62 protein-coding genes and 1 pseudogene are annotated in these 84,914 nt (G+C 73.3%); 26 read left to right on the plus strand and 37 right to left on the minus strand.

Annotated elements, in window-relative coordinates:
* Window positions 1-40: 40 nt before the first annotated feature.
* From ABL57_RS15210 to cls, 3 genes are all read right to left on the minus strand, one after another.
* Window positions 41-1,210 carry a CAP domain-containing protein gene (locus ABL57_RS15210; RefSeq protein WP_047804324.1) on the minus strand — a complete coding sequence of 390 codons (1,170 nt, stop codon included), beginning with the start codon at window positions 1,208-1,210 and terminating at the stop codon, window positions 41-43.
* A complete protein-coding gene (locus ABL57_RS23145) occupies window positions 1,207-2,958 on the minus strand; it encodes a GH25 family lysozyme (RefSeq protein ID WP_238986083.1) in 1,752 nt (583 codons plus the stop codon). The genes ABL57_RS15210 and ABL57_RS23145 overlap by 4 nt, the downstream gene beginning before the upstream one ends.
* Before the next feature lie 531 nt (window positions 2,959-3,489).
* The gene (gene cls, locus ABL57_RS15220) at window positions 3,490-4,953 is read right to left on the minus strand and encodes a cardiolipin synthase (RefSeq protein WP_047804325.1); all 1,464 of its coding nucleotides are present in this window, start codon (window positions 4,951-4,953) and stop codon (window positions 3,490-3,492) included.
* 234 nt (window positions 4,954-5,187) lie between these two features.
* Here cls and ABL57_RS15225 point away from each other — a divergent pair, with 234 nt between their 5' ends.
* From ABL57_RS15225 to ABL57_RS15235, 3 genes are read left to right on the plus strand one after another with little or no spacing between them, the layout of a single operon-like run.
* On the plus strand, window positions 5,188-6,744 hold the full coding sequence (locus tag ABL57_RS15225; protein ID WP_047804326.1) for a S8 family serine peptidase: 1,557 nt from the start codon (window positions 5,188-5,190) through the stop codon (window positions 6,742-6,744).
* Window positions 6,741-7,214: a hypothetical protein gene (locus tag ABL57_RS15230; RefSeq protein ID WP_047804327.1), complete on the plus strand. Its 474-nt coding sequence runs from the start codon at window positions 6,741-6,743 to the stop codon at window positions 7,212-7,214. Before ABL57_RS15225 ends, ABL57_RS15230 begins: the two co-directional genes overlap by 4 nt.
* A 5-nt stretch (window positions 7,215-7,219) precedes the next feature.
* A complete protein-coding gene (locus ABL57_RS15235; protein WP_047804328.1) occupies window positions 7,220-8,332 on the plus strand; it encodes a M14 family metallopeptidase in 1,113 nt (370 codons plus the stop codon).
* Window positions 8,333-8,459: 127 nt separating this feature from the next.
* Here ABL57_RS15235 and ABL57_RS15240 read toward each other — a convergent pair whose 3' ends face one another.
* The gene (locus tag ABL57_RS15240; protein WP_082157482.1) at window positions 8,460-9,395 is read right to left on the minus strand and encodes a phosphotransferase family protein; all 936 of its coding nucleotides are present in this window, start codon (window positions 9,393-9,395) and stop codon (window positions 8,460-8,462) included.
* Window positions 9,396-9,562: 167 nt separating this feature from the next.
* On the opposite strand from ABL57_RS15240, the gene ABL57_RS15245 reads away from it, so the two are divergent.
* Window positions 9,563-10,207, plus strand: coding sequence for a ClpP family protease (locus ABL57_RS15245; protein ID WP_047804329.1), 645 nt, complete (start codon window positions 9,563-9,565; stop codon window positions 10,205-10,207).
* Window positions 10,204-10,806 carry a ClpP family protease gene (locus ABL57_RS15250; protein ID WP_047804330.1) on the plus strand — a complete coding sequence of 201 codons (603 nt, stop codon included), beginning with the start codon at window positions 10,204-10,206 and terminating at the stop codon, window positions 10,804-10,806. The genes ABL57_RS15245 and ABL57_RS15250 overlap by 4 nt, the downstream gene beginning before the upstream one ends.
* Window positions 10,807-10,851: 45 nt before the next feature.
* Here ABL57_RS15250 and ABL57_RS15255 read toward each other — a convergent pair whose 3' ends face one another.
* The gene (locus ABL57_RS15255) at window positions 10,852-11,232 is read right to left on the minus strand and encodes a helix-turn-helix domain-containing protein (RefSeq protein WP_047804331.1); all 381 of its coding nucleotides are present in this window, start codon (window positions 11,230-11,232) and stop codon (window positions 10,852-10,854) included.
* Between the two features lie 103 nt (window positions 11,233-11,335).
* Between ABL57_RS15255 and ABL57_RS15260 the strand changes: the two genes are divergently transcribed.
* Both ABL57_RS15260 and ABL57_RS15265 read left to right on the plus strand, forming a co-directional pair.
* On the plus strand, window positions 11,336-12,994 hold the full coding sequence (locus ABL57_RS15260; protein WP_047804332.1) for a LuxR family transcriptional regulator: 1,659 nt from the start codon (window positions 11,336-11,338) through the stop codon (window positions 12,992-12,994).
* 202 nt (window positions 12,995-13,196) lie between these two features.
* A complete protein-coding gene (locus tag ABL57_RS15265; protein ID WP_047804333.1) occupies window positions 13,197-14,048 on the plus strand; it encodes a class I SAM-dependent methyltransferase in 852 nt (283 codons plus the stop codon).
* 91 nt (window positions 14,049-14,139) lie between these two features.
* Here the strand turns inward: ABL57_RS15265 and ABL57_RS15270 are convergent, their stop codons facing one another.
* The gene (locus ABL57_RS15270; RefSeq protein ID WP_047804334.1) at window positions 14,140-14,742 is read right to left on the minus strand and encodes a TetR/AcrR family transcriptional regulator; all 603 of its coding nucleotides are present in this window, start codon (window positions 14,740-14,742) and stop codon (window positions 14,140-14,142) included.
* 58 nt (window positions 14,743-14,800) lie between these two features.
* Between ABL57_RS15270 and ABL57_RS15275 the strand changes: the two genes are divergently transcribed.
* The 3 genes from ABL57_RS15275 (at window position 14,801) to ABL57_RS15285 (ending at window position 16,763) form a co-directional block, all read left to right on the plus strand.
* Window positions 14,801-15,973 (plus strand): MFS transporter, encoded by a 1,173-nt coding sequence (locus ABL57_RS15275; protein ID WP_053005009.1) that lies wholly within the window; start codon window positions 14,801-14,803, stop codon window positions 15,971-15,973.
* Window positions 15,974-16,077: 104 nt separating this feature from the next.
* Entirely contained in the window at window positions 16,078-16,371 is a 294-nt protein-coding gene (locus ABL57_RS15280) for a helix-turn-helix transcriptional regulator (protein ID WP_082157483.1), read from the plus strand.
* Window positions 16,368-16,763 carry a VOC family protein gene (locus ABL57_RS15285; RefSeq protein ID WP_047804335.1) on the plus strand — a complete coding sequence of 132 codons (396 nt, stop codon included), beginning with the start codon at window positions 16,368-16,370 and terminating at the stop codon, window positions 16,761-16,763. Before ABL57_RS15280 ends, ABL57_RS15285 begins: the two co-directional genes overlap by 4 nt.
* 68 nt (window positions 16,764-16,831) lie before the next feature.
* Here the strand turns inward: ABL57_RS15285 and ABL57_RS15290 are convergent, their stop codons facing one another.
* Window positions 16,832-17,290: a hypothetical protein gene (locus ABL57_RS15290; protein WP_047804336.1), complete on the minus strand. Its 459-nt coding sequence runs from the start codon at window positions 17,288-17,290 to the stop codon at window positions 16,832-16,834.
* A gap of 322 nt (window positions 17,291-17,612) precedes the next feature.
* Here ABL57_RS15290 and ABL57_RS15295 point away from each other — a divergent pair, with 322 nt between their 5' ends.
* Window positions 17,613-18,842 carry an MFS transporter gene (locus ABL57_RS15295; RefSeq protein WP_160310805.1) on the plus strand — a complete coding sequence of 410 codons (1,230 nt, stop codon included), beginning with the start codon at window positions 17,613-17,615 and terminating at the stop codon, window positions 18,840-18,842.
* Here ABL57_RS15295 and ABL57_RS15300 read toward each other — a convergent pair.
* Window positions 18,839-19,255, minus strand: a complete 417-nt coding sequence (locus ABL57_RS15300) for a VOC family protein (RefSeq protein WP_047804338.1) — start codon at window positions 19,253-19,255, stop codon at window positions 18,839-18,841. The two genes, ABL57_RS15295 and ABL57_RS15300, sit on opposite strands and share 4 nt — an antisense overlap.
* A gap of 182 nt (window positions 19,256-19,437) precedes the next feature.
* Here ABL57_RS15300 and ABL57_RS15305 point away from each other — a divergent pair, with 182 nt between their 5' ends.
* The 4 genes from ABL57_RS15305 (at window position 19,438) to pth (ending at window position 24,267) form a co-directional block, all read left to right on the plus strand.
* Complete coding sequence (locus tag ABL57_RS15305; RefSeq protein WP_047804339.1) at window positions 19,438-19,797, plus strand: hypothetical protein; 360 nt, start codon at window positions 19,438-19,440, stop codon at window positions 19,795-19,797.
* A gap of 88 nt (window positions 19,798-19,885) precedes the next feature.
* On the plus strand, window positions 19,886-21,592 hold the full coding sequence (locus tag ABL57_RS15310) for a cell wall metabolism sensor histidine kinase WalK (RefSeq protein ID WP_053005011.1): 1,707 nt from the start codon (window positions 19,886-19,888) through the stop codon (window positions 21,590-21,592).
* A gap of 1,282 nt (window positions 21,593-22,874) precedes the next feature.
* Entirely contained in the window at window positions 22,875-23,510 is a 636-nt protein-coding gene (locus ABL57_RS15315; protein ID WP_047804340.1) for a 50S ribosomal protein L25/general stress protein Ctc, read from the plus strand.
* Between the two features lie 178 nt (window positions 23,511-23,688).
* Complete coding sequence (gene pth, locus ABL57_RS15320; RefSeq protein ID WP_047804341.1) at window positions 23,689-24,267, plus strand: aminoacyl-tRNA hydrolase; 579 nt, start codon at window positions 23,689-23,691, stop codon at window positions 24,265-24,267.
* Between the two features lie 169 nt (window positions 24,268-24,436).
* Here pth and ABL57_RS15325 read toward each other — a convergent pair whose 3' ends face one another.
* From ABL57_RS15325 to ABL57_RS15335, 3 genes are all read right to left on the minus strand, one after another.
* On the minus strand, window positions 24,437-25,420 hold the full coding sequence (locus tag ABL57_RS15325) for a patatin-like phospholipase family protein (protein WP_047804342.1): 984 nt from the start codon (window positions 25,418-25,420) through the stop codon (window positions 24,437-24,439).
* A 150-nt stretch (window positions 25,421-25,570) separates the two neighbouring features.
* Window positions 25,571-26,866: a Na+/H+ antiporter NhaA gene (gene nhaA / locus ABL57_RS15330; RefSeq protein WP_047804343.1), complete on the minus strand. Its 1,296-nt coding sequence runs from the start codon at window positions 26,864-26,866 to the stop codon at window positions 25,571-25,573.
* 107 nt (window positions 26,867-26,973) lie between these two features.
* Entirely contained in the window at window positions 26,974-27,471 is a 498-nt protein-coding gene (locus ABL57_RS15335; RefSeq protein WP_047804344.1) for a DUF2505 domain-containing protein, read from the minus strand.
* 177 nt (window positions 27,472-27,648) lie between these two features.
* Between ABL57_RS15335 and mfd the strand changes: the two genes are divergently transcribed.
* A complete protein-coding gene (gene mfd, locus ABL57_RS15340; protein WP_047804345.1) occupies window positions 27,649-31,371 on the plus strand; it encodes a transcription-repair coupling factor in 3,723 nt (1,240 codons plus the stop codon).
* Between the two features lie 88 nt (window positions 31,372-31,459).
* Here the strand turns inward: mfd and ABL57_RS15345 are convergent, their stop codons facing one another.
* The 7 genes from ABL57_RS15345 to cobA all read right to left on the minus strand — a co-directional run bounded on the left by ABL57_RS15345 (window position 31,460) and on the right by cobA (window position 38,428).
* Window positions 31,460-31,888 carry a hypothetical protein gene (locus ABL57_RS15345; protein WP_047804346.1) on the minus strand — a complete coding sequence of 143 codons (429 nt, stop codon included), beginning with the start codon at window positions 31,886-31,888 and terminating at the stop codon, window positions 31,460-31,462.
* A 214-nt stretch (window positions 31,889-32,102) separates the two neighbouring features.
* Window positions 32,103-32,543, minus strand: a complete 441-nt coding sequence (locus ABL57_RS15350; RefSeq protein WP_047804347.1) for a hypothetical protein — start codon at window positions 32,541-32,543, stop codon at window positions 32,103-32,105.
* A 185-nt stretch (window positions 32,544-32,728) separates the two neighbouring features.
* Window positions 32,729-34,285: an alpha/beta hydrolase fold domain-containing protein gene (locus ABL57_RS20865; RefSeq protein ID WP_053005012.1), complete on the minus strand. Its 1,557-nt coding sequence runs from the start codon at window positions 34,283-34,285 to the stop codon at window positions 32,729-32,731.
* A 144-nt stretch (window positions 34,286-34,429) separates the two neighbouring features.
* Window positions 34,430-35,329: an SDR family oxidoreductase gene (locus tag ABL57_RS15360; protein WP_082157484.1), complete on the minus strand. Its 900-nt coding sequence runs from the start codon at window positions 35,327-35,329 to the stop codon at window positions 34,430-34,432.
* Window positions 35,330-35,524: 195 nt separating this feature from the next.
* On the minus strand, window positions 35,525-36,178 hold the full coding sequence (gene deoC, locus ABL57_RS15365) for a deoxyribose-phosphate aldolase (RefSeq protein WP_047804348.1): 654 nt from the start codon (window positions 36,176-36,178) through the stop codon (window positions 35,525-35,527).
* 377 nt (window positions 36,179-36,555) lie between these two features.
* Window positions 36,556-37,416: a uroporphyrinogen-III synthase gene (locus ABL57_RS15370; protein WP_053005013.1), complete on the minus strand. Its 861-nt coding sequence runs from the start codon at window positions 37,414-37,416 to the stop codon at window positions 36,556-36,558.
* Complete coding sequence (gene cobA, locus ABL57_RS15375; RefSeq protein ID WP_047804349.1) at window positions 37,406-38,428, minus strand: uroporphyrinogen-III C-methyltransferase; 1,023 nt, start codon at window positions 38,426-38,428, stop codon at window positions 37,406-37,408. The genes ABL57_RS15370 and cobA overlap by 11 nt, the downstream gene beginning before the upstream one ends.
* Window positions 38,429-38,580: 152 nt before the next feature.
* On the opposite strand from cobA, the gene ABL57_RS15380 reads away from it, so the two are divergent.
* Window positions 38,581-39,303, plus strand: coding sequence for a sirohydrochlorin chelatase (locus tag ABL57_RS15380; protein WP_047804350.1), 723 nt, complete (start codon window positions 38,581-38,583; stop codon window positions 39,301-39,303).
* Between the two features lie 235 nt (window positions 39,304-39,538).
* On the opposite strand, the gene ABL57_RS15385 is transcribed toward ABL57_RS15380, so the two are convergent.
* Entirely contained in the window at window positions 39,539-41,038 is a 1,500-nt protein-coding gene (locus tag ABL57_RS15385; protein ID WP_371212487.1) for an amino acid permease, read from the minus strand.
* Window positions 41,039-41,195: 157 nt separating this feature from the next.
* Here ABL57_RS15385 and ABL57_RS15390 point away from each other — a divergent pair, with 157 nt between their 5' ends.
* From ABL57_RS15390 to ABL57_RS15415, 6 genes are all read left to right on the plus strand, one after another.
* Window positions 41,196-42,158 (plus strand): hypothetical protein, encoded by a 963-nt coding sequence (locus ABL57_RS15390; RefSeq protein WP_053005015.1) that lies wholly within the window; start codon window positions 41,196-41,198, stop codon window positions 42,156-42,158.
* Window positions 42,159-42,520: 362 nt separating this feature from the next.
* Window positions 42,521-46,588 (plus strand): Pls/PosA family non-ribosomal peptide synthetase, encoded by a 4,068-nt coding sequence (locus ABL57_RS23420; RefSeq protein ID WP_305728553.1) that lies wholly within the window; start codon window positions 42,521-42,523, stop codon window positions 46,586-46,588.
* The gene (locus ABL57_RS15400; protein WP_082157485.1) at window positions 46,585-47,826 is read left to right on the plus strand and encodes a heparan-alpha-glucosaminide N-acetyltransferase domain-containing protein; all 1,242 of its coding nucleotides are present in this window, start codon (window positions 46,585-46,587) and stop codon (window positions 47,824-47,826) included. Before ABL57_RS23420 ends, ABL57_RS15400 begins: the two co-directional genes overlap by 4 nt.
* Window positions 47,827-48,250: 424 nt before the next feature.
* Window positions 48,251-49,663, plus strand: a complete 1,413-nt coding sequence (locus tag ABL57_RS15405) for a nitrate/nitrite transporter (protein WP_053005017.1) — start codon at window positions 48,251-48,253, stop codon at window positions 49,661-49,663.
* Between the two features lie 33 nt (window positions 49,664-49,696).
* Window positions 49,697-51,850, plus strand: coding sequence for a molybdopterin oxidoreductase family protein (locus ABL57_RS15410; protein WP_047804351.1), 2,154 nt, complete (start codon window positions 49,697-49,699; stop codon window positions 51,848-51,850).
* A complete protein-coding gene (locus ABL57_RS15415; RefSeq protein WP_238986084.1) occupies window positions 51,847-53,448 on the plus strand; it encodes an FAD-dependent oxidoreductase in 1,602 nt (533 codons plus the stop codon). The genes ABL57_RS15410 and ABL57_RS15415 overlap by 4 nt, the downstream gene beginning before the upstream one ends.
* A 373-nt stretch (window positions 53,449-53,821) precedes the next feature.
* Here the strand turns inward: ABL57_RS15415 and ABL57_RS15420 are convergent, their stop codons facing one another.
* Window positions 53,822-54,937: a uroporphyrinogen-III synthase gene (locus ABL57_RS15420; protein WP_047804352.1), complete on the minus strand. Its 1,116-nt coding sequence runs from the start codon at window positions 54,935-54,937 to the stop codon at window positions 53,822-53,824.
* Window positions 54,938-55,026: 89 nt separating this feature from the next.
* Window positions 55,027-57,654, minus strand: a complete 2,628-nt coding sequence (gene nirB, locus ABL57_RS15425) for a nitrite reductase large subunit NirB (RefSeq protein WP_047804353.1) — start codon at window positions 57,652-57,654, stop codon at window positions 55,027-55,029.
* A gap of 284 nt (window positions 57,655-57,938) precedes the next feature.
* On the opposite strand from nirB, the gene nirD reads away from it, so the two are divergent.
* On the plus strand, window positions 57,939-58,358 hold the full coding sequence (nirD, locus tag ABL57_RS15430) for a nitrite reductase small subunit NirD (protein WP_047804354.1): 420 nt from the start codon (window positions 57,939-57,941) through the stop codon (window positions 58,356-58,358).
* A gap of 494 nt (window positions 58,359-58,852) precedes the next feature.
* Window positions 58,853-60,133 carry a heparan-alpha-glucosaminide N-acetyltransferase domain-containing protein gene (locus ABL57_RS15440; protein ID WP_082157491.1) on the plus strand — a complete coding sequence of 427 codons (1,281 nt, stop codon included), beginning with the start codon at window positions 58,853-58,855 and terminating at the stop codon, window positions 60,131-60,133.
* Window positions 60,134-60,256: 123 nt separating this feature from the next.
* Here the strand turns inward: ABL57_RS15440 and ABL57_RS15445 are convergent, their stop codons facing one another.
* Entirely contained in the window at window positions 60,257-62,110 is a 1,854-nt protein-coding gene (locus tag ABL57_RS15445; protein WP_047804356.1) for a phospho-sugar mutase, read from the minus strand.
* An 89-nt stretch (window positions 62,111-62,199) separates the two neighbouring features.
* A complete protein-coding gene (locus tag ABL57_RS15450) occupies window positions 62,200-63,021 on the minus strand; it encodes a purine-nucleoside phosphorylase (protein ID WP_047804357.1) in 822 nt (273 codons plus the stop codon).
* Between the two features lie 79 nt (window positions 63,022-63,100).
* On the opposite strand from ABL57_RS15450, the gene ABL57_RS15455 reads away from it, so the two are divergent.
* Window positions 63,101-64,522, plus strand: a complete 1,422-nt coding sequence (locus tag ABL57_RS15455) for an NAD(P)H-quinone dehydrogenase (protein ID WP_047804358.1) — start codon at window positions 63,101-63,103, stop codon at window positions 64,520-64,522.
* An 81-nt stretch (window positions 64,523-64,603) separates the two neighbouring features.
* On the opposite strand, the gene ABL57_RS15460 is transcribed toward ABL57_RS15455, so the two are convergent.
* The 14 genes and pseudogenes from ABL57_RS15460 to ABL57_RS15525 all read right to left on the minus strand — a co-directional run.
* Window positions 64,604-66,016: an MFS transporter gene (locus ABL57_RS15460; RefSeq protein WP_047804359.1), complete on the minus strand. Its 1,413-nt coding sequence runs from the start codon at window positions 66,014-66,016 to the stop codon at window positions 64,604-64,606.
* A 275-nt stretch (window positions 66,017-66,291) separates the two neighbouring features.
* A complete protein-coding gene (locus ABL57_RS15465; RefSeq protein WP_047804360.1) occupies window positions 66,292-67,455 on the minus strand; it encodes a pyridoxal-phosphate dependent enzyme in 1,164 nt (387 codons plus the stop codon).
* A 39-nt stretch (window positions 67,456-67,494) separates the two neighbouring features.
* Window positions 67,495-68,559 carry a 2,3-diaminopropionate biosynthesis protein SbnB gene (gene sbnB, locus ABL57_RS15470; protein ID WP_047804361.1) on the minus strand — a complete coding sequence of 355 codons (1,065 nt, stop codon included), beginning with the start codon at window positions 68,557-68,559 and terminating at the stop codon, window positions 67,495-67,497.
* Window positions 68,556-69,563, minus strand: a complete 1,008-nt coding sequence (locus tag ABL57_RS15475) for a TauD/TfdA family dioxygenase (RefSeq protein WP_047804362.1) — start codon at window positions 69,561-69,563, stop codon at window positions 68,556-68,558. Before ABL57_RS15475 ends, sbnB begins: the two co-directional genes overlap by 4 nt.
* A gap of 16 nt (window positions 69,564-69,579) precedes the next feature.
* Entirely contained in the window at window positions 69,580-72,183 is a 2,604-nt protein-coding gene (locus tag ABL57_RS15480) for an amino acid adenylation domain-containing protein (RefSeq protein ID WP_082157486.1), read from the minus strand.
* Window positions 72,171-75,158, minus strand: a complete 2,988-nt coding sequence (locus tag ABL57_RS15485; protein ID WP_203225645.1) for a Pls/PosA family non-ribosomal peptide synthetase — start codon at window positions 75,156-75,158, stop codon at window positions 72,171-72,173. Before ABL57_RS15485 ends, ABL57_RS15480 begins: the two co-directional genes overlap by 13 nt.
* Complete coding sequence (sbnA, locus tag ABL57_RS15490; RefSeq protein WP_047804363.1) at window positions 75,155-76,228, minus strand: 2,3-diaminopropionate biosynthesis protein SbnA; 1,074 nt, start codon at window positions 76,226-76,228, stop codon at window positions 75,155-75,157. The genes ABL57_RS15485 and sbnA overlap by 4 nt, the downstream gene beginning before the upstream one ends.
* 543 nt (window positions 76,229-76,771) lie before the next feature.
* Window positions 76,772-77,491, minus strand: a complete 720-nt coding sequence (locus ABL57_RS15495) for a 4'-phosphopantetheinyl transferase superfamily protein (RefSeq protein ID WP_082157487.1) — start codon at window positions 77,489-77,491, stop codon at window positions 76,772-76,774.
* A 136-nt stretch (window positions 77,492-77,627) separates the two neighbouring features.
* Entirely contained in the window at window positions 77,628-78,497 is an 870-nt protein-coding gene (locus ABL57_RS15500; protein WP_082157488.1) for a thioesterase II family protein, read from the minus strand.
* A 39-nt stretch (window positions 78,498-78,536) separates the two neighbouring features.
* On the minus strand, window positions 78,537-80,327 hold the full coding sequence (locus ABL57_RS15505) for a biotin carboxylase N-terminal domain-containing protein (protein ID WP_047804364.1): 1,791 nt from the start codon (window positions 80,325-80,327) through the stop codon (window positions 78,537-78,539).
* Window positions 80,328-80,454: 127 nt separating this feature from the next.
* The gene (locus ABL57_RS15510; protein ID WP_047804365.1) at window positions 80,455-81,090 is read right to left on the minus strand and encodes a nucleoside triphosphate pyrophosphatase; all 636 of its coding nucleotides are present in this window, start codon (window positions 81,088-81,090) and stop codon (window positions 80,455-80,457) included.
* Between the two features lie 267 nt (window positions 81,091-81,357).
* Complete coding sequence (gene adhP / locus ABL57_RS15515; RefSeq protein ID WP_047804366.1) at window positions 81,358-82,431, minus strand: alcohol dehydrogenase AdhP; 1,074 nt, start codon at window positions 82,429-82,431, stop codon at window positions 81,358-81,360.
* A gap of 94 nt (window positions 82,432-82,525) precedes the next feature.
* Window positions 82,526-84,073, minus strand: a complete 1,548-nt coding sequence (locus tag ABL57_RS15520; protein WP_047804367.1) for an aldehyde dehydrogenase family protein — start codon at window positions 84,071-84,073, stop codon at window positions 82,526-82,528.
* 175 nt (window positions 84,074-84,248) lie between these two features.
* Window positions 84,249-84,914: pseudogene (locus ABL57_RS15525) on the minus strand (transcriptional regulator); the annotation flags it as partial.

Raw genomic sequence — 84,914 nt, forward strand, 5'->3', positions numbered from 1 at the left:
CCGGCCGGGCGTGCCGCAGGATGAGCCTGCGCGCGAGGAGTCAGCGGGTGACCCAGGTACGCTTCGTGACGGAGGACCAGTGGACCGTGTGGCCGTTGGAGAACCGCTGGCGCACCTCCGTGCCGTAGCGGTACTCGTCGGTGACGGGGTAGCCGTAGCCGCGCTCGAAACCGGCGGCCTTCCACCGCTGACCGATCGCCCCGGTCTCCTTCACGACCTTCGCACCGGTCCGGGGGCTCCACAGCACCTTGTGCACGGCGGTGCCGTGGCGGAATACCTGGTAGGCGCCGCCGCCGGTGAGCCCGGTGATCTCGCGGGTGGTGGGGTAGCCCAGGCCGTTCTCCCAGCGGTGGGCGGCGAACTTGCGGCCGATGGCTCCGTTGAAGTTCACCGGCTGGGCGCCGGTGGCGGGGCTCCAGTAGAAAGTGTGGTTCTTGGAGAAGCCCTGCAGCACGCCGCCGCCCATGAGACCGCCGCGTTCGTTGCCGGTGGGGGTGCCGAAGACGGCGGATCCGCCCAGGGCGTGGTACGTGCGCCCGATGGCGCCCTTGAGCGTGTACCCGACGGAACTGATCGGTGCCGTGGTGGGCACGGGAGCAGGGGCCGGAGCCGTGCCCACGGAGCTGCGGGCGTCGGCCGGGGCCTGGCCGGCAGCGTAGCCGTAGGACGCCACGGTGCCCACGAGCTTCCAGCTCTGCTTGTTGCCGGCCAGGGACCCGTCCACGTACGTCAGGCCGATGCCGATGACCGTCATGTCCGGGTCGGTGAGCACCTTGTTGTGTGCGGTGGATCCCTTCCACCAGGTCATGAGGTCGGTGACGGAGCGCTGCCAGGAGACCGCGTGGATCTCGCCGGCGTGTTTCCAGGAACCGGCCCGGGGGTCCTCGAGGAAGGTGTCCGTGTGGTTGATGACCTCCTGGCGGGTCAGCCGGTCGGACTCTCCCTGGGCGATCCCGGAGACCGTGGCCGAGTACTTGACCGGGGCGAGGCCCTTGGCCTTGCGATGGGCGTTGATCAGCTGCAGGAGCTGCTGGGCGTCGGCCGTCCGGGTGCTCGCGGAGACCTGGACGATGTCCGAGCTCGCCGCGGTGGCCGGGGCCGCCACCAGGATGCCGGTGGCGGGGACCGTCAGGGCGAGGGCGGCCGCGGCGAGGACCAGGCGGCCGGATGTGCGGCGGCGCGTCGGGGCGCGATGCTTGGCGTGGCTCATCGGGTCACCCAGATTCTCTTCGTCACGGTGGAGTAGTGCACGGTCCAGTTGTTGGAGAACCTCTGGCGGACCTCCGTGCCGTACCGGTATTCGCCGGTGGTCGGATAGCCGTAGCCGCGCTCGGCCCCGGCGGCGATCCACTCGCGACCGATCGCGCTGTTCTCCTTGAGCCAGTGGGCGCCGGTGGTGGGGCTCCACAGGATCCGATAGACCGCGCTGCCGTTGCGGAACACCTGGTGGGCGCCGCCGTTGACCAGGCCGCTGATCTCGTCGGTGACCGGGTAGCCGTAGCCGCGCTCGAAACCGCCGCGCTTCCAGGCGCCGCCGATGCCCGTGTTCTCCCGGACCAGGTGCGCGCCGGTGGTCTGTGTCCAGAGGAGCTTGTTGACGGCGGTGCCGTGGCGGAATACCTGGTAGGCGCCGCCGCCGGTGAGCCCGGTGATCTCGCGGGTGGTGGGGTAGCCCAGGCCGTTCTCCCAGCGGTGGGCGGCGAACTTGCGGCCGATGGCTCCGTTGAAGTTCACCGGCTGGGCGCCGGTGGCGGGGCTCCAGTAGAAGGTGTGGTTCTTGGAGAAGCCCTGCAGCACGCCGCCGCCCATGAGACCGCCGCGTTCGTTGCCGGTGGGGGTGCCGAAGACGGCGGATCCGCCCAGGGCGTGGTACGTGCGCCCGATGGCGCCCTTGAGCGTGTACCCGGCGGGCTGGACCTCGGTGACGGTGCCGGCAGGGGCGCGGCCGCCGAGGGGCTTGTAATATCGGTTCTTCGCCAGGTCCGCCAGCTGCGCCGAGGTGCCGCCGAAGACGTTGGAGTCCCCGCCGCCGGTGGCCCGCAGGAAGGGCCCGGTCTCGGAGTACTGCCAGATGTCGTAGCGAGTCCACCCAGCCGGGTACTTGTTCGGCGCGGATATGTCGTAGGCGGGCAGGTGCAGGGGGTGGTCGTTGAAGGCCGTGGAGTTGCCGGTGCACTGGTTCCACCAGTAGGCGCCGGTGTAGATCGCCGGAACACGCCCGGTGCGGGCCTTGTAGCGGTTGGAGAAGTCCCGGATCCAGGCGACCATCTGCGCGGGGGTGAGGTTGTAGCAGTAGTCCTGGCCGGCGGTGGCCTCCAGGTCCACCATGCCCGGGAGAGTCCTGCCGTCCGCGGACCAGCCACCGCCGTTGTTGATGAAATAGTCGGCCTGCACAGCTCCAGGGGCATCGTCGGGGTGGGCGAAGTGGTAGGCCCCGCGGATCATCCCTGATTCGTAGGCGCCCTTGTACTGGGCGGCGAACGTCGGGGACTTGTAGCCGCGGACTGGCTGGCCCTTGGTGTTGTAGCCGTCGGCGCTCTCGGTGGCCTTGATGTAGGCGAAGCGTGCGCCGGCTCTGTAGTCCTCGGTCCAGTTGACGACCGACTGGTTGCTGGAGACGTCGAGGCCTTGGATCCCGCTCGGCCGCCATGTCGTGTAGGCGGCCACCGAGCCCAGCCCGCTGGCGGCGGCGCGTCCCTCGGAGTCCTTGAACGACTCGCCGAGGGAGGAGCCGCTGATGGCGGTCCCGTCAGCCACCTGGCCGGTGTCCACGTCCTTCAGGGTCGACACGATCGCGCCGTCGGACTCCACGACCTCGGAGACCAGGTTGCCCTGCTGCTCGGCCGAGAGGGTGGTGGGGGCGGCATCTTCCGTGGCCGCGGTGGGTGTCAGTGTGGTGATGGCCAGCACCGCCGCCGTGAGGGCAGCGGGCAGCGTCAGTCGGGGGGGTGCTTTCACGCTGGGACGCCTAACTCGCATGGATCGTTGGGGGGAACGACTCGTGCAAGGCCATGGGGATGGGGGGAAGATCCTCTGGAGCCACGACGAGTATAAAGGCGCGTTTACATAAATAATCAATAACGGCGCGACGTGTTACACACATTCGGTCGGGTGCGTCTCGGAACGTGGCGCGCGGTGCCGGCGGCCATGATGAACCGCACTCGACCTCCGGAAGAGGACCGTGCACTCGCGCGCACCCCGGTGGTCTGCACGGGCAACGTCCGCCGCTCGCCGCGGGTGTCCGGATGCGGGGATCCTTCCGACCCACGACCGCGGCCTGCACGCAGCCGCCGAGCACCGGACCGGTAGGCCACCCCGGAGGTCCGGCGGGGTGTGGTTCCGGTGCCGGTCGTGGCACAGGAGCGCAACCGGTCGGTGCCCCGGCAGGTGGCGGAGGAGCCGTTCGAGGCCGCCGCCGCCGTCACCGCGCGAACGGCGCGGCGCGCGGAACGGCGCCCAGCACCGCCGGCTGAGCCGCGGCGCACCGGTTCACATCAGGGCGGAGACCAGCCGGCACACGTTGTCGAGGTAGCGGTGGGGCCAGGGCCGGCCCCGCCACTCCTCCAGGGTCAGCTCCCGGCTGATCGCCCGGTACTGCGCGTCGTTGGCCTGCAGCCGGGCCACCAGGTCCCCGCCGAAGGCCAGCAGCATGACCTCGTAGTCCAGGGCGAAGGACCGGAAGTCCAGGTTCGAGGACCCGATCATGGCCACGGTGCCGTCGACGGTGAGGTACTTGGCGTGCAGCACCGCCGGTGCCGGGTAGAGGTGGATGTGCACCCCGGCCTCCAGCAGGGCGCGGTAGTAGGAGCGCTGGGCGTGGCCGACGAAGGACTGGTCGGCCTCCGCGCCGACGAACAGGTCGATCCGCACGCCGCGGTAGGCGGCGGTGGTCAGGGCCGACAGCAGCGACTCGTCGGGCACGAAGTACGGGCTGGTGAGCGCCAGCGTCTCGGTGGCCTGGTGCACCAGCGCCGTGAAGACCCGCAGGTTCGGCTCGGAGGGGAACCCCGGCCCGGAGGGGATGAGCTGCATCGCGTGGGCCGGTCCGGAGGGCACCAGGGACGGTGCGTCCACGACGTGCTCGGCCGGCGTCAGGGTCTGCCCGGTCTCCAGGTACCAGTCCGTGGCGAAGACCGCCTCGACCGCCCGCACGATCTCGCCGCGCACCTGGAGGGTCAGGTCGGTCCACCGCCGCCCGGTGCGGGCGTTGCGGGCGCTGCCGTAGGCCGGGTCGATCATGTTGTGCGAGCCGAGGAAGGCCACCTCGCCGTCGACGACCAGCAGCTTGCGGTGGTTGCGCAGGTCCGGGCGGCGCCACCGGCCGCGCAGCGGGGCGATCGGCATCATCAGGTGCCAGTCGATGCCCGCGTCCGTGAGCCGGCGGCGGAACGCCCGCCAGCCCGGGTACTTCCGCGACCCGAGGTGGTCCATGAGCAGCCGCACCCGCACGCCGCGGCGCACGGCCTGGGCCAGGGCGGTGAAGAACCGGTCGGTGGTCCCGTCCCAGGCCATGATGTAGAACTCCACGTGCACGTAGGTCTGCGCGCTCGCGACGGCCTCGGCCATGGCGGCGTAGGTGCGGGACGCGTCGCCGTGCAGGTCCTCGTGGGTCCCGGTGACACAGGGCATCCCGGTGAGCCGGCGGGTCATCCGCAGCACGGACGCCAGCTCGGCGGACGGGTCGGCGCCGGGAGGCACCGTGGGCCGGTGCCCGGTGTGCTCGGCCAGCAGCCGGTTGACCTGTTCCTGGATCTCGTGCCGGCGCCCGCGCACGTAGGGGCTGCCGATCAGCCAGTACAGCGGGAAGCCGACGACCGGCACGAAGAGGATCAGCAGCAGCCACGCCGAGGACGAGGAGGGACGGCGGTTCTCCGGCACCGTGCCGACGGCCACCAGCTTGAGCCCGTACTCCAGGAGCACGAGTGCCACGGTCACCCAGTGCTCCCACCCCATGGAACGCGCCTTTCCCACAGCGCGCGGTGCGCTGCCGCTGTTCTGCAGTCTCGCGCGCTCCGGGCCGGGGCACCAGCGGGCCGACCGGGCGAACTGTGACGACGCCCCAGGTGCGGCCGTGCCGCCGGAGTGGTTAGGTGTGTGCCACGAGGCAGGTGCGAGGCCGGCGGCGGGGCCGACACGACCCGTGCGGCCGCCGCGCGGCGCGACGGCCACCATCCCGGGAGGGGCGCAGTGGAACGGAGCTACTACCAGCGCGGACGGCTCAGGACCGTGGAGCAGATCGAGGACGTCGCCCCGGTGCAGTCCTCGGCCGCGGGGGTCCGGTGGGAGGCCCTGGGGCCGGAGGTCGACGCCGCCGCCCTCGGAATGCCGGAGGACTGCCTCGAGGCGTTCCACCGGGCGGGCTGGGTCTTCGTGCGCCCCACCCTCGGCACCACCCGGCTCGTCGCGGAGCCGCGGGCGGACGGGACGGCACCGCCGGCCGGGGTCCTGGTCAGGCGCCAGGACGGCCGCTACGGGATCGTCACGCGCCGCCTGGTGGTGCAGCTGCTGCAGGAGATCCCCGAGGAGGACGCCGCCGCCGTCCTGGCGGAGCTGGACCTGGACGAGGTCGGACGGCTGCGCTTCGCCCCGAACCTCTTCGAGGTGGACGCCACGGCCTATCCGGACGCCCTCGACGCCTCCGTGGCCCTGCACGACGACCCCCGGGTCAGCCTCGCCGAGCCCAGCTTCCAGGAGCACGTCCCCGGCCGGGCCGCGCCGGCCGACCCCCGCTACCGGGAGCAGTGGCAGTGGTCGAACACCGGGCAGACCGGCGGCACGCCCGGCGCGGACGTCGCCGCCGAGGCCTCCTGGGAGCGCACCCGCGGGGCCGGCGTGCGGGTGGCCGTGATCGACAACGGCTTCCTGACCACGCACGAGGACCTGCGGGACGGGGTGCTGGGCACGTCCGGGTACTTCACCGACCCCGGCCCGGCACCCGGCGGACGGCCGCGGTTCGTGCCCGGCACGGCCGGCATGCCGTCCGGCGACCACGGGACCTTCTGCGCCGGGATGGTCGGCGCCCGGCAGGGCAACGACCGGGGCGGCTCCGGGGCCGCCCCTGAGTGCGGGCTCGTGCTGCTGGCGTGCCTGCCGGACCAGGTCGGCGACCAGACGACCCTGGCGCGGGCGGTGGCCTGCGCCGCCGATCCGTCGTCGGAGGTCCCCGGGGCCGATCCGGGGCCCGGGGCCGACATCGTGGTCTGCAGCCTGGGCCCCAACGACGCCGCGTGGGAGCTGGCCACGGTGCTGGACCTGGCGCTGGCCTCGGTGGCGCGCGGGGCCCGCGGCGGCGCCGGCATGGCGGTCTTCTGGGCGGCCAGCAACGGGCGGAACGTCGACGTGCTCGAGGACGAGGTCGTCTCCCACCCGGACGTGGTCGCCGTGGTGCGCTCCACCCACGACGACCTCGAGGACCACGCGGCCCGGGGTCCGGCGGTCGAGCTGATCGCGCCGGGCGTGGACGTGTTGAGCACCGGGGGCGACGGCGGCTACCACGTGGCCACCGGCACGAGCTTCGCGGCCCCGTGCGCGGCCGGCTGCGCGGCCCTGGCGCTGGCGGTGAACCCCGGGCTCACCGGGGCGCAGCTGCGGGCGGTCCTGCGGCAGTCCGCGGCGAAGATCGGCGGCGCGTCCTACGACGACGCCGGGCACGACGACGACTACGGCTACGGGCGGGTCAGCGCCGCGGCCGCCGTGCAGGCGGCCGCGGCCCTGCTCCCCGCGCCGGTGAGGGAGATGTCATGAGCGAGGACGATCCGACCGAGGACGTGGTGGGCGGCGGTCCGTTCCTGCCCCCGCTGATCCACGTGGAGGTCCACGGGGCCGAGCTGGGCGACCTGCGGGACTTCGCCCGGGAGACCGGCGCGGACCTGGGCTGCCGGGCCACCCCGCGGCGGGAGGCCGAGGGCTGGACGGTGGACGCCTACCTGCCGGAGGACCGGCTCGAGGCCGCCCGCGGCGCCCGCTCCGGGGCCCGGGTGCGGCTGGAGGTCCGGGAGAACGCCACCGCCGTGGGCCGGGAGCGCCAGGCCGAGGTCGGCACCGGCAACCGGTTCCTCGCCCGTGACGCGGCGGCGGGCGAGGCGGTCCGCGGCCGGGCGGTACCGGGTGGAGCGGCACCGGGAGAAGCCGCGGACGGTGAGGCCGGCCGCGGCGCGGCCACCGTTCCCGGCACGCAGCTGCGTCCCGTGCGGGGCCTGGGGGGAAAGCGCTGATCGCCATGAGCTACCTCAACGTCGACGAGATCGAGACGGCCCTGCAGTCCCTGGCCGCCGAGTACCCCGGGCTCACGGAGCTCATCGAGCTGCCGCACCGCACGCACGAGGGCCGGCGCGTGCGGTGCCTGCGCATCGGGGCCGATCCGCAGCGCCCCGGGGTGCTGCTGCTGGGCGGGGTGCACGCCCGGGAGTGGGTGCCGCCGGACGCGCTCGTGTCCCTGGCCGCGGACCTGCTGGAGGCCGCCACCCGCGGCACGGGCCTCGACTACGGGGACCACCGGGTGCCCGCCGACCAGGTACGGCAGGTGCTGGAGGGCACCAACCTCTACGTCGTCGCGTGCGTCAACCCGGACGGGCGCCGGCACAGCCAGACCGCCGAGCCCATGTGGCGTAAGAACCGGCGCCCGCACCCGGCCGGCGGCCTCTGCACCGGGGTGGACGTCAACCGCAACTTCGACTTCCTCTGGGAGCACACCGCGAAGTTCCACCCCGACGCGGACGTGGCCACCTCCGCCGACCCCTGCGACCCCCGCCAGGTCTACCGCGGGCCCGCGGCCGCCTCGGAGCCGGAGACCCGCAACGTCGTGCACCTGCTGGACACCCGTCCGGGGATCCGCTGTCACGTGGACGTGCACAGCTTCGTGCCGGTGATCCTGCACAACTGGGGCAGCGACGAGCACCAGAGCACGGACCAGGAGCAGAACTTCCGCAATCCCGCCTTCGACGCGCTGCGCGGGATCCCCGGGGACACCGCCTACCAGGAGTACCTCCCGGCCGCGGACCTCGAGGCCGAGCTGGCGCTCGGGGCGCGGATGAGCGAGGCGATCCGGGAGGTGCGCGGGGACGAGTACCCGGTGGTGCCGGCCTTCGGCGGGCTGTATCCCACCTCCGGGGCCAGCGACGACTACGCCTACAGCCGGCACTTCAGCGACCCGTCCCGGACCCGGGTGCTGGGCTTCACGATCGAGTGCGCCCACAGCTTCCAGCCGCCCTGGGCCGAGGCCGAGCAGGTCATCCGTGAGGTGTCCGCGGGCCTGCTGGCGCTCGCCGTGGCCGTCACCGACCCGGCGGCGCCCGAGGTCCGCACGCCCGCGGAACGGGAGGGCTCCGCCTGAGCATCGCGGCCGCTCCGGTGACCCGGCCCGGCCCGGTGCTCGGGCGCCGTTCGGGGCCGGTGCGTCAGCGCTGCCCGGCACGGCGGATCGGACCCGACCTGTTCCGGTCTGCCGGGCGGCGACGAGGTCAGGCCCTCGGGCCCCGGCAGCGGTCGAAGGTCTCCCGGGCCACCGACCAGGTGGTCTTGCCCACCTCGAAGTGGTCGGTGAGCATGTACACCCCGACCCAGCGCTGATAGGTCCACGCCCGGTCCAGGAACCTGGGGTCTCCCGGCCCGGTGTAGCGGTCGTAGACGGCACGGACGAACTCCTCGCCGTACTCGTGCAGCTCGGCGAAGTCCACGGCCGGGTCCCCCAGGCACATGTCGCTGAAGTCGATGACCCCCAGCCGCCCGGCGGCCTCGTCCCAGAGCAGGTGCCGGCTGTAGACGTCGTTGTGGGAGAACACCACCGGCAGGTCCGCGGCCAGCAGCGCGTCGACGTCGGCGAGGATTTCCTCCACCTCGGCCAGCTCACCGGGCGTCAGCACGGCCGGCAGATGGGCCGCGACCCCCTCGCGGACCTCCCGCTGGTCCTCCGCCAGGTAGGACGACGGCACCCGCTCCAGCGGCGTCCCGGCGACCGGGGCGGTGTGCAGGGCGGAGAGGAACCCGGCCAGCTGACCGACGAGGGCCTCCCGCTGCACCGCCGGAAGGGCGGCCATCAGCTCCGGGGTCAGCGTCCGCCCCGGCACGATCGGATAGCCGGCGAACGAGCCGTCGGGCGCCACCCGGTCGTAGCGCGGGATCCGGACCGGCAGCGGCCCGGCGAGACCGTCGCCGGCAGGATCACCGGATCGATCACCCGGCCGATCAGCGGAGTGGTCGGCCAGACGACCGGCGAGGTGGTCGAGGACCTCGATCTCCCGGCCGAGTCCGTCCGCGTAGGGCGCCTGGAGCGGGAAGCGGAACACCCGGGCGTCGTCGAGGAGGACGACGACGTGGTCCCAGCCCTCCGTGATGCGCCGGGCCCGGGACCAGCGCAGGTCCGGGAAGGCGGCGGCGATCCGGTCCAGCTCGTCCATGGGAGTCCTTCCGTGCGGCCCGGCTGCCCGCCGGCTGTGCCCAGGATAGAGCCGTCCCCGGGGCCACGGCACGGGAGCCGGACCGCTCACGGCGGAGCCGCTCAGGGCGGAGCCGCGCACAGCAGAAACGGGTTCCGCCCGGTGCGGGCCGGGTCCACGCTGGGGCCATGAACACCACCACCGCACCACCCAGGACCCCGCTCGACGACGAACTGGCCTCCCGGCTGCTGGAGCAGCGCATCATCGTGCTGGGCGCCGAGCTGGACCAGGCCACCGGCAACCGGCTGTGCACCCAGCTGCTGCTGCTCTCCGCCCAGGACCCGCGCCGGGACATCAGCCTGTGGATCAACTCCCCGGGCGGCTCCGTCCCGGCGATGCTCGCGATCATGGACGTCATGCGGATCATCCCCAACGACGTCTCCACCCTCGCCATGGGGCTGGCCTGCAGCGCCGGGCAGTTCCTGCTCTCGGCCGGCACCCCGGGCAAGCGCTACGCCCTGCCGCACGCGCGGATCCTGCTGCACCAGGGCTCGGCCGGGATCGGCGGCACCGCGGTGGACATCGCCATCCAGGCCGAGGACCTGCGCCACACCCGGGACACGGTCCTCGGGCTCATCGCCGAGCACACCGGCCGGCCGATCGAGCAGATCACGGCCGACTCCCAGCGCGACCGCTGGTTCACCGCCGAGGAGGCCCGCGCCTACGGGTTCGTGGACCGGGTCATCGCCGGGCTCGACGACGTGCGGCCCCGCGCCGCCACTCCCACCGCGACGCCCGCCGCGTCGCCCGCCGTTGCGGGGGTGGGGTCATGAGCACCTACACCGTGCCCTACGTCGTCGAGCGCACGCCCCACGGGGAGCGCAGCATGGACGTCTTCAGCCGGCTGCTGGCCGAGCGGATCGTCTACCTCGGCACCGAGATCGACGACGGCGTCGCCAACGTCCTGATCGCCCAGCTGCTCTACCTCGACTCCTACGGCTCCGAGCAGCCGATCGGCTTCTACATCAACTCCCCGGGCGGCTCCACCACGGCGATGCTCGCCGTCTACGACGCCATCCAGTACGTGGGCGCCCCCGTGGACACCACCTGCGTGGGCCAGGCCGCCTCGGCGGCCGCGGTGCTGCTGGCCGCCGGCGCCCCGGGCCGCCGCTCCGTGCTGCCGCACGCCCGGGTGGTCCTGCACCAGCCCGCCGCCCAGGGCCAGGGCACCATTCCGGACCTCATCCTCGAGGCCGAGCAGATCGCCCGCACCCGCGCGCAGCTGGAGGAGGTCCTGGCCCGGCACACCGGGCGCACCCCGCAGCAGATCCGCGAGGACACCGACCGGGACCTGGTGCTCACCGCCGAGGAGGCGGTGGCCTACGGGGTGGCCGACCGGGTGGTCACCCCGCGGGAGGTCCGGGCCCGGTGACCCGGGGCATCGGCACCGCGGGACGGCGCTGCGGGGCGCGGCCGCTCAGACGGCCAGGGCCACAGGCCCGGCCAGGCAGACCGGCCCGCCCGGCACCACCCAGGCGGCCGGGGACGCGTCCCGCAGCACCCCGGTGGTCCCGGCCGTGAGGTCGAGCAGGTTCAGCCCCAGCGCCCCGACCACCGCGGCGATGATCTCCGAGGACGGGTCCTTCACCCCGCGCTCGATCTCCGAGAGGTACTGCGTGGACACCCCGGAGGTGCGGGCCACCTGCGCCAGGGTCAGGCCCTGGGCCAGGCGGTGGCGGCGCAGGAACATCCCCAGCACCGACCGCCACAACGGGTCCACGGGCGCTCGCGGCGCCGCCCGCTCCCGGGGCGCGGGCGCCGGGAGATAGGCCGGTGTGGGCTCGATCACGTCGCTCATGGACCCATGCTAGGTCCGTCCCGGCGCCGGCGGGCGGGTCCTCTGCTGTGAGCGGATCACCGCGCGCCTGTCCCCGCGGCGGACGCGGTGGGATACTGCTGGCATGGGATCGCCGCAGGTGGGCGAGCTGGTCCAGGAGGGGGCGAGGGCGCTCGAGCAGGCCGACTGGCCCGCCGCGCGCCGGGCCCTCGAGCGCGTCCTGGACAGCGGCGGATCCTCCGAGCACGCGGTGGCCGCCGAGGGCCTGGGCCTGGCCCTGTGGTTCGAGGGCCGGATCGCGGAGGGCATCGAGTGGCGCGAGCGCGCCGTCGGCAGCTACGCGGCCCAGCACCGGGTCCACGACGCCGCCCGGGTGGCGGCCTGGGTGTCCGACCAGCACCTGATCGCGGGCCGCCCGTCCGCGGCCCGGGGCTGGCTCGCCCGGGCCGAACGGGTCCTCGGGGACACCCCCACCGGCGTGGGGCACGGCTGGGTGGCGATCGGGCGGGCGCAGCAGGCCGAGGCCGTCGAGGAGCAGGCCGCCCAGGCAGAGCGGGCGCTGCGCATCGGCCGGGAGACCGGGGCGGAGGACCTCGAGATCCTCGCGCTGAGCCTGCTGGGCAAGGCGGAGCTGACCGCCGGGCACCGGGAACCGGGCCTGCGGCTGCTCGAGGAGGCCATGGTCGCGGCCACGGCGGGCCGGATCCGCAACGTCCACACCCTGGGCGAGACCTACTGCACCCTGGTGGCGGCCTGCGCCGAGGCCGAGGAGTGGGAGCGTGTGGTGGAGTGGTGCGAGCGCGTGGAGGACTTCGCGCAGACCCACCAGGCGGCGCCGTTGCTGGGGGTGTGCCGGACCGTGCACGCCGACGTGCTGATCGCCACAGGCCACTGGGCCGAGGCCGAGGCGGCGCTGACGTCCGCCCTGGCCACCCACGCCCGCGCCATTCCGGAGCTCAGCGTCCCGGCCCGCGCCTCCCTCGCCGAGCTGCGGATCCACCAGGGCCGGCTGCGCGAGGCGGAGCACCTGCTCGCCCGGCGCGAGGAGCACCCCGCGACCCTGCGGGCCCTGGCGCTGCTGCACCTGGCCGAAGGGCGGGCGCAGGTGGCGGTCTCCCTGCTCGAGCGCGGCCTGTCCGAGACGGAGGGGCACGCGGTGCGCACCGCGCAGCTGCTGGCCGCCCTCGTCGACGCCCGCTTGACGGCCGGGGACCCCGCCGGTGCGGAGGTGGCCGTCGAGCAGCTCCAGCGCATCGCCGAGGAGTCCGGGGTGCGGCTCGGCGCGGCGCGCGCCGACCTGGCGGCGGCCCGGCTCGCCCTGGCCACCGGGGACCGCGCCGCTGCGGCGGAGTCCGCCCGGCGGGCCCTGCGGGCCTTCGGCGTGCTGGCGATGCCGCTGGACGTCGGTCTCGCCCGGCTGGAACTGGCGCGTGCGGTGCTGGGGGACTCGCCGGAGCTGGCGCGGGAGGAGGTGCTGGCCGCCCAGACCGCCTTCCGGGAGCTCGGGGCCGCCCGGGAGCTGGACGCCGCGGCCCGGCTCCTGCGCGAACTCGGGGGCGGCACGGCACCCCGGCCGCGGAGCAGCGGCGAGCTGACCGCGCGCGAGCACGAGGTGCTGGACCTCATCGCCCTCGGGATGTCCAACGCGCGGATCGCCCGGGTGCTGGGGATCAGCCAGAAGACCGCCGGGCACCACGTGAGCCGGATCCTGACGAAGCTCGGGGTGCACAACCGCGCGGAGGCGGCCGCGCACACGGTGGCCACCGGCTGGGACAGCGGCTGACGGACCGGAGCCGGGGGACACGGGCAGGGGTGGCGGGACAGGAGCTGCGGATAGGGACCGGGGGATGGGGACCGGATAGGGCGTTCTCCCGATGTCCGGCCCCGCCGATCGGCGGATGCTGGATGGCGTGACATCCCTTCACCGCACACCAGCAGCAGGCCTCGACCCGAGGCATTCGCACCACCGATCAGGAGACCCCGCCATGTCACAGACCCTCAGCACCCCGGCACCCGGCACCCCCACGGCCGACCAGCAGCTCAAGGCCAAGCACCGCGCCATCTGGGCCTCGGGCGACTACCCGGCCATGGTGGAGACGTTCCTGCTCCCGCTGGGCCCGCGCCTCGTCGAGGCCGCCGGCATCAGCGCCGGCCGGCGCGTCCTGGACGTCGGCGCCGGCACCGGCAACGCCTCCCTGCCCGCGGCCGCCACGGGCGCCCGCGTCACCGCGAGCGACCTGACGCCCGAACTGCTTGACGTCGGCCGGCGCCGCGCCGAGGCCGCCGGGCTCCACCTCGACTGGATCGAGGCCGACGCCGAGGACCTCCCGTTCGCGGACGGCTCCTACGACGTGGTGATGTCCTGCATCGGCGCCATGTTCGCTCCCCACCACCAGCGCACGGCCGACGAGCTGGTGCGGGTGACCCGCCCCGGCGGGACCCTCGCGCTGCTGAGCTGGACGCCCGAGGGGCTGGTGGGGGAGCTCTTCCGCACCATGAAGCCCTTCGCCCCCGCCCCGCCGCCGGGTGTGCAGCCGGCGCCGCTGTGGGGCAGCGAGGAGCACGTCCGGGGGCTGTTCGGCGGACGGGTGGAGTTCGCCACGGTCCACCGGGACGTCCTCGAGGTCACAGCCTTCGCCCGGGCCCGCGACTTCGGCGAGCACTTCCGGGCCAACTACGGCCCCGCCGTCGCCGTCCGGGCCAACGCGGCACGGGAGGGCCGGGCCGAGGAGTTCGACGCGGCGCTCGACGAGCTGTGCGAGCGCTGGAACCGCGGCACCGCCGACCGGGCCCGCTTCGAGATGGAGTACCTGCTCACGACCGGCACCCGCGCCTGAGCCGCGCCGGGTGAGCCCAGGATCCGCACGGCCCCGGAGGTCACCTCCGGGGCCGTGCGGCCGTCCGCGTGCAGGGCGGTGCTCCGTGGGGTCAGCCCGGGGTGGAGGACGGCCGCCCGGTGCGGGAGCCGAGCAGTGCGCGCGCCGTGGTGCGGGCGAGCGCCACGGGATCGGAGGGGGCACCGCGCAACAGGCTGCTGAGCACCCCGTTGTAGAGCAGCAGCAGCGTGGAGGCCGTCGCGGCCGGGTCCTCGTGCCCGGCGTCGCGGGCCAGGCCCGTCAGCCGGTCGGTGACGATCCGGGTGTCCTGGCGAATCAGCTCGAAGACCGGGTCGCTGCGCCCGTCCTCGGGGGCGGGGCGCTCGGAGGCGGTGGCCAGGAAGCAGCACCACTGGGTCGGTCCCGCGGCGGCGCGGAAGGTCTCGACGGCGTCGAAGACCGCCAGCAGGCGCTCCTCCGCGGAGCCGGCACCGGCCACGGCCGCGTCCCAGTGCTGCGTCCAGGCGTCGAGCCGGCGGGAGAGCACCTCGCGCAGGAGGTTGTCCTTGGAACCGAAGTGCTTGTACAGCGTCACGATCGCCACGCCGGCGGAGGCAGCCACCCGGTCCACGCCCGTGACGGCGATGCCCTCCTGGAAGAAGAGCGTCTCGGCGGCGTCGAGGATGCGATCCCGGGTCTGCTGGGGGTTGGCCATGCCGCTAGTATAACGACTGTTATGGTGAAACGATCGTTATGCTGATGGAGGTGCCGGCATGGTGGGAACCACGGTGGACCGACGCGGTGCGTCCGGTCTGGGGGCGGCGGTGGCGGGGATGCTGCTGATCGCGGCGACGTACGGCATGGCCCGGTTCGGGGTGGGCCTGTTCGCGCCCCGGATCGGTGCGCAGCGGCCGGAGCTCATGGACGTCCTCGGCTGGGCGGGGGCCGCGCAGTTCACCTCCTACTCCCTGGCGGCCGTGCTGGCCGCCCGGCTGGTGGACCGGCGTCCTCGAGCCGGCCTGCTGCTGGCGGGCACCACGGCGGTCACGGGGTGCCTGGGCGTGGCGGTCGCCCCCACCCCGGCGCTGTTCGTGCTCGCGGTGTTCATCGGCGGAATGGGCGGGGGCTTCGCCTCTCCCGCCCTGGTGCCGGTCATCGACGCAGTGGTGGCCCCGCGCGCCGGCGCGGCGGCGCAGTCCGTGGTGAACTCCGGAACGGCCGTGGGGGTGATCGGGGCCGGCGTGGTCGCCTCGGCGGCCGCGTCGGTCGGCGCGGCCTGGCTGTTCATGGCCCTGGTCTGCGCGGCGGCCACGGTGGCGGCGTGGTGGCCCGTCCGGGCGCGCGGTGACCTGCCGGCCGCCCGGCCCGCCGCGGCTCCGCCCGCCCTGCCGGTCCGGGGCCCGTGGCGGCTGCTCGCCGTCCCGGCCGCGGCGGCGGTGATCGCCGGAGCCGGTTCCGCCCTGATCTGGACCTTCGGGCCGCTGCTGATCACCGCCTCCGGTGCCGTGCCCGCGGAGCGGGTCGGCCGGCTGTGGATCGCCCTGGGGCTCGGGGGAGTGCTCGGCGTCCTTACCGGAGCGCTCGTGCGGCGGGCGGGCACCCGCGGCGGATGGTGCTGGTGTGCGGGCGCCCTGGCCGTGGCCGAGGCCGGCGTCGGGGTGTCCGTGGCGGTGGGCAGCGCCGGAGCGGCCTACGCCGGCATGGCGATCTTCGGTGCCGGCTACATGGGCCTGTCGGGCGTGCTCATCCTCTGGGCGCGCCAGGTCTGGCCCGGCAGCGCCGGGGCGGGCACGTCCGTGCTCTTCATCGCCCTGGCCACCGGGCAGGCCCTGGGCTCCGTGGGCTTCGGGCTGGCCCGCGACCTCGTGGACCCCGCCGTCCTGGCGGTGCTGGCCGCCGGACTCTGCGCCGCCGGTGGTCTCGCCGCGCTGGCCGGACGGCGGTGACCCCGCCGTCCGAGCGGCTCCGGAAGCATCACAACGCGGCCGCCGGGACCGCAATCTTCCGCCGATCCTTGATCAGCAACCACAGGGTTGCCTATTCTGGTCGCGTGGACATCCTCTTCCAGGCGCTCGCGCACCCCGCGCGGCGGATCCTGCTCGAGGAGCTGGGCGCGCGCAACGATCAGAGCCTCTTCGAGCTGACCGTGCGCCTGACCACCGGCCACGGCCTGTCCCTGACCCGCCAGGCCGTGACCAAGCACCTGGCCGTGCTGCGCGAGGCCGGCCTGGTGACCAGCACCGTCCGGGGCCGCACCACGGTGCACCACCTGGACACCACCCCGCTCACCGACCTGCGGCAGTGGCTGGACGCCCTGCCGCCCCCACCGAAGGACGAGTCATGAGAATCACCACCGCCAGCATCTTCGTGGACGACCAGGCCAAGGCCCTGGAGTTCTACACCACCAAGCTCGGCTTCCAGCTCAAGACCGACGTGCCGGCCGGGCCCTTCCGCTGGCTGACCGTGGTTTCGCCCGAGGTCCCGGACGGCGTGGAGCTGTTGCTGGAGCCCTCCGAGCACCCGGCCGTCCGCCCGTTCAAGGAGGCGCTGGTGGCCGACGGCATCCCCTTCAACAGCTTCGCCGTGAAGGACGTGCAGGCCGAGTACGAGCGGCTCAATGGGCTGGGGGTGCGCTTCGTGCAGGAGCCGGCGCAGATGGGGCCGGTGACCACCGCGGTGCTCGACGACACCTGCGGCAACCTCATCCAGATCGCGGCGATGAACGAACCGGGGTAGGGCCCCGGGCGGTGAGACCGTCCGACAGGTGGCACCGTCGTGTGTGCCACGTTGACACGGTCCTGCGATCAGGCAGCGCGCGCCGACCAGCGGTCCGCTGCGTGGCTCAGGTGCTCGGTCTTCAGGCGGCGCAGCACCGGCAGCAGAGATGCGGGGGTGTAGTCCGGCTTGGCGACCACGGGGGTGCCCTCGTGCCCGTGGGCGGCGAGGAGGGCCTCGAAGCCGGATTCGTGGCGCTCCAGCAGCACGTGGCTGAAGTAGTGCTCGTTGAACACCCGGGACAGCTCCAGGGCGTAGGCCCAGGTGGGGGAGCCGGCCTCGGTGCAGGCCTGGGAGCAGTCCCAGTCGGCGGGGGTTCCCACGGCCTCGAGCTGCGAGCGCAGCACGCGCTCCAGGGCCTCCGGGGTGAAGGCGACGGTGAGCTCGGCGACGTCGTCGACGATCTCGAACCGGGTGACGGTGAGGCCGGCGGGGGAGCCGGAGCGCAGGTAGCGCTGGGCGTCGGTGAACAGGGGGGTGGGGGTCATCGGATTCTCGCTTGTCCGTCGAGGGGGATACGGAGCGGGTGGGTGTGTACGAGCGTATCCGGATGACTATGCATGTGGGAGGTGGTTTCTGTCCCCACATGGTCGTCTCGGGACCGGACAAAAGTCTATTGTCAGGGTCTGGTCCCTATGCGGGAAGTGATCCGGCATCGACGTTCGTCCAGACGGGTCCGCTCAGGCCCTCTCGGGGCCACGGCACACAGAGACGTGTGCCCGGTGGGACTATCCTGAGCTCCTCGCAAATCCTTGGCGCCCTTGCGCTGTCCGCGCCACTCCTCCGCCATGAAAGGCCTGCATGCCGTCCGTGTCCGCTGCCCCGTCGCGTCGTCGTCGTGGTCTGCCCGCCTCTGTTGCCTTCTGGGTGCAGGCCTCCGTGCTGGTGGTGCTGATGGCCGCCTCCAGCGCGCCGAGTCCGCTGTACCCGCTGTACCAAGAGCTGTGGGGCTTCCCGCCGGTGGTGATCACGGTGGTCTTCGCCGCCTACGTCCTCGCCCTGCTCACCGCCCTGCTCACGGTGGGCTCGCTGTCCGACCACCTGGGCCGCCGTCCGGTGGTGCTCGCCTGCCTGGGGCTGGAGATCGTCTCGATGCTGGTGTTCGCCCTGGCCGGCAGCGAGGCGGCGCTCGTGGCGGCACGCCTGGTGCAGGGCGTGGCCACGGGCGCCGCGATGGGCGCGCTGGGCACCTATCTCATCGAGCTGGAACCGCCTGCCCGTCCGGGGCTGGGCACGGTGCTCAACGGGGCGGGGCCCACGCTCGGCCTGGCTGCCGGGGCGGTGGCCTCCAGCCTGATCGTCGCCGCGGCGCCCGGTGCGGTGCACTCGATCTACGTGGTGCTGCTGGCCGTGCTCGTGCTGCAGGTGGTGGGCACGGCGCTGAGCCCCGAGACCGTCGAGCGGACGCCCGGGGTCCTGGCCTCGCTGCGGCCGCGGGTCCAGTTCCCGCCGGCGGTGCGGCGCTCGGCCCTGTGGGTGCTGCCGGCCGCGGCGGCCACCTGGTCCCTGGGCGGACTGGTCCTGTCCCTGGGGCCCAGCGTGGTCCGCTCGATGACCGGGGAGGACTCCGTCGTCCTCACCGGCCTGCTCGTCGCGGCGCTGACCGGCACCGGCGGGCTGACCACGCTGCTGCTCGGTGCGGTCCGGGCCGCCCGCGTCCTGGTGTTCGGCATGAGCACCCTGGTAGTGGGCATGGCCGCCACCGTGGCCGGCCTGCTCACCGGGTCCGTGGGGCTGTACTTCGCCGCAACCGTGGTGGCCGGGGTCGGCTTCGGCGCCGGCTTCCTCGGCGTGCTGCGCACGCTGCTGCCCCAGGCCGCCCCGCACCAGCGGGCGGGCCTGCTCTCGGCGATCTACGTGGTGAGCTACCTGGCCAACAGCATCCCCGCGGTCGCCGCCGGTGCGCTGGCCGGGCGGATAGGCCTGGTGCCCACCGCGGTCGGCTACGCCGGGATGGTCCTGCTCCTGGCGCTGTTCGTGCTTGCCGGTCAGGCGGTCCGGGCGCGGCCGTCGGCGGGGCCGGGTTCGGCGGGTCCCTAGGCCACGAAGAGGCAGAACGGATGCCCGGCCGGATCGGCGAACACGTAGAGCGGTTCGTCGGGGTCGTCCGTGCGGTCGAGCAGCTGCTCGGCGCCCAGCTCCAGCGCGCGCTCCCGCTGGGCGTCCAGCGACTCCCTGTCCGGGACGGTCAGGTCCAGGTGCAGCTGCTGGGCAACCCCTGAGGCATCGGGCCACGTCACCCGCGGCAGCGCCGGGACCGCCTGGAAGGCCAGCTTCCGCCCTCCGTGCGCGTCGGTGAGCACCAGCCACTCCAGCTCGTCGGCGGCGCCGTCCGCCGGCGGCTCGTCCCCGGGCCGGTATTGCAGGCCCAGCAGCTGCCGGTAGAACTCCGCCAGGCCCCGGACGTCCGTGGCGTCCAGGACAGTGGTCTGCAGGTGCGGATAGTCGGCCATGAAGGGTCCTTCCCCGGTCCTTTCCCGTGGTGCTCCTGCCTCACCGTAGTCAGGGGCGGTGGAGTGCGGAAGGCACGGGAAGCTGGCAGGTGGGGGACACGCCCCTGTTACGCGGCTCACGGAGGCTGGAGGCGGGCGGCTGTTCCGTCGGTCCACGCTGCATCCCGGAAGGACTCCTCACGATGACCGTGACCCTCAGCATCCTCACTGCCGAGACTCCCGCCGGGGCGGTGGAGTGGGCCCGGCTGTTCTCCTACCAGCTGCCGGCCGGCCACGACCCCGGTCTGCCGGTGGTGCTGGAGTCCCTGACCGCGGGCCGGCGCCAACCTGGGCACACCTACCGGTGGACGGACTACCGGGTCCCGGTGGAGCTGGTCCCGTCCTGCCTGCTGGACACCGAGCACGAGGCGGAGCTGCGCCACGGGCGGATCACGGGCTTCCACGGCGTGGACCTGCTGCCCGTGGTGGCCGAGTACGCCGTGGCGCGGGCGGAGCTGCGCGAGCCCGAGGAGCCCGGCGCGCCCCTGTCCCCGGCCGCCTGAGCGGTCCGCCGCCGGCCCGACGCGCTAGTGTTTGCAGGTGCCACTCAGCCCCCCCCGGGTGGCGCCCCGTCGTCGGAAGAGCCCTGCCGTGGACGCCCTCCTCGCTCCTCGTTCCCTGGTCCCCAAACAGTTCCACGAGCTGTCGCTGCGCGGCCGGGTGGTGGTCAGCCAAATGCCGCAGGCCGTCACCACGGCCCTGCTCCTGCTGGTCCTGGCCGTCGTCCGGGCACCCTGGCTGGCGGACCCGCTGGTGCTCTGGGGCGGAGCTCTCACCGCCGTGCTGACCCTGGCATGCGCCCTGGTGCCGTGGGACCGGCTGCCCGAACGGTCCTACCTGGCCATCCCGGTGCTGGACTTCGTGCCGATCGGGCTCCTGTTCGAGGGCCTGTTCCCCAACGTGCTCGGGGTGCCGTTCCTCGCCGCGATCCCGGTGCTGTGGCTGGTCGCCTCCGCGCAGCTGCCCCGGTCCGCCGCCGCGCTCGGGGCGCTGCTGACCACGGCCATGCTGTGGACGCCGGAGCTGCTGCGCCCCGGGCCGGTGGTCCTCTCGGCCCTGACCGCTCCGCTGCTGATCCCGCTGATGATCCTGGCCATCGGCACCATGGCGCAGGTGCTGGTCAACAGCGCCGAGGCCAAGGACGCGCAGCTGCGCCGGCTGCTGGCCGCCGGCGACCGCCGGGAACGGCTGCTGAGCACCGTGCTGGACTCCGTGGAGGTCGGAGTGCTCGCCCTGGACGAGACCGGGCGGCCCCTGCTCACCAACAACGGGCGGCTGTACGACCACGCCCAGCAGCGGCTGGCGCGCACGGCGACCTCCGCCCGCCTGGACCTGTACGACGGCGCCGGCGCCCCGCTGCCGGCCGCGGCCACCCCGATCGCCCGGGCGGTGGCCGGGGAGTCCTTCTCCGCGACCCTGGTCCGCGTCGGGAAGCCCCCGGGCCAGCAGGTGCTGTCCGTGACGGCCCGGGTCATGCGGGACGAGGACGGGCGGGCCGAGGGATCGGTGCTGTCCTTCAGCGACGTCACCGAGCTCGTGGACGCCCTGCAGGCCAAGGACGACTTCGTGGCCGGGATCTCCCACGAGCTGCGCACCCCGCTGACCTCCATCCGCGGCTACACCGAGCTGCTGGCCATGGACGAGCGGCTGCCGAGCTCCGCGCACAGCGGGCTGGAGGTGATCGAGCGCAACGCCGACCAGCTGCTGAGCCTGGTGGAGGACCTGCTCAGCGCCCACCGGGACGCCGCCGACCTGCACCGGGTCCCGGTGGACCTGGTGGGGCTGCTCGAGCAGTCCGTCGCCGCGGCCCAGCCGCACGCCGCGCGCACCGGGGTCAGCGTGAAGAGCTGGGCGCCGGACTCCCTGGTGCTGGACTGCGACCCGGTGCGCATCGGCCAGGTGCTGGACAATCTCGTCTCCAACGCGATGAAGTACTCTCCGCCGGACAGTGCTGTGTTCGTGGTCGGCACCTGCACGGCCGACAGGGCCCAGGTGCAGGTGATCGACCACGGTCACGGGATGTCCCCCGAGGACGCGGGGAAGGTGTTCGAGAAGTTCTACCGCAGCCGCACCGCCCGGATGAGCACCACCCCGGGGCTGGGTGTCGGGCTGGCCCTGTGCAAGGCCATCGTGGAGCAGCACGGCGGGACCCTGACCTGCCACAGCACCCTGGGCGAGGGCACCGTCTTCACCCTGGCGCTGCCGCGGACGCCTTCGCCCGTTGCGCCCGCGGGCGTCGGCTACGCCCGGCCCGGCGCCGATCGCAACACCGACTCCGGCGTGGTGTCCAGGGCCTGACGACGGGCACGGCCCGGGACCCGGCACGCCGTCGAGCGACTTGACGATCGATGCCGGCACGAGCAGCACGAGGGACAGCGGCACCAGCGCGGCGGCCCCCCACCACCTCCACCAGGCACTGGAGCATCCGCCCGGACCGGCTCAGCCGCCGGCGCGTCAGCCTGCACCGGACCAGGCCGCACGCCGGCAGCGGCAGGATGCCCAGCAGCTGGGCGAGCACGACACAGCTGCGGGCCATGGGCACGTCGAACATGTACGAGGCGATGGTCATGGCTCCGAAAGCCACCTGGGTGGCGGTGGGGACCTCCCGCTTCTCGTCGACCGGGGCAGCCGATCAGCCGAACGTCCCGGGTGCCGCGCGGCCCCAGCCAGGCCCACCACGCGAGACCGCGCGCGGCGTCCACCAGCCAGTACGGCACCGTGTATCCGCCGAGGAGTTGCGGCTCCTGCTCGAGACCGAAACGCACCGGCTGCGACAGCACGAGCGTGGTGGTCAGGGCGGCCGCGTCCACCTGGCGCAGGATTCGGATGTGCGTGTCCCATCGTGCGGCCGGCCGCATGGACATGTTCCTCCTGCGCCCGGAAGACCCACTCCCCGACTGTGCGGGGCCGGCACGGTTCCGCCTCCGCTCCCGAGTTCACGAGCACACCTTCGTGCAGCCCGTCCTTCGACCCGGCCGGCTCACCGCCTCTCCACGGGCGCGGCAGGTCGGGGTCCATGCTGAGGTGGATGCAGGTGCACTGCTGCGGACCCGCGGCGCGGGGATGTGGGACACACTCCGGGAAGCATCGGCGCGCCGGCGGAATCCGGGGGATCCCGCCCCACCACGGCCGGTACTCCCTGTCGGAAGCCGGCGGCTCGCCTATCGGGTTCGGTGCAAGGGCGAGGCGCGACAGCGGCACAGCGGGGGGCACGCGTGGTGAATCACCAGTCCCGCGCCGAGAGCACGGGTCCGAGCGGGGTTCCGGTCCGGGGTGTCGGGGTGACGCCCCTGGACGCCGACGAGGTGCCCCCACGGCTTCCCGGTCCTGGAGCCGGCGAAGCGGCGCTCCGCGCGGCCGCGCGGCCGGCGCGGGAAGCCCGTCCTGCCCCCGTGCTACCCTGGTGCGGTTGCCAAGGCGAGGGGACCCCTGTGTCCCGTGATCGACGACGGCTGGTTGAATGTTCCCGCCCCGCGCGGTGGCCGTGCCCGGAAGGGCGCGCCGCCCAGGACGCTGGGGGAGGGTCTGCGGCCGGTATCGCCTGGCCGAGACAGCACAGACCCGATTCCGAGGAGTTCCCATGGTTGACACCATCCGCATCCCCGCCGAGACCCGCAACGACTTCGGCAAGGGCTACGCCCGCCGTATCCGCGCCAACGACCAGATCCCCGCGGTCGTCTACGGCCACGGCGCCGAGCCGAAGCACGTGGTCATTCCCGGCCACATCACCATGCTGGCAGTGCGCAACCGCAACGCCGTGCTGGAGCTGCAGCTCGACGGCGGCACCGAGCTGGTCATGGTCAAGGACGTCCAGCGTCACGCCACCCGCCCGGAGATCCTGCACGTCGACCTGCTGGCCGTGCGCCGCGGCGAGAAGGTCGAGGCCGAGATCCCCGTGCACGTGATCGGCGAGGTCGAGGCCGACGCCGTGCACAACGTCGAGGAGAACACCCTCACGGTCGAGGCCGAGGCCCTGCAGATGCCCGAGTACGTGACCATCAACCTCGACGGCCACGGCGTGGGCGACCACGTCTACGCCGCCGACGTCCGCCTGCCCGAGGGCGTGAGCATGGTCTCCGACCCCGAGCTGCTCGTCATCAACGTCGCGGCCCCGCAGGCCGCCGACCTCGGTGAGTCCCCGGCCGAGGGCGACGAGGCCGCCGACGAGGCCGCCGAGGTCCCCGAGGGCGACGTCGTCCCCGAGAACGAGGCCTGAGCGCCAGCGCTCGACCGGTCCTCGTGATCCCGTGAGTGCGGGGCGGCCCGCAGGCCGCCCCGCACTTCGCATGACGGCACCTCGCATGGCCGCACTTCGCATGACCGCACCGACGCCGCCCGTCCCGGTCCCGGCGTCCTGACCCGCACTTCCCGACCCGATCCCTCTGGAGGCATCGATGTCCGACGCATGGCTGGTGGTGGGCCTGGGCAATCCCGGCCCCGAGTACGCCCGCACCCGGCACAACGTGGGACAGATGGTCCTCGACGAACTGGCCTCCCGGCTCGGCGGGTCCTTCAAGGTGCACAAGGCCCGCGCCCAGGTCCTCGAGTCGCGGCTGCGCCCGGGCGGGCCGCGGGTGGTGCTGGCCAAGCCGATGACCTACATGAACACCTCCGGCGGGCCCGTGGCCGGGCTGTCGAAATTCTACGACATCGCCCCCGAGCGGGTGATCGCCGTGCACGACGAGATCGACATTCCCTTCGCCGCGCTCAAGCTGAAGATCGGCGGGGGAGAGGGCGGGCACAACGGCCTGCGGGACATGTCCAAGGCCCTGTCCACCAAGGACTACCACCGGGTGCGCGTGGGCGTGGGCCGCCCGCCCGGGCGGATGGACGCCGCCTCCTACGTGCTCAAGCCCTTCTCCTCCACTGAGGCCAAGGAGTTGCCCTTCCTGCTCGACGACGCCGCCGACGCGGTAGAGCACCTGGTCGACCACGGTCTGCTGGAGGCGCAGCAGAGGTTCCACACTCGATGATCCCGGGACGCGATGCGGAGGCCATGGCCCGCTGCGTCGTGGCTCGTGCGGATCGTCGCCGCGGTCGTCGCACCCGAAACCGCGCTGACCTTCGTCGCCGACGACCTCTGCCGACTCCACGAGCGGGTCGGCGCGCCACTCGCCCCGGCCTGCCCTGCCCGTGCGCCGATCAGAACCGGTGCGCGGCGATGTACTGCTGGAAATCCCACGCCGGCCGGGTGGGGGTGCCGTCGAGGAACTTCACCGCGGCGTCCCGGCCGCTCCGGTAGAGGAAGTCCCGGTCGTCGTCCGTGAGGTCGAAGTCGGTGGCCCGGACGGCACCGGTGTCCACGAAGATGGTCCGGGCCTGGGCGTCGGCGGACTCGATGTGCATCTGGTCGTAGAAGCCGGTCATGGTCTTGAGCATCGCCCGGGTCATGCTCACCGGGCCGGTGATCGGATACCCCGTGCCCTGGACGGACTCCGGATGGGCCGAGAGCTTGATGCCCAGCGTGGGCCACCGCGGCGTGCTGCCCGGCGGGGCGTCGAAGGCGGCGATCGGGAAGTTGGAGAGCATGCCGCCGTCGACCAGCCACACCTTCCTGCCGTCGGCGCTGTCCCAGCGGACGGGGCGGTAGAAGAAGGGGATCGACATCGAGGCCCGGACCGCCTCCACCACGAGCTGGGCGCCGCGGTCCCGGCCGAGGTCGTCGTAGTCCCAGGGCAGGTAGCGCAGTTGACCCCGGCTGATGTCGGACGCGGTCACCACCAGCTTGAAGGTCCGCTCCGGGGCGGGGGGCCGTTCGTCGTCGGTGTAGCGCAGGTCGGCGAAGGTGCGCACCCCGTACTCGTCCAGCTGGGACTGCAACCAGGTCCTCAGGTGCTCGCCGAGGTAGATGCCGTTGCGGGCCAGGATACCGAGGGCCTTGCCGGCGGTGTGGCGGGTGTAGCGAGTGCCGTCGCGGAAGTCCGGGTACCGCACGGAGTCCATGATGCGGACGAGCTCCTTCGCCGGGATGCCGGCAGCGACCAGGGCCCCGACGATGGATCCGGCGGATGTGCCGGCCACCCGTTTGAAGCGGTAGCCGCGCTCCTCGAGGACCTCGATGGCCCCCACCAGGGCGATGCCCTTGACGCCTCCGCCCTCCAGCACCAGATCGGCGTACCGCTCCACGCACTCCACCTTTCACCGTCCGGCGACCAGTGCCACCAGTACAGCAGAGCACCGGACCGCCTGCTCAGGAGCACGGGCCAGTGGAGGCACTGTGACGCGAGCTGCCGATTCCTCCGGACCCGCGATCGCGGGATCGTCGGGACCGCGGGTTCAGGACGCGGCGTCCAGCTTGTCGACCTCCACGCCCTGGGCGCGCAGCTTCTTGTAGTGGGCGTTGCGCGCGGCCAGCAGCGTGCCGCCGAACACCGCCGCGATCGCCGAGCCGGTGAGGATGCCGACCTTGGCGTGCTCGTCGTGCGGGCTGCCGAGGCCGAAGCTCAGCTCCGCCACGAGCAGGGAGACGGTGAAGCCGATGCCCGCGACCATGGCCAGGCCGCCGAGGTCCAGCCAGGTGTAGTCGTCGTCCTTGCTGGCGGGGGTGAAGCGGTCCATCAGCCATGCCGCGCCGAAGATGCCGATCAGCTTGCCGAAGACGAGGCCCAGGATGATGCCGATCGCCACGGGATCGGACAGCGAGGTCACCACGCCGTCGAGACCGCCCACGGCCACGCCGGCGGCGAAGAACGCGAACACCGGGATGGCCAGGCCGTTGGACAGCGGCCGGAAGCGGTGCTCCAGGGCCGGGGCCAGGCCGAGCTCGGGCTCCTCCTGGCGGATCACCCGCGGGGTGACCTTCTTGACCGGCACGGCGAAGCCCAGCAGCACGCCGGCGATGGTGGCGTGGATGCCGGCCTCGAGCACGAACAGCCAGGTGACCACGCCGATGGGCAGCAGGATGACCCAGGCGGCCCAGTGGTGCTGCATGAAGAAGTCGGGGAACTTCTGGGCCAGGAAGGTGTACAGGCCCAGCGGGATGAGCGCGAGCAGCAGGTAGAGGGTGCTGAGGTCGTCGGTGTAGACGAACGCGATGATGACGATCGCGATGAGGTCGTCCACCACCGCCAGGGTCAGCAGGAAGGTGCGCATGGCCACGGGCAGGGACGAACCCACCACGGCGAGCACGGAGACCGCGAACGCGATGTCGGTGGCCGTGGGGATCGCCCAGCCGTCGATGGTGCTCGGGTCCTCGTTGTTGAGGGTGTTGACGGCCACGTAGATCAGCGCCGGGACGATCACGCCGCCGAAGGCCGCCACGATGGGCAGCATGGCCTTGCGGATGTTGCGCAGCTCGCCGTCCACGAACTCGGTCTTCAGCTCCAGGCCGACCAGGAAGAAGAAGATCGCCAGCAGGCCCTCCGAGGCCCACTCGCCCACGGTGTGGTCCAGGCCGGGGAAGTCGATGCCGATGTGGGTGTCCCGCAGTCCGAAGTAGCCGTCCGCCAGCGGGGAGTTGGCGATCACGAGTGCCGAGAGCATCGCGATCAGCAGCAGGACACCGCCCACAAGGTCCCTGCGGAGGAAGTTGCCCAGTCCCGGCCCGTGCTGGTCCGTCTCAACTGCGGTCACAGCGGACTCCTGTTCGTCGTCGTCGGAAAATCAGGGGCCAGTTTACGGCCGCCACGGAGCACGCCGGGCGGCCGGGTCGACCCGGCGGCTCCGTGACACGGGGCGGGTCAGCGGTCCGCGAGCCAGGCCTCGGCCTCCCGGGACTGCAGGGAGAGGGCCTTGCCGATGAACGGTTCGGCCGCCTCGGCCACCTTCTTGCCCACGAACGGGATGTTGGCCTGGACCACGCAGTGCACGTGCACCTCGGTGGCCTCGCCCTGCGGGGTGAGGGTCTGGGTGGCGGAGCCGGAGACCGGCAGCGCGGCCACCGAGATCTCGGTGCTGACCACGCGCACGCCCTCGGCGTCCGGGCTGGCGTAGCTGTCCACCTGGGTCAGGCGCACCGAGGAGCCGACGAACTTCCGGGCCATCTCGGGCAGGCGGTCCGCGGGCATGGCGCGCACGGTGGTCACGGAGAACTTGGCTTCGACGTCCCCGGCCACGTCGACGGACTCCAGGGTGGCGCCGGCGCGGTGGGTGACGTGCCGGATGAACTCCTCGTCGGTGAAGGTGACCACGACCTGCTCGACGGGGGCGGGGACGGTGGTGGAGGCGGTGACGGCCATGGGAACTCCTGGGTGGGGTGCGGGTGAGGGTGCTGGACCCATCGTAGGCGGGCCCGCGGTGCCGTACCCGGGGCAGGTGTCCGGGCCCGGGAGTAAGCTGGGAGGCGCGAACGTTGGCTTCCACAGCCCCTGTGCTCTGCCAGCACCTTCCTCAGCGTCCCAGGAGACAGCTCACTCATGACCTTGTCCGGACTGCTCGCCGCCCTCGGGGCGGAGCGCTCCTTCGCCAACCTCCGCACCCAGGTTGCCTTCCCGCCGGGGGAGCGCAGCCCCGAGACCGTGATCAGCGCCCCGGACGGAATGCGCCCGGTGATCACCGCCCAGCTGCGCGGGGCCCTCGACGACGCCTCCGGCGGTGCCGCCGACGGCCGGGCGCCGGTGCTGCTGGCGGTCACCGCCACCGGCCGCGAGTCCGAGGACCTCGCCGCGGCCCTGGGCGCCTATCTGCCCACCGCGGGGATCGCCGAGTTCCCGGCCTGGGAGACGCTGCCGCACGAGCGGCTCTCGCCCCGCTCGGACACCGTGGGCCGCCGCCTGGACGTGCTGCGCCGGCTGGCCGGCCACGACCCCGAGCGCCCGCTGCAGGTGCTCACCGCCCCGGTCCGCTCCGTGCTCCAGCCCGTCGTCGAGGGCCTGGGGGAGATGACCCCGGTGCGCTTCGCCCGCGGGGAGGAGCTGGACTTCGACGCCGCCGTCACCGCCCTGGCCCAGGCCGCCTACGCCCGGGTGGACATGGTGACCCGCCGTGGGGAGTTCGCCGTGCGCGGCGGAATCATCGACGTCTTCTCCCCGGTGGAGGACCACCCGGTGCGGATCGAGTTCTTCGGCGACGAGGTGGACGAGCTGCGCTGGTTCGCCGTGGCGGATCAGCGCACCCTCACCGGCACGGACCACCCCGACCGGCTCGTGGCCCCGCCCTGCCGCGAGGTGCTCATCACCCCGTCCGTAATGTCCCGGGCCGCGGCGCTGCGCAACGCCCTGCCCGGCGCCGAGTCGATGCTCGAGCGGATCGCCGGCGGGATCTACGTGGAGGGCATGGAGTCCCTGGCCCCGCTGCTGGTGGACGGCATGGTCCCGATGCTCTCCCTGCTGCCGCCGGGCTCCCTGGTGGTGGTGATGGAGCCGGAGAAGGTCCGGGCCCGGGCGCACGACCTCGTGGCCACCAACGAGGAGTTCCTCCTGGCCGCCTGGGACTCCGCCTCCGACGGGCTCTCGGCGCCCATCGACATCGGCTCCGCCGAGCACGCCCTGCCCACCGGCGACGACGGCGGCCGCACCCTGTCCTCCGGGTCCTTCCAGACCCTGGCCGAGGCCCGCTCCACCGCCCTCGGCGCCGGGCTCGGCTGGTGGGCGGTCACCGCGCTGAACGTCAACGCCGTGGCCGGGCAGGACGTGGACGCGGACACCGCCGCGGAGGACATCGCCCTGCTCGACTCCGACGCCGACACCCTCACCGTGGCCGCCCGCGACCCGCTGGGCTTCCACGGCGACGTCGAGGCCATGCTGGAGTTCCTGAGCGGGCGGGTGGCCGACGGCTGGCGCGTCGTCGCCGTCACCGAGGGCCCCGGCCCGCTGGCGCGGATCGCGGAGCTGCTGCACGACGCCGGCATCCCCGCCGCCCGCCGCGAGTCGCTGGAGGAGCCGCCGCAGCCCGGGGTCGTGGAGCTGACCACCGCGGTGGCCGGCAAGGGCTTCGCCCTCGACGGCCCGCGGATCGTGCTGCTCACCGAGGCCGACCTGCTGGGCAAGGCCAGCCCGTACACCACCAAGGACATGCGCAAGCTGCCCGTGCGGCGCAAGCGCAACGCCGTGGACCCGCTCGCGCTGTCCCCGGGGGACTTCGTGGTGCACGAGCAGCACGGCGTGGGCCAGTTCGTGGAGCTCATCCAGCGGCCCATCGCCGGGGCGATGACGAAGCCGGGCCAGCCCAAGCCCGTGCGCGAGTACCTGGTGCTGGAGTACGCCGCGTCCAAGCGCAACGGCCCGAAGGACCGGCTGTTCGTGCCCACCGACCAGCTCGACCAGGTCACCAACTACGTGGGCGGGGAGACCCCCAGCCTGTCCAAGATGGGCGGGGCGGACTGGAACAAGACCAAGCGCGCGGCCAAGAAGGCCGTCAAGGACATCGCCAACGAGCTCATCCGGCTCTACTCCGCCCGGATGGCCTCCCGCGGCCACGCCTTCGGCGAGGACACCCCGTGGCAGCGCGAGCTGGAGGAGGCCTTCCCGTACATCGAGACCCCCGACCAGCTGACCACGATCGACGAGGTCAAGGCGGACATGCAGCGGGAGGTCCCCATGGACCGGCTGATCTCCGGGGACGTGGGCTACGGCAAGACCGAGGTCGCGGTGCGCGCCGCGTTCAAGGCCGTGCAGGACGGCAAGCAGGTGGCGGTGCTCGTGCCCACCACGCTGCTGGCCCAGCAGCACGCCGAGACCTTCACCGAGCGCTTCTCCGGGTTCCCGGTGCACCTGGCCGCCCTCTCCCGGTTCCAGACCGCCAAGGAGACGAAGGAGACGCTCGCCGGGCTCAAGGACGGCTCGATCGACGTGGTGATCGGCACCCACCGGCTGCTGTCCAAGGAGGTCCAGTTCAAGGACCTCGGCCTGGTGGTCATCGACGAGGAGCAGCGCTTCGGGGTGGAGCACAAGGAGAAGCTCAAGGCGATGCGCACCAACGTGGACGTCCTGGCGATGTCCGCGACGCCCATCCCGCGCACCCTCGAGATGTCGCTGACCGGGATCCGGGAGACCTCCACCCTGGCCACCCCGCCGGAGGAGCGCCACCCGGTGCTCACCTACGTGGGCGCCTACACGGACAAGCAGGTCTCCGCGGCGGTGCGCCGCGAGCTGATGCGCGAGGGCCAGGTCTTCTACATCCACAACCGGGTGTCCTCGATCGAGCGCAAGGCCAAGGAGATCGCCGAGCTCGTGCCCGAGGCGCGGATCGCGGTGGCCCACGGGCAGATGTCCGAGTCCCGGCTGGAGCAGATCATCGTGGACTTCTGGGAGAAGAAGTTCGACGTCCTGGTCTGCACCACCATCGTGGAGACCGGCCTGGACATCGCCAACGCCAACACCCTCATCGTCGACGGCGCCGACCGCTACGGCCTCTCCCAGCTGCACCAGCTGCGCGGGCGCGTGGGACGCGGCCGCGAGCGGGCCTACGCCTACTTCCTCTACCAGGCCGAGAAGCCGCTCTCCGAGACGGCGCTGGAGCGGCTCAAGGCCGTCGCCGCGCACAACGAGCTCGGCGCCGGCATGCAGCTGGCCGTCAAGGACCTCGAGATCCGCGGGGCCGGCAACCTGCTGGGCGGGGAGCAGTCCGGGCACATCGCCGGGGTGGGCTTCGACATGTACCTGCGGCTCGTGGGCGAGGCCGTCGCGGAGTACCGCGGCGAGGAGGACGAGCGGCCCACCGAGATGAAGATCGAGCTGCCGGTCAACGCCTACCTGCCGCACGAGTACGTCCCGGGGGAGCCGCTGCGCCTGGAGGCCTACCGCAACCTCGCCAACGCGGCCACCGAGGAGGCGATCCAGGAGGTCGCCGACGAGCTCGTGGACCGCTACGGCGAGGTCCCCGAGCCGGTGCAGAACCTGCTGGAGGTCGCCCGGTTCCGGGTGACCGCCCGCGCGGCCGGGCTCACCGACGTCGCCGCCCAGGGCAACATGGTCCGCTTCGCCCCGGCGGAGCTGCCCGAGTCGCGGCAGATGCGCCTGACCCGCCTCTACCCCGGGGCGCAGGTGAAGACCGTGCCCGGCACGGACACCGCCCAGGTGCTGATCCCCAAGCCGAAGACCGCCCGGATCGGCGGCAAGGACCTCGTGGACCGCGAGATCCTCGAGTGGGCGCGCGGCGTGGTCGAGGCCGTCTTCGCCAGGGAGCCCGCCACCGCCTGAGCGGGCCCGCCCCGCGCACCGGCCCGCAGTACGACATCGGCCCCCTCCCGTGCGGGAGGGGGCCGACGACGTACCGGGGTGGGGAGAACTACTCGACCGCCTTGCCGAACTTGTCGCCGTGGTGGACGGCGGCGGTGCGGGCGTCGCGCTCACGGATGTCCCGGGGGCCCTGGCCGAACTCGGCGGCGGTGGGCTGCTCGCCGGGGACCTCGGTGGTCGGGGGGACGTCCATGAGCAGGGTGCGCCCGCCGAGGGCCTTCTTGCCGGTGCTGTTCTGCAGGATGCCCACCGGGATGAGCAGGGCCAGGGCGTAGAGGCCGAGGCCGACGAACCAGATGAGCGGGCTGTTGGGGTAGCTGGCGAAGGCCCAGAAGCTGCCCAGCATGATGATCATGCAGGCCGCGAAGAACAGCAGGTTGTTCAGGGTCCGGCCCTGGCCCGAGTGCGAGCGCACGGCGGTGCGGCCGGTCGAGGCGTCCGTGGAGATGCTGGTGGACGAAGCGGCTCGGTTGGCCATGGATGTTCCCCTTCAGGCGGTGGAGGCGCGGCCGAGTTCCGAAGGGCCGCGGAGGCGTCAGCGTCCAGTCTAGTGCGTCGCCCCGACACCCCGCGCACCCGTTCCGTGCGACGGACGGCCTTGCACCGGCGCACGACGACGGACGGCCCCCTCCCGGTGCGGGAGGGGGCCGTCCGTCGATCGCAGGGTCGCCGGTCGGCGGGTCCTGCAGGGGCTACTGGGTGGCCCGGCCGAGGGCGTCGTCCTTGTGCTCGGCGCGGACCTGGGCGTCCCGGGTGTCGATGTTCCGGGGGCCGTCGTCGAAGCGCTGCGCGGTGGGTTCCTCGCCGGGGACCTCGGTGGTCGGGGGGACGTCCATGAGGAGGGTGCGCCCGCCGAGGGCCTTCTTGCCGGTGCTGTTCTGCAGGATGCCCACCGGGATGAGCAGGGCCAGGGCGTAGAGGCCCAGGCCGACGAACCAGATGAGCGGGCTGTTGGGGTAGCTGGCGAAGGCCCAGAAGCTGCCCAGCATGATGATCATGCAGGCCGCGAAGAACAGCAGGTTGTTCAGGGTCCGGCCCTGGCCCGAGTGCGAGCGCGTCACGCTGCCGCTGCTGCGCCCGCCGGTCGGGGCAGCCGTGGAGGTGCTGGTGGACGAGTGGGCCCGGTCGGCCATGGTGGTTCCCCTTCTCGTGGTGCAGGGCGGCCGAGTCGCGAGGGCCGCGGAAGCGTTCGCGGTCAGTCTAGTCCGTCCTCGCCGGCCGGCGGGTCCCGCCACCGGGCGCGACCCGGCCCGCCCGGAACACGGTGGTTCGGGGCGGGCCGGGGCGGTGCGCGGCGGTGCCGTCGGAACGGGCGGCCTCAGCCTGCGGTGGGCAGGGCCGCGGTGAGGTGCGCGGCGGCCTCCTGCTGCGCGGCCTCGGCCTTGTCCAGGACCGCGGAGGCGCCGAAGAACTCGTGCATCACGCCCTCGTAGTGGCTGAGCGTGGTGGGCACTCCGGCGGCCTCGAGGTTCGCCGCGAACTGCTGGCCCTGGCTGCGCAGGACGTCGCGCTCGTCGGTGATCACGAGCGTGGGGGGCATCAGCGCGAGGGTCTCCCGGGGCCAGTTCAGCAGGTCGATCCGGGGGTCCTGGGCGGCCTCGGGGACCCCTTCGAAGGCGTGCATCGCCATCCAGGACAGCAGGGCGCGGTTGAGCGGGCGGCCGTCGGCGGCGTCCTCCATGGACTCCCCGAACTGCTCGGGGGTGGTCAGCGGGTAGACGCACACCTGGGCGGCCGGCAGCGGTTCCCCGGCCTCGGCGAGCTGGAGGCAGGTGGCCGGGGCCATGTTCCCGCCGACCGACTCCCCGCCGATCGCCATCCGGGACGGGTCCCCGCCCATCTGGGCGGCGTTGGCCGCGGTCCAGCGCCAGGCGGCGAGCACGTCGTCGTGGGAGGCGGGGAACACGGCCTCGGGGGCGCGGCGGTAGTCGGGGGAGACGACGATCGCGCCGGTCTTGTTGGTCAGTCCTCGGCAGGAGGCATCGTAGGTGTCGATGTCGAAGAGCACCCAGCCGCCGCCGTGGATCCACATGATGATCGGCAGCGGGCCCTCGCCGGGCTCGGCCGGGGTGTAGACGCGCAGGGTCTGCTCGCCGCCGGCCGCGTCGGGGATCTTCAGGTCGGTGACCGAGCCGACGGGCTCGGGTCCCTCCAGCCCCTTCTCCTCCATGACCTTCTTGACCGCGTCGTCCGGGCCGGGCTGCTTGCGCGCCTGGCCGGGCTCGAGGATCTCGAAGGGCTGGGGGCCGAGGGAGGAGTGGGCGTCGACGATCGCCTGGGCCTGCGGGTCCAGCAGGCCGGACGCGTCCGTGGCCAGGCGCTTCTTCTTCCCGGACACCGCGGCCTTGGCGGCGTCGACCGGCTTGGCCGCCGCTCCCACCAGCTTCTCGATCCGGCCCTCGTCCGGGGCGTGGGGGTGGGGCGCCGGCGGTGCCTGGCGCTTGGCGGCCAGGAACTTCTGGCCCAGCTCGCCCATCCGGTCCGCGCCGACCTTGGCGCGGAAGGCGGGCAGCTCCTCCTGCTCCTCGTCCTCCACGTGGTGGCGGGTCACGGAGATCAGCTCGGACAGGGCGGCCTCGAACTCCGCCTCCCCGGGCTCGGTCTTCCCCAGGGTGACCAGCAGCTCCTTGATGTCGCCGTGCTCCTCGCGGGCGTCGTCGTCGAACTCGTCCATGCCGAGCTCGCGCCAGATCGGGTACATCACCGTCTCCTCGGCGAAGGCGTGCAGGGACAGCTCGAAGCTGATCTGGTCCACGAGGGTGCGGCGGTCGCCGCGGCCGGCCTCCAGGTGCTGGAACTGGCGCTCGACGATCGCGTGGTCGTCGGCGATCAGGTGGTCGATGTCACCGGGCTGGGTGGGATAGGACAGAGCCATGGGCAGGTCTCCTCACAGGGTCGTGGAAAGGTGGGGCCGCACGGCACGGGGGTCGGTCCCCGGGCGCGGGCCGGTCAGCACAAGGGGGCGGGCGGGTGGCACGCGGTGGACGGGTCCGTCCGCGCGCCGCCCGGCCCGGGTGGATCAGGGGGTGGGCATCCCGCCGGTCGCGGCCAGGGTCTCGCCGCTGACGTAGCTGGACTCCTGGGAGGCCAGGAACACGTAGGCCGGGGCCATCTCGGCCGGTTGCCCGGGACGGCCCATCGGGGCCTCGGAGGCGCCGAACTCGGGCAGCTTCTCCTGCGGCTGGCCGCCCACGACCTGCAGCGGGGTCCAGACCGGGCCCGGGGCGACCACGTTGACCCGGATGCCCTTGGGTGCCAGCTGGGCGGCCAGGGACTTGCTGAAGCCGTTGATCGCGTACTTCGTGGAGGCGTAGTCCAGCAGGATCGGGGCCGGCTGGTAGCCCTGGATCGAGGAGGTGTTGATGATCGCCGAGCCCGGGGGCAGGTGCGGGACCGCGGCCTTGCACAGCCAGAACATCGCGTACACGTTGGTCTTGTAGGTCTCGTCGAACTGCTCGTCGGACAGCTGAAGGATGTCCGGGCAGTGCTGCTGCTTGCCGGCGATGTTGGCCAGGATGTCGATCCCGCCCAGCTCGGCCACGGCGGTGGCGATCAGCTGCTCGCAGTAGGCCTTGTCGGTCACGTCCCCCGGCACGGCCACCGCCCGGCGCCCGGCCTGCTCGACGAGCTCCACGACCTCCCGGGCGTCGGCCTCCTCGGCGGGCAGGTAGGACAGCACCACGTCGGCGCCCTCCCGGGCGTAGGCGATCGCGGTGGCCCGGCCGATCCCGGAGTCCGCCCCGGTCACCACCGCCCTGCGGCCCTCCAGCCGGCCGGAGCCGCGGTAGCTGGACTCCCCGGAGTCCGGCTTCGGCGCCATCTCCTGCTGCAGGCCCGGACCCTCCTGCTGCTGCTCGAAGCTCTCGTCCGGGCCCGGGTACTGGGTGGTCGGATCCTGCATCGTGTACTGGTCGGCCATGGGACGTCCTTCCGTCGACTGGATCATCAGATTGCTTGCTATCCACGCTGGCACCTTCTCGTGGAAGTGTCAACGAGCAGCATCGGATGCCCAGTCGATGCCCAGATCGGTCCGAGGCGCCGCAGGCCGCCCGGGCAGACCACGCGGGCGGCGCCGGCCCGCGGGTGCGGGTGCGGGGAGCGCCGTCGTCGGGTCTCAGTCGACGAGCGCGGGACCGCTGCTGGCGCCGATCCGGGAGGCGCCGGCCTCGATCATCGCGAGGGCGTCCTCGCGGGTGCGGATGCCGCCGGAGGCCTTGACGCCGATGTCCGGGCCGACGGTCTCGCGCATCAGCCGGACGTCCGCCACGGTGGCGCCCGCGGTCGAGAAGCCGGTGGAGGTCTTCACGAAGTCCGCACCGGCGGCCACGGCGGCCTGACAGGCGAGGACCTTCTGCTCGTCGGTCAGCAGGCAGGTCTCGATGATCACCTTCAGCGCCGCCCCGCCCGCGTGGGCGGCCTCGGCGACCGCGGCGATGTCCCGCTCCAGGGACTCGCGCTCGCCGGCGCGGGCGGCGGCGATGTCGATGACCATGTCGATCTCCTGCGCGCCGGCGGCCACGGCGGCGGCGGTCTCGAAGGCCTTGACCTCCGTGGCCGAGGCGCCCAGCGGGAAGCCGACGACCACGCAGGTGAGCACGTCGCTGCCCGCGAGCTGCTCGCGCACGAATCCGGCCCACAGGGGGTTGGTGCACACCGAGGCGAAGCCGTACTGCTTGGCCTCCGCGCACAGGGTGGCGATCTGCTCCCGCGACGCCTCCGGCTTGAGCAGCGTGTGGTCGATGTAGGAGGCGAGCTGGGGGGTGGTCACGGGCGGCCTTTCGACGGTCGGACGGGTCGCGCCCAGCCTACCGGGCGCCCCGCCGGCGCCCGTGCCGGTCGACGTGGACCCGACAATTACCTCAGGAAAACGTTCGCTAATCCGATGCATCCTGATAGAATCGGGACACGGTCGAGCCGGCTCACCACCGGAAACGCCCGTGGCCCCGAGCGGCTGAACGGTCGCAGGGGCGCGTCGGCACACCCCTTTCCCCCGTGCCGGCGCGCCCCCGCCGCCGTCCAATCCCGGGGAGGCCATCCCGCCCGGTGCTGTCCGGGCGCACGGGAACGACGACGTCCGCGCGGACCACTCCCCGTCACTCGTCGCCCGGTCGGAGCGCCGCCGCTTCCACCGCGCTCGCGGAGTGGTCAGGCCCGGTCCGGCTCCCGGCCGGCGGCGCCCGGGGCGGCGAGGGCGTCCGTAAGCTGCTTGAGCATCGCGCCCATCCGGAACCGCTCTGGCACGAGCGGCTCGATGCCCAGCTCCAGCAGCGGGGCGGCGGTGACGGGCCCGACGGTCGCGGCGAGCATGCCCCGCCGGAAGGCGCCCAGCAGCTCCTCGTGCAGCCCGATCTCCTCGGCGGTGCTGAACAGGGCGTCCACGGCCGGGGCGGCGGTGAAGGTCACGGCGTCCACCCGCCCGGCGGCGGCCTCGCGCACCAGCACCGGCACCTGTCCGGCGTCGTCGGCGGAGGCCCAGCGGTAGGGGGTCACGGTCAGCACCTTGGCGCCGGCGTCGGTGAGCCGGCGGCGCTGGACGACGTCGGCGATGCCGTGCAGCTGCAGCCCGATCGTGCGCCCGGCGAGGTCCCCGCCGTGCTCGGCGAGCACGAGGTCCACCAGCCCCTCGGTGGTCTCGTCGGCGGACATGCCCGCGTCCTCCAGGCCCAGCCCGCGCACCGCCCCGCGGCCCTTGGGCCCGCGCACGTACACGGCGGCCTCGCGCAGGCACAGCAGCAGGTCGGCGTCGAAGCCCTGCGCCTCGGCGGCGTCGTGCCAGCGGCGCAGCCCGTAGCCGGTGGTCAGCAGCACCAGGTCCGGACGGGCGTCGAACATCGCCCGGGAGGACGCCGCGAGCCCCGCGTCCTCGCCGACCGGCTCCACCTTCAGCGCCGGGGCATGGATCACCCGGGCGCCGCGGCGCTCGAGCGCGGCGATCTGGTCCTCGGAGCGCCGGTGCGCGGTGACGCCCACCACGCGCCCGGCCAGGGGCAGCTGCTCAGCAGCCATGGGCGGTCACCTCGGCGAGGAACGCGTCCCGCTCCGCGGTCGCCAGGCGGACCACGGGCCCGATGACGACGACGGCGGGCGAGCCGCAGCCGGCCGCCGCGGTGTCCTCGACCGCGTGCGCGAGCGTGCTGACGGTGGAGCGCTGTCGGTCGGTGAAGCCGCGCTCGACCACGGCCAGCGGCGTGGCCGGGTCCGCCCCGGAGCGCACGAGGCCGGCCACGAGGTGGGGCAGGGTGGCCACGCCCATGAGCACCACGAGGGTGCCGCCAGCGGCGCCGAGCCCGGCGAAGTGGGTCAGCTCGGCGCCGGAGAAGGGGACGTGGCCGGAGGCGACCGTGAACATCCGCGAGACCTCGCGGAAGGTCACCGGGATCCCGGCGGCCCCGGGCACGGAGACCGCGCTGGTGATCCCGGGGACCACGTCCACCGGGATGCCGTGGACGGCGCACGCGGCGAGCTCCTCGCCGCCGCGGCCGAAGACGTAGGGGTCCCCGCCCTTGAGGCGCACCACGGACCGCCCGGCCAGGGCGTGCTCGACCATGAGCTCCTGGATCCGGGACTGCGGCACCGGGTGGTGGCCCGGGGTCTTGCCCACCGGGACGATCTCGGCGCCGGGGGCCGCGGCGGCCACGGCGCCGGCGGGGGCCAGGCGGTCCACGAAGACCACGTCGGCGTCCTGGAGCGCGCTCACGGCGCGCACCGTGAGCAGGTCCTCGGCGCCCGGGCCGCCGCCGACCAGGCTCACCCGGCCGCCGGCGCGGGCCGCCGGCTCCTGCACCACCGGCACGCGGGCCCCGGTCCGGCGCAGCGCGTCCCGCCAGCGCCCGGGGGCGGGGCCCACGACCACGGCCAGGGCGGCCCCGGCCACGTCGGCGGCGGAGAGGAGGCCCGGCTCGGCCACGGCGCGGACGTCGGCGCCGGCCGCGGCGTAGCGCCGATGGGCGCGGCGGGCCTCGTGCGGGTCCCCGAGGACGAGCACCGGCACGTCGGCGAGGTCGGCGGTCAGGAGCATGGGGTCCTCCAGGGGGAGAGCGGGGATCGGGGAAGCACGCATGCCATGGTCGCGCCCCTACCAGAGTGGGGCATCCGTGTTACAGCCTGGTTGCTGTGTGACGTACTGTGACGGCACCTGCTCGTGCGGCCCGGCGCTTCTAGGCTGGGCGCATGAGCACCTCCGATGCCCCCGTCCTGCTGGCCTGCGCCCACGGCACCCGGTCCCCGGCCGGGCGCGCGGCCGTGTCCCGCCTGGTGGACGCCGTCGCCGCCGAGCTGCCCGGGACCGAGGTGGTTCCCACCTGGGTCGACGTGCAGACCCCGGACCTGGCCGCCCGCACCGAGGAGTACGCCGGGCGCCCGGCCGTGGTGGTCCCGCTGCTGCTCTCGGCCGGCTACCACGTCTACGTGGACGTGGCCGAGGCGGTGGCCGCAGACGTGCTCCACCGGGTCTCCGGCGCCCTGGGTCCGGACCGGGCGCTGGCCCGGCTGCTGGCCCGCCGGGTGCACGAGGCCTGCGCGTCCGCCCGAGCCCCGCTGGGGGAGGCCGACGCCGTGGTGCTGGCCACCGCCGGCTCCTCGGACCGCCGGGCGGTGGCCGACTGCGCCGCGGTGGCGGAGCTGCTGGGCGAGGAGCTGGCGCGTCCGGTGGCCGTGTCCTACCTGGCCGCCGCCCGCCCCCGCGTGGCCGAGGCGGTGGCGTCCGCCCGGGCCGGCCTGGCGGACGGGGGCCGCGTCGTCGTCGCCAACTACCTGCTGGCCCCCGGCTACTTCCTGGACCTCTCGCGCGCCGCCGGGGCGGACGTGGACACCGAGCCCCTGGCCGTGCCGGAGGGGGAGGTCCCGCCCGAGCTCGTGGACGTGGTGGTCTCCCGCTACCGCTCGGTGTCCTGACCCCCGCACTCGCCGAACCCGGGCGCCCGCGTGAGTCCTCCTGGATGCGCCGAGTTCCCTCTGCATGTGCCGAGTCCCCTCTGGATGCGCCGAGTCCCCCATGAGCTCGCAAGTCCCCCCGATCGGACGGGGGGACTTGCGAGCTCATGGGGACTCGGCGGATGGAGTGCCTCGATGTGGGGGACTCGACGCGCGGGTGGAGTGCCGCGGCGTGGGGGACGCGGCGGGAGGCGGGTCAGTCCCGGACGCGCGTGAGGTCCGCGTCCTCGTAGCGGACCATCTTCGAGCCGGTGACCAGTTTGTGGCCGAACCACAGGGCCAGGAACAGCGGCAGGCCGATGTAGGCGGTGAGGGCGGCCGTCAGGTCCACCTCGCCAAGGAAGGCCTGGTAGTTCTGCCCCAGGATCACCACGGCGCACAGCGCGAGCGCGATCACGGGGCCCAGCGGGAAGAACCGCGCCCGGTAGGGCAGGTCCGCCAGGTCGTGGCCCTGGGCGGTGTAGGCCCTGCGGAACCGGTAGTGGCTCCAGGCGATGCCCATCCACACGATGAACCCGGCCAGGCCCGAGGCGCTGACCAGCCAGACGTAGGCGTCCCCGTCCCCGATGAAGGTGGTGAGGAAGGACGCCCCGCCCACCAGGGTGGTGGCGAGCAGCGCGTTCATGGGCACGCCGCGGCGGTTGACCTTGGCCAGGAAGCGCGGCGCCTTGCCGCCGTCGGCCAGGGCCCAGAGCATGCGGGTGGAGGCGTAGAGCCCGGAGTTGCCGGCGGAGAGGATGGCGGTGAGGATCACCGCGTTCATCACCGAGGCGGCCGCCAGCACGCCGGCGTTCTCGAACACCAGGGTGAACGGGGAGATGGAGATGTCCTCGACGTCGCTGGTGAGCAGGTTGGGGCTGGTGTGCGGGATGAGGAAGCCGATCACGGTGATCGCGCCCACGTAGAAGAGCAGGATGCGCACGAACACGGTCCGGATGGCCTTGGGCACGTTCTTCTCGGGGTCCTCCGCCTCACCGGCGGCCACGCCGACGAGTTCGGTGCCCTGGAAGGAGAAGCCGGCCACCATGAAGATCGCCAGGATGCCCAGCCCGCCGCCCACGAAGGGCGCCTCGCCGGTGGTCCAGTTCTCGAACCCGGGGGACTCGCCGCCCAGGATGCCCACGATCATCAGGATGCCCAGCACCAGGAAGATCACCACGGTGACGACCTTCACCAGGGAGAACCAGAACTCGCTCTCGCCGTAGGCGCGGGTGCTCAGGGCGTTGAGCAGGAACAGGATGAGCAGGAACGCCCCGGACCAGATCCAGGACGGGACGTCCGGCAGCCAGTAGCGCATGATGAGCGCGGCGGCCACGAGCTCGGCGGCCACGGTGATCGCCCAGTTGTACCAGTAGTTCCAGCCGATGGCGAAGCCGAAGGACGGGCTGACGAAGCGGGTGGAGTACTCCTCGAACGCGCCGGAGACCGGCAGGTACGTGGCCATCTCGCCCAGGCTCTGCATCAGCAGGAAGACCATGAAGCCGATCACGACGTAGGCCAGCAGCGCCCCGCCCGGGCCGGCGGTGGCGATGGTGTTGCCCGAGGCCACGAACAGGCCGGTGCCGATGGCCCCGCCCAGCGCGATCATGGTCAGGTGGCGCGGTTTGAGGCTGCGGCGCAGCTTCTCCTGGGACTGCAGCTGCGCCTGGGTCGCAGGCGCGCTCTGCTCGGCCCGAGGGCGTGCGGTGGTGGTCACGCGGAATCTTCTCCTCTGGTGCGGTGGACGGATCACGGCAGGAGGAGGTTCGGTGGCGCCGTCCCCCCGAACGGTCCTGGCCGATTATGGGTGCAGAGATTGCAGAGGGGAAATCGGCGCGGAGCCGCGCCACAGGGCGTCCCCGTACGATGGGCGGGTGGAATCGCAGACCGGACCGGGGCAGCAGGGCACACGCCACCCGTCCCGCTGGGTGGCCGTTGTGGCCCTTCTCACCGGTTCCGCCCTCCTCCTGCTCGCCGCCACGCTCGGGGCCCGCTGGGCGTGGGACCCTGCGCCGACGGCCGAGGAGGAGATCTCCTGCGCCCCCTACGGACTGGAGGGCGTGAGCGTCGCGCCCCGCGGCGAGCGGGGGCCGCTGAGCGACGGGCCGGTGCTCTCCGGGGGCGTGCGCCTGCAGGAGGGGCCGTCCGACCGGATGAACGTGGCCTTCGAGCACGACGGGGTGACCAGCAGCTACCACGTCTTCGCCGACGGCGTGGACTGGAGCCGGCCGGTCGGGGTGGTCTTCCGCCTCCACGGCGACGGTGCCTACGAGTTCCACAACCCCCAGCACAAGGTCTCCTGCCTCGCGGAGGTGGCGCGCAGCCACAACGCGGTGCTCGTGGCACCCCGCACCCCGGACCGGCAGGGCGAGCCCACGTGGTGGGAGGACCTCGACGGCAACGCCGAGTGGTTCCTGGCCCTGGCCGAGCAGGAGATCTTCCCCGTCTACGACGTCGACCGCTCCCGCACCTGGCTGCACGGCTACTCCGGCGGGGCGGAGTTCATCAGCTACGAGCTGCTCGCCGACCGCGTGGACTTCCTGCAGGGCGGCGGGGCGGTGCTCACCGGCGGCGGGGGGGACCCGGCCACGGGCTCCTCCCGGCCCACGGAGGAGCAGCTCGAGAACCTGCTGCTGCACTGGGACGTGGGCCTCGACGACGACGGCTCCGACCCGAGGGCCCCGTTCGACGCGCTCTCGGCGGCGGCCGCCGGCCACGCCCACTACGAGGACGCCGGGTACCGGCGGACCAGCGTGCGTTACCGGGAGGGCGTCGACCACTTCGAGCTGCCCGAGGCGCGGGTGCTCGGCGAGGTCCTCGCCGCGGCCGAGGAGTGAGCCGGGCGTGCGGCCGGGCATGTGATCCATCTCTCCCAAATCCCGGTATGGCCTGCAACGACGCGGCCGGGGGCGGGGCTGGGCGAGCACGGACAGGGCACAGCCTCCTCATCGGCTTGCAATAGCATATGACCGCCCGTACGGTGTGATGGAGAAGAAATATGTCGGCGGGGACCGACGCAGGGGGAAGGCCGGTGCGGGGGCATCGAGCCGAGACAACGACTCTTTCGCGGTGCGCCGACCCGGCGCCCCGCTCCCGGAGCGCCTTCCACACCGACACCACCGGCCCGGTGGGTTCATGCGTCCCGCCGACACAGCCGCTGCCAGACCCGCAGCGGCGTGACCGTCGATGGGGGACATCAATGACAGTGCGCTCGACCATGCGCAGCGGCTCGACCCGCTCGGGGGGCGGCCGGCACCTGCTCGAGGACCGGAACCCGGACCACGACCCGCAGGAGGACGCCGAGCTGCTCGACCCGGCCCTGCACACGCAGTCGCTGCCGCAGGTCCCGGGCCGCGCCGTCTTCCCGGTCGCGTCCGCCCCGGCGGCCCGCACCCTGGTGGACGTCGTCATGGACACCGTCGCCCGGCACCCCGACGCCACGGCGGTCGACGACGGGACCACGGTGCTCAGCTACGCCGAGTTCCTCGAGCGCGTCGAGGCGCAGGCCCAGCGCCTGTGGGACCTCGACATCGGGCGCGGGGACCGGGTGGGCATCCGCGTGCCCTCCGGGTCCGTGGACCTCTACGTCGCGATCCTCGGCACCATCTTCGCCGGGGCCGCCTACGTGCCGGTGGACTTCGACGACCCGGACGAGCGCGCGGCCACGGTGTGGGAGGAGGCCTCGGTGTGCGCCGTCTACGGCGCCGGCCTGGCCCTGGAGACCCGCACCGGCGTCCGCCCCGGAGCGGACTGCCGTGAGCCCGGCACGGGCGACGACGCCTGGATCATCTTCACCTCCGGCTCCACCGGCAAGCCCAAGGGCGTGGCGATCAACCACCGCTCCGCCGCCGCCCTCGTGGACGCCGAGGCCGAGCTGTACCTGCCCCGGCGCCCGCTGAGCCCGGGCGACCGGGTCATGGCGGGGCTCTCGGTGGCCTTCGACGCCTCGTGCGAGGAGATGTGGCTGGCCTGGCGCTCCGGCGCCGCCCTGGTCCCGGCTCCGCGCGCGGTCGTGCGCTCGGGCACCGATCTGGGTCCCTGGCTGGTCGAGCGGGGGATCACCGCCGTCTCCACGGTGCCCACCCTGGCCTCCATGTGGCCGGCCGAGGCGCTGAGCCGGATCCGCCTGCTGATCTTCGGCGGCGAGGCCTGCCCCAACGAGCTGGCCGCCCGCCTGGTCCACCCCGGCCGCGAGGTCTGGAACACCTACGGGCCCACCGAGGCCACGGTCATCGCCACCGGCGCCGTGCTCACCGGTGAGCCGCCCGTGCGCATCGGCCTGCCGCTGCCCGGGTGGGAGCTCGCCGTCGTCGACCCCGCCGGCAACCCCGTGCGCTGGGGCGAGGAGGGCGAGCTGATCATCGGCGGCGTGGGGCTGGGCCGCTACCTGGACCCCGCCAAGGACGCCGAGAAGTTCGCGCCGATGGACACCCTGGGCTGGGAGCGGGCCTACCGCTCCGGTGACGTGGTGCGCGCCGACCCCGAGGGCATCGTCTTCGTGGGCCGCGCCGACGACCAGGTCAAGATCTCCGGCCGCCGCGTGGAGATGGGCGAGATCGACGAGCAGATGAGCCGGCTGCCCGGCGTGCAGGCCGGCGCCGCGGCGGTGCACACCACCCCCGCCGGCAACCAGATCCTGGTCGGCTACCTGGTGGCCGACACCCCGGGCTCGGTGGACCTCCCGGAGGCCCGCAGCCTGCTCGCCGACCGCCTCCCCGGCCAGATGGTGCCCGCGCTGGCGCTGATGGACGAGCTGCCGCTGAAGACCTCCGGCAAGGTGGACCGCAAGGCCCTGCCCTGGCCGCTGCCGAACGCCGGCGCGGACGCCGTCGGCTCCCCGGTGGACGCCGAGCTCGAGTGGCTCGCCGCCCTCTGGGCCGATCAGCTGGGCCCGCTGCCCATCGACGAGGACAGCGACTTCTTCGCCCTCGGCGGCACGTCCGTGGCCGTGGCCAAGCTGGTCTCCGAGATCCGCCGCAGCTACCCGGACGCGGAGATCGCGGAGATCTACCGCCACCCCACCCTCACCGGCATGCACGAGTACCTCGCCGGGCTCGCCCCCGTCGACGTCGCGGCCCAGGACGCCGCGCGCACCCGGCAGGTGGCCGACACCCCGCGCTGGAACGGGCTCGTGCAGATCCCCTTCCTGGCGGGCCTCTACGCCGTCTCCGGGCTGCGCTACGTGCTGGGCTCCGCGATCGTGGTGTGGCTGCTGTTCAACCTGCTCGGCGCCACCTGGGTGCCGAACCCGCCGCTGCTGCCGCTCGTGGTCGGCTGGCTGGTGCTCTTCGCCCTGCCCGGCCGCCTGGTGCTCACCGCCCTGTTCATCCGGCTGCTCACCTTCCGGCTGCGCCCCGGCGCCCACGCCCGCGGCTCCTGGACCCACCTGCGGGTCTGGATGGCCGAGCGGGTGCTGATCTTCAACAAGTTCGAACCCCTCATGGGCACCCCCGTGATGGTGCTGTTCTTCCGCCTGCTCGGCAACCGGGTGGGCCGCGGCGCCCACCTCGACACCCTGCCGCCGGTCAGCGGGCTCGCCTCGATCGGCGACGGCGCGGCCGTGGAGCACGAGGTCGACCTCTCCGGCTACTGGCTCGAGGGCGACGTCCTCCACCTCGACGGCGTCACCGTGGGCGCGCACGCCCGGATCGGCACCCGCACGCTGCTCAGCCCCGGCGCGGTGGTCGAGGACGGCGCGGAGGTCGACCCCGGCTCCCACGTCACCGGCACCGTCCCCGCCGGGCGGCTGCAGGGCGGCTCCCCGCTCGAGGACCTCGGCCCCGCCGGCGCGAGCTGGCCGGAGCCGGCCCCCGGGCACGCCCACGGGTTCCGCAACGGGCTGCTCTACGCCCTGGGGCTCGGCACCGTCGGGCTCCTGCCCGTGCTCGCCGTGGTCCCCGGCGCCCTGATCGTGTTCACCCAGGTCCAGGGCATCGAGCTCTACGAGCGCGTCTTCCCGGTCCTGGCCCTGTGGGTGCCGGTCTTCGCCGTGCTCACGGCCCTCGTCTACCTCGCGCTGCTCGTGGCCGTGGTGCGCCTGCTCGCCGGGCTGATCACCCCCGGTCACCACCGCGCCGACGGGACCGCGGCCTGGGCCGTGTGGCTGACCGGTGTGCTGCTGCAGAAGAGCCTCGTGTCGACCTATCCGGTCTACGCCTCGATCGCCACGCCGTTCTTCCTGCGGCTGCTGGGCGCCCGTGTGGGCCACCAGGTGGAGATCTCCACCGTGGAGACCCTCCCGCACCTGACCACCTTCGAGTCCGGCTCCTTCATGGCCGACCACTCCCTGGTCAGCTCCGCGCGCACCGGCTTCGGCTGGGTGCACGTGGGCCGCTCGACCGTGGGGGAGCGCTCCTTCGTGGGCAACTCCGGGATCGTGGGCCCCGAGCGCGACGTCCCGGCGGACTCCCTGATCGCCGTGCTCTCCTCCGCCCCGGAGCACGCCGAGGCCGGCACCTCCTGGCTGGGCCGGATGCCCGAGCCGATCAGCCGGGTCAGCGACGCCGCCGACGAGGACGTCACCTACCGGCCGCGCCGGCGGCTGCTCGTGGCGCGAACCCTCGTGGAGTCCCTGCGGGCCGTGCCGTTCATGGTCACCGCGTGGATCGACCTGGCCATCGTCTACGTCCTGACCACCGTCTACATGCGCGCCGGGGGCGGCCTCGACGGCATCGTCTCGGCCTTGCTGTGGGCCACGCCCGTGGTGCTCGCCGCCGGCGTGCTGGCCGCGCTGGTGCCCGTGATGGTCAAGTGGGCGCTCATGGGCCGCTTCCGCGAGGGCGAGCGCCCGCTGTTCAGCTCCTTCGTGTGGCGCAACGAGCTCGCCGACACCTTCGCCGAGTCGCTGGCGGTGCCCGGGCTGATCCGCCTGGCCGTGGGCTCCCCGGTGTTCAACGTGTGGGCGCGGCTGATGGGCGCGCGGATCGAGCGCGGCGTGTGGTGCGAGACCTGGTGGCTGCCGGAGTTCGACCTGGTCCACCTCGGCCGCGGCGTGTCCGTGAACCGCGGCACCGTGCTCCAGACGCACCTGTTCCACGACCGCATCATGCGGCTGCAGCCGGTGTCCATGGAGGCAGGGTCCACGCTGGGTCCGAACAGCTTCGTCCTCCCGGGCAGCACCGTGGAGGCCGGGGCGACCGTGGGCCCCGGCTCCCTGGTGATGGCCCAGGAGACCGTGCCCGCCGGCAGCACCTGGGGCGGAAACCCGATCCGGCCGCTGCACGTCCCGGCCGGCGAACTCGTGGGCGGCGGGGGATCGAACCGGTGAGCGCCGCCGACCCCACCACCACCCGGGGCGGGGGCACCGCGGTGCTCAACGTCCCCGGCCCCGCCGGGCGGCGCACCAAGCGCCGGCTGGTCGGCGTGGACGCCGCCCGCGGCTTCGCGCTGCTGGGCATGGTCGCCGTGCACACCATGCCGGTCTGGGACGAGGAGGCCGGGCGGGCCTCGCTGAGCTGGTCCCTGTTCGCCGGGCACTCGGCGGCGCTGTTCGCCACCCTGGCCGGGGTGAGCCTGGCCTTCCTCTCCGGCGGCCGCACCCCGCACGAGGGCCGGCGGCTGGCCGGGGACCGGGCCGGACTCGTGGGCCGCGCCGCGGTGATCGCCCTCGTCGGCTTCCTCGTCGGGTTCGTGGCCCCGCCGGTGAACAACATCCTCATCTACTACGGGATGTTCTTCCTGCTGGCCATTCCGTTCCTGGGCCTGCGGATCCGCCACCTGCTGGCGGCCTCGGTACTGTTCGCCGTGCTCTCCCCGTTCCTCATGCAGTGGTCCCTGGAGGTGCTGCCCGCCCACGTCTACGGCAACCCCACGCTGTGGAACCTGGTCACCGAGCCGGTCACCGTCCTGTCCCAGCTGCTGCTCACCGGCACCTACCCGGCCCTGCCGTACATGAGCTACCTGCTCGCCGGCCTGGCCCTGGGGCGGATGAACCTCACCAGCCGGAAGGTGCAGCTGTGGCTGGTGGGCGTGGGCGCGGCCACCGCCCTGCTCGCCTGGACGGTGTCCATGGTGGCGCTGCTGGTCTTCGGGGTCTACGAGCGGATCTGGTCCGCCACCCCCTGGATGTCCGAGGAGCAGATCGACTCCATCCTGGTCTTCGGCCCCGAGCCGTCCCTGCCGACCACCACCCTGTGGTGGCTGACCGTTCCGGCCCCGCACAGCAACACCCCTGCGGCGCTGTTCGTCAGCCTGGGCATGGCCGTCTTCGCGCTCGGCGCCTTCCTGCTGCTGGCCCGGCTGATCGGCAAGGCCCTCACACCGCTGGCGGCCGCCGGGTCCATGACCTTCACCCTGTACACGCTGCACCTGCTGTTCCTGGCCACGGGGGTCTACGACCTCGCGCCCGGGTTCTGGTTCTGGATGCAGCTGGTGGTCTTCGGACTGCTGGCCGTGGCCTGGCAGCGGGCGGTGGGCCAGGGCCCGCTCGAGAAGCTCGTGGCCCGCGTCTCCAAGGGCATCACCCGCAGGGTGGCGGCCCGCCCCCCGGCGGAATCGAGCCGCTGAGGAAGCCCCCGAGCCCCCCACCTGACCACCGAGTCCCCCATGTGCTCGCAATTCCCCCGGATCGATCGGGGGGAATTGCGAGCACATGGGGGACTCGGTGCTTGGCACGGGCGATGTGGGGGAGTCGGGGGCGCCAGTTAGTTGCTGGTTGCTGGGGGACTCGATGCCTGGCGTGGGCCACCCGGGAGACCCGGCGCTCGGCGCGGGCCATCTCAGGGGGGTCGGGGCGCCGGTCAGTCACTGATTGATGGGGGACTCTGCGCTCGACGGGGCGCGCACCGGGGGCTCACAGGGGTGATCCCCGTGCTGTGAGCGGAATTGCACCGAGGCGTTACTCCTGCCGTCGGGGGGCGAAACACGGGATTCCTACGGTGGGGGCATCGCACGCCGCCGTGCACCGCATCCGCCCCGCCAGGAGGTCCCCGTGAGTTCAGAGCTGCACCCCGACCCGTCCCCGACGGCGGCACGGCCGTCCGCGCCGGTGCCCCCGCTGGCGCTGCGCGAGCGGCCCGGCCGCTGGCTGGACGGCTACCGCCCCGAGGACCCCGCGTTCTGGGAGAGCACCGGCCGCCCGATCGCCCGCACCAACCTCACGTGGTCGATCCTCGCGGAGTTCCTGGGCTTCGCCGTCTGGCAGCTGTGGGCCATCACGGTCGTGTTCCTGCCGGGCGCGGGCTTTCCCTTCAGCGACTCGCAGATCTTCTGGCTGATCTCCATCCCCTCGCTGGTGGGGGCCACGCTGCGGATCCCGTACACCTTCATGGTCGGCCGGTTCGGCGGCCGGAACTGGACGATCGTCTCGGCCCTGCTGCTGCTGGTCCCCACCGTGGGCCTGGCGCTGGCGGTCGGCAACCCCGGCACCCCGTTCGCGGTCATGCTGCTGCTGGCGGCCACGGCCGGCTTCGGCGGCGGCAACTTCGCGTCCTCGATGGCCAACATCACCTTCTTCTACCCGGTGCGGGAGAAGGGCTGGGCGCTGGGGCTCAACGCGGCCGGCGGCAACCTCGGCACGGCCGTGGCGCAGCTGGTCGTCCCGATCGCCGTCTCGCTCGTCGCCCTCGGGGCCACCGGACTCTCGGTCGCGGGGTGGCTGTGGGTGCCGTTCATCCTCTTCGCCGCGTGGGGCGCGCGGAGGTACATGCACAACCTCTCCCACGCCAAGGGCGACGTGGCGGGGTCCCTGGCCACGGTGCGGGAGCCGCACTTCTGGGTAATGTCCTTCCTCTACGTGGGCACCTTCGGGTCCTTCATCGGCTTCTCCAGCGTGTTCCCCAAGCTCATCGCGGACACCTTCCCCGGCTTCTCCTCCTTCACCGTGGGCGCGGCGGCGCTGTCCCTGGCGTTCCTCGGGCCGCTGGTGGGGTCCGTCTCCCGCCCCTACGGCGGGCGGCTCGCGGACCGCTTCGGCGGCGCGCCGGTGACGGTGGGAGTGTTCGCGGTCATGGCGCTGCTCGCCCTGGCCGTGGTGCTCACCCTGCCGCTGGCCGACTTCTGGCTGTTCCTGGGCCTGTTCCTGCTGCTGTTCACCGCGGCCGGCATGGGCAACGGCTCCACCTACCGGATGATCCCCTCGATCTACCGGGTGCTGGGGCTGCGCCGGCAGCAGGACGCCGCGGTCTCCACCGAGCGCAAGGCCTCGGCCGCCCTGGGGCTGATCGGGGCGGTCGGCGCGTACGGCGGGTTCCTGATCCCGCAGGCGCTGAACCTCTCGAACACCACCACCGGGGCCTACAGCGCCGCGTTCTACGGCTTCGTCGCGTTCTACGTGGTGGCCCTGGCGGTGACCTGGGCCTGCTATCTGCGCCCGGGCACGGAGATGGGCGACAGCCACATCTGAGCCGGCCCCCGCCCTCCCGGAAGGAACCCCCGCATGAGCACCACGGCCACCCACTGCCCCTACTGCGCGCTGCAGTGCGCCATGACCCTCGACACGGACTCCGCGGCCGCCGCCGCGCAGGGCTTCCCGGAGGTGCGGGCCCGGCAGTTCCCTGTCAACGGGGGAGGGATGTGCCGGAAGGGCTGGACGTCGGCGGAGCTGCTGGCCCACCCGTCGCGGCTCACCGCGCCGCTGCTGCGCGGTCCGGACGGGATGTTCCGGGAGGTCTCCTGGGACGCGGCGCTGGACCGGATGGCGGCGGAGTTCCGCGCCGCCCAGGACCGGTACGGCCGGGACGGCGTCGGGATCTTCGGCGGCGGCGGGCTGACCAACGAGAAGGCCTACCAGCTGGGGAAGTTCGCGCGGGTGGCCCTGCGGACCTCGCGGATCGACTACAACGGCCGGTTCTGCATGTCCTCCGCCGCCGCGGCCGCCAACCGCTCGCTGGGGGCCGACCGCGGCCTGCCGTTCCCGGTGACCGACCTCGACGACGCCCACACCGTGCTGCTGCTCGGCAGCAACCCCGCCGAGACCATGCCCCCGTTCGTCCAGCACCTGGAGCACGCCCGGGAGCGCGGCGGCCTGATCGTGGTGGACCCCCGCCGCTCCGCCACGGCCCGGATGACCGACGACGACGGCGGGATCCAACTGCAGCCCACCCCCGGCTCCGACCTGGTGCTGCTGCTGGGCCTCGCCCACGTGGTGCTGCACGAGGGCCTGGCCGACCTGGACTACCTGGAGCGGCGCACCACCGGCCTCGAGGCCTTCCGCACGAGCGTCGGCGCGTGGTGGCCCGAGCGGGTCGAGCAGGTCACCGGTGTCCCGGCGGAGCGGCTCCGCCGCGCCGCCCGCCGGCTGGCCCGAGAACGGCGGGGCACCTACGTGCTCACCGGGCGCGGGGTCGAGCAGCACGTGGACGGCACGGACACCGCGACCGCGGCGATCAACCTGGCCCTGCTGCTCGGGCTGCCCGGTCGTCCCGGCTCCGGCTGGGGCACGCTCACCGGCCAGGGCAACGGCCAGGGCGGGCGCGAGCACGGCCAGAAGGCCGACCAGCTGCCCGGCTACCGCTCGATCACGGACCCCGCCGCCCGGGCGCACGTGGCCGGGGTGTGGGGCGTCGACCCGGCGGAGCTGCCCGGCCCGGGGATCCCCGCGGTCCGGCTGCTGAGCACCCTCGGCACCGAGGGCGGCGTGCGCTGCCTGTGGGTCAACGGCTCCAACGTGGTGATCGGCGCCCCGGACACCGCCGCCGTGACCCGGGGGCTGCAGGCCCTGGACTTCCTGGTGGTCTGCGACCTCTTCCTCTCCGAGACCGCCGAGTACGCCGACCTCGTCCTGCCCGTGCCGCAGTGGGCCGAGGAGGAGGGGACCATGACCAACCTCGAGGGCCGGGTGCTGCGCCGCCGCCGCGCGGTGGACCCGCCGCCCGGGACCCGGGACGAGCTGTGGATCATGGCCGAGCTCGCCCGGCGGCTCGAGGCGCCGGGCGCCTTCAGCCCCCACCCGCAGGAGGTCTTCGCGGAGCTGGCCCGGGCCTCGGCCGGGGGAACGGCCGACTACTCCGGGATCCGCTGGGCCGCCCTGGACGCCGGCGAGGCCTGCTACTGGCCCTGGCCGGTGGGGAGCTCCACCGGCACGCCCCGGGTCTTCCTCGACCGCTTCGGCCACCCCGACGGCCGGGCCCGGCTGGTCCCGGTCCGGGCGCGCACCGCCGGCCGGGCGGTCGACCCGAGCCCGCGAGCACACCGCCGGGAACCGCTGCACGGACCCGGCACGCTGACCCTGACCACCGGGCGGTACCTGGAGCACTACCAGTCCGGCAACCAGACCCGCCGGGTGTCCTCCCTGCTCGGGGCCCGCCCCGAGTCCCGGCTGCAGATCCACCCCGCGACCGCGGCCGCCCTCGGCATCCGCGACGGCGCGGCGGTCGAGCTGACCAGCGCCCGCGGCCGTGCCGTGGCCCTGGCCCGGCTGAGCACCGACATCCGCCCCGACACCGTGTTCCTGCCCTTCCACTACGCCGGTGACGGGACCCCCAACCGGCTCGTGTCCTCGGACGCCGTGGACCCGGTCTCGTCCATGCCCGAGTTCAAGGCCGGCTCGGTCACCGTCCGGGCGATCGACCCCCAGGAGAGCACCCGATGACCCCGCACCGTCCCACCCGCTCGACCGGCACCCCGATGCGCCCCGGCGAGCACGTGGTCGTGATCGGCTTCGGCCCCGTGGCCGCCCGGTTCGTCGACGACGTCGCCGACCTCGCCGCCGCGGGCACCATCCGCCTGACCGTGATCGGCGGGGAGGCCGAGCCCGCCTACAACCGGGTGCTCGTGGGCGAGCACGCGATGGGCCGGGCCGAGCTCGCCTCCATGCGGCTGGCCGACCCGGAGCTCCTGGCGCGCAGCGGGATCGACGTCCTGCTCGGCACGGAGGTGACCCGGATCGACCGCGCCCGCCGGCTGCTGCACGTCACCGACCGGGCCACCGGAGACTCCGGGCGGCTGGGCTACGACCGCCTCGTCCTGGCCACCGGCGCCCGCCCCAACCTGCCGGTGCTGCGCGGGCTCAACCCGGATCCGCACGCCTATGGGCACCTGCCCGCCGGCGTCACCGCGCTGCGGGACCTGCGCGACGCCCGGTCCGTGCGCGCCGTCGTCGAGCGCCGCGGCCGCGTGGTCGTGCTGGGCGGGGGCGTGCTCGGGCTCGAGGCCGCGCTCGCGGCGAGCGAGGTCGGCTGCCCGGTGACGGTCGTCCACTACGCCCCGTGGGTGATGACCCGGTCCCTGGACGCCGCCGGCGGAGCCCTGCTGGGGAGGGCGCTCGACGAGGCCGGGGTGGAGGTGGTCTCCGGCGCCCAGGCGCGCGAGGTGCTCCTGGGCGAGGACCGGGGCTTCCGCGGCCTGCTCCTGCAGGACGGCCGCGAGGTGCCCGGCGAGCTGCTGCTGCTCTCCGTCGGGGTCACGCCCCGCACCGAGCTCGCCGAGGGCGCCGGTCTGCGCACCGCCCGCGGCATCGTGGTGGACCACGAGCTGGAGGCCGACGTCGAGCAGCGCGTCTTCGCCGTCGGGGACTGCGCCGAGGTGCTGTGCCCGGACCCGTCCTGCCAGGTCTGCCCCGGCCGGGCCGGCAGGGGGCCCTCCGGGCTCGTGGGCCCCGGGTGGCGCCAGGCGGAGTGGCTGGCCGCCCGCGTGCGCGCCGAGCTGGAGGCCGTGGCCGAGGGCGGGACCACCGTGCTCGCGCCGCTGACCGAGGGCCCCGCCGGGGCGGTGCGGCTCAAGGCGCACCAGGTGGAGCTCGCCTGCGCCGGAGCGGCCGGGGGCGCGCCGTGGGAGCCGCGGGCCGACGGCGGGTCCGTGGTGCAGTGGGCCGACGGGTCGGCCGGGACCTACGCCCAGCTCGTGCTGCGCCCGGACCGGACCCTCGCCGGCTACACCGTGCTCGGGCTGCCCCGGGCCGCGGCGGAGATCGGGCTGCTCCACGACCGCGGCGAGGCCGTGCCGGAGGACCCGAGCGTCCTGCTGCGCCTGGACGGGCCCGACGCCGGGGCCGGCGAGCGTCCGACGACCCCCGAATCCACGGTCTGCCACTGCGCGGGTGTGAGCAGGGGCCGCATCGCCGACGCCGTGGCCGAGGGCGCCGCCACCGTCGAGGCGGTCGGCCGCGCCACCCGGGCCGCCACCGGCTGCGGCGGCTGCAAGGCCGCGGTCGCCCGGATCATCGACGCCCACACCCCGGCCCCGGCCTGACGCCACGGCCTGACGCCACCGCGGATCCCCTGGCGGTCCGCCCCAGCCTTCCTCCCGAGACCCCTGTCTCGTGCCTGACCCCCGGATCGCCGAGTCCCCCCTCGTCCCGCCGAGTCCCCCCTTCGTCCCGCTGAGTCCCCCCTGCGCTCGCAATTCCCCTCGATCGATCGGGGGGAAATGGGAACCCATGTGGGACTCGGTGGTGCTGGGGAGACTCAGCGGTGTTGGGGGATTCGGCGGTGCTGGGGGGACTCAGCGGTGTTGGGGGATTCGGCGGTGCTGGGGGGACTCAGCGGTGCTGGGAGGACTCAGCGGTGTTGGGGGATCCGGCGGTGCTGGGGGACTCGGCGGTGCTGAGGGAGCGGCAGGCGGGTCAGGGGGACAGCCGGTAGCCGCGCTTGATCACCGTCTCCACCACCGGGGCGGGCAGGGCCTTGCGCAGCCGCGAGATCACCATCTCCAGGGCGTGCTCGGTGTCCAGGCCCGGCACCGCGGAGAGCAGCTGCGCCCGGGACACCACCGCGCCGGGGCTGGCCGCCAGCGCCCGCAGCACCGTCACCTGCGCGTCGGAGAGCGGGACGAACTCGCCGTCCAGCGCGGTGCCGGTGCTCATCAGCCGCAGCGTCCCGTACCGGGTGGGCAGCACCACGGTGCGCTCCTGCGCGGCGTGGGTGCACACGGCCCGGACCAGGGCGCCCAGCCGGAACCGCTCGGGCACCAGCGGCTCCACCCCGGCCTCCAGCAGGGGCCCGGCGCACACCGGGCCGACCGCGGCGGCCGTGACGTCGGTGCGCAGCGCCTCCACGAGCTCGTCGTAGTGACCGGCCTCCTGTGCGGTGCTGAAAAGGGAGTCCACCGCCGGCGCGGCCGTGAAGGTCAGGACGTCGATCCGGCGCTCGCACACGTCCCGGATGAGGGCGGGCAGGCGCTCGCCGTCGTCGGCGGAGAGCCAGCGGTAGGGGGCCACGGTGTCCACGCGGGCGCCGGCGGCCACGAGCCGCTCGAGCTGCAGCTCGTCGGTCAGCCCGTGCAGCTGCACGGCCACGCGGGTCCCGCGCACGCCGTCGGCCAGGAGCCGGTCCACCACGGAGGAGGTCCGCTCGTCGGCGGAGACCTCGGGGTCGTCGAGCTCGAGGGAGAGCACCTGGCCGCGGGCCTTCGCGCCGCGGGTGAGCACGCGGGCGGCACGGAACGCGTCCCGCAGCTCCTCGCCCAGGCCGGCGGCGTCGGCGGCCTCGAACCACCGGCGGAGCCCGTAGGCGGTGGTGACCACGAGGACCTCCGGGCGGTGGGCCAGCAGCGTGCGGGTGTCCTCGATCACCCGGGTGTCCTCGGTCACGGGGGAGATCATCAGGGCGGGCGCGTGCACCACCTGCGCGCCGCGGCGCTCCAGGGCCGAGATGAAGTCCGTGGCCCGGCGGTGGGCGGTCACGCCCACGCGGAACCCGGTCAGCTCGCCGAGCGCGGGGGCGGAGGGTGCAGCGGTCATGGCCCGAGGATATGGCCGCCCTGTGACCGCCGTGTTTCCGCGTGTTTCCGCCGGCGCACTCCCGCCCGGCCGGCTCCGGCCGGGCGCGCTCACACCCCGGCAGGGGTCGCGCCCGCGGCGCCCTCGCGCACCGGGATGCGCGGACCGGTCAGCAGCACCGGCCCGGCGCCGGCCTCGGCGGCCGCGCGCTCGGCGTCGGTCGCGGGGCGGCGCTGGCCGCGCTCGAGCACGTAGTCCTGCGAGTCGTCCGGGGCGGCGTCGTTGACGAAGGACCGGAACCGGCGCAGCCGCTCGGGGTCCTGCAGGGTCGCGGCCCACTCGTCCTCGTAGCGGTCCACGTGCCGGGCCATGGCCTCCTCCAGCTCCTCGCCGACGCCCAGGGAGTCCTCGACGACGACGGCGCGCACGTGCTCGATGCCGCCGTCGAGCTCCTCCTGCCACCGGGCCGTGCGCTGCATCCGGTCCGCGGTGCGGATGTAGTACATCAGGTACCGGTCGATGTAGCGGACCAGGGTGTCGTCGTCCAGGCCCTGGGCCAGCAGCTGGGCGTGGGCCGGCGTGGCCCCGCCGTTGCCGCCGGTGTAGAGGTTCCAGCCGTCGGTGGTGGAGATGACGCCCACGTCCTTGCCGCGGGCCTCGGCGCACTCGCGGGCGCAGCCGGAGACGCCCATCTTGAACTTGTGCGGGGAGCGCAGCCCCCGGTAGCGCAGCTCGAGCCGCACGGCCATGCCCACGGAGTCCTGGACGCCGTAGCGGCACCAGGAGGAGCCCACGCAGGACTTCACGTTGCGCAGCGCCTTGCCGTAGGCCTGCCCCGACTCGAAGCCCGCGTCCACCAGCTCCCGCCAGATCTCGGGCAGCTGCTCGAGCCGGGCGCCGAACATGTCCACCCGCAGGGCCCCGGTGATCTTGGTGTAGAGCCCGTACCTGCGCGCGACCTCCCCGAGCACGATGAGCTTCTCCGGGGTGATCTCCCCGGCCGGCACACGGGGGACCACGGAGTAGGTGCCGTCCTTCTGCATGTTCGCCAGCGCCCGGTCGTTGGTGTCCTGCAGGGCGCCGCGCCCGGCGTCGAGCACGTACTCGTCGCGCTGGGAGGCGAGCACGGAGGCCACCACGGGCTTGCAGATGTCGCAGCCCAGGCCCGTGCCGAACCGGCCCACCACCTCGTCCCACGAGGACAGGTCCAGGGCGCGCACGGCCTCGAAGAGCTCGGCGCGGGAGAGCTCGAAGTGCTCGCACAGGGCGGTCGAGACCTCCACCCCGGCCTTGGCGAGCTCCAGGTCCAGGGTCTTCTTGAGCATCGGGACGCAGGAGCCGCACTGGGTGCCGGCCCGGGAGCACTTCTTCAGCTCGCCGATCTCGTGCACGCCGCAGCCGATCTGCTCGCGCACCGCCCCGGTCGTCACGTTGTTGCAGGAGCACAGCACGGCGTCGTCGGGGAGATCGCCGGCCGGGGCCTCCGCACCGGAGGCGGAGAGGTAGGCGCCGGGCTCGCCGGGCAGCTCCCGGCCGAGCAGCGGGCGCAGCGCGTTGTACGGCTCGGCGTCCCCGACGAACACCCCGCCCAGCAGGGTCCTCGCGTCCTGGGTCACCACGACCTTCTGGTACATCCCCCGGGCCGGGTCCGCGTAGACGACCTCGAGGCAGTCCTCGGTCTCCCCGTAGGCGTCGCCGAAGGAGGCCACGTCCACGCCGGCGAGCTTGAGCTTCGTGGCGGTGTCGAAGCTGCCGAACGTGGAGCGCCCGCCCGCCAGGCGGTCGGCCACGATCTCCGCCATGGTGTTCGCCGGGGCCACCAGGCCGAGGCACTCCCCGTTCCAGGAGGCCACCTCGCCGATCGCCCAGACGTGCTCCGCGGAGGTCCGGCACGCGTCGTCGATCACCACGCCGCCGCGCGGAGCGGTCTCGATCCCGGCGTTGTAGGCCAGCCGGTCCCGGGCCCGGATGCCCGTGGCCACGATCACCAGGTCCGCCTCGAGGTCGGCGGAGTCCCGGAACTCGACGGCGCAGACCTCGCCGTCGGCCTTGCGCAGCCCCACCCCGGAGGGCCGCTCGCCCAGGTGCAGGCGCACGCCCCGGGCGGAGATCAGGGCGTTGAGGGACCGGCCGGCGCCCTCGTCGAGCTGGGCGTTCATCAGCCACCGGCGGGAGTGCACCACGGTGGCCTCCGCGCCGAGCTCCTGCAGCCCGCCCGCTGCCTCGAGGCCCAGCAGGCCTCCGCCGATCACCACGCCGCGCGGGGTGCGGCCGTAGCGGGCCCGCAGCCGCTCCACCTCGGCCCGGATCGCCGCGACGTCGTCGAGGGTGCGGAAGACGAGGGCGTGCTGGGCGCCGGGGATGTCCAGGCGGGCGGCGGCGGAGCCGGTGGCGAGCACGAGCTCGTCGTAGCCGGTGACCGTCCCGTCGGCGGCGGTCACGGTGCGCGCCGCGGGGTCGATCTCCCGCGCCGCCACGCCCTGGCGCAGGTCCACCCGGGGGTCCTGCCACACGGTGCCCCCGCCCAGGGTCAGGTCGATCTGCCCGTCCGGGCCGGTGAGGGCCTTGGACAGCTGCACGCGGTCGTAGGGCACCCACGGCTCGTCGGCGAACACGGTCAGGCGCACGTGGTGGTCCTCCGCGGACAGCACCGCCTCCGCGAAACGGTGGGCGGCGGGTCCGCCGCCGACCACGACGACGTGCTGCGGGGAACGGGCCGAGAAGGGGGAGCGGGTCACGGAAGACCTCCGGGAACGGTGGCGGGCAGGGCGTCGGGCACGACTCTAGGAGGACGGGATTGCCCCGCGGTTGCCCTGCCGTTCCGCGGGCTTTTCGCTTTCCTCACCGTCCTCCCGGGGGGTCGTGAGCGGCGTTTGACCGGGGCGAAACGGTGCGGGAGCGGCCCCGAAACCGGGCCCGCCTAACGTCGATCCCGACGTTGCCGGACCCGCGGCCCGGGCACCCGCCCGGCCCTCGGCCCGAGCACCCGCCCGACCGTCCGCCCGACCAGCAGGAGGCCCCCATGACCGCGACGCTCCCGGAAGCTCCCACCCGCCCCACCGGCCCCGCCACCGCCTGGCACGACGTGTGCGCCCTCACGGACCTGGAGCCCCTGTGGGGCGAGGCGGCCCGGGTGGCCGGCCGGCAGGTGGCGCTCTACCGCGTGGACGGCACCACGGTGCTGGCGGCCGACCACCGCGACCCCCGCACCGGGGCCTGCGTGATGGCCCGGGGCATCCTCGGCTCCCGCGGGGCGGCGGTGACGGTCGCCTCGCCGCTGCACAAGGAGGTCTACGACCTCGGCTCCGGCCGGTGCCTCAGCGGCGACGGGCCGGAGCTGCCCGTCCACCCCGTCCTGGTGCGGGACGGGCGGGTCCTCGTGGCGCTGCCGAGCGCACCGCCTGTCGTCGGGGGACCTTTCCGGGGGCCGTGCGTGGGATGAGCAGGTGACCGGACAGCGTCCCCGCACCTTCCCCAGGGGTCGTGGCCGGCCATGGCTCCGGCGTCCTCGCCGGGACAGACGGCGCAGACCCGGGCCCAGGCCGACCTCGCGCACGAGCCCGCCCTGGTGGCCGGCGGGTGCCATGCCCTCGTGCAGGGCGTGGACCTGAGCCGGGCCGTGGCGGTGGTCCTCCGCCTGCAGGGGGATCCGACCCGGCAGGTCCAGGCACCCAGGACGACGCTCCGGTCCCCTCGTGTGCGTCAGCCCGTCGGCGCGGGAACATCGCCGTCGCTCGGCGTCGGGCCTGCAGGCGGCACGGTCTGGTCGTCGGCGCCGGGATGGGCGTAGATTTGCGCCACCTGGCGCCACGCTCCCGCCTCGGCCCCGAGCGCACCGGAGCCCGTTCGTGGAGGAGGAGGAGAACTTGCACCGGCCCCTCCGGGGCGACGGTGGGCCAGGCCGCGGAGCCGTGCTGGAGCACCGGAGGGTACGCCATGACCGAAGACCACCCACGGCCGGACCCGGCACGCCACGGGTCACGGTCCGGGCCCGCAGACGGACAGGGACCGTCGGCTGCCGCGTCAGCCTCCTCGCACGGAGGGGGAGAGGACATCCGGGTCACTCGACGGGTCGCGGGTGTCGACGCGGCCCGGGGGTTCGCCCTCCTCGGGATGACGGCGGTGCACACCGTGGACCTGTGGAACGACGAAGCGGGCCGTGCGACCCTCAGCGGTCTCCTCTTCAGCGGGAAGTCCTCCGCCCTGTTCGTCACTTGTGCCGGCGTGAGCCTGGCGTTCGTCTCAGGGGGTCGTGTGCCGAGCGTCGGACGCGGAATGGTCGCCGTCCGCTGGTCCGTGGCCGCCCGTGCGGCGGCGATCGCCTTGATCGGCCTGCTCACGGGTCTCCTGGGCCCTGCGGTCGACATCATCCTCGTCCACTACGGGATGTTCTTCCTCCTGGCCATACCTCTGCTGGGTGTGCGCATCCGGTACCTGCTGCTCGGTTCCGCCCTCTTCGCGCTCCTGGGACCCTGGCTCGTGTGGTGGTCCAGGGCGTCGTTGCCGGGTGTGGACGCGTATTCGAGTCCCACGATCGCAGATCTCGCGACGGACCCCCTGGCCGTGGCTCTCGATGTGCTGCTGACGGGCTACTACCCGGCCCTGGCGTGGATGGCGTACCTCTGCGCGGGCCTCGCGGTGGGCCGGATGGACCTGAGGAGCCTTCGGGTGCAGGTCCGACTCGTGCTCGTCGGCGCAGCTCTGGCCTGCCTGGCGTGGGGATCGTCCGTTCTGGCGCTGTACGCGCTGGGCGGGTACGAAGCGATCGGCCGAGCCACTCCATGGATGTCGGGCCGGTCCATCGAGGAGGTCGTGGCGGTCGGGCCGGACTCGCAGGTGCCGACCACCACCCTGTGGTGGCTCGTGGTGCCGGGACCGCACACGACCACGTCCTTCGCCCTCCTCCTCGGCCTGGGCACGGCCCTGACGGTCCTCGGACTGTTCCTGCTCGTGCCGAGGGCGGTGACGAGACTGCTCACCCCGCTCGTCGCGATGGGCTCGATGCCGTTGACCCTCTACACGGCACACGTGCTGTTCCTGTCGTCCGACGCGTACGAGGCCCCGTTCTGGGTCCAGATCGTCTGCTTCGCGCTGTTCGCCGTCCTGTGGCGTCGCAGCAGGGGGCAGGGCCCGCTCGAGAACGTCGTCTCGAGCCTGGCTCACCAGGTCCGTCGGCGCGTGCTCACCCGGGACGCGGCCCCCGGCCTTCCTGGCTGAGACGAGCCTCCCGGCGCCGGAACGTCGATACCCGCCGCTCGAGGGATCACCCTGTCCGTCCTGCGGGTCGAGGCCCTTCTCGCCCCTGCCCCGGAACCGGGCCGTCTCGTCCGTGCCCGGGACTCAGAGGCCCAGAGCGGCCTCGATCTCACCGCGGACCCGCGTCAACTTGTCCGCGGCGGCCGACCGCGCCCCGGACAGCGCGGCAGGTGCGGCCACCGGGGTCACCACTTCCAGGTAGCACTTGAGCTTCGGTTCGGTGCCGGACGGGCGCACGATCACCCGGGTGTCGTCGGCGGTGAGTAGACGCAGGCCCTCGGTGGGCGGCAGGCCGGTGTCCGGGGAGGTGAGGTCCTCCACGCGCACCACGTCCGAGCCGCCCAGGGCGGTGGGCGGGGCGTCCCGCAGCGCCGCGGTCATCGCCGGGATCCGGGCGAGGTCGGCCACGCGGATGCTCAGCTGGTCGGTCGCGTGCAGGCCGTGGGTCACGGCGAGCTCGTCGAGGACGTCCTGCAGCGTGCGGCCCTGGGCCCGCAGCTCATCGGCCAGCACCGCGACCGCGACCGCGGCGCTGATCCCGTCCTTGTCCCGCACGACGTCGGGGGCCACGCAGTAGCCCAGCGCCTCCTCGTAGCCGTAGGCCAGACCCGGCACCCGGGCGATCCACTTGAAGCCGGTCAGGGTCTCGCGGTGGGGCAGACCGGCGGCGGCGGCGATCCGCCCGAGCATGCGGGAGGAGACGATCGAGTTGGCGAGCACCGCGTCGGCGCGGCCGGCGCACCGGGCCGCCGCGGCGTGGCCCAGCAGCGCGCCGACCTCGTCGCCGTGCAGCATCCGCCAGCCGTCGCCGTCGGGCACCGGGACGGCCGCGGCCACCCGGTCGGCGTCGGGGTCGTTGGCCAGGACCAGATCGGCGTCCCGGGCGCGGGCGGCCGCCAGTGCCAGGTCCAGGGCCCCGGGCTCCTCGGGATTGGGGAACGCGACGGTGGGGAAGTCGGGGTCGGGCTCCGCCTGCTCGGCGACCACGTGGACGTCGGCGAAGCCGGCCCGCCGCAGCGCCTGCGCGGCGGTGCGCCCGCCCACCCCGTGCATGGGGGTCAGGACGACGCTCAGCCCCCGCGCCCGTGCCGCGGCCTCGGGGACCACCGCGCGGAGGTAGTCCTCCTCGACGCCGCCGGGCAGGACCGTCCACCCGGAGGCGGCCCGCGGGATGCCGGCCACGGGCCCGACGGCCGCGATCCGCTCGGCGATCAGCCGGTCGTGCGGGGCCACGATCTGGCAGCCCCGGGCCTCCGGCGCCACGGCACGGCCGCCCAGGTAGACCTTGTACCCGTTGTCCGCGGGCGGGTTGTGGCTGGCCGTGACCATCACGCCCACCTCGGCCGCGAAGGCCCGCACCGCCCACGCGAGGACCGGGGTGGGCAGGGCCGAGGGCATCAGCAGGGTCTCGATGCCGGCCGCGGTGAACACCGCGGCGGTGTCCCGGGCGAAGACGTCCGAGTTGTACCGGGCGTCGTAGCCCACCACGGCCCGCAGGGGCCGGTCGCCGGACGCGCCCTCGGAGTCGTCCCGGAGCGCGGCGCTGCCGCCGCCGGCATCGCGGGGGTCGGCATCCCCGGGGGCGGAACCCATGGCGCCGGTCTCCACCGCTGCGATGTCCTCGGCGTCGGCCTGGACGGCGGCGGCCTTCCCCGCGGTGGCGACCACGTGGGCGGCCAGCCCGGCGGCAGCGCGCAGCACCACCACGCGGTTCATCCGCATCGGCCCGGCGCCGAGGGCGGCCCGCAGCCCGGCGGTGCCGAACTGGAGGGTGCCGGAGAACCGGTCGGCCAGCTCGGCGCGGGCCGCGGCGTCGCCGGCTCCGGCCCGCTCGGCGAGCTCCTTGAGCTCGGCGCGGGTGACGGGGTCCGGGTCGTCCGCGGCCCAGGCGCGCGCGGCGGCGAGGAGGTCGGGCTCGGGGCGGGTGTCGGTGCTCATGGGTGCTCCTCCTGGGGACGGGACCGGTGTGCGGCGTGCCGGGCGGCACCGTCCGCCCGGCCGGGGCCGGTCAGCGCTGGGCGACGATGTCAGAGCTGGGCGACGATGCGCGCCAGCAGCTGCGAGATCCGGGGCCCGGCCGCCTGCCCGGCCTCGATGACCTCCTCGTGGGACAGCGCCGTGGCGGAGATCCCGGCGGCCTGGTTGGTGACCAGCGAGATGCCGAAGACCTCCATGCCCGCGTGCCGGGCGGCGATGGCCTCCAGGGCGGTGGACATGCCCACGAGGTCGGCCCCGAGCACCCCGGCCATCCGCACCTCGGCGGGCGTCTCGTAGTGCGGGCCGGGGAACTGGGCGTAGACGCCCTCGTCCAGGGTGGGGTCCACCGTGCGGGCGAGCTCGCGCAGCCGCGGGGAGTAGAGGTCGGTGAGGTCCACGAACGTGGCGCCCTCCAGCGGGGAGCGGCCGGTGAGGTTGAGGTGGTCGCTGATCAGCACCGGGGTGCCCGGCCCCCACGCGGGGTTCAGTCCGCCGCAGCCGTTGGTCAGGATCATGGTGCCGGCCCCGGCGGCGGCCGCGGTGCGCACGCCGTGCACCACGGCACGCAGCCCTCGGCCCTCGTAGTAGTGGGTGCGCGCACCGATCACCAGGGCGTGCCTGCCGGCGGGGGTGCGCACGGAGCGCAGCGTGCCGACGTGGCCCTCGAGGGCGGGCGGGGTGAAGCCCGGGATCTCGGTGGCGGGGACCTCGGCGACGGTCTCGCCGATGAGCTCGGCCGCCTGGCCCCACCCGGAGCCGAGGGTCAGGGCGATGTCGTGCGTGTCGACCCCGGTGGCCCGGCGGAGGGCGTCGGCGGCCTCCTGGGCGAGCTCGAAGGGGTCGGTGCCGGGGGTGCTGTGCGCTGTGTCCACCCGTCCCAAGCTACCGCATGGTCCGGGACCGGGGCGGTGGCGGACCCCCGTCGTCGTACTCCTCTGCAAGAATGGCCGGGTGACTGCACACAGCGAATTCTCCATCCAGAAGCTCGTCATCATCGGCGGCGGTCCCGGGGGCTACGAGGCCGCCCTGGTCGCGGCCAGCCTCGGCGCGGACGTGACCATCGTCGAACAGCAGGGACTGGGCGGGTCGGCCGTGCTGACGGACGTGGTCCCCTCCAAGACGCTGATCGCCTCCGCCGACGCGATGACCCGGTTCGCCGAGGCCGCCGACCTGGGCGTGCACGTGCGCGGCAGCGAGGACCGCAACGAGATCAACGACCTCGCCGTGGACCTGGACACGGTGAACACCCGCCTGCTGCGCCTGGCCGCCTCCCAGTCCCGGGACATCAAGCGGGGCCTGGAGCGGGTGGGGGTGCGCGTGATCTCGGGCCGGGGCCGGCTGCTCAGCCCCACCAGCGTGGAGGTCACCACCGACGACGGGCTGGAGTACACCCTCGACGCGCAGGCCGTGCTGCTGGCGGTCGGGTCGCTGCCGCGCGAGCTGCCCAGCGCGCGGCCGGACGGGGAGCGGATCTTCAACTGGAAGCAGCTGTACCACCTCCGGGAGGTCCCGGAGCACATGATCGTGGTGGGCTCGGGCGTCACGGGCGCGGAGTTCGCCTCGGCCTACCGGGGCCTCGGCGCCGAGGTCACCCTCGTCTCCTCCCGGGACCAGGTGCTGCCCGGCGAGGACCAGGACGCCGCCGCCGTGCTCGAGAACGTCTTCGAGCGCCGCGGGATGAACGTGCTCAACCGGTCCCGCGCCGACGCGGTCGAGCGCAGCGAGAAGGGCGTGGTCGTCACCCTCTCCGACGGGCGCAAGGTCGCCGGCTCGCACTGCCTCGTGGCGGTCGGCGCGATCCCCGCCACCGACGACCTCGGCCTGGACGAGGTCGGGGTGGCCCGCGCCGACTCCGGCCACATCAAGGTCGACGGCGTCTCCCGCACCACCGTGCCGGGCGTCTACGCCGTGGGCGACTGCACGGGGGTGCTCCCGCTCGCGTCGGTCGCCGCGATGCAGGGCCGGATCGCGGTGGCCCACCTCATGGGCGACGCCGTGAAGCCGCTGCGCACCCACCTGGTGGCCTCCAACATCTTCACCTCGCCGGAGATCGCCTCCGTGGGGGTGAGCGAGAAGTCCATCGAGGACGGCACCTACCAGGCGGACACCATCATGCTGAAGCTGTCCACCAACCCGCGCGCCAAGATGATGGCGGTGGAGGACGGGTTCGTGAAGATCTTCTCCCGCAAGGGCTCCGGCACGGTGATCGGCGGCGTCGTCGTGGGCCCCCGCGCGTCCGAGCTGATCTTCCCGATCTCGCTGGCGGTCACCCACAAGCTGCACGTCGACGACCTCGCCGACACGTTCACGATCTACCCGTCCCTGACGGGCTCGATCTCGGAGGCAGCCCGGCGCCTGCACGTGCACGTCTGAGCAGCCCCGGCAGCACGCGCAACGGCCGCATCCCGGACGGGGATGCGGCCGTTGCGCGCGGAGTGGCTGCGGCGGAGCGGGTCAGCGCCGGGTGACCACGTTCTGCATGTCCACGTCCTTGGTCTCCGGGGAGAACCAGAGCGCGACGAGGGTCAGCACCGCGCCCAGCGTCAGGTACAGGCCCACCGAGCCCACGCCGTAGGTGGCGTTGAGGGACACGGCGACGTACGGGGTGATGGCCGCGCCGAGGATCGAGGCCACGTTGTAGGCCACGCCGGAGCCGGTGTAGCGCACGTTCGTGGGGAACAGCTCGGGCAGGATCGCGGACATCGAGCCGAAGGTCAGGCCCATCAGCGTCATGCCGACCGCCAGGAAGAACAGCACGCGGACCATGCTGACGTCCTCCCCGGTGCCGACCGCGGCCGGGTCCATGATCAGCCCGAAGCTCAGGCCGAAGACCAGGATGGCGGTGGTGATGACCAGCTGCGAGCTGCGCCGGCCGAAGCGGTCGGCGACCCACCCGGAGACGGGCACCATCGCGGCGAACAGGAGCACCGCGAGCAGCTGCAGCACGAGGAAGTCGCGGTAGGGGATGCCCAGGCCGCCGTTGTCCGGGCTGCCGATGCCGTAGGACAGGATCCAGGCGGTCATCAGGTAGAAGAGCATGTAGGTGGCCAGCATGATGAACGTGCCCTGGATGATCTGCAGCCACGAGCTGCGGAACGCCTCGACCAGCGGGGTCTGGACCTTCTCGCCCTGGTCGAGGGCCTTCTGGAAGACCGGGGTCTCCTCGAGCTTGAACCGCACCCACAGGCCGACGACGACCATGACCACGGAGGCCAGGAACGGGATGCGCCAGCCCCAGGTGAGGAACGGGTGGTCGGTGCCCTGGTCGGCGACCGAGATGAAGCCCATCACGAGGGTGAGCACCAGGAAGAAGCCGTTGGCCAGGATGAACCCGAACGGGGCGCCGAGCTGCGGCCACATGGCCGCGCGGGCCCGCTTGCCCTCCTCGGCGTACTCGGTGGCGAGCAGCGCCGCCCCGGACCACTCGCCGCCCAGGCCGAGGCCCTGGCAGAAGCGCAGGATCGTCAGGATGAGCGGGGCCCAGATGCCGATCGAGTAGTAGGTGGGCAGCAGGCCGATGAGGAAGGTGGCGACGCCCATGGTCAGCAGCGCGCCGATCAGGGTGGCCTTGCGGCCGATCCGGTCGCCGAAGTGGCCGAAGATCACGGAGCCGATGGGGCGGGCCACGAACGCGGCCGCGAAGGTGGCCATGGAGGCCAGCAACTTGGCGGTCTCGTCCTGGCCGGTGAAGAACAGGGCGGGGAACACGGCCACGGCCGCGGTCGCGTAGACGTAGAAGTCGTAGAATTCGATGGTCGTGCCCACGAGCGAGGCCAGGATGACCCGGCTGCGGGGCACGCGGGCGGACAGGGGGAGCGAGGGGGCGGGAGCGCCGGTGGCGCCCTGCCCGGTCACCGGTGAGGACATGAGGACACCTCGGTGGTTGCAGCGGCTGGGATCAAAGCTCCGATGCTAACGGTGCTGTCCGCATGGTGGGTGCCATGTCTCACATCGTGGAATGCGGTGACGACCTCTGCGGCAGCTCACGCCGTGTGCGGAACAGCTTCCACGGCCGGTGGGGCGTGGTTCATGGGGCTGTGCCACGGCTGCCGCTCGGGCCCCATCCGTACGGTCCGTCCGCCGACCGCGGGAACGATGTCCTCGGCACGAGGACTTCCGGCGTGACCGGCGACGAAGCGGCGTCACACAGCGGGGGAGCCAAGTGCCTGCCGCACCTCGTCGAGCCGGTCGGCGACGGCCACCCTGCCCTGGGGCGGGGAGCCGGCCGCCTTGATCTCGCGTCCGGTGACCAGCACGGCGATCGTCTCGCCGGGGTCCACCAGGCCATCGCGCAGGGCGCTCCGCAGACCCGCCACGGACGCGGCACCGGCCGGCTCCGCACCGACGCCGGCCGTCGAGGCCAGCAGGCCGACGGCCTCCATGAGTTCCGTGTCGCTCACCGCGACCATGGCGCCGTCGCTGGAACGCACCGCCCGGAGCACCGCGTCGCCGACGGCCGGTCGCAGCACGGCGATCCCGTCGGCCACCGTCGACCCCGGAGCCAGCTCGTCCGACGTCGGACTGCTCCCCAGCCAGGCGCGCACGAGCGGCTGGCACGCCTGCGCCTGCACACCGACCAGACGTGGCCTGCGGGCCGCGACGCCGCAGGCCACCAGCTCCGCGAAGCCCTTCTCGAGGGCTACGAGCGTGGGGCCGTCGCCCACCGGGGCGACCATCACGTCCGGGATCCGCCGGCCCAGCTGCTCCCAGATCTCCAGCGCGACGGTCTTCTTGGCCTCGGTCGTCAGCGGGTTCACCCCGGTGTTGCGGTCCACCCAGCCGAACTCCGCGACCGCTGCGCGTGACAGGTCCACGGCGGCCGCGTAGCCACCGGGCGCCTGGAACACCCACGCCCCCGCCTGGGCCATCAGTGCGAGTTTGTCCTCCTGGCAGTCGGCCGACACGAAGATCACGGCACGCATGCCCGCGGCCGCCGCCCCGAACGCCGTGGCCACGGCGGCGTTGCCCGTCGAGGCCGTCGTGATGGTGTCCAGACCGCGCCGCAGGCCGTCCTCGATCACCAGCGCCGTGGCCCGGTCCTTGTTCGACGCCGTCGGGCCGCGGGTCTCGTCCTTGACCCACAGGGACGGGGTCCCCAACGCGCTCCTGAGCGCGGGTGCCGGCAGCAGCGGCGTGCCGCCGACGGGCAAGGGATAGCCCACCGGCCCCTCGGCCAGGGGCAGCAGAGAAGTGTACCGCCACATCGTGAACGGCTCCGGCCTCCCGCTCGGAACGAGGCCGGGAGCGTAGTCGTACTGCAGCCACTCGCACCCGGCGGTGTGCACCGAGCCGGTCACCCTGCCCATGCCGAGTCCGCCTCCTCCCGCGTGGCTGAGCGTGCCGTGTCAGCCATACCGACGCAGTTCCGAGAAGAAGTCCTCGATCACCCGGAGCTGGCCACTGCGGGCCACCTGGTCGTAGACGTACTTGCCCACGGCCATGTCGAGCACGCCCAGGCCGAACGGCGAGAACACCAACGGGCGGTCGTGCGCCAACGAGATCCTCCCCGACATGACATCGGCCAGGGTGCCGTCCACGAAGTCCCGGTGACCGACCATCTGCTCCGCGAGGTGGGCTGACGTTCCTGCCCTCAGACAGTGGTCCACGTCGTCCAGGATGTTGGTGGACGCCAGCAGGACCTCCGGGGCCAGGTCGCGCAGGGACACGTGCAGCACCAGCGGATTGTGCGTGAACCACGCCGTGTCGTGCACGTGCGGCTGGGACGCGACGGTGGCGAACACGACGAGGTCGCTGCTCCGGACCAGCTGCTCAGGCCCGTCGTGCACGGTCACGCGGGCAGAAGTGCCGCTGCGCTCGAGATAGCCCTTGAATCCTTCCGCGCTCCCGACAGAGAGGTCGTGCACTCCGATCTCGTCGAAGGACCAGCCGGTCGCGTCCAGGAAGGTGTGGATGTACCGGGCAATGAGGCCTACGCCGAAGAACCCGATCCGCCGGGGGCGACCCCGTTCCCGGCTGAGCCAGTCCGCGGCCGCGGCGGCCGATGCCGCCGTCCTGGAGGCGCTGATGACGGAGCTCTCCATGCAGGCGAAGGGGTACCCCGTGGCCCGGTCGTTGAGTATCAGCACCGCGGAGGCCCGCGGGATCCCCGAGGCCACGTTGTCGGGGAAGCTGGAGACCCACTTGATGCCGTCGACTCCGACGTGCCCGCCGACCGAGGCGGGCAGCGCGATGATGCGCGAGGCGGGTCGGTCGGGGAAGCGCAGGAAGTAGGACGGTGGGTTCACCGAGTCGCCGGCTGCGTGCAGCCGGTAGGTCTCCTCGACCAGCTCGACGACCTGCCGTTCCCGGCCCCGGAGCACCTGCTGCACCTGGGCCCCGGGAACGACCGCGAAGGGCGGGACCGCCTTCGGCTCCGCGGCGTCGACCGGGGAAGTGATGAGATGTGTCATCGAGCACCGTCCTGGGCGTCGCTCGCGAGGTCCAGCACATGGCGGGGCTCGGCCATGCCGACGAGTATCTCCCGAGGCCCCTCGTACGCCTCCCGGCTGTGGGCCGTGCGTGTGTTGTCGACGAGCATGAGATCCCCGGCCTCCCACGGCGTGCGAAGTGTGTGGTCCTCGTAGATCTCGTTCAAGAGGGCGACGACGTCCTCACCGATCGGCTCGCCGTCGCCGAAACGGGTGTTGAACGGCAGCCCGTCGGGACCGTAGACGTCCACCAGGTACTCCCGCACCTCGGGGGCGATCGTCCACTCGTTCAGGAACGCGACCTGGTTGAACCAGCAGCGGTCACCGGTCACCGGGTGTCGAACCACGGCGGGACGCCGCTGTCGGGTGCGAAGCTCCCCGTCGGGCTGCCACGCGAACTCGATCGCGTGGGCCCGGCAGTAGCTCTCGACGGCAGCGCGGTCGGTGACCCCGAACGCCTCCTCGTAGGAGGCGCCGATGTCCTCGTTGTAGCTGCGGGTGAGCAACCACCCCTCGCGCTCGAACCGCTGGACGATGTCCGCCGGGATGGCGTCGAGCACCCTACGGGCGTCCGCCACGCCGGTCACCCCGCCGGCGCTGGGCGCCTGCAGGCAGGCGAAGAGCAGCAAACCGGGGAACTCCAGCGCGTAGCTCAGCTCGTGGTGCATGCACATGGGCTGGTTCGCGGGCCACTTGACCGATGAGTACACGCCGTCGGCGTAGCGCTGCCTGGTGGCGAAGGCTTCCCGGTCTGGCATGAGGCCGCTCGGAGCCAGCCGCCGGAAGACGGCGGACACCTCGGACGCATCATGGAGGCCGAGACCACGGACCAGGACGGCGCCGTGCTCGGCCACCGCCGCGCGCAGGGCCTCGCGGTACCGTTCGGCCCACTGCACGGGGTCGCGGCCGACCTCGACGGCGAGCATCGGCGTCCGGCCTGCTCGGCGTTCCACCTCGAGCGGGATCGTGGATGAAGGGGACGACATCGGGTGTCCTTTCGGGTCACGGGTAGCGGGTCGGAGCGGTCACCGGGTTCCTGCCGGCGTCCGGAGGCGCGGGAGACGAATGACGTGGCGATCCTGCCGGTAGCGGTACGGGCGGTGCGGCGGCGCCTCCGGGGGAGGACGCGTCGAGCAGGATGGCCAGGTCGGCCAGGATCGGCGTCCGCACGACGTCCTTGAGCGACACCGCACGCTCGAGCAGGACGGCGAGCTTCACCGCGGACAGGGACGTGCCGCCCAGCTCGAAGAAGGAGTCCTGCCTGCTGATCCGGTCCGGCGGTATGCCGAGGACCGATGCCCAGGCCTCGGCGAGCCGCTGCTCGGTGACCGTGAGCGCCTCCGGCGGGGCTCCGGTCTCCGGCGGGACCTCGTGCGCCATGCGGCTCAGCGTCGTCCGGTCGATCTTCCCGTTGCCGGTCAGGGGCAGCTTCTCCTGCCATCGGTACGCCGTCGGGACCATGTAGTCCGGAACCCGCGACGCCATGTGAGTGCGGATCCCGTCCACCTCGAGTGGCTGGTCGCCGGAGTAGAAGGCCACGAGGAACGCGGACCGGCCGGTCCCCTCGCCGACGACGACGACGGCGCCGTCGCGCACGCCCGGCAGCTGCAGCAGGGCATTCTCGATCTCTCCGATCTCGATGCGGAAGCCCCGGATCTTCACCTGGTTGTCGCGCCGCCCCAGGAAGTCGAGCTTCCCGTCCGGTCGCCACCGCCCGTAGTCACCGGTCCGGCAGATGCGCTCCCCGTCGCGGTGCGGATCGGGCCCGAACATCGCGGCGGTCCGCTCGGCGTCGTTGACGTAGCCGCGGCCCACGCACACGCCGGAGAACACGATGAGTCCCGGTGCGCCGAGCGGCACCGGGTTGCCGAACTCGTTGACCACGTCGACGTGGGTGTTGTTGATCGGCCGTCCGAGGGGCACGCGCGGCCCGGCCGGAGGCCGGTCCATGATCTCGTGCACGGCGTCGTCCGACGTCTCGGTGAGCCCGTAGGTGTTGACCACGGGGACGTCGGGGTGGAGCGTGAACCAGCGCTGGACGAGCTCCTTCTTCAGGAAGTCGCCGGTGGGGCACACACAGTGCAGGTCCGGCAGCTCCCGTGGGTGCTGCTCGAGGTACGACACGAGCACGTCGAGGTATGACGGCACGACCTGGATCACGCCGGCTCGCCCGTCCACGATCGTGTCGACGAACCGCTCGACGTCGAGAATTGCGTCCTGGTCGACGAACAGCGTGTGCCCGCCGACCAACAGAGCGGCCATCAGCTGCCACACCGAGATGTCGAAGCACTGTGGCCCGGTCTGCGGAACCACCTCGCCCTCGCGCACGCCCAGGTCGTCGATCTTGGCGAGCATGTGGTTGAGCATTCCGGCGTGCTCGCACATCACGCCCTTCGGCTGCCCGGTGGAGCCGGACGTGAACAGGACGTAGGCGAGCTGGTTGGGGGCGACCTCCACCCCGAGGTTCCCCTCGGGGCGCTCCTCGGCGAGGAGGTCGTCGACGAGGAGCGCCTGCACACCGGGCAGGGTGGCCAGTGCCTGGCCGAGCGTCGCGGTGCTGGCGGGTTCGGTGACGACCAGCGGTGACTCCGACCGCGTGATCGCCGTGGCCATGCGCTGGGGCGGGAAATGGGGCTCGAGCGGCAGATAGGCCAGTCCGGCCTTCCAGATGGCCAGGACGGTCACCATCCAGTCCAGATTGCGCTCCATCACCACGGTGACGACGGTCTCTCGACCCGGTCCCCGCGCGAGCAGCGCTCTGCCCAACAGGTTCGCTCGGGCGTTGAGCTGGTGGTAGGTGAGCCGGTTCTCGCCGTGCACGGCAGCGACCGCATCCGGGTGGGACTCGGCCCGCTGTTCGACCAGCTCGTGCACGCGGAGGTCCGGGAGCTCACGCCCGGGACCCGCGAGCTCCTCGAGCTGCAGGCGCAGCTCCTCGGGGGCGAGCAGGCACACGCGGGCATGTTCGGCGTCGGGGTCCGCGGCGATCGCCTGCAAGGCGGTGACGTGGTACCCGGCGATGCGGGCGGCGGCGTGAGCGTCGAGGGCGTCGGTGCGGTACCGCAGCCGCAACCGGGCACCGCTCACGTCGTTCGACATCGCCAGCTGCAGGACCGTGCTCTCCTCCGGTTCCCCCAGGGCGCCCGACGGGTCGAGGACGGTCTCGAAGACCGGTCCCCTCAGGTCCAGCTCTTGGCAGATCTGTTCCACGGGAACCCCGTCCCCGGCGTTTCCCAGGTGCCACCGCAGCTCCCACTCCAGACGGCCCACGGCTGTCACCAGCGCACGCCAGGACGTCGGCTCGGTCGTCAGCCGGCACGGCACCGGTGCGTGACCACGGGTCGCGGCGTACCCGGTCACGACCTCCCGCTCCCCGGCCAGCGTGGCGAGCACCCGGGCGTGTGCGGTCAGCAGCACCGCGTCCAGGGACGTCTCCAGGCTCTCGGCCAGCCGGCGCAACGTCGCCACCAGATCCTCGGGGAGGCGCTCCTCGTGCTCGCAGAGGCCCGGCCGGGGGTCCAGGGTCCACCGGGGGATCGCGGTCAGCCCGCCCCCGGCGAGCATGCCCCGCCAGAAGTCGCGGTCCCCGCCGGTCAGCACGTCCATGCCTTGTCCTCCTGGATCAGCCGGTCTTGACCGGATCTGCGGCTCCGTCGCCCGGCACCGGTCAGCGCGGCCTCCGGCGAGGCGACGGTGAGTGCCTGTGGCGGCCGGCCGGGGGCGGCCGAACGGGTCAGCGCCTCGGCAGGATTGCCGCCCCACCGCTCGTGGGCGGGGACTTCCTCGCCCTTCATGAGGAAGGAATCGGGGGCCAGCACCGCGCCGTCGCCCATGGTGACCCCGTAGTGCACCATGGTTGCCACGCCGAGCGTGCAGCCCGAGCCGATCGCGGTGGCGTCTGACTTGAAGGCGTAGTCCTCCTGGGAATGGCACTGGATGTACGCCCCGGCGTTGAGGACCACGTCGTCCCCGATCGTGACGATGTTCTTCTCGGACATGCCGGCCCCGTCGTCGAACAGCCTCTTGCCCACGTGCACTCCGACGAGCCGCCACAGGACTGCCTTGAAGGGCGTGCCGTTCATCAGCCGGTGCACGTTGGCCCGGGCGCACAGCTTGAAGAAGCGCTCGGTGCGCCAGAAGTCGACCTCGTAGATCGAGCAGTGCTTGGGCCGGACTCCCCGGAAGCCTGTGGAGGCTCTCTCGACGAAGGCGAAGTAGAGCACGGTGAACACCAGCGTCACGAGGCTCAGCCCCACGATCGCGAGTTCACTGAGCCGTTGGTACAGGTCCACGGTGATCATCGAGAACAGCAGCAGAGCGAATACGTAGCCCCAGCGCGACAGCAGGAACAGCGCCATGCTCACCAGGTTGTGCCTGTTCTTGGCGGCGAGCCGGCGAGGGAACTCCTCGTCGTGCGCCATCCGGATGAAGACGCTGTCCCGCTGCACCGTCCGGGGGATCTCGAAGGCGGGTGATCCGAGCAAGCCGACCCCTTCTCGGACCTCGCCGTCGATCGGGACGAGAGCCTTGGTCGCGATGAGGCAGTTCTGTCCCACCTTGCCCTGTGGGGGGTATACGATGTCGTTGCCGAGGAAGCTGTTGGCCCCGATGATGCTCCGGGACACGCTGAACGACGTGCTGGAGTAGTTGGCGTTGATGAACGACACGCCGGAGGCGACCACCGTTCCCCGGCCGACCCCGCTGAGGTACGGATTGTCGTGCTTCACCTCGGTGCCGAAGTTGGAGCCGGTCTGCACCACCGGGGACAGCTTGTAGCCGAGTGGGAGCAGATAGCCCACGATGAACGAGCTGTCACCGAAGAGCTCGTGGAAGAACTTCCGGTTGGTGATGCGCCCGACCGCCCGGTGCATGATGTATTGGATCCCGTACAACGGGTAGGCGTGATCCGGTTCGAGCGTGCGGTTCAGCAGGCGAGGAACCGTCATGACGAAGAGCAGGCTCAGCAGCAAGCCGCCCAGGAACAGCACGGCAGAGAGTCCCAGGACGACGCCGAGGAAAGACCAGCTGGTGAACGCCAGGTGCTCGGTCATGTGGAGATCCCGGATCCAAGGGACGTCGACGACGACGATGGCCAGCAAGGAGAAGGCCAGGGGGAAGGTCACGAGCAGGCGGTTCGCCAGCTGCAGGACGGTGTACCTCACCCTCTTCCCGGTGCCGCAGCGCGCCGGGGGGACCGTCCGGTAGTCGGTGCTCGTGCGTTCCGCGGGTGATCCGTGCCAGCACTCCCCGGCCGGGACCGCCTGGCCCTCGTGGAGGGACGAGGCGTGACCCAGCTGGGCGTCGTCGCCGAGCGAGGTGTGGATGTCCAGCACCGCCTTCTCGCCGATGAGGACGTTCCTGCCGATGGACACCGGGCCCGTTTGGATCACACCGCTGACCGCACGGTAGCCGTTGAAGAAGGTGTCCTTGTCGACGACGGCGTGCTCGCCGATGGTGAGCAGGTCGGTGCAGACGGGCATGTGCCGGGTGAAGACGACCGCGCCCTTCCCGACCCTGGCGCCCAGGGCACGCAGATAGAGCAGGTAGAGCGGCGACCCGGCGAAGAGAACCAGCGGATTGGCCACGACCACCGTCTTGACCAGCCAGAACCGGACGTAGGCCAGGCTCCAGATGCGGATCTCCTGGGTCCTCCACCGGCCGATGACGACCCACTTCACCAGGATGGGGAACGTGCACATCAGCACGAAGGCCACCGCACCGAAGCCGACGCCCCTCCAGTAGTGGTCGAGCAGGCCCTCACCCGCCCAGACCCACTGGAGCCCCCCTTCGAAGAGCACGGCGAACAGATAGGTGTAGGCCAGGAAGATCAGCACCTGCAGCGCGCCGCACACCACGTACTCGACGGTGGTGGCCGGTGTTGTGCTCTCGGGGAGATCGCGGTGGCGCCCGACTCGGGCTTCCGCCGCGAGGGGCACCGCAGGAACGAGAGCGGTCGGCGCTCCCTTTTCCGTCGTGTGCGAGACGGGGCTGCTGGTGACCGCCGGAGGGCTCGACGCCACCGGCTCGGGATCCCCGAGCGACGTGGCCAGGCTCCTGAGGGTGGGGTGCTGATAGATGTCCTTGATCGACACCGCCGGCAGGTCCGGGTGCTTGCGCACCCGGGCGCAGAACTGCGCCATCACCATCGAGTCCGCGCCCAGGTCGTCGAAGAAGTGGCTGTCCACCGACACCTGATCGACGCCCAGCACGCCGCTCAGCAGCTCGGCCAGGCGGTCCTGCAGCGGCGCGGGCTGCGTCGGCGCCAGCGTCGCGGCCAGCGCCGTGAGGGTGGGGTGCTGATAGATGTCCTTGATCGACACCGCCGGCAGGTCCGGGTGCTTGCGCACCCGGGCGCAGAACTGCGCCATCACCATCGAGTCCGCGCCCAGGTCGTCGAAGAAGTGGCTGTCCACCGGGACGTCGTCCGTCTTCAGCACCGAGGCGAGCAGGACCGCCAGCCGGCGCTCGAGCGGGGTTTCCGTGCCGGTCGTTCCGGCGGCCGGTGCGGGCGGGGCCTCGTTCCTCGTGGGCATCATGGGCACCGGCGGAGTCATGGTCGGGGATTCGGCGAGATTCTTCACTGCGAGGGGCTCCTGGGAGAGGAGGTGGCCACGGGATCGGTCACCGGCATGCCTGCCGGGTGCCGTGGCTCCGGCTCCGGGCCGGACCGCCTGCCCGGAGATGCCGGCACGTCGTCACGGGCGAGCGCTGCGGCCCCGAAGTGGTCGAGCACCCAGTCGGGCTGGTAGATGGTGTCCAGGTACGGGCGGCCCAGGTCGGGAGAGATGGCCACCGCGGTGACGCCCCGGGCGCGGTGGTCGGTGAGCCACGTCATGGCGCCGTGGACCACGGTCCCGGTGGAGCCGCCGAGCAGGTAACCGCTCCCGGCCAGGCGGTGGCAGGTGCGCACGGTGTCCAGCTCCTCGACGAGCACCACGTCGTCGATCAGGGACTCGTCGAGCTGGGGCGGTCGCACGCTCATGCCCAGCCCCGGGATCAGACGGGTGGCCGGCGGGCCGCCGAACGTCACCGAGCCGACGGCGTCGACCGCGACGATCCGGACGTCGGGCCGGTGTTCGTGGAAGTACCGCGCGCACCCCATCAGGGTGCCCGTCGTGCCGGCTCCGACGAACAGCACGTCGAGCTCGGGGAACTGGGCGTCGATCTCGGAAGCGGTCCAGCGGTAGTGCGCTCCCCAGTTGCCCGAGTTGGTGTACTGGTTGAGCCAGACGTACCGGTCGTCGGACTCGCACAGTTCCCGGACGTGGTTGAGCCGGGCCCCGAGGAGACCGTCGACGGGATCCGGCTCGGTGACCAGGTCCACCTGCGCCCCGAGCGACTCCATGAGCTGCCGGGTCGCGGGGTTGCAGCGTGGATCGATCACGCACACGAAGCGGTACCCCTTGCTGGCGGCGATCATGCTGAGCGCGACGCCGAGATTTCCGGAGGAGGACTCCACGAGGACGGAACCGGGACCGACCCTCCCTTCGCGCTCGGCCCGCTCGACCATCTCCACGGCGGGCTTGAGCTTGATCGAGCCGGCGAGGTTGAATCCCTCGATCTTCAGGTAGAGCGGGTGGCTCAGCACGCCCTGCAGATCGATGAACAGACTCGACTCGTTGAACTGGTGCGGATGCCTGATGATGGGCATGTTTTTCCTCGTTCTGTGGTCGTGCGCTCGTCCCGTCGGGCCGCCGGAGGACGGCACTTCGGATCCGGGTGGGCGCGTCGCTGGAGCGATCGGCACGGCAGGGAATCCTGTGTCGGTGTGCCGGTCGAGAAGGGTGCCCGTCCTGCGGGGCACCGTCTCGGCTGACCGGTACAGCGCTGCGCGGCGCTGCGGGAGCGATCGGCGTCGGTGAGTTCCCTGCTACGGCAGGGGTTGTATGTCGGGAGTGCCTGCCGCGGCGGCGGCGGCCTGGACTGCGCTGGGAATTCTTCGCATGGTGGTGTCCCATCCGGTGGAGAAGCGAGGACCGCTTCGCGGCTGGTGTCGGCCCGTGGCGCGTTCCCCCGAACGCCTTCTCGAGCCCCGTGTCTGATGCGACGTCACCAAAGTAAGCGCAGGTCAGGCGTCATCGGCCATGATTTGCGAAGATGACGGACACATTTCGGACACGGTCCCGACGAGACGCCGGCGGGCGGGTGCCGGCAAGGTCGCAGGGAAAGGTAGGGAGGGGCAGGGCGGACCGAATCAGAGCAGATCCGAGGGCACGCGGACGGTCAGTGCCGCCCGCACGTCCTCGCGGACGGCGCCGGGGCACGCCGGAAGAGCCAGGTCCAGGATCCGCCAGCCCGGCACGGGCCGCCCCGGAACGGGGCCCGCTCCGACCTCGTCGACGGAGGGATCGCGGAACAGCCCCGAGCCCAGGGCCTTGAGCAGGGACTCCTTGCGCGCCCAGACCGTGGTCACGGCGGCCGCCCGGTCCACGGCGGGCAGGGCGCGCAGGGCGGCGATCTCGGCCGGGTGGAGCAGGGCGAGCACCTGTTCGGCGGCGACCGGGTCCTGGACGTGCTCCACGTCCACCCCCACCTCGCGCTCGGCGGTGGCCACGAGCACCAGGTCGCCGCTGTGCGAGAGGGAGAAGCACAGGGCGTGGTCCTCGAGCCGCGGCTTGGCCCGGGGCCCCCGGACCGGAACGGGCGGACCCAGACGCAGCGCGCCCGGGGCCTCGCCCGTGCGGGCGGCCAGTTCGTGGCGCAGCACGCAGTGGGCCACCACGAACCGCCGCCGGTCGGACTCGTGGCGGAACGCCGCGGCCCGGGCCAGCTCCTCCGCGTCCAGGCAGTCCCGGACCGACTCCGCCCAGCCGGCCAGCGCGGCCACACGGGCGAGCGCCACCCGCACGTCCGCGGCGGCGCCCGGCACCGGCAGCTCGACCACGCCGGGCACCCCCGGTGGCGGCTTCGTCACCGGGGCCCGTCCGGGACGGCCCGCTCACGACGGCCCGCCCACGACGCCTCGCTCACCAGGACGGGCTCACCGCCGCCGGCCCGCCTCCGTCGGCCCGACTCGGCCGACCCGCCCGCACCGGTGCGCCGAACGGGGCTCACCCGGACCGACCGGAAGCGGCGCACGCGAGAAGGTCCTCGAGCAGACGGTCCCCGTGGTCGGCGAGCGGGTGGTGGCCACCCGGGTACTCCCGCCGCTGCACAGGACCGGTGCTGACCGGGCGCCAGGCCTCCAGGCCGCCGGGGTCCACGGTGACGTCCTCGGTGCCGCGCAGCAGCAGCAGGGGAGCCCCGACCGGGGCGGGGATCCGGTCGTAGGCCATGGAGACCCGCAGGTCCGCGCGCAGGGCGGGCAGCTGCAGGGCCAGCAGCTCGGGGTGCTCCAGCACCGCCTCGGGGGTGCCCCCCAGCCGCCGGAGCCACCGGACCATCGCCGCGTCCGCGCCCGGGGCCAGCGGATCGAGCCCCTCCCGCAGGTCCTCGTCGGTGCCGGCTCCCGTGCCGGCGCCCGTGCTCGCGACCTCCGCGGTGCCCGGGGCGGTCTTCGCGGACAGCGCGAGCAGCGCGACCCGGATCCCCTCCCGGTGCTCGAGCCGCGAGGCGAGCTCGGCCGCGACGGAGGCGCCCATGCTGTGACCCAGGACCACGAGCGGGACGTCGGCGGACGCCCCGGGGACGGCCGCAGCGGCCGCCCAGGGCGCGGCGGCGACGGCCTCGGCCGCCTCCGCGGCGAGTGCCTCGACCGTGGGCGCCGCGGGCTCCCGGAACCGGGACTCCCGGCCCGGGTACTGCACGCCCAGCACGTGGACGTCCTCGCGGACCAGGAACCGCCAGTAGCCGGCGGCGGCGCCCGCGGGCGGGCAGCACAGCACCCGCAGCCTCGGTGCGCGCTCGGGGGCCCCGCGGCGCAGCCGGTCCTGCGCGGAGAGGTCCACGAGACAGCGCCCGGCGGCCGGTCGTGTGCTCATGGACAGCTCCCCGTCGTGGTGTTCAGGAGGTGGTCGTGCTCAGGAGATGGTGGCCAGGACGGTGCCGGCCGTGACCGTGTCCCCGGGGCTGACGGAGATCCCGGAGACCGTGCCCGCCTTGTGCGCGGTGAGCGGCTGCTCCATCTTCATGGCCTCGAGCACGAGCACGAGGTCCCCCTCGGCGACCTCCTCGCCGTTGTCCACCGCGATCTTCACGATGGTCCCCTGCATCGGGGAGCTCAGGCTGTCCCCGCCCGCGGCGGCGGAGCCCCCGCGCGAGGACCTCGACTTGCGGGGCTTGGCCGCGGTGCCGTTGGGCTTGGCCGTGCCGGGCAGCGCGGGCAGCACGACCTCGAGGCGCTTGCCCGAGACCTCCACGACGATCGCCTGGCGCTCCTCCGCCTCGGGCCCGGCCTCGGGGACCCCCTCGAACGGCGGGACGGTGTTGTGGAACTCGGTCTCGATCCAGCGCGTGTGCACGGTGAAGGGGGAGCCGTCGGCCGGGGCGAACGCGGGGTCGGCCACCACCGCGCGGTGGAAGGGCACCACGGTGGGCATCCCCTCGATGCGCAGCTCCGCCAGGGCGCGGCGGGAGCGCTCGAGCGCCTGCTGCCGGGTGGCCCCGGTGACGATCAGCTTGGCGAGCATGGAGTCGAAGTTCCCGCCCACGGTCTCGCCGGCCTGCACGCCGGAGTCCACGCGCACACCGGGCCCGCCCGGCAGGGCGAGGGCGGTGATGCTGCCCGGGGAGGGCATGAAGTGCCGGCCCGGGTCCTCGCCGTTGATCCGGAACTCGATGGAGTGGCCCCGGACCGGCGGGTCGTCGTAGCCGAGGGCCTCTCCGCGGGCCAGCCGGAACTGCTCCCGGACCAGGTCGAGGCCGGTGACCTCCTCGGAGACGGGGTGCTCGACCTGCAGGCGGGTGTTGACCTCCAGGAACGTGACGGTGCCGTCGCGGCCCACGAGGAACTCGCAGGTGCCCGCGCCCTGGTAGCCGGCCTCCCGGAGGATGGCCTTGGAGGACTCGTAGAGCAGGCGGTTCTGCTCCTCGGACAGGAACGGGGCGGGCGCCTCCTCCACGAGCTTCTGGTTGCGCCGCTGCAGGGAGCAGTCGCGGGTGGAGACGACCACCACGTTGCCGTGGGCGTCGGCGAGGCACTGGGTCTCCACGTGCCGAGGCGCGTCCAGTAAGCGCTCCACGAAGCACTCGCCGCGCCCGAACGCGGCCGTGGCCTCCCGCACGGCGGACTCGTAGAGCTCCGGGATGTCGGCGCGGTCGCGGACGACCTTGATGCCGCGGCCACCGCCGCCGAACGCGGCCTTGATGGCCAGGGGCAGCCCGTGCTCGTCGGCGAACGCGAGCACCTCCTCGGCGGAGCCGACGGGGTCGGTGGTGCCGGGGACCTGGGGGGCGTTCACCTTCTCGGCGATGTGCCGGGCGGCCACCTTGTCCCCGAGCTTGGCGATCGCCGCCGGCGGCGGGCCGATCCAGGTCAGGCCGGCCTCGAGCACGGCCAGCGCGAAGTCGGCGTTCTCGGAGAGGAAGCCGTAGCCCGGGTGCACGGCGTCGGCCCCGGAGCGGGCGGCGGCGTCGAGGATCTTGTCGACCACGAGGTAGGAGTCCGCGGCGGTGGACCCGCCCAGCCCGTAGGCCTCGTCGGCCATCCGCACGTGCACGGCGTCGCGGTCAGGGTCGGCGTACACGGCCACGGAGGCGATGCCCTCGTCCCGGGCGGCACGGATCACGCGCACCGCGATCTCGCCGCGGTTGGCCACGAGCACCTTGGTGATGGGGCGGATGGCGCCGTCCGCGGGGTAGTTACCGGTCACGTCTCACTCCTTGTCGAAATCCTCGGATGCACTGTATTCCCCGCCGTCGGCAATCGCCCAACCGCTCGGCGGGCGGCTGGAAATGCGACGCGGTTTCTGTAGGACTCCTACAAAGACCGGGCTCCGCTCAGCGGTGCGCCGCCCACAGCTCGGCCACGGAGACGCCCGCCCGGCCCAGCAGGGTGCGCAGGGTGTTCAGGCTCAGCCCGACGACGGCGTGCACGTCCCCCTCCACGCGCTCCACGAACGCCGCGCCCAGGGAGTCGATGGTGAAGGACCCGGCCACGTGCAGGGGCTCGCCCGTGGCCACGTAGGCCGCGACCTCGTCGTCGGACATCGGCGCGAAGAACACCTCGGCCGCGGCGGGCGCCCCGCCGCTGAAGCCGCTGCCGCCCTCCGCCGGGTCCCGGGTGTCCACCAGCCAGTGGCCCGTGTGGAGCACTCCGGAGCGCCCGCGCATCGCGCGGATCCGGGCCGTGGCCGTCGCCGCGTCGAGGGGCTTGCCGTGCACCTCGCCGTCGAGCTCGAAGACCGAGTCGCAGCCGATCACCAGGGCGCCGGCCGCCGCCGGCAGCGCCGCCACCGCCTCCGCCTTGGCCCGGGCCAGCACCATCGCGGTCTCCTCGGGCTCCGTCACCCCGCGCTCGGCCACCACGGCGTCCTCGTCGACGTCGGAGACGAGACGGTCGTGGGCGATCCCGGCGTCGGCCAGCAGCTTGGTGCGGGCGGGGGAGCGGGAGGCGAGGACGAGGCGGGGAGTCACCGCTCCAGGATACGCACCCCCCACCGCCCCGTCCGGACGGTCCTGTCCGGACGGTCCTGTCCGGACCGTCCCGTCCCGGGGCTGCCCCCGCCCCGGGTTGCCGTCCGGGACGCTCCCACCCGCTCGGCCGGGCGCGGGCCCGGCGACGTCCGGGCGCGACGGGCACGGCAGAGGGGCCGCTCCCGGCGGCCGGTGCGCAGGGCACCGGGCCGGGAGCGGCCCCTCGGGTCCGGAGGGGAGCGGGCGGGCCCGCTCCCCGGCGGCCGGTCAGTACTCGATGACCACGCGGCCCTCGATCTTCGCCTTCTGCATCTCGTCCAGGACCGCGTTCACGTCCTCCAGCGGGCGGGTGCTGTAGGTCGGGTGGATCAGTCCCCGCGCGTAGAAGTCGAGGGCCTCGACCATGTCCTGCCGCGTGCCCACGATCGAGCCGCGGATGGTCAGGCCCTTGAGCACGATGTCGAAGATCGGCGCCGGGAAGTCCCCCGGCGGCAGCCCGTTGAACACGATCGTCCCGCCGCGGCGGACCATGCCGATGGCCTGCCCGAACGCGTCCGGGTGCACGGCGGTCACCAGGACGGCGTCCGCGCCGCCCGGGACCTGCGCGTGGACCGCCTCGGCGGGGTCCTCGGCGAAGGCGTTGACCGTCACCTCGGCGCCGTGCCTGCGGGCCAGGGCGAGCTTGTCGTCGGCGACGTCCACGGCGGCCACGCGCAGCCCCATGGCCACCGCGTACTGCACGGCCAGGTGGCCCAGCCCGCCGATCCCGGAGATCACCACCCACTGGCCGGGCCGCGCCTCGGTCATCTTCAGCCCCTTGTAGACGGTGACGCCGGCGCACAGCACCGGGGCCACCTCGTAGGGGTCGGCGCCCTCGGGGATGCGGGCGGCGAAGCGGGCGTCCACGACCATGTACTGGCCGAAGGAGCCGTCGATGCTGTAGCCGCCGTTGACCTGCTGCTCGCACAGGGTCTCCCAGCCGGTGCGGCAGTTGCGGCAGTGCCCGCACGCGGAGGCGAGCCAGGCGTTGCCGACGAGGTCCCCCTCCGCGAGGTCGTCCACACCGGGGCCGAGGGCCACGACCCGCCCCACGCCCTCGTGGCCGGGGATGAAGGGCGGGGTCGGCTGGACCGGCCAGTCCCCGTGGGCGGCGTGCAGATCGGTGTGGCACACACCGGTGGAGACGAGCCGGACGAGGGCCTGCCCGGGTCCGGGCTGCGGGACGGGGACGTCCTTGACCTCGAGCGGCGCGCCGAAGGCGGTCACGACGGCGGCGGTCATGGTCTCGGGCACGGTGGTGGCCGTGGCCTGCTCGGTGGTCGAGGCCTGCTGGGCGTTCATGGGTGCTCCTTTCGCGGAACGGAACGGGACGGGACGGGACGGTGGCGGGAACGGCACGCGGCGGGCGCCGGGGCGGGCGCCCGCCGTGTGCGGCCTAGAAGAAGCCCTGGGCGTCCTCGGAGTAGGAGACCAGCAGGTTCTTGGTCTGCTGGTAGTGGTCCAGCATCATCAGGTGGTTCTCGCGGCCGATGCCGGAGGACTTGTAGCCGCCGAAGGCGGAGTGGGCCGGGTAGTTGTGGTACTGGTTCACCCACACCCGCCCGGCCTCGATGTCCCGGCCGGCCCGGTAGGCGAGGTTGCCGCTGCGGGCCCACACGCCCGCACCGAGGCCGTAGAGGGTGTCGTTGGCGGTGCGGATCGCGTCGGCGTAGTCGGAGAACCGGGTGACGGACAGCACCGGGCCGAAGATCTCCTCCTGGAAGATGCGCATCGAGTTCTGGCCCTCGAACACCGTGGGGGACACGTAGAAGCCCTCGGCGAGGTCGCCGTCCAGGACGTTGCGCTCGCCGCCCACCAGGACCTTCGCGCCCTCCTGCTTGCCGATGTCGATGTAGGACAGGATCTTCTGCAGCTGGTCGTTGGAGGCCTGCGCGCCGACCTGCGTGTTGAGGTCCAGCGGGTTGCCCTGGACCATCTGCTGCACCCGCTCGACGCCGTCGCCCAGCAGCCGGTCGTAGATCCCCTCCTGGATCAGGGCACGGGACGGGCAGGTGCAGACCTCGCCCTGGTTGAGGGCGAAGAACGCGAAGCCCTCGAGCGCCTTGTCGTAGAAGGAGTCCTGGGCGGCGGCGACGTCCTCGAAGAAGATGTTGGGGGACTTCCCGCCCAGCTCCAGGGTGACCGGGATGATGTTCTGCGAGGCGTACTGCATGATGAGCCGGCCGGTGGTCGTCTCGCCGGTGAACGCGATCTTGCGGATCCGCGGGCTGGAGGCCAGCGGCTTGCCCGCCTCCACGCCGAAGCCGTTGACCACGTTGACCACCCCGGGCGGGAGCAGGTCGGCGATCAGCTCCATGAGTACCATGATCGACGCCGGGGTCTGCTCGGCGGGCTTGAGGACCACGGCGTTGCCCGCCGCGAGGGCGGGGGCCAGCTTCCACACGCCCATGAGGATCGGGAAGTTCCAGGGGATGATCTGCCCCACCACCCCGAGCGGCTCGTGGAAGTGGTAGGAGGTGGTGTTGTCGTCCAGCTGGGAGAGCGTGCCCTCCTGGGCGCGGATCGCGCCGGCGAAGTAGCGGAAGTGGTCGATGGCCAGGGCGATGTCGGCGTTGATGGTCTCCCGGACCGGTTTGCCGTTGTCCCAGGTCTCGGCCACGGCGAGCATCTCCAGGTTCTGCTCCATCCGGTCGGCGATCCGGTGCAGCACCAGGGCCCGCTCCGCCACGGACGTCTTCCCCCAGGCGGGGGCGGCCGCCCAGGCGGCGTCGAGGGCGGCCTCGATGTCCTCGGCGGTGCCGCGGGCCACCTCGGTGAAGGGCTTGCCGTTGACCGGGGAGATGTTCTCGAAGTACTGGCCCTTGACGGGCGGCACCCACTCCCCGCCGATCCAGTGCTCGTAGCGGGGCTTGAAGGTGATCTTCGAGCCCTCGGTGCCCGGCTGCGCGTAGACGGTGGTGAGGGACTGCGTTTCAACGCTCATGGTGACTCGCTCCTTGTGCGGGACGGTGCGTCGGGCGGCGGCGGGCGGGCTGTGTCCGGCCGGTCCCGTGCCGCTGTGTGACGTGTCTCACGCTACGCAGGCGCACGTTGCACGCACGTTGCACGCCGCCCGCGCGTCCCGCGGTGCCGCCGGTGCCGCACGGCGGGCCCGGGGGTCAGTCGCGCAGCCGCTCGAGCTCGAGCACCGCCCGGGCCCGGGCGGGGGAGCGGGCCGGCAGCAGGCGCAGCAGCAGGGCCCACGCCTCGGCGTCGTCGGCGGCCTCGGGCAGCTCCAGGTACTGCCGCACGGCCTCGGCGGAGCCGTCGGTGAGGACCGCCTCGCGCAGCAGCCCGGACAGCCGGTGGCGCAGTGCCACCACCGCCGGCGCCTCGGAGTGGGGCAGGAGCGCGCCGGTGTACTCCCGCAGCGCCCGCCGGTGGGAGCCGCGGTCGAGCAGCTCGAGCACCCGGCCGGCGTCCGAGGGCAGCGGGGCGCAGAGCCGGTAGGGGCGGGAGGCGATCACGGGCCCGCCCCGGGAGTCCAGCAGCCGCCGCAGGCGCAGCACCTCGGCCCGCACCGTGGCCTCCTGGGCGCGGCCGTCCCACAGCCTCGCCGAGAGCTCCGCGGTGCTCAGCCCCGCTCCGGCGCGGGAGAGCGCCAGCAGGATCTCGGCGTGGCGCTCGGTGAGCTCGAGGGCGCGGCCCGCCACGACCAGGGCCGGCGGCGCGCCGCCGAGCACGCGCAGCCGGGCGGCCGGGGCGGCGGGTGGTGCGGTGAGCGGAGGAACGAACGGCGCGGACGCCGGGGCGGGGACCGGGCCGCGGGCCGGCGGCTCGCGGCG

Source organism: Kocuria sp. SM24M-10 (assembly GCF_001027955.1).
GTDB lineage: Bacteria > Actinomycetota > Actinomycetes > Actinomycetales > Micrococcaceae > Kocuria > Kocuria oceani.

Coding starts and splice junctions, on each gene's coding strand:
- ABL57_RS15250 (WP_047804330.1), top strand. CDS start 10,204: ATGAGCACCTACACCGTGCCCTACGTCGTCGAGCGCACGCCCCACGGG.
- cls (WP_047804325.1), bottom strand. CDS start 4,953: ATGGGGTGGGAGCACTGGGTGACCGTGGCACTCGTGCTCCTGGAGTAC.
- ABL57_RS15210 (WP_047804324.1), bottom strand. CDS start 1,210: ATGAGCCACGCCAAGCATCGCGCCCCGACGCGCCGCCGCACATCCGGC.
- ABL57_RS15500 (WP_082157488.1), bottom strand. CDS start 78,497: ATGAGCACACGACCGGCCGCCGGGCGCTGTCTCGTGGACCTCTCCGCG.
- nirD (WP_047804354.1), top strand. CDS start 57,939: ATGACCGCGACGCTCCCGGAAGCTCCCACCCGCCCCACCGGCCCCGCC.
- ABL57_RS15420 (WP_047804352.1), bottom strand. CDS start 54,937: ATGACCGCTGCACCCTCCGCCCCCGCGCTCGGCGAGCTGACCGGGTTC.
- ABL57_RS15520 (WP_047804367.1), bottom strand. CDS start 84,073: ATGAGCGTTGAAACGCAGTCCCTCACCACCGTCTACGCGCAGCCGGGC.
- ABL57_RS15255 (WP_047804331.1), bottom strand. CDS start 11,232: ATGAGCGACGTGATCGAGCCCACACCGGCCTATCTCCCGGCGCCCGCG.
- ABL57_RS23420 (WP_305728553.1), top strand. CDS start 42,521: ATGACAGTGCGCTCGACCATGCGCAGCGGCTCGACCCGCTCGGGGGGC.
- ABL57_RS15290 (WP_047804336.1), bottom strand. CDS start 17,290: ATGACCCCCACCCCCCTGTTCACCGACGCCCAGCGCTACCTGCGCTCC.
- ABL57_RS15305 (WP_047804339.1), top strand. CDS start 19,438: ATGACCGTGACCCTCAGCATCCTCACTGCCGAGACTCCCGCCGGGGCG.
- ABL57_RS15240 (WP_082157482.1), bottom strand. CDS start 9,395: ATGGACGAGCTGGACCGGATCGCCGCCGCCTTCCCGGACCTGCGCTGG.
- ABL57_RS15410 (WP_047804351.1), top strand. CDS start 49,697: ATGAGCACCACGGCCACCCACTGCCCCTACTGCGCGCTGCAGTGCGCC.
- mfd (WP_047804345.1), top strand. CDS start 27,649: ATGACCTTGTCCGGACTGCTCGCCGCCCTCGGGGCGGAGCGCTCCTTC.
- ABL57_RS15415 (WP_238986084.1), top strand. CDS start 51,847: ATGACCCCGCACCGTCCCACCCGCTCGACCGGCACCCCGATGCGCCCC.
- ABL57_RS15285 (WP_047804335.1), top strand. CDS start 16,368: ATGAGAATCACCACCGCCAGCATCTTCGTGGACGACCAGGCCAAGGCC.
- ABL57_RS15315 (WP_047804340.1), top strand. CDS start 22,875: ATGGTTGACACCATCCGCATCCCCGCCGAGACCCGCAACGACTTCGGC.
- ABL57_RS15440 (WP_082157491.1), top strand. CDS start 58,853: ATGACCGAAGACCACCCACGGCCGGACCCGGCACGCCACGGGTCACGG.
- ABL57_RS15460 (WP_047804359.1), bottom strand. CDS start 66,016: ATGTCCTCACCGGTGACCGGGCAGGGCGCCACCGGCGCTCCCGCCCCC.
- ABL57_RS15345 (WP_047804346.1), bottom strand. CDS start 31,888: ATGGCCAACCGAGCCGCTTCGTCCACCAGCATCTCCACGGACGCCTCG.
- ABL57_RS15475 (WP_047804362.1), bottom strand. CDS start 69,563: ATGTCGTCCCCTTCATCCACGATCCCGCTCGAGGTGGAACGCCGAGCA.
- ABL57_RS15360 (WP_082157484.1), bottom strand. CDS start 35,329: ATGGCCGACCAGTACACGATGCAGGATCCGACCACCCAGTACCCGGGC.
- adhP (WP_047804366.1), bottom strand. CDS start 82,431: ATGAACGCCCAGCAGGCCTCGACCACCGAGCAGGCCACGGCCACCACC.
- ABL57_RS15300 (WP_047804338.1), bottom strand. CDS start 19,255: ATGGCCGACTATCCGCACCTGCAGACCACTGTCCTGGACGCCACGGAC.
- ABL57_RS15480 (WP_082157486.1), bottom strand. CDS start 72,183: ATGGACGTGCTGACCGGCGGGGACCGCGACTTCTGGCGGGGCATGCTC.
- ABL57_RS15465 (WP_047804360.1), bottom strand. CDS start 67,455: ATGGGCAGGGTGACCGGCTCGGTGCACACCGCCGGGTGCGAGTGGCTG.
- ABL57_RS15260 (WP_047804332.1), top strand. CDS start 11,336: ATGGGATCGCCGCAGGTGGGCGAGCTGGTCCAGGAGGGGGCGAGGGCG.
- ABL57_RS15380 (WP_047804350.1), top strand. CDS start 38,581: ATGAGCACCTCCGATGCCCCCGTCCTGCTGGCCTGCGCCCACGGCACC.
- ABL57_RS15235 (WP_047804328.1), top strand. CDS start 7,220: ATGAGCTACCTCAACGTCGACGAGATCGAGACGGCCCTGCAGTCCCTG.
- ABL57_RS15265 (WP_047804333.1), top strand. CDS start 13,197: ATGTCACAGACCCTCAGCACCCCGGCACCCGGCACCCCCACGGCCGAC.
- ABL57_RS15245 (WP_047804329.1), top strand. CDS start 9,563: ATGAACACCACCACCGCACCACCCAGGACCCCGCTCGACGACGAACTG.
- ABL57_RS15270 (WP_047804334.1), bottom strand. CDS start 14,742: ATGGCCAACCCCCAGCAGACCCGGGATCGCATCCTCGACGCCGCCGAG.
- cobA (WP_047804349.1), bottom strand. CDS start 38,428: ATGCTCCTGACCGCCGACCTCGCCGACGTGCCGGTGCTCGTCCTCGGG.
- ABL57_RS20865 (WP_053005012.1), bottom strand. CDS start 34,285: ATGGCTCTGTCCTATCCCACCCAGCCCGGTGACATCGACCACCTGATC.
- ABL57_RS15350 (WP_047804347.1), bottom strand. CDS start 32,543: ATGGCCGACCGGGCCCACTCGTCCACCAGCACCTCCACGGCTGCCCCG.
- ABL57_RS15230 (WP_047804327.1), top strand. CDS start 6,741: ATGAGCGAGGACGATCCGACCGAGGACGTGGTGGGCGGCGGTCCGTTC.
- ABL57_RS15445 (WP_047804356.1), bottom strand. CDS start 62,110: ATGAGCACCGACACCCGCCCCGAGCCCGACCTCCTCGCCGCCGCGCGC.
- ABL57_RS15370 (WP_053005013.1), bottom strand. CDS start 37,416: ATGGCTGCTGAGCAGCTGCCCCTGGCCGGGCGCGTGGTGGGCGTCACC.
- pth (WP_047804341.1), top strand. CDS start 23,689: ATGTCCGACGCATGGCTGGTGGTGGGCCTGGGCAATCCCGGCCCCGAG.
- ABL57_RS15335 (WP_047804344.1), bottom strand. CDS start 27,471: ATGGCCGTCACCGCCTCCACCACCGTCCCCGCCCCCGTCGAGCAGGTC.
- sbnA (WP_047804363.1), bottom strand. CDS start 76,228: ATGCCCATCATCAGGCATCCGCACCAGTTCAACGAGTCGAGTCTGTTC.
- ABL57_RS15275 (WP_053005009.1), top strand. CDS start 14,801: ATGGTGGGAACCACGGTGGACCGACGCGGTGCGTCCGGTCTGGGGGCG.
- sbnB (WP_047804361.1), bottom strand. CDS start 68,559: ATGACACATCTCATCACTTCCCCGGTCGACGCCGCGGAGCCGAAGGCG.